We start from the raw sequence: 110,575 nt of genomic DNA, 5'->3' as shown, positions 1-110,575 counted from the left end.
CCCGCTCTATCGCAAGGCGATCCGTGTTTCGGCAGGCGCGGCGCTGATCGTGCCGTTCGCGCGGCTGGAGGCGGAGGCCATGCTGCACTTCGCGCAGGCCAACGACCTCGTCCCCCTGGCATTCAGCCCGCGCGGGGAAGCGGTGCTCGCGGACCTGCCGCCCTCGCCGCGCACGCTTCTGCTCCTCGGCACCGAGGGGCCGGGGTTGTCGCACGGCCTGATGGCGCGCGCCCAAACCGTGCGCATTCCCATGGCACCGGGATTCGACTCGCTGAACGTGGCGACAGCGGGAGCATTGGCGCTCCACCATCTGGCGATGCAGGCACGCGACAATCCGCACCCATTGTCCCGCTGGTGATGCCGGTCGAGATTAGGCGGCAAGCTAGGCCGGTGCGTCGGAGATTCCGGACGCCGCGACCTTGAGCTTGGAATGAATCTCGATACCCCTTACGGGAGGAACGATCCGCCGTAGGGGGCCTGTCGCCGAAGGAGTTCAACGCGTTGCTTCAGTCTCGGGATGGCATGCGGACCTTGTCCGGACGCCGCGTCATCATCGTCGGCGCCGGCCCCGGGGGATTGGCAACGGCGCTGCTCCTCGCACGAGCGGGCATCCACGTCACGGTGGTCGAGAAGGACCCTGCCGTCGGCGGCCGGACCAAGACGGTGGAGGCGCCCGGCGGCTACCGCTTCGATATCGGCCCGACCTTCTTCCTCTATCCACAGATCCTCGCCGACATCTTCGAGACATGCGGCGAGCGTCTCGAGGACCACGTCAAGCTGGAGCGGCTCGATCCGCAATATCACCTCGTGTTCGAGGGCAAGGATGCGGAGGGCAGGAACGGGGTCTCGGGCGAGATCCGTGCCACCGGTGACATGGAGCGCCTCGAGGCGGAAATCGCCCGCATCGCCCCGGACGACGCCAAGAACGTCCGCAAGTTCTTCGCCGACAACCGGGTAAAGCTGAAATTCTTCAAGCCCGTGCTGGAACAGGCCTTCCACACCCTGCGTGCCATGGCCTCGCCGGCCATGATCGCCGCTCTCCCCCATCTCCATCCCGGCCGCAGCGTCGACAAGGACCTGCAGCGCTACTTCAAGGACCCGCGGGTCCGCCTCGCCTTCGCGTTCCAGACCAAATATCTCGGGATGTCGCCGTTCCGGTGCCCGAGCCTGTTCACGATCCTGTCGTTCCTCGAATACGAACACGGGGTCTACCATCCCGTCGGCGGCTGCGGCGCGGTGTCGGAGGCGATGGCCGGGCTCGCCCGCCGCATGGGCGTGGACATCCGCCTCGACACTTCGGTCGACCGGGTGATCTTCGATGGCAAGAAGGCCACCGGGGTGGTCTGCGGGACAGAGACCCTGAAGGCCGACGCGGTGGTCATCAACGGCGATTTCGCCAAGGTCATCAAGGATTTGGTGCCGCAGACACATCGCCCACGCTGGCGCGACGCCAAGATCGGCAAGGCCCGCCTCTCCTGCTCGACCTTCATGATGTATCTCGGGATCGAGGGGAAAGTGCCGGCGGCGCTGGGCCACCACACGATCTTCCTGTCGGAGGAATACGCCCGCAACATCCGGGAAATCACCGAGGGCACCCTGCCGATGCAGCCCTCCCTCTACGTCCAGCACGCGGGCTACACCGATGGCGGCATGGCGCCGGCCGGCCATACCAGCCTCTACGTCCTCGTGCCGGTGCCGAACCTGAAGTCGGGGATCGACTGGCCCTCCACCCGTGAGAGCTACCGCCGCCTCGTCCTCGACCGGTTGAAGCTGCTCGGCCTCGACGATATCGAGGATCGCATCCGCTACGAGCGTATCGTCGACCCGTCGCAATGGCGGGACGATTTCTTCGTGTATGAGGGCGCCACCTTCAACCTCGCCCACGACCTGATGCAGATGTTGTATTTCCGCCCTCACAACCGCTTCGGGCCAGGGCTCTACCTCGTGGGCGGCGGCACTCATCCGGGTTCGGGCCTGCCGGTGATCTACGAGGGCGCGCGCATCACCGCCCGTCTCCTCATCGAGGAGCTCTCAGCCGGGCGCGTCGGCGCGGAGGCCGCCGGCATCCCCACCACCCAGCCGCTCGCCACGTCGGGCGAAGCTTCGTGAGGCGTTTCTTCGCGACCGGCCTGGCGCTGGCCCTCGTCATGATCCTCGATCCCGCGCGGGCGGCTACCGTCGAGGTCGTGGTGGAGGGGATCGAGCCGGGGGCGGGGGCGGTCTACGTCGCTCTGTGCCAGGGCGGCCTGTCGGAGACCGAGTGTCGCAATGGGCAGGACGTTCCCGCCGACGGCAGGAGCCAGCGGGTGATCCTCACGGGGATCGAACCCGGCGCCTACGCGGTGGCGGCCTATCAGGATCTCAACGGCAATCGTCGCCTCGACCGGACGGGCCTTGGCCTTCCCCTCGAACCCTATGGCTTTTCCGGCGAGGCGGCGCGCGCGCGACCGGATTTCGCCCGTGCGCGCGTCGTCGTGCGCGAACCGGGTCTTGCCCTGCGGGTACGCCTCGTCCGCGCCCTGCCACCCCGCTGACCCCGCCACTCATGAATCCGGGACAGGAGCCCCTGGTCGTGGTTCGGGGCGCCGTCCTCGCCTATCGCGGGCATCGGGTCCTGCGGGGCGTCGATTGCCGGATCGAGGCTGGCGAAACCCTCGCCCTGCTCGGCCCGAACGGCGCCGGCAAGAGTTCGCTCATGCGCATCGTGGCCGGACGATTGCCGCCGGAGAGCGGCACCGTGCGGATCGCCGGTGCCGATCCGTTCCGTGAGCGCGAGGCACGGCGCGCCATCGGCTGGGTTCCTCAGGAAATCGCCCTCTATCCACGCCTCACCGTGGCGGAGAACCTTTCCGTCTTCGCACAGCTCTCGGGGATCGGCCGGCGCGAGCGCAAGGCGGCGGTCCAGGCCGCCATCGATCTGGCCGATCTCGGCGAGGTGGCGCGGCGTCCGGTGGGCCACCTGTCCGGCGGCTACCAGCGCCGGGCCAATATCGCCGCGAGCCTGATGGCGCGGCCGCGCCTCGTCCTCCTCGACGAGCCGACCCAGGGAGTGGACCTGCACGCGCGCGCCGCGATTCATGCGGTGCTCGCGCGCCTGCGGGAGCAGGGCGCCGCGATCCTCATCGCCACCCATGATTTCGCCGAGGCCGAACGCCTCGCCGACCGGGTCGCCATCCTGGCGGACGGGCGGCTCATCCATGAAGGCCGGCTCGCCCTCCTCCTCGAACGCATCCGCGCGGAAGTGCCCGAGCACGAGGTGGCGCTCACCAATCCCGCCGGCCCGGACGCCGTGGCCGCTCTGCGCCGGGCGGGATTCACCCCTATCGATACCGGACTGACCTGGAGGGCGAGCCACAGGGCCGGGCTCGACGGGACCGCGCTCCTCGGCAGCCTGCGGGCGGAAGGCGTGCCGGTGGGGGAAATCCGCATCCGCGCACCGGGCCTGGACGCGATCTATCGCGAGGCCCTCGACCGGGCCGGGCCGGGCCGGGCCATGCCCCTCCACGCGGGACACGAGGCATGATCACCGCCGCCTTCCGGGTGATGCTGATCAGCCTGCGGCGCGACCGCGCCGCCCTGGTCATGGCCTTCGTCCTGCCGACCGTGATCTTCATGATCTTCGCGGCGATCTTCTCGGGCGCCATCGGCGACCGGATCCGCATCCATCTCGGTCTCGTCGACCTCGCCCGCACGGCGACCACCGAGCGGCTGATGACGGCCCTGGAGGCCGACACCTCCCTGCGCATCGAGCGTCTGAAGGTCACCGATCTCGCCGGTGCGACGAGCGCGGTCCGGCGCGGGGACGTGGACGCCGCCCTGGTCCTTCGGGGCGACCTCGACGCGCCCGTGGCCGGAGCCCCGCCCGAGGCCGCCCAGCCGGTGATCCTCATCGAGAACCCCGCCCGGGCCCTGGCCACGCCGATCGCGCTCGGCCAGTTGCAGCGCATCCTCAACGAGGCCCTGCCCGACGTGGTCCTCGCCCGGATCGTCGCCGACGTGGAACGGTCGGGCAAGATCGGGCCGGACGAACGCGCCTTCCTCAACTCGGCCTTCGCCGAGCAGCGCGCCCGCAAGGAGCCGTTCTCCTTCGCCTCGCTGGTGGAACGCCAGAGCACCGCCTCGGGCAGCACCAACGAGCGGGTGAGCTATTATGCCGGCGCCATCACCGCCGTATTCCTGCTGTTTGCGGCCATGCAGGGAGCGATGTCCCTGGTGGAGGAGCGGCAATCGGGCCTCGCCGACAGGCTCATGGCCGGGCCCGGAGGGCTCGCTGTGGTGGTGGTGGGGAAGTTCCTGTTCCTGGTGATCCAGGGCGTGGTCCAGGCCGGGCTGATCTTCGCCGCCGCCGCCCTGGTCTACGGGGTCGAGATCGGCCCGCACTGGCCGGCCTGGATCGTCACCTCGTTCCTCGTCTCGGCCATGGCGGCGGGGTTGGCGCTCGCCGCCTGCGCGGCGGCCAATACCCGCCAGCAGGCACATCTCGCCTCCACCTTCGGCGTTCTACTGCTCTCGGCGGTGGGCGGCAGCATGGTCCCACGCTTCCTGATGCCGCCCTGGCTGCAGCAGGTCGGCTGGCTCACCCCCAACGCCTGGGCGATCGAAGCCTATCAGACGGCGCTCGGCGAAGGCATGGCCGCGGCCATGCCGGCCTGGGGGGTGATGATCACCGTGGCGGCCTTGGGCCTGGTGGCCGCCGTGGGGTTGGTGGCGCGTCGGGTGGTGTGAGCCTGCGGGCGTCACCTCGAACCCGAAACTGGCCGGCCCGAACCTCCAATCCCCGCTCTCGGCCTTGTAATGGGCAATAACTCCGGCGGCGCGACCGGTTAGCGCGTTGACCGCGCGGCGATCCGGTCTAGCTTCACCCGTGAGGCGCGGCATCGGCCGGGCCCAGGGAGTGACGATGAACATGCGGGTCGGGTCTTCGGTCGCCGTGGTCGGCGCAGGGTTGGGCGGCCTCGCGGCGGCCTGCGTCAGCGCGGCGCGCGGCCACACGGTCACTCTCTACGACAAGAACGATTGGCTCGGCGGCAAGGCAGCGGTGCTGCACGAGGGCGGATTCCGCTTCGACATGGGCCCGACCATCCTCACGGTGCCGAAGGTGCTGGAGCGCATCTTCCAGGAGGCCGGCCGCAACATCCACGACTACCTCGACCTGCGCCGCCTCGATCCGCAATGGCGCTGTTTCTTCGACGACAACACCCATCTCGACCTCATGGCCGACGTGCCCACCATGGCCGCCGACATGGAGCGTTTCGCGCCCAATACCGGCGCCGGTGAGGGCTACAAGAAGTTCCTCGAAATCTCCGAGCACCTGCACGACGTCTCGAACAAGTTCTTCTTCTGGAAACCGGTGGAAGATCTGTTCGACACGATCAACATCCGCGCCAACATGAATCCCGGCACCCTGCGGGACGTGCTTTCCCTGCGCATGGGCTCGTCGGTTGCCGGCACCATCCGCTCGAAGGTCAAGGATGCGCGCCTCGCGCAGATGCTCGACCATTTCGTGCAATATGTCGGCTCGTCCCCCTATGGCGCGCCGGCCGTGCTCTGCGCCATCGCCCACATGCAGACCGCCGAGGGCGTCTGGTACCCGATGGGCGGCACCCGCGCGGTGGCCGAGGCGCTGACGAAGCTGGCCTCCGAACTCGGTGCCACCCTGCGGCCGGGCGACGAAGTCACCGGGCTCGCCATCGAGAAGGGCACGGTGAAGGGCGTGAAGACCGCCGCCGGCATCACCCCGTTCGACGCGGTGATCTCCAATATGGATTCGGTGCGGACCTACCGCGAGCTCGTCGGCGGCGATGTCGGCAAGGCCTACGAGAAGAAGAGCTTCGAGCCGGCCTGCTCCGGCGTGGTGCTCTATCTCGGCCTGAACAAGCGCTACGACCACCTGAACCACCACGATTTCGTCTTCTCCCGCGATCCGGAGGAGGAGTTCGACTACATCTACCGCAAGGGCGAGCCGGCCCCGGACCCGACCGCCTATCTCGCCGCCCCCTCCTCCACCGACCCATCGGTGGCTCCCGAAGGCGGCGAGGCGCTCTACGTCCTCGTCCACACGCCCTACCTGAGGCCGCACCACGACTGGTCCAAGATGTTCCCGGCCTACCGCCAGGTCATCCTCGACAAGCTCAAGCGCACGGGCAACATGCCGGATCTCGAAGAGCGCATCGTCGTCGAGCGCCATCTGACGCCGCAGGACATCCACGAGCGCTACAAGGTGCTCAACGGGGCGATCTACGGCCTCGCCTCGCACGGCAAGTTCATGGGCGCGTTCAAGCCGGGCAACCGCTCGCGGCAGGTGCGCGGCCTGTATCTCGCCGGCGGCGCGGCCCATCCCGGCCCCGGCATGCCCATGGTGATGATGTCGGGCTGGATCGCCGCCGACGCGCTCGATTCCGACGCTCGGCAGGGTGGGGCGACCGGTAGCGAGGTACGGCAGAGCGCGTGAGGCCAGCGGCGTCCCCGGCCCGACCGGCTCCCCGTCATTCGCCGCTGATCTGGCGGTTCATGGTCGGGTATTTCGACCGCTTCCTGCGCCGGCACATGAACGCGCTCCGGCTCGCCCGCTGGGGCGCGCCGGATTGTGCCGGTCATGCCGGCCCCATCGTCGTCGTCCTCAACCATCCGTCCTGGTGGGACGCGGCCGTGGTGATCCTCCTGGCCGGCCGCCTGTTTCCGGAACGGACGAGCCACGCCCCGTTCGATGCGTCGGCGCTGGAGAAATACGCGGTCTTCGGGCGAATCGGCGCGTTTCCGGTGGATCTCGAATCGCTGCGCGGGGCGGCGCAGTTCCTTGCCCATTCCCGCGTGATCCTCGGCGCGCCCGGACAGATGCTCTGGATCACGGCGCAGGGACGCTTCGTCGATGTCCGCGCCCGCCCGCTCGACCTGCGCGCGGGTGTGGCGAGACTCCCCGAGATCGCCCCGGACGCGCTGTTCGTGCCCCTGGCCCTGGACTACGCCTTCTGGGAAGAGCGAGGCGCTGAAGCCTTCGCGGCCTTCGGCACGCCGGTGCGGGGTGCCGACCTCCTCGCCCTGCCCCGGCCAGAGCGGCTGGCCCGGATGGAGGCCGACCTGACCGCCACCCTCGACCGGCTCTCCGCGGACGTCGTCGCCCGCGAGCCCGACCGCTTCACGACCCTGACCTCCGGCGGCAAGGGTATCGGCGGAATCTATGACGGCTGGCGCCGGATGCGGGCTATCCTCACCGGTCGCCGCTTCGACCCCGCCCATCGCCCCGAGGGAGACAGAGCCCCGTGACCCTCGTCCTGGCGCTCGTCGCCCTCGCCTTCGCCCTCCTCCCCGCCATCCTGGCCTGCGCGAACCTCATCGCCTTGCGCACGCCGGAGCCGGAAGCGGCGCAGGACGGGCTGGTCTCGATCCTGATCCCCGCTCGCGACGAGGAAGGCACCATCGTCGACACGGTGCGGGCCGCGCTGGCGAGCACCGGCATCGCCGTGGAGGTGCTGGTGGGGGACGACCATTCCACCGATGGCACGGCGGGCCTCGTCCGCGCCCTGGCGGAGACCGATCCCCGGCTCCGGCTGGTCCCCGTGCCCGCCCTGCCCGAGGGCTGGACGGGGAAGAACCACGCCTGCGCTGCCCTCGCGGCCGAGGCGAGGGGCGGGCAGCTCCTCTTCATCGACGCGGACGTCTCCCTCGCGCCCAGTGCCGCGGCAGGGCTCGTCGCCCATGCCCGTGCCACCGGGGCCGCCCTGGTGAGCGCCGTGCCGCGTCAGATCATGCGCAGCCTGGGCGAGCGGCTCACCGTGCCGATGATCAATTTCCTCCTCGTCGGCTACCTCCCCGTGCCGATGATGCGCGCCTCGCTCCGTCCGGCACTCGGCGCCGCCTGCGGCCAGCTCGTCCTCATCGACCGCTCCGTCTACGGTGAGACCGGCGGCCACGGCGCCATCCGCGGACTCCTGCATGACGGCGTGTTCCTGCCCCGGATTCTGCGCCATGCCGGGCATCGGACCGACCTCGTGGCCGGGCACGCGCTCGCCACCTGCCGGATGTACCGGAACCTCGCCGAATCCTGGGCCGGCTTCTCGAAGAACGCCCATGAGGGCATGGCGACCCCCCGCGCCCTCCCCGTCTGGACGCTGCTCCTGCTCGCGGGTCATGTCTTGCCGCTGCTGCTCGTTCTCGCCGCCGCCTTCGGCCTCGCGACTCCGACGGCCGGGCTCGTCGCGCTCGCTGCCCTCGTCGTCTCGCTCGCCACCCGCGCGGCGATCACCCTCATCACCCACGAGCCGGCCGCGACCATCCTCCTCCACCCGCTCGGGGTGGTGGTGGCCCTGGCGATCCAGTGGAACGTGCTGCTGCACCCCAAGCGCGCCGGAGCGGCGGTGTGGAAGGGGCGGAGCTATCCGGTGAAGGGGACGAAGACGCCCCATTCCCAGCCGTAGGCGAGGCCGGGTTTTCAAGCGGTACCGTCGCCTGCCGGCTGTTCCCCGGCTGGCCGGCCGCGCACAGGATTTCTATCCCGGCGAGCACAAGGATCGGCCCGGCATCACGACGACGCGTCGGCTGAACCGGAGACCACCGGAGCGTGGAACGAAGTATACCAAGTGTTTGTTTTTTTGACGTAAATATCAAAAAACTCTTGGTTTTATAATTTATGCAGATCGAATACTCGGATCTACGCGGCACGACATTGTCTACCCCGACAGGGATCCGATCATAGCCTGCCCGTGCCGGTCAAACAGCTCGGAATGCGATGGCTTCGATCTTCTGCCTTCCCGTCATCGTCGCAGCCAAGCCGGTGAAATTATTTTTCCCGACTGTGGTGGATGAAAAATCCTGCTCATCCGTGAGGCGTTTCGGAGCAAAATTTCGCGAATTCTGGATGAATCCTCTTCGGCTCATGCATTATGGTGCTTGCAAGCCAATCTGATATGCCAAATACTGAATACCAGCCAGCGACCTCTGATCTCGACGATCACTTGCCGCGGCCAAGGAAGCCGATGCGCTGGGGTGCCTCGACCACCAAGCCTTCAAGTATCCATGTCCATGATCAGGGAGAAAGCTCATGGCGACGTCCGTGACCGCGCCCATAGCGGTGCAACCTTCAAAGCGGTGGCTCCAACTTATTCTCGGCGTTGCCTGTATGGTCGCCGCGGCGAACATCCAGTACGCCTGGACTCTGTTCGTCCCGGAAATTCAGAAGACGTTCGGCTGGGACCGCGCCGCGATCCAGGTCGCGTTCACGATCTTCGTCGTGGTGCAGACATGGCTGACCCCGATTGAAGGCTATTTCATCGACAAGTACGGCCCGAGCCGGGTCGTGATGTTCGGTGGTCTGATGACCGGCCTCGCCTGGGTCATCAACTCCTACGCCACCTCGCTCACCGGCTTCTATCTCGGCTCCGTGGCGGGCGGTATCGGTGTGGGCTGTGTCTACGCCACCTGCATCAACAACGCCCTGAAATGGTTCCCGGACAAGCGCGGCCTCGCGGTCGGCCTGACGGCGGGCGGCTACGGCGCCGGCTCGGCCCTCACCATCCTGCCGATCGCCAGCATGATCTCGCACGGCAGCTACGCCCAGGCCTTCTTCATCTTCGGCCTGATCCAGGGCGCGGTCATCATGCTGGCCGCCATCGGCCTGCGCTCCCCGGCCAAGGACCAGGTCATCTTCTCGACCAAGGTCCTGCAGACCCGGCGCGACTACACCCTCGGGGAAGCCCTGCGCACGCCGGTCTTCTACGTGATGCTGCTCATGTTCACCTGCACGGTCACCGGCGGCCTGATGGCCGTGGCCCAGCTCGGCGTCATCGCGCAGGATCTCGGCGTGAAGGAGTTCCAGGTCAACCTGTACTTCTTCGCCATGGCGGCCCTGCCCTTCGCACTGATGCTCGACCGGATCATGAACGGCATCTCGCGGCCGCTCTTCGGCTACATCTCCGACCGGATCGGGCGTGAGAAGACGATGTTCATCGCCTTCACCATGGAGGGCATCGGCATCGTCGCCCTGGGTTACTTCGGCTCGAACCCCTGGGCCTTCGTGATCCTGTCGGGCATCGTGTTCCTGGCCTGGGGCGAGGTCTACTCGCTGTTCAGCGCCACGGCCGCCGACACGTTCGGCTCCAAGCATATCGGCAAGATCTACGGCGTGCTCTACTGCGCCAAGGGTTTCGCCGCCCTGTTCGTCCCGGTGGGCAACCTGCTGATGCAGGCCACCGGCACCTGGGCGACGGTGCTGTACACCGTGGCGGTCATGGATCTCTTCGCCGCCTTCCTGGCCGTGGCCGTCCTCCGGCCGATGCTCAAGCGCCACCACGTCGCCAACGGCTCGGTCACTCCGGCGGGCGCCCTGGCCCACGCCTGATCCCCGGCTCGTCCCGCCCGACCGGCGGGGCGAGCCCGGCACGACCGAAGGAGCCGATGACCGGCTCCTTCAGCGACCGGCCCCGATGGCGCCCCTCCGAGGAGCGCCATCTCCGGCCCGGCACACGGTGCGCCATCCTGTCCGCCGCCCCGTGTTGCCCCATGCGCCGTCATGTCCAACTCTGCTCGGCTATCGCCGGAGTGCCCGAGATGAACATCGCCGCCATCCTCGCCCTGCAGAGCATTCCGTTCGCGGCCCTGGTGCTCGCCACGGCCGGCGCCAACCGCGACCTCTTCGCGGTGCTGTATGTAGCGGCCTTAGGCCTGACCTTATCGATCATCATCTTCGGCGACGGCTATCATGCACTTCCGCTGATGCCCGGCGTGTCCGGCGGCAACCATCGCTGAGACGCCCTCAGCCAGGTTACAGGCACCGGAACGGCGCCCCCCGTCCCAATCCCGACACTCACGCCCCCTTCCGATGACCGGCTGGCCCCTCGTGCGACCGCAGAGTGGACTTCATCCGCAGATCCGCGTCCGGAACATGACCGTCATACGGAATGTGATATACCAAACACCATTGTGCGGTGCGATATAGGCTTCATTGCAGCTGCAAGAGAGGCTCCTTTCATGATCGCTCTGTTCATCCTCGGCCTCGCCGCCGTCGCCGTCGGCCCTGCTTTGGCGCTGCTCACGGACCGCCCCGAATCGGCTGAGCCGGTCTCCAACACGACTTCGGCCGGCATGTTCGTCGCCATCAACGACAACGCCCAGGCCTCCTACCGTCTGGCCGCCTGAGCCGACGCCGATCGATCGGCACCCCTCCAGTACCGTTTCCCCCCGCCAGGCTGAGCCGAGGCGGGGTTTTTCATGCCCGGCGGGATGGTGACCGCACGCGCCTCAACCGCTGGTCTCGCTCAGGATCCACGCCGCAGTGGCGGCATCCGCCCCGCTCGTCGCCAGATGCAGGATGATCGGCGTCTCGTACGGGTGGCGCTTTTTCAGCGCAGTCGCGAGGTCGTCTGCGAGGCCCTCCCGGGTCTTGAGGATGGCGACGACCTCGTCGCCCCGCTCCACCGCGCCCTTCCAGGCATAGACCGACCGCATTCCCGGCAGGACGTTGACGCAGGCGGCGAGCCGCGCGCGCACCAGTTCCTCACCGATGGCGAGCGCCGTCTCGGCATCGGGAAAGGTGGTGTAGACGAGAAGCGGACGCTCCATGCTATGGGTCTCCCGGTCTGCGGCCTGTTCCGAGGGGAATGAGGCGCGCGGTCGAGCCCGGCGTCAACACGAGCGGACGATCACCCATGGCGCGGCGCTTCCAGAGGATCGCCTTCATCGCGAGCCCCACCGCCGATGCGCGCGGTGCGGCGGATACGCTGATGCGGCGCTACGACAGCGTCGCCCCCGAAGAAGCCGACGTGATCGTGGCGCTCGGCGGCGACGGGCTGATGCTGCAGGCGCTGCACCGCTTCATGCTGGCCGGCATACCGATCTACGGCATGAACCGCGGCACCGTCGGCTTCCTGATGAACGAGTACCGTGAGGACAACCTCCTCGAACGGCTGGAGAGCACCAAGCGCAGCACCATCCACCCGCTCATGATGGAGGCGGTGGACGTGGAAGGGCGCCGGCACACGGCGCGGGCCATCAACGAAGTCTACATGCTGCGCCAGACGCACCAGACCGCCAAGCTCAAGATCTCGGTGGACGGACATGTGCGCCTGCCCGAGCTCATCGCCGATGGCGTGCTCTGCGCGACGCCCGCCGGCTCCACCGCCTACAACCTCTCGGTGGGCGGCCCGATCCTGCCCCTGAATTCGCGGCTTCTGGCGCTGACCCCGATCTCGGCCTTCCGCCCCCGGCGCTGGCACGGAGCCCTGCTACCGGATCACGCCCGCATCCATGTGGAAGTGCTCGACGCGGCGCATCGCCCGGTGGCGGCGGTGGCCGACCACACCGAATTCCGCCGGGTCTGCACCGTGGAGACCTGGCTCGACCTCAAGACCGACCTTACCCTCCTCCACGATCCCGGCCACAGCCTGGACGAGCGGATTCTTCGCGAACAGTTCGGCTGATACGCCGGCGGCATATACAGGAACGCCCGCAAGAGCTCGGGGACGGGACACGGCCTTTTCTGCCGCGATCGGTGCGTCTCGCGTGAGCGTACCTGTCACGACCAGCAGCATTTCCGGTCGCCTGGAATGTCAGCGGCTCATCTCATCATCAGCCGCAAGAACAACCGCTCGCAAATCTCCGTATCACATACGTTTTCTCGTTCATGCCGATCGGTTGGGATCCGCCCGCTTCGCCCGGTAGGCGCCAATCGTACTGCCCACCGACGCCGTCATGATGCAGGCGATGGCCGCTCCCTGCAGGGACGTGAGACGCTCCCCGAGGATGAGGTAACCGGCGAGCGCGCCGCAGACCGGCTCGAGACTGAGCAGGATGCCGAAGGTCTGGCGCGGCAGGCCCCGCAGCGCCACCATCTCCAGGGAATACGGGATCGCGCTCGACAGGATCGCCACGGCGAGTCCGGCCACGACGATGGAGGGCGAAAGCAGCGCCGTACCCGCGCCGGCAATGCCGAAGGGCAGGATGACCAGGGCCGCCACGCTCATGCCGAGGGCGACCGCCTGCCCGCCGGGCAGGTGCCCCGCCCTCTGGCCGACGAGGATGTAGAGCGCCCAGCACAGGGCGGCGCCCAGCGCAAAGGCGACGCCGAGGGGATCGAGGCCGGCGCTCGCCCGATCCAGGGGCAGCAACAGGCACAGGCCGAGCAGAGCAAGCGCCACCCAGACCAGATCGACGGCGCGCCGTGACGAGGCCACCGCCACCGTGAGAGGCCCGACGAACTCGATGGCGATGGCGAGCCCCAGCGGGATCGTCCGCAGGGAGAGGTAGAACAGCAGGTTCATGCAGCCGAGCACGAACCCGTAGAGCACCACCACACCGGCATCGCGACGGCTGAGCGACCGGCGCCAGGGCCGCCATACGGCGAGCAGCAGCACCGCCGCCAGGGTGACGCGGTAGGCCGAGGTGCCCTCTGCGCCGATGACCGGGAACAGCTGTTTGGCGAAGGAGGTGCCGATCACGAGGGAGAGGATCGAGCCCACCAGGGCAGCCACGGGGGCGAAGCCGGAAAGAAGGGCTCTGGTGTCGGTGCCTGTCATGCCGCCCTCATAGCCGGATGAGGGCGAAGGAGCGACGGCCGGCGGAGGCCGGTCGCACCCCGTCAGGTCAGGCTGCCAGACGCATTCGGTCGCGGTCGGCGCGGTAGCTGGCGATCAGGGCGCCGGGAATCGCATCCAGGATCGCATCGGCCTCGTGGGTCGGCGATACGCCGATTTCGATCCGCACGGGGTCGGGTACGATGCCGAATTCCGGCTGGGACACGACGATGGAGGGCACGTCGATCGTCACGAGGTCGTGGCCAGTCAGATCGATCGGCGCGGCGGCGAGCGGGCGGACCTGCGCCCTCGCCTCGCGCACACTCGCCCTGAGCCCGTCGGACAGGGCATCGAGCACGGATTCCATCGCCTGCCCCTGCTCGATGGTGACGGCGTCGATGCGGACGGGCTGGAGGGCCAGCGGCACGGGTTGGGCCGGCCGGGGAGAGACGAGCTGCTGCGCCAGGCGCCATTCGGCGTCGAGGATCTGCATTCGTGTCCGGGTCTCCCGGCTCTCCTTCTCCTCCATGGCCTTGGCGGTGACGCGGGCCTCCTCGCGGGCGGCCTCGGCCTCGTAGCGAGCCAGAAGCGCGACGACGCTCTGCGCCTCGGCGAGCGGCATGGTCTCGCAGGCGGTGAGCGCGCGCTCGATCATCCGGCGCGACAGGGTGGCATTGCCGGGCTTGGCTTGGCTGGTTTTGGCTTGGTTGGTTTTGGCTTGGTTGGTTTTGGCTTGGCCCGGCTCGGCCTGGAAACCGGCCTCGCGCCAGGCCGAGAGCGCGGCGACGAAGGCGGGCAGCAGGACGGGCGGCAATCCGGCGCGGCGGTGGAGGGCGGCGAAACCCGAGGCGGAAGGGTCGTGCATCAGCCCAGCCACGCGGTCGGCCTTCAGGCCGGTGAGGTCGGACAGCGCCGCCTCCGCGAAGGCTATGCGGCCCGACAGGATCGCCCGCAGGATCAGGCCGGCATTGAGCTGTCCCCGGATGCGGAGATGGCTCACGAGGCGCGCGAGATCCGCCCCGTCGGCACCAGCGCTCACCTCCAGGGTGCTGCGCTCCAGGGCCTCGCGGCTCGCCCGCTCCCCGCGCGCCGGGGTGAGCCAGCCCGAGGCGATGGCGAAGGCCGAGAGCGATGCCGCCACACGGGCGGTGACGGCCTGCCGCACTTCGAGGGGCAGGTCGGCCCGTAGCGTCAGGGCGTTCCTGAGGCCGGCATCGTCGCCGTGCCGCTCCACCATGCGCAGCAGACTGCCGGTGGTGATGCGGGCGCTGCGGTTGCGCACCAGGGTGGTGAGCGAAGGGACGCCGCCGATCTCGGCCATGGCGCCGGCCACCGCGTGGGAGAGGCCGAGCCGGCCAGCGATGGCGGTGCGGGTGGTCTCGCAGCCGACGGCGATGCCGTCGACGAGATCCGCATCGGTCAGGACGGAGGAGCGCCGCAGCACAAGGGCGGCGATGTCGGGATGGTCACCCGCCAAAGCCACGACCAGCGAGCGGGGTGCAGTCGCGCAACCGGCGCAGGCTTGCGCCAGGGCCCGACGCACGGCGAGGGCCGGGTCGTCGAGAAGCGCCAGGATCGCCGATTGCGCGTCGCGCGCCGCCCCGGCATCGAGGCCGCCATAGAGATAGGCCCGGGTCAGCGCCGCCGCGGCCTCCGCGCGACGGTCGATGGAAGCGTCACGGGTCCAGGACAGGAATTGGCGGATGATCATTGACCGCTCCGGGTCGCGAAGAGTGAGAGATCGAGAGGTTTGGAGGCGAAGTGTCCGGCCGACCGGGCGGCGGCCGTGAACTCGGCGGGTCGGCGCGGGGGCAGCGGTGCGCCGACGAGGGCGGTGGCCGTGGCGGCGGTGGGCGAGGCCGTCGCCGCCGTTTTCGCTGGTTCCGCCAGGATCGCGGTCGTCACGGAGGCCGTCTCTCCCGTCCCGTCCGAGCGCGGGAAATAGGTCGGCGCGCTGCGCACCGGCTCCGGCGACGGTGACGTGGCCCTGCCCTGCCAGAGGCGGGCGACCCCCTCGGACATCGCCCCCTGGCGCTTGTCGGTCTGGAACAGGGCCCGCAATCCGCCGCCATCGATGGCCGCATAGGCGGAGACGGGATCGGTGGTGGAGGCCGGCTCGACAGCTGCACCCGTCAGGGCCGTGGGGGCGGGCCGCGACGCGGATTGGCTGGCGGACAGGAGCGCGTAGAGTTCGGCGGCGCCGCGGGGCCGGCCGGTCTTGTCGTAGAACAGGCTCCGGTTGGCGGCGGCCGCCTCCGGCATGTCGAGGGCGGCGGCGCGCGCCGGGCTCGCCTGGGCGGTGGCGATCAGCGTCGCCGCCCCCCGTGCGCCGAGAACATGGGCGGCGTAGAGATCGCCGCCGGTGGGCTCGCGCCCAAGGGCGGCGGTGAGCGCCTCACCGTTGCGCTGGGTCAGGGCGCCCGCCATGGTGGCCGCCACCGCAGGGTCACGGCGCAGATCCAGGATGGTCTGGCGAGTGGTGGCGTCCTCGACCGCATAGGTGCCGTTGGGCCGGGCGGTTATGGCGTCGGCATAGGCCGAGAGGCCGAGCTTGGGCCCCGCATTCTTCATCGTCCCGAGCCAGGTCTGTTCGATGAATTGGAACAGCCCGGTGGCCGAGGACGTGGCGGCCTTGGCCGACGGGTCGAGGGAGGATTCGCGCTTGGCCGTGGCGAGAAGGTAGTCGAATTCGGTGCCGGTGCTGCGCGCGCCGCTGCGGATCGCATCGACCACGCCCGCCGAAGCCGATCCGGCGGCCGTTCCCGTGGTCGCCCCGTTCCGCGTGGCCGCGTCCCGGCCGAGGCCGGTCTCGCGAGTGCTGGCGGGGGGCGTCGTGAAGAGGAACATGACCGTCCGGCTGCAGGCGGACCTGACGATGTCGGCCTAAGCCTTAATCTGTTCCGGTTATGGTAAATAAAGGTTAAAGGAACCGCCACTCGCGCCGTCCCGAACCTGTATAAGTTTCAGGACGATACGGGTTCCGCCAACCCGCGCCGCCCCCGGCGCAGGGCCACCAGCATCGCGAGGCCGGCAGCGGCCATGGCAGCCCCGGCGAGGGGGACGGCCGGATAACCGAGGCCCGCATCGATCACGCCTCCGCCGAGGGCGGCACCGATGGCGTTGCCGAGGTTGAATGCGCCGACATTCATGGCCGAGGCGAGGTTGGGCGCGTCCTGTGCCCTCTCCATCACCCGCATCTGCAGCGGCGGCACCAGGGCGAAGCTGGCGACGCCCCAGAGGAAGATCAGGATGGCGGCCGGGATCTCCCAGCGCATGCCCCAGGCGAAAAGGACCAACACTGCCACCAAGCCGGCCAGGGAGGCCACGAGTGTGCCGTCCACCGAGCGGTCGGCGAAGCGCCCGCCGGCCCAGTTGCCCACGGTGAGGCCGATTCCGTAGAGCACCAGCATCGCCGTCACGAACGGCGTCGCGGCTCCCGTCTCGATCCGCAGGATCGGCACGATGTAGGTGAACACCGTGAACATCGCGCTCGCACCGAGCACGGTGAGGGCGAGGGCAGCGAGCACCGGCCCCCGCATCAGGACGCGGAGTTCGGCCCGCATGTCGCCACCGGCCTCGGCCTCGAGAGGCGGCAGAGCCAGGCGCAGCGACAGCATGGCCACGGCCCCCACCGCGGCGATACCCCAGAAAGCCGCGCGCCAGCCCAGCATCTCCCCGACCCAGGCCGCCAGCGGCACGCCGCCGATGGTGGCGATGGTGAGCCCCGAGAACATCGCGGCGACGGCAGCGGCGCGGCGCTCGGGCGGCACGATGCCCGCCGCCACCACCGCCCCGACCCCGAAGAACGCGCCATGGTTCAGGGACGTGACGAGGCGGGCGACGATCAACATCGTATAGCTGTCGGCCACCGCCGAGAGGAGGTTGCCGAGGGTGAAGATGCCCATCAATCCGACGAGCAGGCGGCGGCGCTGCATTCGGGCGAAGGCCAACGTCATCAACGGTGCGCCGATGAGCACGCCCATCGCATAAGCGCTGACGACGAGACCCGCCGCCGGGATCGAGACCTGCAGGTCGTTCGCTATCAGCGGCAGCATGCCCATCGGCGTGAATTCGGTGACGCCGATGCCGAAGGCACCGGCCGACAGCGCCAGCAGGGGAAGGTTGAGTCTCATGATTCGTACTTTCCGTCTGTTCCGGAACAGCACATGGCGGATACCACCTCTCCCTGGTAGTATCGTGCTGGGACCAACATCCGTGCGCCGGAGGCATCAATGCTGCGCGACAAGGTCGACCGGGCCGGAGACATGGCGGTCTTCCTCGCCGTAGCTCAGGAGGGTAGCCTGTCGGCGGCCGCGCGCCGGTTCGGCCTCACCCCCTCGGCCGTGAGCCGGGTGGTGGCACGCATCGAATCCCGGCTCGGCGTCCGGCTCCTCGTGCGTACCACGCGCTCCCTGCACCTCACCGCCGAGGGCGAGACCTATGCCCGGGCGGCGCGGCGGATCCTCGCCGATCTCGACGAGACCGAAGCACAGATCGCCGACCAGGGCTGCCCGCGCGGCCGGGTCCGCGTCAGCGCTTCGATGGCCCATGGCAGGCGTGTGGTGGTTCCCCTCATCGGCGATTTCGTCGCCCGCCATCCGGGGATCGTGGTGGAGATCGACCTCAGCGACGAGATCGCCGATGTGAGCGGCGGGCGGACCGATCTCGCGATCCGGTTCGGGCCGCTGGCCGACAGCCCCCTTACCGCCCGGCGCCTCGGCGAGACCGGGCGAATGGTCGTGGCCTCACCCGCCTATCTCGCCCGGGCCGGCACGCCACGGGTTCCGGGGGATCTAGCCGGCCATAATTGCCTCGACTTCAACTTTCGCCGGATCGAGCCGGGCTGGCCGTTCCGCGAAGACGGGCGCGACCACCTCCTGGCGGTGCGCGGCAACATCGCGGCGAATAACGGCGAGACCCTGGTGCAGCTCGCCCTGCAGGGCATCGGCATCACCCGTGTCGGCACCTTCCATATTTCGGAGGATCTTGCGGTGGGCCGCCTCGTGCCGCTTCTGGAGGCATACAATCCTCAGGATCGCGAGGCGATCCATGCGGTGTTCGTTGGCGGCCCGGCCATGCCCGCCCGCATCCGGGTCCTGGTGGATTTCCTCGCCGAGCGCATGGGCCGCAGCCAGGGACCGGTTTCATGAAGGTGATCGGCAGCGATCGGACGTCCCGCGCCGGAATACGGGAGAGGCCGTCATGCGCGCATTCCTGATCGTTCCTGGGGATTCAGGGGCCATCGCGACGGCGATAGCGAGCGGCGCGCATGCGCTGATCGTGGATGTCACCGGTCTCTCATCGCCGGATTACTTCCTCGATCGCAAGCAGAGCGGACCGCTGATCTACCTACGCTCGGGCGAACTGGAACGCGATCTCTCGGCGATGATGGCCGTGGCACCGGACGGCATCGTGCTGTCCCGCTGCGAAGGCGTCCGCGACGTCATGCGCCTCGGTGCGCAGCTCGCCGTCGAGGAAGCGATACATGGGTTGGCCGACGGGTCGACGCAGATCCTGCCTCTCATCGAGACGGCGCGAGGCGCCCTGGCCTCGCATACCCTCGCGGATTCGAGTGGGCGTCTCGCCGGCATCGCCTGGGACGCCGACGCCATCAGGGCCGAGATCGGGGCGCTCACCACCCGTGATCGCGGCGGCGCGCTGAGACACCCCCTCGCTCAGGTCCGCTCCCTCATTCGTCTCGCCGCCACCGCAGCGAGGGTTGCCGCGATCGACGCGGCATGCCCGCCAGGGGGCGACTTCGCAGACGAGGTCGATGCTGCGTGGAGCGATGGATTCGAAGCGAAACTCGTTCTCGAACCGGATCAGGCTGGATTCGTCACGACTTTCGACGGTCGCTTCCCGGCACCGTCCACGGATGGCTGACGGTGCCGGGAAGGAGGCGCTTCATTGTTCGAGAGCGTCGGGGCCAGCCTATTCGGCGGCTTCGCCGTCCTCATCCGCCGGCAGGGTCCGAGCGGTCGGATCACGCTGCGCTTCGGGCGAGACGATGTTGTGGCTGACGGGGACGGCCGTTACGTCGGGGGTGGAGCGTGAGCCCGTATCCGCCAGCATCATCGAAGCGCCCACCGAGATCAGACCGGCGAGGGAGCGGATGTCGTCCGGCTGGCGCGGGCTTCGGGAGATGACTTCGGCCTCGCGCTGAAGGCGCAGGTTGCAGGCCTTGCTGGGCAGCCCGCCATCCGGCGTGCAGGCGTCGTGCCGGGCACAGGCCGCATCGAGGGCGTCGATGGGCGGGAGGGGGGCATTGTTGCCGGGCCCGCAGTAATTGCCATGGATCAGCATGGTCGGCGGCCGGGTCGTCGTTTGCGCCAGAGCCGGCGTCGCGAGAGTAGCGGCCAGCAGAAGCGGTGCGGTGAACTTGAGGAACATGATATGACTACCTGTGCGAGCGCCCCCTCAGGCGTTTCGCGGAAAGGAGTCGCCGAACGACGGCTCGGCCCATTAAGGCTTTGCCCCTCATCTTGGTTCCCACTTTGACACGAAGCAGACCCCGGCCACTCTCGTCATGGCTCAGCTTGCGCCGTTGGTGAGAGACTGGCCGAACCGAGGCTACTGACCTGCTCCGGGCGGACGCTTCAACTCGAAACGCGCGTCGTCGGTAACACTGAAATAATCGAAATATCCTCCCCGCATGAGAGGATGCATGGCGCCGGTATCGACCCGGCCGTCCTTGATGAAGGCATCGTCGACATAGATCGACACAACCTGCCCGATCACCAGGAAGTGGTTGGCTTCGCTGCCGTCGAGAGGTGTCAGGGGCACGGTCTGGAGCCACCGGCATTCCAAGGCGGCGGGGGACTCGGCGACCCGTGGCGGACGCACCTTGCGCGATGGCACCGGAGTCAGCCCGGCCGCCACGAACTCGCTGTCGCCCCGGGCGAGGGGGGCCGAGGTGGCATTCATGGCGTCGCGCAGATCGTAGGTGGCGAAGTTGCAGACGAACTCCCCGCCCTCCTCCGCGAAGGTCATCGCATCCTTTCGGCCTGAGGACGAGAACATCACCATATCGGGGCCGGTGGCGACGGCGTTGAAGTAGGAATAGGGGGAGAGATTGACGTGGCCCTGCTTGTTCATCGCGCTGATCCAGCCGATGGGGCGGGGGGCGACCAGGGCCTTCAGCGGGTTGTGCGGCAGGGTGCGGTTCTCGGAATCGTAATGCATGGCGCGGCTCAGATCCGGGTGACGATGTCGGCCAGGGCCGGTCTCGGGCGATCGCCCGGAACCTCGCGGGCACGGCCGAGATGGATGAAGCCCGCGAGTTTCTCGCGCGGATCGAGGCCGAGGACGTCGAGAATGCGGCGGTCATAGGCGAACCACTCGGTCAGCCAGGCAGTGGCGAAGCCCGCGGCATTGGCCGCGACGACGAGGTTCATGCACACGGCACCGGCCGACAGCACCTGCTCCCATTCCGGGATCTTCACATGGGGGGCGGCGCTGGAGACGACCGCGACCACGAGGGGGGCGTGGGCGAGGCGGTGGCGCTCCAGATCGAGGCGCTTCGGATCGGCCTCCGGGTGGTCCGCCGCATAGGCGTCCGCGATGGTCTCACCCACGCGCAGGCGGGCATCGCCCTCGATCACCAGGAAGCGCCAGGGGCTGAGCTTGCCGTGGTCCGGTACGCGGGACGCGATGGTGAGAATCGCATCGAGCTCCTCGGTGTTCGGACCCGGGCCCTCGAGATTGACCGGCGGAACCGAACGGCGGACGCGAAGGAGGTCGATCGTGTCGTTCCGCGGAATGTCGGATATGGTGTCCATGGAACCTGTTCGGCGCGAATGAGGGACGTGGGGGCACCGCCGGGCGGCTGGTCTGAGGCGAGCCGCTTCGGCGATCGATAGGAAGCTTCGGCCTTGGAGCCGCCACGGTCCGGATACAAAGCGGGATGTCGCATTCGGCACGGTGACGGTCGACAAGCGAAAACATGCCGTGCGGTCCGCAGCTTGGCAATCGCCGACATGCATGGCGGCCCCGTGCATGGTGGCGCCGTGAAGGAGATAGCGGATGGGACCGGTAATGCGCGCGCTCGCGGTGACGGGAGCCATGGCGATGGCGGCGTTTCCGACGCAGGCGCAGGAGCGCGACCCGTTCGGCGGTCGCAACGGTCCAGCCCTGCCCTCCCCCTCGATCACGGGACCGCAATTGCCGAGCCCACCTGTCGAGGGCGAGGCACCGCTCGCCCTCACCGCCCTGTTCGCGGGCAGCAACCAGCCTGTACGGTCCGGCCTCGCCTGGCGCATCTACGAGGACCGGTCCGACGGGGTGCGGCCGAACATCGTCGCGCGGTCCGAGGCGGCGGATCCGAGCTTCACCCTGGCACCCGGCACCTACGTCGCCACCGTCACCTACGGCTTCGCCAGCGCCTCGAAGCGCATCACCATGGCGGGCGCGGCACTCAGCGACCGCCTGACGATCACCGCGGGGGCGCTCAAGCTCTCTGGTGCCATCGGTGACATGAAGATCGCCCCCGCCGAACTCGCCTTTTCGGTCTTCGTGCCCATCGGCACCAATTCGGAAGGGCGCCTCGTGCGCAGCGGCGTGAAGGCGGGCGAGCTGATCCGCCTGCCGGAGGGGACCTACCACGTGGTCTCGAACTATGGGGAATCGAACGCGATCCAGCGCGCCGACCTCAAGGTGGAGAACGGCAAGGTCACCGACGCCACCCTCAACCACCGGGCCGCCACGGTGACCCTCAAGCTCGTGGCCGCGCCCGGGGCAGAGGCCTTCGCCGGCACCGCCTTCAGCGTCCTGACGCCGGGCGGCGACACGATCCGCGAAGCGATCGGCGCCTTCCCGCAGGTGACCCTGGCCGAGGGGGACTACGTCCTCATCGCCCGCCATGACGGGCAGGTCTACACCCGCGAGTTCAAGGTCGAGAGCGGGATGGACCGCGACATCGAAGTGGTGGCGAAGGCGTCATGATCCGGACCGTCTGCGTGTCCGTCGTCCTTCTCGCCGCCGTGCCCGCCACGGCGCAGACCATCACCGACGGGTCCGACGCAACGGTGGGAGCGGAGGTCGCCGCCGCCACGACGGCGCTGCTGGGCAAGGGGCTCAAGAGCCCGGCCGAGGCACGCTATTCCCGGCTACGACCGGGCAAGGCGGGCGCCGTCTGCGGCGAGGTCGACGTGACCAACCGGATGGGCGTCCATGTCGGCCCGCGCCCCTTCGTCGCCGATACCGGATCGGGATTTGCCGGCATTCTCCCCGATGCGGCGGAAATCCGGCACCCGTCCAGCATGGCGCAGTATCAGGGTTTCCAGCGCATTCTGGCGCTGCTCGCCGCGAATTGCGAGGGATGACTTTTTCCAGGCTCCATCCTACGGCCCCCTCCTGAATCGACCGGATGGGACTGAGGGGGCCTCAGCCTCCGAGAACCGCGAAGCCGGCCCCCGAGGCGGCCGTCAGCACGACGACGATCCAAGGCGGGGCCGCGCCGATCGTCAGGAGCAGGAACGCGCCGGCGGCGAGGGCGAAATCGCGCGGGCCGAGGACGGCGCCTGTCCAGAGCGGATCGTAGAGGGCAGCGGCGAGGATCCCGACCACTGCCGCGTTGGCGCCCCGCATGGCCGCCTGCGCCAAAGGCTTCGCGCGGAACGCATCCCAGAACGGCAGCGCGCCGTAGACCAGGAGCAGGCCCGGCAGGAAGACCGCAACCAGGGCGATGACGGCCCCGGCCAGACCGTTCGGCTCAGGCCCGAGGGCAGCGCCGAGATAGGCCGCGACGGTGAAAAGCGGCCCCGGCACGGCCTGGGCCGCGCCGTAGCCGGCCAGGAACGCGTCCGGGCCGATCCAGCCGGTCTCGACCAGAGCCGTGCGCAGGAGCGGCAGCACCACATGGCCTCCGCCGAAGACGAGGGCGCCCGCGCGGTAGAACGCATCGAACATGGCGAGCCCCTGCGAGGCCAGAACTTCGGCCAGGAGCGAAGGTAGAACGAGGAACAGGCCGAACAGGAGGAGGGCCACCGTGCCGGCCCGGCGCGAGACCGGGAAGCGGAGCGGCTGGCCCGGCACTCCGGCCGCCTGCCGGCACAGGACGAGGCCGGCCATGGCTCCCGCCGCGATGGCGACGACCTGCCCCGCCGATCCAGCGAGTGCCGTGACGAGGCAGAGGGCGGAAAAGGCGATGGACGCGCGGGTGACATCGGGCGCGAGGCTGCGGCCCATGCCCCAGACCGCCTGCGCCACCACCGTCACGGCGACGAGCTTCAGCCCGTGGACGAGGCCCGATCCGACCGGGCCGCCGAGGGCACCGGCGCCATAGGCGAAGGCCACGAGAAGGAGCGCCGAGGGCAGGGTGAAGGCGGTCCAGGCCGCCAACCCACCGGCCAATCCCCCTCCCCGCATCAGGCCGAGGGAAAACCCGACCTGGCTCGATGCCGGGCCGGGCAGGAACTGGCACAGGGCCACGAGATCCGCATAGGCCGCCTCGTCGAGCCAGCGCCGACGGTGCACGAACTCCTCGCGAAAGTAGCCGAGATGGGCGATCGGGCCGCCAAAGGCGGTGAGCCCGAGCTTGAGGAAGGCGAGGAAGACTTCCCGCACGGAACCCTCGCGGGCGAAAAGGGGTGTCGTCACGTGGGAGGACCTCGAGGGGACGGGGGCGGGCTCGCTCCCGCGACGTCTTCCTATCTGAATTCCTCATCCTGAGGTGCCGCGAAGCCGCCTCGAAGAAGGGCTCCGGCCTGACTGGCGATCCCTGGACGCCTCCTTCGAGGGCTCCGCTGCGCTGCGCCGCCTCAGGATGAGGTCGTGGGCGGGATGGCTCCCGGAAACCTATCCCAGTCCGCCGGCCTCGACGATGAAGCGGGCGACCGTGTCGGCGCCGTGTCCCTCGCGCAGGGAGGAGAACACGTAGGGCCGCGTGCCCCGCATGCGCCGGGTATCGGCCTCCATCACCCCGAGATCGGCACCGACCATGGGGGCGAGGTCGGTCTTGTTGACGATGAGGAGATCGGACCGGGTGATGCCGGGGCCGCCCTTGCGTGGGATCTTCTCGCCGCCGGCGACATCGATGACGTAGAGGGTGAGGTCGGCGAGTTCCGGCGAGAAGGTCGCCGCGAGGTTGTCGCCGCCGGATTCGATCAGGATCAGGTCGAGCTTCGGGAAGCGTCGGCGCATCTCGGCCACGGCCGCGAGGTTGATCGAGGCGTCCTCGCGGATCGCCGTATGCGGGCAGCCGCCGGTCTCGACGCCCATGATCCGCTCCTCGGGCAAGGCGCCGGCCACGGTGAGGATACGGGCATCCTCCTTGGTGTAGATGTCGTTGGTGATGGCGCAGATCTCGAAGCGATCGCGGAAGCGCTTGCAGAGCTGTTCCATCAGGGCGGTCTTGCCGGAGCCGACAGGGCCGCCGATGCCGACGCGCAAGGGGCCGTTCGGTGAGTGGCCGTTCAGTGAGGTCATGACGGGGTCTTTCACGAGCGGAAGATCCGAGAATACTGGGTCTCGTGCCGGGCCGAGCCGAGATCGAGGCGCAGTGTCGCGCTGCCGATCTCGTCCAAGCTCAGGGGCGGGATGGTTGCGGCCAAACCCGCCACCCGAGGGGTGAGGGACGCGATCACCCGCGTGCCGGCGCTCTGGCCGATGGGCGCGCAGCGCAGCGCCGCCGAGACGAGGTTCTGCAGGAAGGCGAGGCCGAACCCGGCGAGCACCGGGGCGAGCGCCATGCGGTGGGCGCCGGCCGAGAGCCCGACCGCCACCGGATAGGCGACGGAGCCGGGCAACGCCTCGCTCAACCGATCGAGTTCCGGCAGCCCCCAGGCGGCGCGGGTGGCGTCGAGGAAGCTGCGGCCTTGCTGGGTCGTCTCGAGGTGGAGTTCGCGCGTGGGCGCCAGGGCGACGGCGAGGTCGTTGACCTCCATCAGCGCCGGGACGTCCCCCGCCTCGGCGGCGGTATGGGAATGGGCCAGAAGAATCAGGTCGTTTCGCACAGCGCCCCGTTCGAGCACGTCGCCGAGCCATGCCAGCAGCGAGGCCTCGCCGCCGACATCGCCGCATTCCACGGCCCATTCGAGCCCATGCGAATACGCATAGGCCCCGACCGGATAGCCCGGCGAGAGCCAGGCCATGAGCCGAACGGTGTCGATCATCGAGGGGTCGCCCCTCATCGTACCGGGCGCCCTTCCCTGGAAGCCCGAACCGCCAGCGGCCCATGGGGCAGAGGATGGGGGCAGAGGGCGAGGCTCAACCGGGCACCGCATCGTGGCTGTGCGGATGAGGATGATCGTGAGCATGTTCGTGGGCATGGCCATGCCCGTGGTGGTGCCCGGCAGCCTCGCCGGCATAGGCCCCGCCCTCGGGCCGGAACGGACGCTCCACCGGCTCGGCCGTCCCCCCTAGGCCCCGCACCATCTCGGCCAGCACGTGATCGTAGGCGATATGGACCGCGTCCGCACCGATTTCGGCCGGGATGTGCCGGTTGCCGATGTGCCAGATCAGGCGCTTGAGGGCGAGGTCGTCGGCGGCCCGGATCTCGAGCAAGGGCTCGGGCGCGGCCTCGACCCAGACGAGGCGGCCATCCTGCAGCACCAGGGCGTCACCGTCGTCGAGGACCGTCGGCTCGGGCAGGTCGAGCAGGAAGGACAGTCCGCCGACCCCGCGCATGGCCATGCGGCGGCGATGCCGGTCGCCATGGTCGAGGACGATGCGGTCGACGATCTCGCCGGAGAGCGCGTCTCGGCGGATCACTTTCGTGGCGCGGATCAGGGAAGAGCTCAAAACAGGAAATACCGCTGGGCCATCGGCAGCACCTCGGCCGGCTCGCAGACCAGGAGCTCGCCATCGGCGCGCACGTCGTAGGTCTCCGCGTCGATCTCGATGTTCGGCGTGGCGTCGTTGAGGATCATGCTCTTCTTCGAGATGCCGCCGCGGACGTTCTCCACGGCGACGAGCCGCTTCTGCACCCCGAGCCTCTCGCCGAGCCCGTCCTCGATGGCGGCCTTCGAGACGAAGGTGAGCGCGGTGGAGAAGGGCGAGCGGCCGATGGCCCCGAACATCGGGCGGTAATGCACCGGCTGGGGCGTGGGGATCGACGCATTGGGGTCGCCCATCGGCGCGGTGGCGATCATGCCGCCCTTGATGACGAGGTCGGGCTTCACCCCGAAGAAGGCCGGGGTCCACAGCACGAGATCGGCGAGCTTGCCCGCCTCCACCGAGCCGACATGGGCCGAGACGCCATGCGCGATGGCCGGATTGATCGTGTATTTCGCGATGTAGCGGCGGGCGCGCAGGTTGTCGTTGCCGGAGGCGTCGCCCGGCAGGCTCCCGCGCTGGCGCTTCATCTTGTCCGCCGTCTGCCAAGTCCGGATGACGACCTCGCCGACCCGGCCCATGGCCTGGCTGTCCGACGACATCATCGAGAGCGCACCGATATCGTGCAGGATGTCCTCGGCCGCGATGGTCTCCTTGCGGATGCGGCTCTCGGCGAAGGCGAGATCCTCGGGAATCGCCGGGTCGAGGTGGTGGCAGACCATGAGCATGTCGAGATGCTCGTCGATGGTGTTTTTCGTATACGGGCGCGTCGGGTTGGTGGAGGACGGGAGCACGTTCATCAGCCCCGCCACCTTCATGATGTCCGGCGCGTGGCCGCCCCCCGCCCCTTCCGTGTGGAAGGCATGGATGGTCCGCCCCGCGAAGGCGCGGATCGTGTCCTCGACGAAGCCGGATTCGTTGAGCGTGTCGGAATGGATCATCACCTGCACGTCATGCAGGTCGGCCACCGTGAGGCAGGTGTCGATGGCCTGGGGCGTGGTGCCCCAATCCTCGTGGAGTTTCAGGGCGCAGGCGCCGGCGCGGACCATCTCGACGAGGCTCTCGGGCCGCGAGGCGTTTCCCTTGCCGGCGAAGGCGAGGTTCATGGGGAAGCTATCCGCCGCCTCGATCATCCGGGCGAGATGCCAGGGGCCGGGGGTGCAGGTGGTGGCGAAGGTGCCGTGCGCCGGGCCGGTGCCGCCGCCGAGCATGGTGGTGACGCCCGAGCACAGGGCCTCCTCGATCTGCTGCGGGCAGATGTAGTGGATGTGGCTGTCGAACCCGCCGGCCGTGAGGATCTTGCCTTCGCCGGCGATCACTTCGGTGCCGGGGCCGACGATGATGTCGACGCCGGGCTGGATGTCCGGGTTGCCGGCCTTGCCGAGCTTGAAGATCCGCCCCTTCACGATGCCGACATCGCATTTCACCACGCCCCAATGGTCGAGGACCACGGCATTGGTGATGACGGTGTCCACCGCGCCATCGGCATTCGTCACCTGCGACTGCCCCATCCCGTCGCGGATGACCTTGCCGCCGCCGAACTTCACCTCCTCGCCATAGGTGGTGTGGTCGCGCTCCACCTCGATGACGAGGGAGGTGTCGGCGAGACGGATTTTATCACCCGTGGTGGGGCCGAACATGTCGGCATAGGCCGAGCGGGCGAGGGAGGCGGGGCGGGGTGTGTTGGACATCAGGCGGCCTCTCGTGCCTCTGCGACGGCGCGGTCGAACAGAGCGTCCAGCGCCGCGTTGACGCCGCGACAGCCGGCGACGACCTCTTTCGCCCAATCGATGTAGTTCGCCACGCGCTCCGCGCCCCAATCGTCCGGGGGGCTCGCCACGAGCGAATGCAGGTTGCTGATCTTGTCCGCGATCTTGAGGGTGCGGGCGCCGCGCGACTTGTGCGGCGCCTGCTCGACCTGGAGCCGCTTGCGCTCGGCCTTGGGCAGAGATTTGTCGTCCGTGACCTCGGCCACGAGTTCGGCGACGCGCCGACCGAACAATTGCTCGATCTCCTCGCGGCTCGTCCCGGTATCCTCCACCGTGTCGTGGAGCCAGCCCGCCGCCACCAGATCGGCATCGGGCGCTTCGGCCGTCGCGGCCAGGAGCGAGGCCACCTCGGCGAGGTGGTTCACGTAAGGCTCGCGCGCCGCGCCCTTCCGGGTCTGTCCCACGTGACGCCGCGCGGCGAACTCGGCGGCACGGGTGACGAGGAGGATGCCATCGCGCAGGCGGGATGTCTCGTCGGTCATAGGGACCCCATCACGTCACCGCGGAATCCGTAGACCGTCCGGGCACCGAGCAGCGGCACCAGCGAGACCTCCCGTGTGGCGCCCGGCTCGAACCGCACCGCCGTGCCCGGCGCGATGTCGAGGCGCTGCCCCCTCGCCTTCTCGCGCTCGAAGGTCAGGCCCGGATTCACCTCGTAGAAATGGTAATGCGAGCCCACCTGGATCGGACGGTCCCCCACATTGGCCACGGTGAGCAGGGTGCGCGGTGCGCCGTCGTTGAAGACGATCTCGCCCGGAAGCGTCGTCACAATGCCCGGCACGTCCGACGAGGGCGCGCCGCGGATCGGGTGGTGGACGGTGACGAGCTTGGTCCCGTCGGGAAAGGTCGCCTCCACCTGGATGTCGTGGATCATCTCCGCGATGCCCTCCATCACCTGGTCGGCGGTCAGCACATGGGCGCCCGCCTGCATCAGTTCGGAGACCGAGCGGCCATCCCGCGCGCCCTCCACCACCGCATCGGTGATGAGCGCGATCGCTTCGGGATAGTTCAGCTTGACGCCGCGGGCGAGCCGGTTACGGGCGACCTGGGCGGCCATGGCGACCAGGAGCTTGTCCTTTTCGCGCGGGGTCAGGAGCACGGGAAACCTCGGGTGTTGGTCGCGGGGTGCGACGGTCGGCAGGCAAGGACCATGCGCAGGCCGGAGCGCATCGATACATCGAGAGTGTCGAGGTGCAAGCGGCGACACCGTCATATCCGGAAGACGCTCTCGATGAGACGCGTGGACTCGCTTCCCCCATGGCCGGACGTAGCGACCTCCTGTTGGAAAAGCTCTATCACCCAAGCTGCACCGTCCTCCGATTCAGCACCGCTGTCCCCATGTCTCCAGGCCGGATTGCCCGGGGCTTGCGCAAGGGGTGGGCTCCGGGTTCGAATGCGGCGGGCGGCTCTTCGCGCTCCAGATCATTCCCGAACCTTATCGGCAGGCCCCGTGACCTATCCCCGCGACCTCGTCGGCTACGGCCGCAACCCGCCCCATCCGCGCTGGCCGAACGGCGCGCGGATCGCGGTGCAGATCGTGCTCAACTACGAGGAGGGTGGCGAGAACTGCATCCTGCATGGCGATGCTGCTTCGGAGGCGTTCCTGTCGGAGATCGTCGGCGCCCAACCCTGGCCGGGCCAGCGGCACATGAATATGGAATCGATGTTCGAATACGGCTCACGTGCCGGCTTCTGGCGGATCTGGCGGCTGTTGCAGGCGCGGAACGTTCCCGTCACCGTGTTCAGCGTCGCCACGGCGCTCGCCCGCCATCCCGATATCGCCGCGGCCATGAAGGAGGCCGATTGGGAGATCGCCTGCCACGGCCTGAAATGGATCGACTACCGCGACTTCACCCGCGAGGAGGAGAAGGCGCATATGGACGAGGCGATCCGCATTCACACGGAGATCACCGGCGAGCGGCCGCTGGGCTGGTACACGGGCCGCTCCTCGGTCCACACCCTCGATCTCGGGGTCGAGGCCGGCTTCACCTGGCTCGCCGATTCCTACGCCGACGACCTGCCCTACTGGATCGAGGGGCGGAGCGGACGCGGCCTCGTGGTGCCCTACACGCTGGACGCCAACGACATGAAATGCGTCGCCCTCCAGGGGTTCAACACCGGCGACCACTTCTTCACCTACCTGCGCGACACGTTCGACGCGCTCTACGCGGAGGGCGAGACCGCGCCGAAAATGATGTCGGTGGGCCTGCATTGCCGCCTCGTCGGGCGGCCGGGACGGATCGCGGCGCTGGCCCGCTTCCTCGACCATATCGCCGCCCATGAGGACGTCTGGGTCGCGCGGCGGATCGATATCGCCGAGCATTGGATGAACACTCATCCGCCGGGCTGATCCCCCGCCCGCTGGACGGAACGGGCGTTCCTACTCCATCTTCGAAGCGGTGGCCCCGACGGGACGAGGGGAACGCGTGAGGCCGTGAAGTTCCCAGCCGCTTCTTCGAAACCCGACAGGACCGCATATCCGTGCCAACGACCGTCGAGAAGCCCCCCGAACGCCGTCGCCGCAAGGACGGCGCGGCGCGGCGCGAGGCGATCCTCGATGCCGGACTAGAGGTGTTCTCGGGGCTCGGCCTGCACGGGGCGAGCGTCGACCGGCTCGCCGAGCGGGCCGGCCTGTCGAAGGCCAACCTCCTCTACTACTTCCCCTCCAAGGAAGAGCTCTACGTGGCGGTGCTGCGCCGCGTCCTCGACGTCTGGCTCGATCCCCTGCAATCCTTCGACGCGGACAGCGAGCCCGCCGACGCGATCCGGGCCTATATCCGCGCCAAGCTGACCCTGTCGCGGGATGCGCCGCAGGCCTCGCGGCTGTTCTGCCTGGAGATCGTCCAGGGCGCACCGCTCCTGCGGGCCGAGCTCGAAGGCCCCCTGCGCGGGCTGGTGGAAAGCAAAGCGGCGATCCTGCGCGGCTGGATCGACCAGGGCCGCATCGGTGCCCACGACCCGCACCACCTCATCTTTTCGATCTGGGCGATCACCCAGCACTACGCCGATTTCGCGGTCCAGGTGGATGCGGTCACCGGCCGGAGCCTCGACGAATCCGACTTCTTCGAGAGCACCGTGATGAGCACGCAGGCCCTGATCCTCACCGGGCTGGGCCTGCGATAGGCACTCGGCAGGTTTCGCGTCCCGGGACCCGCTCGGGAAGCGAGCCCCATCGGCGAGATCCCCGAAAAACCTATTTCTTCGAGGCGAGATACGCGATCACGTCATCGATCTTCTTGTCGTCGGGATAGCCGGCGAACACCATCTTCGTCCCCGGCACCTTGGCCTTCGGGTTCTTCAGCCATTCGTGCAGGCTCGCCTCGTCCCAGGTGAGGCCGGACGCCTTGAGCGGGGCCGAGTAGGAATACCCGTCGAGGGAGGCCGCCTTGCGTCCGACAACCCCCGTCAGATCCGGGCCGACGCCGTTCTTGCCGAAGGCATGGCAGGCCTTGCAGGGCGCGAACGCCTTCTCGCCGGCGGCGGCATCGCCCTCGGCGTGGGCCGCCATCGGAAGCAGCATCGCGACGAGAGCACCGAGCATCGGGTACCGCATGGGGTTTCCTCTCCGTGGTTGTTTTGAATACCTCCAGATTACTGACCGCATGCTTCCCGAAGGCAATGTCCGAGAGGGAAGACTCACGAGAACGTGTCACGTCGCGAGGATGGGAAGAGAAGATTCGCGTATCCGCCCCGCAATTCAGCAGACGCCGCCTCCCCACCGGGCAAATCGGAGAGAGTTTGGGCAAACACCTATATCTGTTGGATTTAGAGTTTGATCATATGGTCCAAACAGCTACCGTTCACCATCGGACGGGGCGAACACGGTACACTCCGTTCGCAACCTTGACCGGCATTGGATCCCATCGTCCAATCTCTGCCAGCTCAGCGAGGTTGTCATGAATGTCGGCGTCTTTATTCCCATCGGCAACAACGGCTGGCTCCTGTCGGAGAACGCGCCGCAATACAAGCCGAGCTTCGAACTGAACAAGCAGGTCGTCCTCAAGGCCGAAGGCTACGGGCTCGATTTCGCCCTGTCGATGATCAAGCTGCGGGGCTTCGGCGGCAAGACCGAGTTCTGGGACCACAACCTCGAATCCTTCACACTGATGGCGGGCCTCGCCGCCGTGACGAGCCGGATCAAGCTCTTCGCTACCGCCGCCACCCTGTGCATGCCCCCCGCCATCACAGCCCGGATGGCGTCCACTATCGATTCCATCTCCGGCGGCCGCTTCGGCCTCAACCTCGTCACCGGATGGCAGCGGCCTGAATACTCGCAGATGGGTCTGTGGCCCGGCGACGAGTACTTTTCGCGGCGCTACGAATACCTCTCCGAATACGCCCAGGTGCTGCGCGATTTGTGGGAGACGGGGTCCTGCGACCTCAAGGGCGAGTTCTTCCAGATGGACGATTGCCGGCTCTCGCCCCGGCCGCAAGCGGAGATGAAGATCATCTGCGCCGGCCAATCGGCCGCCGGCATGGCGTTCACGGCGAAATATGCGGACTACAATTTCTGCTTCGGCAAGGGCGTGAACACGCCCAAAGCCTTCGCCCCCACGGTGGAGCGACTGGAACTCGCCAAGGCCGAGACGGGCCGGGACGTCTCGTCCTACGTCCTGTTCATGATCATCGCCGCCGAGACCGACGAGGAGGCCCGCGCCACCTGGGAGCATTACAAGGCGGGAGCGGATCAGGAGGCCATCGCCTGGCTCGGGGTCCAGGGCGCGGCCGACACCAAATCCGGCGCCGACACCAACGTGCGCCAGATGGCCGACCCGACCTCGGCGGTGAACATCAACATGGGCACCCTCGTCGGCTCCTACGCGGAGGTGGCGCGCATGCTCGACGAGGTCGCCACCGTGCCCGGCACCGAGGGCGTGCTCCTGGTCTTCGACGATTTCCTCGAAGGGCTCGATGCCTACGGCACCCGCATCCAGCCGCTGATGCGCTCGCGGGCGCATGTCACCACCGATGCCGTACCGATGGCGAAGGTGGCGTGATGGTCGCCGGCTATCACGATCCGGCCGGGCGCCATGGCGGCATCACCCTCCCCGCCCGGCCGGAGCCCATCGCCTTCGACGCCGAGGCCACGGCCCTCATCGTCGTCGACATGCAGAACGCCTATGCCACGAAGGGCGGCTATCTCGATCTCGCCGGGTTCGACGTCTCGGCGACCGGGCCGGTGATCGGACGGATCGCGACGGCCGTCGCTGCCGCCCGCAAGGCCGGGATCAGGATCGTCTGGTTCCAGAACGGCTGGGACCCGGACTATGTCGAGGCCGGAGGGCCGGGCTCGCCGAACTGGCACAAGTCGAACGCCCTCAAGACCATGCGCAGCCGCCCCGACATGAACGAGCGGCTGCTCGCCAAGGGAACCTGGGACTACGCCCTGGTGGATGCGCTGAGCCCCGAGCCCGGCGACATCGTGCTGGGCAAGCCGCGCTACAGCGGCTTCTACAATACCCAACTCGACAGCCTGCTGCGCTCGGCCGGCATCCGCACCCTGGTCTTCACCGGCATCGCCACCAATGTCTGCGTGGAATCGACCCTGCGTGACGGGTTCTTCCTCGAATACTTTGGCATCGTCCTCGCCGACGCGACGCATCAGGCGGGGCCGGACAGCCTGCAGGCCGGTGCGCTCACCAATATCGAGACCTTCTTCGGCTGGGTCTCGGATGTCGCGAGCTTCGAGGCGGCCCTGGGCGAGGCCGCAGTTTAGGGCTCCCCTCGCTCCCCATCAGGGGAGGGAGAAATCGGCGGCACGACCGCGATCGGGCTGCCGTTGAACACCGTTTTTCCCGTAGCGGAGACTTCCGAGACAATGCCCAAGACAGTCATCATTCCGCCCGGCACCGGGAAGCCGCTGGCCCCCTACGTTCCGGGCACCCTCGCCGACGGGGTGCTCTACGTTTCGGGCACCCTGCCGCTGGATGCGGATGCCAACGTCGTCCATGTGGGCGATGCCGGCGCGCAGACGAGACACGTGCTGGAGACGATCAAGGGCGTCGTGACCGCCGCCGGCGGCACCATGGACGACGTCACCTTCAACCACATCTTCCTGAAGGACTGGGCGGATTACGCCGCGATCAACGCGGTCTATGCCAGCTACTTCCCCGGCGAGAAGCCGGCGCGCTACTGCATCCAGTGCGGCCTGGTGAAACCGGACGCCCTGGTGGAGATCGCCTCCGTCGCGCATGTTGGCAAACCGTGAGCGCGACAATCCATCACGAGATCCACGGGGGCGGAGAACGGACGGTCTTGCTCTCGCCGGGTCTCGGCGGATCGTGCGGCTATTTCGCGCCGCAGATTCCGGCCCTGGCCGAGCGGTTTCGGGTAATCGGCTACGATCATCGCGGCACCGGGCGCTCGCCCGATGCGCTGGAACAGGGCCACAGCATCGCCGCCATGGCCGCCGACGCCCTTCGGGTGATGGACGATCTCGGCATCGCCACGGCTGACATCGTCGGGCATGCGCTCGGCGGGCTCATCGGCCTCGAACTGGCGCGTGCCCATCCCACCCGGGTGGGGCGGCTCGTGGTCATCAACGGCTGGGCCAGGACCGATTCCGCGACGAAGCGGTGCTTTGCCGCCCGCAAGGCCCTGCTGGCCCATGCCGGCCCCGAAGCCTACGTGGCCGCGCAGGCGATCTTCCTCTATCCGGCGCCCTGGCTTTCGCTCAACGCGGAGCGCGTCGCGGCGGACGAGGCCCATGCCCTGGCGCATTTTCCCGGACCTGAGAACACGCTGCGGCGGATCGCGGCGCTGGAAGCCTTCGATCTCACCGCGCATCTGTCCGGTATCCCGCACGAAACCCTCGTGATGGCAGCGGCCGACGACGTGCTCGTGCCCTATCTGCGCTCGGAGGAACTCGCGGCGGCGTTGCCCAACGCCACGCTGGATCTGGCCAAGAGCGGCGGCCACGCGCATAGCGTGACGCAGGCGGAGGCGTTCAACCGCACCCTCGTCACCTTCCTCGACCGGCCCTGAGGAAGTTCGTCATGGCTCGACCGGTTCGTCTTGGCGAGCCAGCGCGCCATCTCGCTTGGATCCTCGAGGGGCTGCCGGTGTTCAGGCGCGAAACCGGTGACCACTTTTGCTGAACCTGCTCAGGATGAAAGCTCCGCCATGACCGAGACGACGTTGCCCACGGTCGAGGCCGGAGCTTTTCGCAAGGCGATGGCCCATCTGGCCAGTTCGGTCCATCTCGTCACCACCGACGGGCCGGGCGGACGGGCCGGTTTCACGGCCTCTTCCGTCTGCAGCGTCAGCGACGCGCCGCCGACGCTCCTCGTCTGCATCAACCGAACCTCCTCCGCCTATGCCGCAGTGAGCGCCAATGCGGCCCTGTGCGTGAACACGCTGTCGGGCGAGCAGGCCGCCATCGCCGGCGCCTTCGGCGGCCGCACCCCCATGGACGAGCGCTTCGCGGCGGGGGCCTGGGGAGTGCTCTCCACCGGGGCACCGGTGCTGGAGGGGGCGTTGACTGCCTTCGATTGCCGCATCGTGGCGCGCCACGCCGTCGGCAGCCACGACGTGCTGTTCTGCGAGGTGGTGGATCTCTCGGAGCCCGCCGGCCAACAGGGTCTCGTCTATGCCGGCCGGCGCTACCACACCTTGCCCGTGGCGGTCGCTCCGCCGCACCCCGCCGCCGTCTGACCGTCCGGCCTCGCCCCGAGCATCCCGTCACGCTCCTCGCCTCACGCGATCCACCGCCCGGAGACGCCCCCATGGCAGTCGAACCCTATTTCCCCGTCTGGCGCGCCAGAGATGCGACGGCCGAGGCCGCGGACGTCATGCCCGACGAGCGCCTGCCGGCGGGCCAGACCGTGCTCCTCGGCTTCCAACACGTGGTGGCGATGTTCGGCGCCACCGCCCTGATGCCGATCCTGATGGGATTCGACCCCAACCTGGCGATCTTCTTCTCCGGCATCGGCACACTCATCTTCTTTCTCGCCACCGGCGGCCGGGTGCCGAGCTATCTCGGCTCGTCGGCGGCCTTCGTCGGGGTGGTGATCGCGGCCACGGGCTATGCCGGGGCGGGGCCTAACCCCAACATCGCCGTGGCGCTCGGCGGCATCATCGCGGCGGGTCTGCTCTACGGCCTCGTCGGCGCCGTCATCGGCCTCGTCGGCTATGCCTGGGTGGAGCGGGTGATGCCACCGGTGGTGACCGGAGCGGTGGTGGCCGCCATCGGCCTCAACCTCGCGCCGATCGCGACGCGGATCATCTCGGCCTCCGCCTTCGACACCTGGTTCGGCCTCCTGACGGTGGTCATCGTCAGCGTCATCACCATCTACGCGCCCGGCCTCGCCCGGCGCCTGCCGATCCTGATCGGGGCGGCCCTCGCCTACCTGCTCTATCTCCTCCTCGCCAACGGGTTCGGTCTCGCCAAGCCCATCGATTTCTCCGCCGTCATGGCCGCCCCCTGGATCGGCGTGCCGGGCTTCGTCGCGCCGGTGTTCGACACCAAGGCGATCGCCCTCATCGCCCCGGTCTTCGTGGTGCTGATCGCCGAGAATCTCGGCCATATCAAAGCCATCGGCGCGATGACGAGCCGCAACCTCGACCCCTACATCGCCCGCGCCTTCCTCGGCGACGGCCTCGCCACCATGCTGTCGGGCGGGCTCGGCGGCACCGGGGTGACGACCTATGCGGAGAATATGGGCGTCATGGCCATGACCCGGATCTACTCGACCCTGGTCTTCGTGGTGGCCGGCTTCACCGCGATCCTGTTCGGCCTGTGCCCGAAATTCGGAGCGCTGATCCTGACCCTGCCGGTGCCGGTGATCGGCGGATTGTCGGTGGTGGTGTTCGGGCTGATCGCGGCCACCGCCGGGCGGATCTGGGTGGAGAACAGGGTCGATTTCGCCAATGCCCGCAATCTCCTCACCGTCGGGATCGCGGTGGTCCTCGGCGCCGGCGACCTGACCCTGAAATTCGGCTCCTTCGCCTTCGGCGGCATCGGCACCGCCACGTTCGGGGCGATCCTCATCTATCATCTGCTCGGGCTGACGAGGCTCGGACGCGCACCGGCCGATCCGGCCGGCGTGCGGGCCTGAGCGGACCCCGTCTCAGGACGCCCGCGGATCCGAGCCTCACTCGGGCCTCAGCGGGATCTGTACCCGCCGCGACGGGCGGAGCCGGTGGTGATGTCGCGCTCATCCCCGCGGCGGGGCGCGGAGGCGGCGTATCTGCCGCGAGCATCCAAGGCGGCCTGGCCTACGAGGCCGCCGGGCGCCACGACCGCCGGGAGGCCGGCCGGCGCGGTATAGCTCTGGGCCGAGGCAGCGGAGGCTGCCAGGAGCGAGGCAAGGGCGAGAAGACCGGTGGACAAACGTGCCGTCATGGGTGTCGTCCTCATCGTCGATTCCGATGCCGACCCACCGGCATCATCGATTCGAGGTCCCAATCCTTGAGCAGGACTGCCCAACCAAGCAACAGAAATTGCCGCCGCACTGTGCAGCATGCTGCCGACAGGCAGAGGACGATCGGCCCCTATCCGGCAGAAATCGAGCGGACCAAGCCTGGTTCGGTGCCGGGAGCGCGGCTCATTCGGCCGCGAACAGCCCCGGCATCTCGGGCGCGACGCTGCCCGGCAGGCTCGCCTTCGGGTCGCCGGGGCCGGTCTCACAGCCGAGCGACGGCAAAGCGATGACGCGGTTGCCGCGAAAATCCATGCGGCAGACGATGGTGCCACGGGTCTCGACATAGGCGAGCAGACGCCGTGCCCGGCCCGGCGAACGGCTTCCGATGGCGCGGGCCAGGGCCTCGTCGCCGGGGCAGGGCTCTCCCGCCAGAGCGGCGCGAGCGAGCAGCAGGAACAGGCCCTGGACTTCGTCGGGCAGGGCGGCGGCGGCGCTTTGCGCCTCCTCCCAGCGCCCGTCGCTGTCGGCCGGGGCGCCTTGCCCGTCGATTCCCGCACGGGCGACGCCGAGGCGGCGGCGGAAGGCGGCGAGAGTGAGGGACTCACCGTCGAGCCCACGCATGCGGCAGCGGACGAGGAAGTCCTGATAGATCACCGCCACCGGCTGACGCCCGGCATCCGGGTCGGTGGCGATGCCCCGCAGGATCTCGTCGAGCCCGGCACGCAGATCTTCCTCGCTCAAGGGCTCGGGCGCCTCGGCGGGTTCGGGCCGGTAGGCACTGAGCTCACGCAGCAGATCGGCCGGGCTGGCGCGCGGTGTCGGAGGGGTGCGCGGAGCCGGGGCCCAGGAGGCAGGGCCGTCCTCGGCCGAGCGGGTGAGGATCAGGGCGCGTAGATCCGCATCGGCGGGGGCGGGGAGCGGCACGAGCTTCGGGGAGCCCGAGCGCGCCGAGGTGGAGACCGGACCGATGCGCAGGGCCAACGGCCGACGGCTCAACGCGGGCCCGAGGGCCACGAATTCGCCGCGCGAGAGGTCGCGGAACCGCTCGGCGCCGCGGCGGTCGAGGCCCAGCAGGTCGGCGGCGCGGGCCATGTCGATATCGAGGAAGGTGCGGCCCATCAGGAAGTTGGTGGCTTCTGCCGCCACGTTTTTCGCGAGCTTGGCGAGGCGCTGCGTCGCGATGATGCCCGCGAGCCCGCGCTTGCGGCCGCGGCACATCAGGTTGGTCATGGCGCCGAGGGAGGCCTTGCGCGCCTCGTCGGAGACGTCGCCGGCCGCGGCCGGTGCGAAGATCTGCGCCTCGTCGACGACGACGAGAACGGGGTGCCAATGGCTGCGCTCGGCCTCGAACAAACCGCCGAGGAAGGCGGCGGCCGCGCGCATCTGTGCCTCCATGTCGAGGCTCTCCAGGGTGAGCACCACGGAGACCCGGTGGGCGCGCACCCGCGCCGCGATGGCCTGGAGATCGCCCTCCCCATGGGCACCATCCACCACCACGTGGCCGTAAGCCTCTGCCAGGGTGACGAAATCGCCTTCGGGATCGATGATGACCTGCTGGACCGAGCCGGCGCTCTGTTCGAGCAGTCGCCGCAGCAGATGCGACTTGCCCGAGCCGGAATTGCCCTGGACCAAGAGACGGGTGGCCAGCAGCTCCTCGAGATCGAGCCGGGCGGGCTCTTCGCCCGGGCCCATGCTCAGCCCCATCTCGATCCCGACCGTCATTCCCGCTCCGCTGTCCCGCAACCCGTCCGCGACGATGGCGACCCTAGCACGAATGGGCTCAGGCGACCTCCCCTGCCCTTCCCACATCCACAGGGACGCTCCACGAGAAGAATAGGCCCATCATCCTAGGACAATTAACTCAGGTCTTTTGTCCTAGTATGATAGCCTTTTCCGAGGGGAACCCCTCGAATGAGCAGTGGGGCGGATGCGTTGCATTTTCCTGCCGGACTCCCTTGCCGGCTCGCCCGGGGCATCTAGTTCGCTTGTGATGAACACCATCCTCGTCGTCGCCCTCGTCTGCGCCTCCACCGTCCAGGCCCCGGATTGCACGCGGGAGACCGCCCTCGACGTGATCACCGGGCAGGCTCACACCCTGCAGGAATGCCTGATGCAGGGGCCGGTCCTCGCGGCCAATGCCGGCCACGGCGCCGACAAGGACAGCTACGTGAAGACCCGCTGCGACCAGCGGCGCTGACATCCGGGAGCGCGACCCCTCATGAGCGACGACGTCAGCCCGGACCGGGCGGTGATGATCCGCCTGCGCGCCCGTCTCGCGGTGGTGGAGCGGGCAGCGTGGTTCGGCTTTGCCGAGGCGATGCGTCGGCAGCCGGAGGAGACCGAGGCCTATATCGCGGCAGAGCGCGCCAAATGCGCCGCCGGCTTCGCCGGGCCGAAATGGGCACGCGACCTCAGCGATGCCGAGCGGGCGATGCTCGGCGCCGAGGTCGATGCCGGGCTGGCGCAGCTGGTGGAGGACGCCAAGGAGGCGTGAGCCTTACGGACCTCCCTCCCCGCGCATCTTCGGGCGCTGCTCATCACGACCAAATCACATTGTCGGTCGATTTGCGGCAAAATCGCAACAGACCGTCGATTTTAAGAGTGTTGCGGAAGAGAATCTCGACTTCCACCTGAAAACCCATGATTGCTCCCCTGATCGACTGGGGAACATCCATGGCCACCGTTCAAGTTGAAGATAACTACTTCGATATTGAAGCAATCCATGGCGCATGGTCCGCAGGATTTCTCAGAAAGACATCGGCCACCAAATATACGCTCTCGCGCGACGATGGCACCTCCTATGGAATGGAACTGGTAGGATCCGGGTTCCAATACACAAAAAGCGGAGACATCAAAGCCGGGACGATCAAGTCGATCAGCCTGATCCACGTCGATGGATCAACGCAATGGACGATGTCGGGACTTTCGCTCAACGCGAATGCCTTTCGTATTGCACTGACCGATTCGAGTTTCGATGATAAGGGGCCGCTCCTCAAGCTGTTCGCCCCCATTGCACTGACCGTCTACGGTGCGTCCCTAGACGATAAGTTCTTCGGCGGCCAAAAGGCCGATACCTTTCTCGGCAGTTTCGGTTCGGATACCTTCGTGGGTGGCTCCGGCAAGGATGCGATCGACGGAGGGATCGGGGATTACGATGTCGTAGACTACAGTCGCGAGTCCGGTGGCAGGGCCATCAAGGTCGATCTCGAGAAGGGCACGGCGACCGATACCTACGGATTCGTGGATTCGATCAAGAACGTCGAGTTGATCATCGGTACGGGCAAGGCCGATTCCTTCAAGGGATCGAAGACGGCGTCCTACGAAGCGTTCAGCGGCGGTGCCGGCGCGGACATCATCAACGGCGGCGGCGGAACCCACAACACGGTCCGGTACGACATCACGGCCTCGACGGGTGTGATCGTCGAACTGGCGGGCAATCCAGATGGGAGCGGCTTTGGACGCTCCCTCTCCCCGCTTGAGGATGACAGGTTGATCGGCATTCAAGATGTCGTGGGAACGAGAAGCGACGATACGATCATCGGCTCCAATGAAAACAACATCTTCTCCGGCCTCGCGGGCGCCGATCATCTCGACGGCGGACGAGGGATCGATACGGTGGATTACTCCCTCGAAACCGGATGGGGCACCGGCGTCAGGGTAAACTTGGAGCAATTGTCCGGCTACGACTTGATGGGAAAAAAGGACGACCTGATTTCTATCGAAAACGTCACCGGATCGGAATTGATAGATTTCATCACGGGCTCCCTGTTCAAGAATACGCTCCTCGGGCTCGACGGCAACGACACGCTTCGAGGCCTTGCGGGAAACGACCGCCTGTCGGGTGGCGATGGAGCCGACATTCTCTTCGGCGGTCTCGGCAAAGACATTCTGACGGGCGGTTCGGGCCACGACACCTTTGTCTTCGATAGCACGCCGAATGCCGTGTCGAACGTCGACCGGATCGTCGACTTTTCCATGTCCGACGACAGGATCAGGCTCGATCACCCTGTCTTTGCCGCCCTCGCGAAGGGCCATCTCACCTCCGACGCCTTCATCATCGGCGCCAAGGCCACCGATGCCGATCATCGGATCCTCTACAATTCCAAGACCGGCGCAGTGTCGTACGATGCCGACGGCAACGGCGGTGCGAGTGCCGTGCAATTCGCCACACTCGACGCGAACCTCAAGCTGACGGCGGACGATTTCTACGTTCTGTAGGAGCGTCGAGAACCACCTCCGGGGACCTCACCCGCCCCACAGGTCCCGCCAGGCGGGCGGCATCGCCAGCCCCGGCAGGCTCGTCGCTGCGTGAATTCCGATCGCCACCGCACGGGCGAGCGTGTCGGCCGCCGCCGCGCCGATGCGGGCGAGGTCCGTGATGGGGTCGGAGAGCGCGACCCGGCCGGTGGAGACCGCGAAGACCGCATCACCGTCGAGCGGGGTATGAACCGGGTGGATCGCCCGCGACAGCCCGTCCTGTGCCATCACCGCGAGGCGGCGGGCCTGGGCCTTGGTCAGGTCCGCGTCGGTGGCGACGATGGCCAGGGTGGTGCTGCTGCCGGGCAGAGCCTCGCGCGGCCAGGTGAAGGCGTCCGCCGGCATCGGATCGGGGAAGCCGAGAGCGCCGAATTCGCCGTTCCGCTCGAAGGGTGCGGCCCAGAAATGCCGCCCCTCCCCCACCGTGACTCGGCCGAAGGCGTTGACGGCCACCAGCGCCCCGACCCGCGCGGGCGTGCCGTCCACCAGGGAGGAAGCCGAGCCGAGGCCGCCCTTGAGGTTGGCCGTGCGCGCGCCGTAGCCCACGCCGACGGTGCCGAGGGCGACATCCTCGGACGCAGCGGCGGCGGCGGCGTAGCCGAGGTCGCGATAAGGCGAGACGCGGCCCCACTCCTTGTCGCCTCCGTTGAGGAGATCGAACAGGATCGCGCCGGGCACGATGGGGACGCGGATGTCGCCAATGGGAAACCCCCTCCCCCTCTCGGCGAGCCAGGCCACGACGCCGGCGCCCGCATCGAGGCCGAAAGTCGAGCCGCCGGAGAGGACCAGGGCGTCGATGCGTTCCACCGTGCGTTCGGGATCGAGGAGGTCGGTCTCGCGGGTGCCCGGCCCACCGCCGCGCACGTCCACCCCGGCCACCACCGGGGCGTCGAACAGGATCGCGGTGGTGCCGCTCGCCACCCGCGCGTCATGGGCGTGGCCGACCCTGATACCGGCGATGTCGGTGATGCGGTTGCGCATCGGAATCCTCCGAATCTCGTGGATCCTCCAAATGTCTCTCAGAACGATCTCATGCCGGGGCGGTCGGGGCCAGCGGCGACGGGTTCCGGCGGCGTCTTGGCCCGCCGCGCGGCGCGGAGGGAATCGGCGGCATAGAGGGCGAGCGCCAGCCAGATCAGGACGAACAGGACCAGTCGATGCGGCTCCAGCCGTTCGCCATAGACGAGGACGCTGAGCCCCAACAGGCAGGAGGGGGCGAGGTATTGCATCAGCCCGAGGGTGGAGAGGGTGAGGCGCTGGGCGGCGGCGGCGAACCAGATCAGCGGCAGGGCAGTGGTGGCGCCGGTGAGGAGCAGGAGGCCGAGCCGGACGGGATCGCCGTTCACCACGGAGGGGGCGGCGAGGGCGAGATAGAGGCCGGCGGCGGGCAGGAGCAGGAAGGTCTCGGCCGCAAAGCCCACCATGGCATCGACGCCCACCACCTTGCGCACCAGCCCGTAGAGCGAAAAACTCGCGGCGAGCGTCAGCGACAGCCAGGGCAGGTGCCCGGCCAGGACCACCGCCAGGATCACGCCGGCGGCGGCGAGCCCCACCGCCACGGCCTGGACCGGCCGCAGCCGCTCGCCGAGAACGAGAGCGCCGAGCGCCACGCTCATCAGCGGATTGATGAAATAGCCCAGACTCGCATCGAGCATGTGCCCGGACTGGACCGCCACGAGGTAGAGCAGCCAGTTGACCGCGATGAGCCCCGCCGAGACGACGAGGAGAAGGTGGCGGCGCCTCAGGGGAAACGGGTTGCGCACCCGCCGGCGCAGGATCGCCAGCAGGGCGACCACGAGCACGCTCGACCAGACGATGCGATGGGCGAGGATGCTGCCGGCCGGCACGGAATCGAGCAGCCGGAAATGCACCGGGACGACGAGGCCCCAGCTCAGATAGGCACCGAGCGCGTAGATCAGACCCACGACGTTCCTCCCCTCCCTTGCGAGGTTGGGACGGGGTTTACACCAAGTCTCGCGGGACGGCTCCGGTGGGGGATCGGGGAGCCGATCTGGATGGAGAGGCCGTTCGGTTCCGCGACGGGATGACCGTGATCGGGAGCGGCAGGGCGGCGATTTCTTGCTCGAAACCTGTCGCCTCTCATCGACCGCTTTGCCCCTTAGCGGCCCCGGGGAAGGTCAGCTTCGGGGCAAAGACCCCTGAAAGCCGCCGTTGGAAGCCTTCAGTTGCCGAACGCACGAGACCGTCACTTCCGCAGCGGCACGCCCTTCGTGGTGAAACGCGGCGCGCCCGGATGGCGCATGGGGCGCGGCTGGCCCTGTCCCTTGCCGGCACCGAGCCCCGTTCCCGGCGGCTGCGAGGACGGAATCAGCTGGTCCGGCCTCGGCCCGATGAGATCGGCCCGGCCCATGGCCCGCAGCGCCTCGCGCAAGATGGGCCAGTTCTCGGGGTCGTGGTAGCGCAGGAACGCCTTGTGCAGCCGGCGCTGCCGCATCCCCTTGATCGCGTCGACGGGCTCGCTGCCGCCGCGCCGCACGCCCTGCAACGGGTTGATCTCGGTGTGATACATGGTCGTGGCCGTCGCCATGGGCGAGGGCAGGAACGTCTGGACCTGATCGGCACGATAGTCGTTCTTCTTGAGCCAGACGGCGAGGTTCATCATGTCCTCGTCGGTCGTGCCCGGATGCGCCGCGATGAAATACGGGATCAGGTAGTATTTCTTGCCGGCCTTCTTGGCGGCGGCGTCGAACATCTCCTTGAAGCGGTCGTAGGTGCCGATCCCCGGCTTCATCATCAGGTCGAGGGGGCCGCGCTCGGTGTGCTCGGGCGCGATCTTGAGACGGCCGCCGACGTGATGGGTCACGAGCTCCTCGACATATTCGGGGCTTCGCACCGCCAGATCGTAGCGCACGCCGGAGGCGACCATCACCTTCTTGACGCCCTCCACCTCGCGGACCTTGCGATAGAGGCGGATCAGGTCGTCGTGCGAGGTGTTGAGGTTCGGGCAGATGTCCGGGAAGACGCAGGACGGCAGGCGGCACGCCGCCTCGATCTTCGGGTCCTTGCACGCCATCCGGTACATGTTGGCCGTGGGTCCACCAACGTCCGAGATCACGCCCGTGAAGCCCGGTGTCTTGTCGCGGATCAGCTCGATCTCGCGCAGGATCGAGTCTTCCGAGCGGTTCTGGATGACGCGGCCCTCGTGCTCGGTGATGGAGCAGAAGGTGCAGCCGCCAAAGCAGCCGCGCATGATCGTCACCGAGAACTTGATCATGTCCCAGGCGGGGATCTTCGCGTCGCCGTAGGAGGGATGGGGGGCGCGGGCGTAGGGCAGGTCGTAGACCGCATCCATCTCCTCGCTGGAGAGCGGGATCGGCGGCGGGTTCAGCCACAGGTCACGGTCGCCGTGGCGCTGGACGAGGGGGCGGGCGTTGCCGGGATTGGCCTCCCGGTGCAGCACCCGCGAGGCACGGGCATAGGCCTCCTTGTCGTCCTTGACCTCGTCATAGGCGGGGAGCCGGATCACGGTCTCGCCGGGACGGCGGGCGGCGGCTTCGTCGGCCGAATCGAGATCGTCGGCGGGCAGCTCGGTGTAATGCTCGGGCACGCGGCGGAACAGGGCGACGCCCCGGACGGAGTCGAGCTCGTGCGGCGCCGCGCCGGCCGCGAGGCGGTTCGCCACCTCGACCACGGCGCGCTCGGCATTGCCGTAGAGCAGAAGGTCGGCCTTCGCGTCCGCCAGGATCGAGCGGCGCACCTTGTCGGACCAGTAATCGTAATGGGCGATGCGGCGCAGGGACGCCTCGATGCCGCCGAGGACGATCGGCACATCCTTGTAGGCCTCGCGGCAGCGCTGCGTGTAGACGATTGTGCAGCGGTCCGGGCGGGCGCCGCCTTGTCCGCCCGCCGTGTAGGCGTCGTCGCTTCGCAGGCGACGGTCCGCCGTGTAGCGGTTCACCATCGAATCGAGATTGCCGCCGGTGACGCCGAAGAACACATTCGGCCGGCCGAGCGCCTTGAACGGCTCCGCCGATTGCCAGTCGGGCTGGGCGATGATGCCGACCCGGAACCCTTGCGATTCGAGCAGCCGGCCGATGATCGCCATGCCGAAGCTCGGATGATCGACATAGGCGTCCCCCGTCACCAGGACGATGTCGCAGGCATCCCACCCGAGCGCGTCCATCTCGGCGCGGCACATGGGCAGGAACGGCGCCGCCTTCCGGAGAGGCTGCAGGTTGCAGGCGAGGGGAGCCACGGATCGACTCGGGGAAGCTTGAAGGTCCATGGGGTCCGTGCATAGACCGCCCGGGCCGCAAGCTCAACGAAAGGTCGAATTCGAATAAGAGGCCTTCCAAAAACCATCGGCGGCTCGAGATGGGTGGCGAGCCGCTTACCCGGCCCGAATTGCTGCCGGCCGCTTCACACCTCGCTCCGCCTCCCGAGGAACGGGTGGCCCCCGATCACCGCCGTGGCGGGGTGATCGGGTCGCCGCGCAGAAGGGCGTTGAGGCGTTCGGTGTCGAAGCCGTCCGTGGCCTTCGGCTTGGCCGGGACGGGTTTCGCGGAAGCGGTCTTGGTCACCGGGGGCTTGCCCGCCGAGGAGGCGGAGGGCTTTGCCGAGGCGGGCTTCGCGCCCGTCGGACGGGGGGCCACCGGGCCTGTGGTGGAGAGGACGCCCGGCTGGAGCAGGGTCGGGATCGAGCCGGTATCCTGAGGCTCGCTCACAATCGGAGCCTGCACCATCTGTGGCGCGGGCGCCGCCGGAAGATGGGCCAGCCGGTCGGCGCTGACGAATCCGATCGCCAGGATGCTCAGCCCAAAGACGCTGCCGATGACGAGGAAGCGCAAGATACGCACGCGATACGCTTTCTACAAATACTCAACACCTTGATCACCGGTTTTAAACCAAGGCCGTTAACGAACCCGAGCATCGGCGGGCGGCCGGACCGTGCCATTTTCTGACCCTTTCTCATGTCGCTGGCAGGAGACGGTCACAGGATCTGGCTGAGGAAGGCTTGTGTCCGGGAATGCCGGGGCCTGTCGAAGAAATCGGCCGGCGGAGCGGTCTCGATGATCTGGCCCTCGTCCATGAACACCACGCGGTCGGCGATCTCGCGGGCGAAGCCCATCTCGTGGGTGACGCAGAGCATGGTCATGCCGCCGCGCGCCAGCTCGGCCATGGTGTCGAGAACCTCCTTCACCATTTCCGGGTCGAGGGCCGAGGTCGGCTCGTCGAACAGCATCACCTTCGGGCTCATGCACAAAGCGCGGGCGATCGCCACCCGCTGCTGCTGCCCGCCCGAGAGCTGGCCGGGAAACTTCCCCGCCAGCTGCGGGATGCGGACGCGCTCAAGATACTCCATCGCCAGTTTCTCGGCCGCCGCCCGGCCCATCCGCTTCACGTGGATGGGGGCGAGCGTACAATTCTCCAGCACGGTGAGATGGGCGAACAGGTTGAAGTGCTGGAACACCATGCCGACCTCGCGGCGCACGGCGTCCACGCTCGCCTGCGCGCCGGTGAGTTCGATCCCGTCCACCCGGATCGTGCCCTGCTGATGCGCCTCGAGCCCGTTGACGCAGCGGATCAGGGTCGATTTGCCCGAGCCCGAGGGGCCGCAGATCACGATCTTCTCGGCCTTCGCCACCGTGAGGTCGACGTCGCGCAGGACGTGGTGGGCGCCGAACCACTTGTTGACGCCGGAGAGCGCGACGGCGGGGGAGGTCTGCGGTGCCTTCAAGGATTCACTCGTCATCGTCTCTCCCCCGCCGCGAGGCGGCGCTCGATGAATCCGGCATAGCGCGCCATGCCGAAGCAGACGGCGAAATAGACGAGGGCGGCGAAGATGTAGGCGGTGGCCGGGATGGTGGCAGCCGACCAGCGCGGATCGGCGCGCGAGGCTTCCAGCACGCGGATGAAATCGCTGATGCCGACGATGGAGACCAGGGTGGTGTCCTTGAACAGGCCGATCATCGTGTTGACGATGCCGGGCAGAGCCACCTTCAGGGCCTGGGGCAGGATGACGAGGCGCAGCGCCTGGCCCCGGCCGAGGCCGAGCGCCGCCGCCGCTTCGGCCTGCCCCTTCGGCACGGTCTGCAGCCCGCCGCGCACCACCTCGGCCATGTAGGCGGAGGCGAAGAGCGCGATGCCGACGAGCGGCCGCAGCAAGCGGTCCACGGTGATGTCGCCGGGCAGGAACAGCGGCAGCATCACGTTGGCCATGAACAGCACCGTGATCAGCGGCACGCCACGCCAGAACTCGATGAAGGCGGTGGAGAGCACGCGCACCACCGGCATGGTCGAGCGCCGCCCCAGCGCCAGCAGGATGCCGAGCGGCAGGGAGACGACGATGCCCACCGTAGCCACCACCACGGTGACGAGGAAGCCGCCCCACAACCCCGTCGCGACGGTCGTCAGCCCGAGGGACGGTGCGCCGGAGAGGAGCAGGTAGGCCAGGACCGGGAAGATCAGGAAGGCGAAGAGCGCGCCGAGATCGCGCCGGGGCGCCCCGAGCCAGAGCATCCATCCGGCGGCGAAGGCCAGCAGCGCGACGGCGAAGTTCGGGCGCCAGCGCTCGGCGGCGGGGTAGGAGCCATAGGCGAGGTAGTTGATCTTGTCGGCGATGAAGGCCCAGCAGGCCCCCACCGGCCGCCCCGCCACTTCCGGCCGGCAGGCATCGCCCGATGCGCCGGTCCAGACCGCATCGATGACGAGGAAGCGGATCGCGATGGGCAGCAGCCAGGCGAGCAATCCCAGGATCAGTAGGGTGGTGAGCCCGTTGGCGAAGCTCGAGAACAGGTTCCGGCGCAGCCAGCCCAGCGGTCCGCCGACGGTGGCGGGCGGCGGGCGCGAGGCGACGAGATCGGCGCGGACGAATCCCTCCATCCTCAGCGCTCCACCATGGTCACGCGGCGATTGTAGAGGTTCATCAGGAAGGCCGTGGCGAGGCTGAGCGTGAGGTAGACCGCCATGGTGATCGCCACCACCTCCACCGCCTGGTTGGTCTGGTTGAGCACGGTGCCCATGAAGACGTGGACGAGGTCGGGATAGCCGATCAGCACGGCCAGCGACGAGTTCTTGGTGACGTTGAGATACTGGCTGGTGAGCGGCGGCACGATCGCCCGCATCGCCTGCGGGACCACCACGAGACGCAAGCTCTGGCCCCGGCTCAATCCCAGGGCGGAGGCCGCCTCCCCCTGCCCCCGCGCCACACTGGAGAGGCCGGCCCGCACGATCTCGGCGATGAAGGCGGCGGTGTAGGTGGAGAGCCCGAGGACCAGGGCGGCGAATTCCGGCAAGATCGGCAGGCCGCCCTCGACATCGTAGGGACCGCGCGCCGGCCAATCGACCGCGACCGGATGACCGGCCAGCGCCAGGCCGATCCAGGCGAGACCCGGCAGGAGGATCGTGAGGGCGAGCCCCGGTAGCCAGGCCCGGACCGGAGGCAGGCCGGTCTCGGCCGCGCGGCGCGCCCGCCGCCGCAGGAGCGACAGGGCGGCAATGCCGGCGAGGAAAGCGATCGGCACCAGCCAGGCGGCGCCTGAGAATTCGGGGCTCGGCAGGACGAGACCACGCTGCGAGACGAAGGCGCCCCCCAGGCTCGCAGGAGCCTCGGCCGAGGGCAGGGCCACCCGCACGGCCACGTACCAGACGAGGAGCTGCAGCAGCAGCGGCACGTTGCGGACCGCCTCCACATAGGCGGAGGCCAGCCCGCGCGCGAGGAGGTTCGGCGACAGCCGGGCGATGCCCACCACGAAGCCGATCAGCGTGGCGAGCACGATGCCCAGCGCCGCGGCGAGCAGCGTGTTGCAGAGCCCGACGAAGAACGCATCGAGATAGGTCGAGGTCGCCGCCGCGTAGGGGATCAGCCGCTGGCCGATGTCGAACCCGGCATTGCGCGACAGGAAGCCGAACCCGGCGACGATGCCCTGTTTGGCGAGCTTCTGCGCGGCGTTGCCGGCGGCGAGATAGACGAGGCCGGCGACGGCGAGCGCCAGGAGGATCTGGAGCGCGAGGGCACGCAGGGAGGTCTTTCGGGATTCAGCCATGACGGCATCCTCCACGCGCAACCCCTCTCCCCCCTGCGGGAGAGGGTGGCCTTCGCGTCAGCGAAGGTCGGGTGAGGGGAGCGCCCTCTCCGGAAAGACCTGTGCCGGCCCCTCTCCCGCCCGCTCCGCGGGCACCCTCCCCCGCGAAGGGGGGAGGGTCTTGCTCCCACACGCCCCTCACCGGATCGGAGGCCCGTATTGCAGGCCGCCCTGGTTCCAGAGGCCATTCAGGCCGCGCGGGATCTTCAGCGGTGTCTGCGCGCCGACATTGCGCTCGAAGGAATCGCCGTAATTGCCCACATGGCGGACGATCCGGTAGGCCCAATCGGTGGTGAGACCGAGGCCCTCGCCGTATTTGCCCTCGAGGCCGAGAATGCGCTTCGCGTCGGGGCTGAGCGCCGATCGGCGCATCTCCTCGACATTGGCCTGACCGATCCCCGCCTCCTCGGCGTCGATCATGGCGTAATGGGTCCAGGCGACGAGATCGCGCCATTGGTCGTCGCCCTGACGCACGCCGGGGGCGAACGGCTCCTTCGAGATCGCCTCGTCGAGGATGACGTGCTCGTCCGGATGCGCCGTCTTCAGGCGCTCGCCGTAGAGGGAGGATTTGTCGGTGGAATAGGCGTCGCAGCGGCCGGATTCGTAGGCGCCCAGCGTCTGCTCGCTATTGGCGAAGGTGACGACCTTGTAGGTCAGCCCCCGCGTGCGGAACCAATCGGCGAGGTTGAGCTCGGTGGTGGTGCCCTGCTGCAGGCAGATCGTCGCCCGGTCGAGCTGTTTCACCGACGTGATGGCGAGGGACTTTCGCACCAGGAACCCCTGCCCGTCATAGAAGGTGATGACCGGAAAGTTCATGGCGGCGGTGTCGCGGGACAGGGTCCAGGTGGTGTTGCGCGACAGGACGTCGATCTCGCCCGATTGCAGGGCGGTGAAGCGCGCGGCCGAGGATTGCGGGATGAACCGCACCTTGGCCGGATCGTCGAAGATCGCCGCCGCCAGCGCCCGGCAGAAATCCACGTCGAGCCCGCGCCACTGGCCCTGGCTGTCCGGAATGCTGAACCCCGCGACCCCGCCGCTGACGCCGCAGACGAGATGCCCCCGCGCCTTCACCTGGGCGAGGGTGCCTTGGGCGAGGGAAGGAGACGCGGTGAGGATGGCGAGGAGCGGGATCGAGACCAGTCGCATCCGCGCATTGCAGAGGATCGGCCGCCGCGGTCAAGCCGCCGCCCTCACCACCGTCATCCCGGGGCCGCATAGCGGAGCCCGGGATCCAGACACACATCCGTTGCGAGGATGGATCGCGATCATGCGGCCGCGTCAGCGCTGATTCCAACATCCGTCGCGACTCTGGATTCCGGGCTCGCCTTCGGCGACCCGGAATGACGGAGTGAGTCGTGACATCCGTACTGCTGGCCGCACGTTACGTCAGAGAGCTAAGCTCGCCGTCAGATCGGACCAATCCGGGTTGACCTCCTCGATCAATCGGATCTTCCAATCACGCCGCCAGGTCTTGAGCGATTTCTCGCGCTGGATCGCCTCCACGACCTGATCGTAGCTCTCGTACCAGACGAGGCGATCAACATTGTAGCGCGCGGTGAAACCGGGTTGCCGCTTCGTCTTGTGCTCGTGCACGCCGCGCACGAGATTGTTCGTGACGCCAATATACAGCGTGCCGTGACGACCGCTGGCGAGCATGTAGACAGCAAAGGACATGAGCCGCATCGAGGCGAATGGACGGTTCCACGATGGATCGAACGTGCGGCTGAGTCAGCGCTGATTCTGCCATCCATCTCGGCCGTGGATTCCGGGCTCGCCTCGGGCGACCCGGAATGACGGGGTAGGGCATGACATCCGCAACGTCATCCCGGGGCCGCGCAGCGGAGCCCGGGATCCAGACGCACATCCGTTGCGAGGATGGATCGCGATCATGCGGCCGCGTCAGCGTTGATTCCAACATCCGTCGCGACTCTGGATTCCGGGCTCGCCTTCGGCGACCCGGAATGACGGTGGGCTTAGGCAGCGCGAGGTTGACGCGTCGTCTCCCGCGAGGCTCAGGTTGCGGCGCAACCGCCCTCCCCGCATACGGGTTTCCATGTCGAACACCCCTCCCCGCGATCCCGCCCGCTTCGGCCCGGCCACACGCCTCGTCCATGCGGGGCGCGATCCGTCCGCGCAGCATGGCTTCGTCAACACGCCGATCTATCGCGGCTCGACGGTGCTGTTCCCGACCTATGACGACCTGCAGCACCGGCGCGGGCGCTATGATTACGGCACCAGCGGCTCGCCGACGATGGATTCGCTCACCCAGGCCTGGAGCGAGCTCGCCGGGGCGGCGGGTACGGTGCTGACACCCTCGGGCCTGGCCGCCCTCACGGTCGCCCTGATGAGCGTGGTGAGCGCGGGCAACCATCTCCTCGTCACCGACAGTGCCTACCGCCCCACCCGCATCTTCTGCGACGGCGTGCTGAAGCGCTTCGGCGTGGAGGTGACCTATTACGATCCCCTCGTCGGCGCCGGCATCGGCGCTCTGATGCAAACGAACACCAAGGCGGTGCTGGTGGAGGCGCCGGGCTCGCAGAGCTTCGAGATGCAGGACGTGCCGGCCATCGCGGAGGTCGCCCATGCGCATGGCGCTGCCGTCATCATGGACAATACCTGGGCGACGCCGCTGTTCTTCCCGCCGCATGAGCGGGGCGTCGACATCGCCGTGGAGGCGGGAACCAAATATCTCAGCGGCGGCTCGGACCTGCTCCTCGGCCTCACCTCGGCCAACGAACGATACTGGCCGGCGCTCCACCGCACCTTCGAGCATTTCGCCATGTGCGCCGGGCCGGAGGATGCGTTCCTGGCGCTGCGCGGCCTGCGCACCATGAACCTGCGCCTGCGCGAGCACGAGCGCCAGGGCCTCGCCATGGCGCGCTGGCTGCAGGCGCGGCCGGAAGTGCTGCGGGTGCTCCATCCGGCCCTGCCGGAGGATCCCGGCCACGCCATCTGGAAGCGGGACTTCTCCGGGTCGTCCGGCCTGTTCGGAGTGGTCCTCAAACCGGCTCCGGCGAACGCCGTGGCGGCGATGCTCGACGGGCTCGAACTGTTCGGGATGGGCTTTTCCTGGGGCGGCTTCGAGAGCCTCGTCATCCCGTTCGATTGCCGGACCTACCGCACCGCCACGCGCTGGGAGCCGGGCGGACCGGGTTTGCGCTTCCATATCGGCCTCGAGGAGATTTCGGATTTGCAGGCCGATCTCGATGCCGGGTTTTCGCGGTTACGCGCAGCGATGTGAGGCGCTCTTCGTAAGACACGGCGCACCGTCATCCCGGGTCGCCAAAGGCGAGCCCGGGATCCAGAGCCGCTGCCGGTGCATCGCCTTGCGCTGTCGTCGCTTCTGGATTCCGGGCTCCGCTACGCGGCCCCGGAATGACGGCGGATGACGATCGTGAGGGGGTTTCCAAAACAGAAAAAGGGTCTTTCACGGCGCCAGCCAGGTCCCCGCCCAGCCGTCGCCTTCCCGCTTCCAGGCGGCGCGCCGGTGTCCCCGCCGGTCGAGGAACAGGAATTCGAGCCGGGTGGCACTCACCTGAACCGCGCAGAAATTCGGCCGGCCGGCGGCGATGGCCGCGTCGGTCTCCGGCAGGGAATAGCCCTCGCCCGAGGCGAGTTCGGTGCCGGGCCCCGGCGCCACGCCGTAGCAGACCCGGCTCATCGCCATCGATCCGTCCCAGGCGGCATCCGCCAGGGCATCGTCGGTATGGAGCGTGGCCGGGCCCGAGACCCGGATCTGGACCTTGCTCGCCGAATCGTAGCCGTGCAGCGCGGCCCGGCCGGAGGCGGCGATCTCGGCGGCCTTGCGGGACCGGCGGTCGCAATGGAAGCGCAGGATCCCGGTCCGCCGCTCCGCCTCGCGCAGGACGATGGTGCGGACCTGCGGGCAGCCGTCGGAATCCACCGTGGCGAGGGCCGGCATGTGGAAGGCGTTGCGGCGCAGCCTCGGCCCGTCCTCCAGAAGCTGCCAGAGATGGGCCAGGCTGGCGTCGAGATCGTCGAAGAAATCCGGCAGCGGAATCGTCGGGGGAGTCATGCCGAGAACGTCACGGAACGGGATCCGCCCCGGACTTCCGGCGCTTTTCCTTCAGGATCAACGCGACGTTGCGGAGATAGATGCCGGTCGAGAGGGCCTGCCCGAAGATGATGACCGGCTCGCGCCGCACCAGCCCGTAGACCAGGGTCATCAGCCCGCCCGCGATGGAGAGGAACCAGAACGAAAGCGGCATGACGCTGCGGCCGGCCTTCTCGCTCGCCAGCCATTGCAGGATGAAGCGGGCACCGAACACGACCTGGGCCAGGATGCCGAAGACGAGCCAGCCGTCGAACTTGGTGACGAAGATGTCGTAGGCGTAGCCGCTCAGGTCTTCCGAAAGCTGCATCAGCATGGGTTCAGGCCTCCCCACCGGTCACGAGAGCGCCCTGCGCCGAAGTGGATGCCGGTTCGGCGAAAAAGAGCGTGGCACGACAAAGGTCTAGATCTCCACCGCCTCGGGCGAGGGCCGCTTGCGGCGGATCAGCCACCACACCCCCGCGAGATCGAGGAGGCCGACCCAGAGCCGGTCGAACAGGCCGTAATTGGAGCGCCCGGTGAAGCGCGGCCGGTCGACCACGTCGGCATGGACCACGCGGTAGCCCTCGCGGGCGACGAGGGCCGGCATGAAGCGGTGCAGCGCATCGAAATAGGGCAGCGCCCGGTAGACCTCGCGCCGGAACACCTTCATGCCGCAGCCGGTATCGCGGGTGTCGTCCTTGAGGATGCGGCCGCGCACGCCGTTGGCGATGCGCGATTGCAGGGTCTTCAGGCGCCCGTCCTTGCGGCCGACGCGCTGGCCCTGGGCCAGGCCCGTGCTCCGGCCGCCCTCCTCCAGGGCCGCCACCAGGGCGGGGATGAAGGCCGGATCGTTCTGGCCGTCGCCATCGAGGGTTGCGATGAGGGCGCCCCGCGCCACGGCGACGCCGCTGCGGATCGCGGCCGATTGCCCGCCGCTGCGGGCATGGCGGACCACGCGCAGCCAGGGCCGGGTACGGCGCAGATCGCCGAGGACCGCCCCGGTGGAGTCGGTGGAGCCGTCATCCACATAGATCACCTCGAACGGGGCGAGGGCCGAGCAGGCGCGCTCGATCTCGGTGACGAGGCTCTCGACATTGCCGGCCTCGTTCTTCACCGGGACGACGATGGACAGGCGGGTAGAGGGGGCTGTGTCGGTTTGGGTCACGGGGTCACCGCATAGGCCGAGAGGTCGATCCGCCGGCCGCTGTTGATGTTGAAGCCGGAGACCCGGCCGACCGGGGCAGCCTTGACTGGGGTATCCTTAGCGCGTGTCTCCGCCCGCCGGAACTCGTCCAGGAACGGCTCGGTGACGAAGACGAGGCGGCAGCCGCCCCCTGCCAGGAACTCCGCCGCCTCGGCCCCGGTATTCAGCATGGCGAGGTCCGTCCCGATGAGGAAGACGAGGCTCGGCTCGCGGTAGCCGAGGCTGGCGACCTTCGGGGCGGCGCAGGGCAGCCCGTCGCGAAGGGCGGCGAGGCGCGGCGAGACCTTCAGCGCCGCCAGTACCGGCTGGGTCAGGCCGAACACCGCCGGCGAGAGCAGGGCCGAGGCCAGGATGGCGCAGGCCAGCGCCCGTTCGGGCAGGCGGCGGGCGAACAGCACGACAGCGAGGATCGCGGCGGCGCAGGAGGCCAGCAGCAGCGGCAGCCCGGCGACGGGGATCACGTGGTCGAAGGTCCAGGCCACGCCGACGAGGCCGAGGGTCAGGCCGACCGGGATCAGCACCACCAGGGCGGCCACGGCCCTGGCTCCCCGCCGGCCCGGATCGAGGGCGCCGCGCCCCACGGCCAGGAGGGTGAGGATCGCCACGGCCGGCATCAGCGGCAGGACGTAATGCGGCAGCTTGGTCGGCACCGCCTCGAACAGGATCCAGGCGGGCACGATCCAGGCGAGGAGGAACGCGATCGCATCGTCGCGCCGGTTGGCGAAGGCGAAGGGCGCGCTCAGCGCCGCGAAAGCGGCTCCCGGCCAGAAGGTAGCGAAGAACACCGCCAGATAGGTCCCAGGCGGCGCGCCGTGCTTCTCGGCGGCTCCCCCCACCTTGCCGAGCATGTCGCGACCCACCGCCTCGCCGAAGAACGCGCCGCCGCTCTTCCACGCGATGGCGACGAACCAGGGGGCGACGATGGCCAGGGTCAGCCCGAGGCCGAGGCCGGGACGCAGGTCCATGAGCCAGCGGCCGGACCGCTCCTTCAGCGACAGCGCGAACGCGGCGAGCCCGACGAAGAGCGGCACCATCGGCCCCTTGATCAGGATGCCGATCGCCATGGCCAGCCAGAACACCAGCACGGTCGTGAGATCGGGCCGGCCCCTCGTCCGTCCGGGCGTGATCCGGCCGAGCCAGACCCGCGCCAGCGCGCCCATCGCGGCGACCGAGCAGGCGGTGAGGAGGGCGTCCGTCTTGGCGAGGCGCGCCTCCGCCGAGATCATGATGCAGGCCGAGAACAGGGCGGCGGCGACGAGCGCGCCCCGGCGCGGCAGGAAGGCGAGGGCCGCCCAATAGGTGAACAGGCTCGCCAACAGCGCGCCGATCAGCGAGGGCACGCGGTAGAGCGCGATGGTGGTGCGGGCCCGGTCGACCCCCAGGGCCTCGGCCCCCTTCACCACCGTGGCCTGCACCCAGTAGATCCCCACCGGCTTCTTGTGGCGCGCCTCGCCCTGGAAGCGGATGTCCACGATGTCGCCGGTCTCGATCATCTGCTTCGAGGCCTGGGCGAAGCGCGGCTCGTCGCGGTCCATCGGCTGGAGCGAGACGAAGCCCGGCAGGAAACAGACGAGGCAGAGAGCCAGGAGCAGGGCGCAGGCGCGAGCATGGCTCGCCGAGGCCGCCTCGATCAGCCTGTCGAGGAAGCCCGCTCCATCGCCGGGCGGGACGGCATGTCCGGCATCGGCGGATCTCATGAGACGGGACGCAGTGGGGCGGACATGGGGCGGCTCCGGGCCGACGGGCAGCCCTTGACGATCGGTCGATGCCGCGACGGGCGGCGGTGTCGATGATGCGGCCGGGAAAGTCAAATTCGCCCGCATCGGAGGAGCGCTGCCAGGATCACGCAAAAGCAGCGAAACGACGGCGGTAATCACCGGGCGTCGTCGCGATCCGGCGCAGGAAGACCCGGCGCAGGGTTTCCTCGGCACGAAAGCCACAGCGTTCGGCGATGCGCTTCAGCGGCAGGTCGGTCTCCTCCAGCAGCCGGCGGGCGGCCTCGAAACGGATGCCCTCGATCGCCTCGGCCGGGCTGCGGCCCGTCGCGGCGCGGTAATGCCGGGCGAAACTGCGCGGGCTCATCCCGGCCCGGTCGGCCAAAGCGGGGATCGTCAGATCGGCGGCGAGGTTCTCGCCGATCCAGGCATGGAGGCGGCCGAACCGGTCGTCGCCCCCCTGAAGCGAAAGGGCCGCGCTGAATTGGGCCTGCCCGCCGGGCCGCTTGAGGAACACGACGAGGTGACGCGCCACGGCCAGGGACGTCTCCCGCCCGAGATCGGCCTCCACCAGGGCCAGCGCGAGATCGATGCCCGCGGTGACCCCGGCCGAGGTCCAGAGCGCGCCGTCGCGGATGAAGATCGGGTCGGCCTCGACCCTCGCCGCCGGATAGAGGGCCCGCAGGGCATCGCAGCGGGTCCAGTGGGTGACCACGCGGCGGCCGTCGAGGAGGCCCGCCGCCCCGAGGAGGAAGGCCCCGGTGCAGACCGAGGCGACGCGACGCGACCGGGCGGCCCGGCCGGACAGCCAGGAGACCAGGCCGGGATTGTCGAGATGGGCATGAACCCCTCGCCCGCCGGCGACGATCAGCGTGTCGATGGAGCCGGAATCCGGAACCAGACCCTCGGCGGTCAGTGCGAGACCCGAGGAGGTGGCGACGGAGCCGGCACGCTCGGCGACGACGCTGACCCGATAAGGGGATGGCCGTCCGGCGTCGACGAAAAGGTCGTTGGCGGTGGCAAAGACCTGGAGCGGACCGGCCACATCGAGGAGCTGCACCCCCGGATAGGCCAGGATTGCCACGGCGAGTGGTCGCTCCCGCAATGGGTGGTTTGGCAGGATACGAGGGTTTTTGGTCATGTCGGCCGGCAACCTGCGCCGGTATCGTCGGTCCTGTCCAGCCGCGGCCTTTCCGTTGCCGCCCCCTCCCGGAGACCCTTGCCATGCCGCAGACCGAGATCCGCTTCGAGATCGGCCTCCTGACCTTCGAGGGCGTGCAGCAGCTCGACCTCACCGCACCCTACGAGGTCTTCGCCTCGCTGCCGGGGGCGCGCGTCCACCTCGTCGGCCTCGACCGCGCCACCGTGGTCAGCGCCACCGGGTTGCCGTTGACGCCCACGACGGATCTTACCGCCTGCCCGCCCCTCGACCTCCTCTGCATTCCGGGTGGGATCGGCGTGAACGCCCTGATGACGCACGCGCCGGTGCTCGATTTCGTGCGCGCCCAAGCCGAGCGGCCGATCCTGGTCACCTCGGTCTGCACCGGCGCCCTCATCCTCGGGGCGGCGGGCCTGCTGCGGGGGAAGCGCGCGACGACCCATTGGGGCGCCCTCGACCTCTTGGCGGCCTTCGGGGCGATTCCCGTCGACGAGCGGATCGTGCGCGACGGACGGATCATCACCGGGGGCGGCGTCACCGCCGGCCTCGATTTCGCCCTCGCGGCGGTGGCCGAGCTCGCGGGCCGGACGGAAGCCGAGACGATCCAGCTGGCCCTCGAATACGCGCCGGCCCCGCCCTTCTCGGCGGGCCATCCCGGCACGGCCTCGCCGGAGGTGGTCGCGGCCGCCCGCGCGCGGTTCGCCGCTTCGCGCGCCGCCCGCGAAGAGATCATCGCGGGGATCACCCGGAACGGGGGGTTCTGAGCCTCATGCGTCATCGGGCCCGGCGGCGAGGGCATAGACCGCGTCGCCGAGGCGCTGGAACGGGCCGTCGGGTCCCGAGCGCTTCCACAGCCGGGTGTTGAGGGCCGCCACCGGATCGATGCCGGGGACCGACAGGCCGCGCAGGGTCAGGCGCTCCAGGATCTCGGCGGCGTGGAGAGGCCGGCCCGCCTCGTCGAGGATCTCGGAGGCGGCCTCCATGAGGAGACGGCCTTCGCGCCGGGCCTGCGACCGGTCGCCGCCGGATTCGCCCGCAGGCTCTTCGCCTGCCGAATCCGGCGGCGGGGCGACCGGGGCCGGATCGCGCCGCCCGTCACCCGCCCCTCCGGCGGGCCCGGATATCCGGCGGCCGATCTCGAGGAAGAGCGTGAGGTCGGCGATGGCCCGCTCGATCCGGGCCCGCTCGCGATAGAGGTCGGAGAGGCGCGCCTCGGCCTCGGCTTCCGTCAGGAACATGGTGGCACCTCTGGAATATTCCAATTACGGAATATCTAGCAGAAGGCGTGCCAGTATGGAATATTCCTCTCGGATATTCGGAAGATGTCTCAGCCCGCGAGGGCGCGCCGTGCCGCACCGGCCTTGGATGCGCCCGCCTTCGCCCCGCCGAGCCTGGGCGGAACCAGCAGGGCGCTCGGATGGGCGGGCTGGAGCATCATGCCGGCCTCGTCGAGGGAGACGGGCAGTTTCGGGAAGACCTCCTGCATATGGGCGAGATCGGCCTTGAAGGCCTGCCGGAAGCTGCGGATGCTGGCATTGTCAGCACCGAACTGGCTGTGCAGGTTGGCCCAGGTCAGCCGCAGTGGGCGCTGCAGGACGCGCAGGCGGTAGCCGAGCCAGAACAGGAGATCGAGCTTGCGGGCCGAGCCGGCGAAGGCGCGGGCCGCGCGGATATCCACCGGCAGGGCGTGCTGGATCAGGTTGTCGTAGAAATCCTGGTGGAACTGCACGGTCTTCGACCAGACCTGCCCCTCCCCCGATCCGTGCGAGAGCCAGAGGTCGAGCTGGCGGAAGGGCGGCACGTTGAGGGTGCTGGCCTTGTCGCTGCCGTCCCAGAGGCCGATCTGCAGGGTACAGGCGGCGAGCCGGTTGAGCTGTTCCTTGAACTGCCGGATCGTGCCGCGCTCGCCGCCGGTGACGGAAAATCCCATCTCCTTCATGAAGCCCGACAGGCTGTCCGCCACCGTGATGGTGGGGCTGCGCTGGCGCACCGCCTCGGTGCAGAGATGCAGCAGGACGAGGCGGGCCTTGGGGCCGTAGGGCAGGCCCTGGAACTCCATCTCGCCATTGACCGGGTTCTTGAGGCGGCCGGCCAGCAGGCTGAGGGAGTTGCGGCCGTATTCCCGGAAGAACTCGCGGGCATCGCCCGGATCGCGATAGGGCAGGCCGCACAGGGCCAGCACGCTGTGGATGTGCTGCAGGTTCTCCGGCAGGGTCGGTTCGTTCTCGATGACCTCGCGCACCATGTCGCGCCGGCGCCGGTCTCGGGGCATGGCGCCGCGCATGTCGGCGGCCTCGCGCAGGCTCGCCGCCTCGGCGTCGCGGGCACGCTGCCGATGGAGGATATGCTCGACGATGCTTCCGAACAGGAAGCTGCCGCGGCCGGCCTCGACCTCCTCCAGGAGGTCGGGATCACGGATCTGGGCGAGCTTCTCCTCGATCCCCATGGCTGTCATCGATACCGGCGGCTCTGGTCACTGAACTCCCGCCATCGCACGATTCCGAGGCCAGGAGTCGCCGGGGCCGGATCTTATCCCGACAATCCACGGAGTCGGCCCAAGGGCTCGGCCAAGGGCTCGGCCACGGAACCCCGCAGCCGGGGGATGGGCCGCACCCGTGCGGCGATCCCGCCGCCGGAAGAGACCGCCCCTCAGCCCTTCCGAGGTCTACGCAGAGTTCGATACGGGCCGGAATTCCGTTCTATCCCCATACTTCACCGGCAAACCCCGTTCTCCCCGCAGAATTCCATACGGATCGGCGCAGAATCGCATACGGACCGGGGCCGCGACAGCGCAGAATCCGATACGGAACCACGCAGAGTTCGATACGTCCTCGCGCAGAGTTCGATACGCGAAAGGGTCTCAACCTACGGGGAGACCACGCGAATTCGCCGTCCCATATAACTTGCTGAACTGACTCTCTAAAAAGAGGTTACTGATATCTTTCCTAAGGGGTCGGTGGGTCGTTCGCTTTACCGGACGGCACGGTTTTTTGATCGATATCTTGGAATTTCCAGAATTCCTCCTCTCCCGGTCCACAGGTTCGGCACAGATGAGGATGGATCGTGCCCCCCTGCGACACCGGCTTGAGGGGACACCACCGGTTGGCCTAACCGTGGCCGAGCCCGGACCTGCGCCCTTCCCCCTTCCTGACTTTCTCCAGCATGGTGAGCCCGTGACATCCGAAGCCCCGATCGAGACCCTGCTGCGATTGATGGCGGCCCTGCGCGATCCCGAACGGGGCTGCGCCTGGGACCAGGTCCAGACCCTCGACAGCCTCGCCCCCTACACGCTGGAGGAGGCCTACGAGGTGGTGGACGCCATCGAGCGCGGCGATCTCGCCGATCTCCAGGGGGAACTCGGCGACCTCCTGCTTCAGGTCGTGTTCCAGGCGCGGGTCGCCGAAGAGGCCGGGAGCTTCGCCTTCGACGATGTGGTCCGGACGATCTGCGCCAAGCTGATCCGGCGGCATCCGCATGTGTTCGAGGCGGATGGGTCGCTGCTGGCGGATGGTCCCGAGCGCCTGAACCTGGCGCAGCTCGACGCCAACTGGAATGCGGCGAAAGCGGCGGAACGGTCGGAGAAGACGGGGCGGTCCGAACACGCCGGGGGCGACCTCCTCGGTTCCGTCGCCAAGGCCCTGCCCGCCCTCACCCGGGCCGAGAAGATCAGCCGCAACGCGGCGCGGCACGGATTCGACTGGCCGGACGCGGCCTCGGTCGTCGCCAAGATCCGCGAGGAGGTGGACGAGGTCGCCGACGCGCTCGGGCGGAACGACCCGGATCACCTCGCCGAGGAGATCGGCGACCTGCTCTTCGCGGTGGTGAATCTCGCCCGGCATTCCGGAATAGACCCGGAATATTCCTTGAAAAGAGGGAATATAAAGTTCGAGCGGCGCTTCCACGCCATGGCGGCTTTGATCGCGGAGGATGGGGCAAGCCTGGAAGAGGCCGATCTTCCCGCCATGGAGGCCGCTTGGCAGCGGGTGAAGCGTTCGGAAGCCTGATCGCCGGCTGGCTTCGGTCCGTTCGCCCGCCCGCGCTCTACCGCCGCCCGAACGGCCAATCGACGATCCGCGTGGCGTGGAGCGCCCACCAGACCAGAACCGGTTGGAGGGCGAGGCGGGGCCCGTGATACCACCAGCTATCGGGCAGGCCGGGAACGGAGATCCCCTCGACCGCGTGCTTGATATTGGCCGGAAACACGCAGATCGCGTAGGCGGCCAGGGCGTAGCCGGCAGCGCGGCGGGTGCGCGCGACGAACAGGCCCGCCACGCAGGCGAGTTCGTAGAGACCCGTCAGGATGACGACCTGCCTCGGCCAGGGCACCCAATCGGGCATGATCGGCAGGAACCTGTCGGCGGCCGCGAGGTGGAGGAGGCCGATGCCGCCATAGAGCGCGGCGAGGCCGAGCCGCGAGAGCAGGCGGCTGTGCGTTGGGGCCTCCGGCGTGGTGATCTCCGGCCTCACGCCACCTCCGGCGCGACGCCGCATTCCTCGGCGATGAGGCGGCGGAGCGCGTGGCTCAACGCGGCGACGGTCTCGTGCCCGCCGGGGAACGCCGTCGTCCCGATCGCCGTAACAGGGGAGAGGCCCCGCAGGGAATTCGTCATGACCACCGCCTCGGCGGCCAGGACCTCCTCGAGGGCGAGGGAGCGTTCCGTGGTCCCGATGCCGAGGGAGCGCGCCAAGCCGAGAACCTGCGCGCGGACGATGCCGGGCAGTACGCCGTCCGACAGGGGCGGGGTGACGAGGCGCCCGTCTAGGATCGCGAACAGGTTGCCGGTCCCGGCGCAGGCGAGGTGGACTTTGGTGTTGAGGAACAGGGCCTCGTCGAAGCCCCGCGTCCTCGCCTCCCGGGCGGCGAGGATGGCGTCGAGATAGCCCAGCGTCTTGATCCTCGCGGTCGGCGAGGTCTCGTTGCGGCGGATCGTGCTCGGATGCAGCGAGACCGGCGCGAAACCCGACCCCGCCCGGCGCGGCGTGGCGGCGATCCACCAGACCGGCCGGGCCGGCTCCGGCGGGGCGAGACCGCGCGGGCCGGAGCCGCGGGTGATCGTGGTGCGGAGCGCGCCGTCGCCGATGGCAGCGGCGACGCGGCGCATCGCCTCCCCCACTGCCTCCCGGTCGATGGAAAAGCCCAGATCGTCGGCCGAGGCGGCGAGCCGGGCGAGATGCGCCTCCCGGAAGGCGAGGCGGCCGCCGAGGCAGAGGGCCGTGTCGAAGAGGCCGTCCCCGAGGGTCAGGCCCCGGTCGGCGAGGTCGAAACCGTGACGGCTGCCCTCGCGGAGGGCACCGTCAAACCACAGCATCGCGGCTCTCCCGCCACCGGCGCGCCAGATCGAGGAAGTTGCCGAACACCGCGTGGCCGTTCTCGGTCAGCACCGATTCCGGGTGGAACTGCACGCCCATCGTCGGGTGGCGCCGGTGCGACAGGGCCATCACCTCGCCCTCCCCCGACACGGCGTCGACGACGAGGGATTCGTCCATGCCCGGCTGCGGCGTGACGATGAGGGAATGGTAGCGGCCCACCTGCATCGGGTCGGGCAGGCCCGCGAACAGGCCGGACCCGTCATGCCGGATCGCCGTCGCCTGGCCGTGGAGCGGCCGCGCCGCCCGCTCGACCCTTCCGCCGAAGGCCGCGCCGATGGCCTGGTGGCCGAGGCAGACGCCGAGGATCGGGATCTCGCCGGACAGGGCCTCGATGGCGGGTAGGGTTACGCCGGCCTCGTTGGGGGTGCAGGGGCCGGGGGAGAGGATCAGCGCCTCGGGGGCGAGTGCGCGGATGCCGGCGACGTCGACGGCGTCGTTGCGCAGCACCTTCACCTCCTGGCCGAGCTCCTCCACGTAGCGCACCACGTTGAAGACGAAGGAATCGTAATTGTCGACGACGAGGATCATGACGCCTCGCCCTCGTTCCGGTCGGGCTCGAAGGCGGCGAAGACCCGCGCCGCCTTGGTCAGGGTCTCCTCGTACTCCGCGGCCGGGTCGGAGAGGAGCGTCACCCCTCCCCCGGCCTGGAGCACGGCGCGGGACTCGTCCATGAACACGGTGCGGATGGCGATGGAGGTGTCGAGCGACCCGTCGAACCCGATGGCGCCGATGGCCCCGCAATAGAGCTCGCGGGCATCACCCTCGATCTCGGTAATGATGTCCATGGCGCGCAGTTTCGGGGCCCCGGTGATCGAGCCGCCGGGGAAGGTGGCGGCGATCAGGTCGATGGCGTCGAGCCCCTGGCGCAGGGTCCCGGTCACCACGGAGACGAGGTGGTGGACAGAGGCGTAGGATTCGAGCCCGCACAGGACCGGCACCTTGACGCTGTGCGGCTCGCAGATCCGCGAAAGGTCGTTGCGCAGGAGATCGACGATCATGATGTTCTCGGCCCGCTCCTTGACGTTGGCCTGGAGCGCCTCGCCCAGAGCCCGGTCCTCGGCGGGATCCTCCACCCGGCGCACGGTGCCCTTGATCGGCCGGGTCTCCACCGCCCTGCCCTGCAGCTTCATGAAGCGCTCGGGACTGCTCGACGCGATGGTGAGAGCGTCGAAGGACAGATAAGCGCCGAAGGTCGCCGGGTTGGTCTCACGCAGGCGGTGATAGAGCGCGAAGGGATCGTATCCCGTCGGCAGCACCGCCTCGAAGCGCTGGGCGATGTTGGCCTGGTAGATGTCGCCGGCCCGGATGTAGTCGCGGACCGTCTCCACCGCCGCCTCGTAGGAAGCCCTGGTGAAGTTGGAGCGCCAGGCGAGGGGCGCGGCCTCTGCTCTCGTCCGGGCGCCGCCGCCGCCCGCGAGCAACTCCGCGAAACGGTCGAGCCGCGCCCGCGCCCGGTCGGCGCGGGCGGAATCCGTCAGCTCCGGAAAGCCGTTGGCGACGAGCCGGCAGGTGCGGCTGTCATGGTCGATGGAGAGGATCGTGTCGTAGAGATTGAAGGCGATGTCGTCGGTGAGGCCGGCGCGGCGGGCCGGCGGCGTCACCCGCTCCAGGCAGGCGCCGAGATCGTAAGCGAAATAGCCGATGGCCCCGCCGGGAAAGCCGAATCCCTCGTCGCCCGCCATCCGGTAGGGCGCGAGGCAGGCGCGCAGGGCCTCCAGGCCGGACCCCTCGAGCGGGCGTCCGTCGAGCGTCGCGCGGCCGTTCGCGTAGCGGAACCGCCCGAACGGATCGGCGGCCACGATCGAGACGCGCCCCAGGGTCTCGTGGCGCATGGCGCTGTCGAGGAAGGCCAGTCCCGGCAGGGACGAGAACGCCTCGGCCGCCGCGACGGGATCGATGAAGGGGATCTCGCGGGTCCACATGATGCTGTCGGACTTAAGAGCTTGACGCGGGCTGGGACACGGGCCCCTCCTGCGGCATGGTTTCCTGATGACGCGCCACAGGTGACACGGGTCGCGGTCCGACGGAAGCCGCGCGGGCTGCATGGGCCGTGGAGATTGGCGGCATGGTGCCCGGAACCGCCGCCCTCGCAACCGCGCGAGGATGGGCGTATAGGAAGGCTGCAACCCGGCACCCTCCGCCCCGAGAATCACGGCCGGTCGAGTTTTCCTCGGCCGCGACCGACGAGCGACCATGACCGTATCCGTCACCGTTCCGACCCCGGCGAAAGCCGCGCCCAAGATCTCCTTCGTCTCCCTCGGCTGCCCCAAGGCGCTGGTGGATTCCGAGCGCATCCTCACGCATCTGCGGGCGGAAGGCTATGAGCTCGCACGCCGACATGACGGGGCTGACGTCGTCATCGTCAACACCTGCGGCTTCCTCGATTCGGCCAAGGCCGAATCGCTCTCGGCCATCGGCGAGGCCATGGCCGAGAACGGCCGCGTCATCGTCACCGGTTGCATGGGCGCGCAGCCCGAGGAAATTCGCGAGAAATATCCGAACCTCCTCGCGGTGACCGGGCCCCAGGCCTACGAATCGGTGGTCGCCGCCGTGCACGAGGCGGTGCCCCCGGCCCATGACCCGTTCCTCGATCTGGTGCCGCCGCAGGGGGTGAAGCTCACCCCGCGTCATTACGCCTATCTGAAGATCTCCGAGGGCTGCAACAACCGCTGCACCTTCTGCATCATCCCGTCCTTGCGCGGCGACCTCGTCAGCAGGCCGGCGGGTGACGTGCTGCGCGAGGCCGAGAAGCTGGTGAAGGCCGGCGTCAAGGAATTGCTGGTGGTCTCGCAGGACACCTCCGCCTATGGCATCGATATTCGATACGCCACGAGCCCCTGGCGCGACCGCGAGGTGCGGGCGAAGTTCTACGATCTCTCTGCCGAACTCGGCGAACTCGGCGCCTGGGTGCGGATGCACTACGTCTATCCCTACCCGCACGTGGACGACGTCATCCCGCTGATGGCCGAGGGCAAGATCCTGCCCTATCTCGACATGCCGCTCCAGCACGCCAGCCCGTCCGTGCTCAAGCGCATGCGCCGGCCGGGCAACCAGGAGAAACAGCTCGAGCGGATCCGGCGCTGGCGCGAGATCTGCCCGGACCTCGCCATCCGCTCGACCTTCATCGTCGGATTCCCAGGCGAGACCGAGGCCGAGTTCGAGGAATTGCTGACCTGGATCCGAGAAGCCAAGCTCGAGCGCGTCGGCTGTTTCGAATACGAGCCCGTGGGCGGTGCGGTGGCCAACGGGCTCGGCGATCTCGTCCCGCCGGAACTCAAGGCCGAGCGCAAGCGCCGCTTCATGGAGGCGCAGCAGGGCGTCTCGGCCCGTCTGCAGAAGGCGCGTGTGGGCAAGCGCCTGCCGGTCATCATCGATGCCGTCGAGGGCGGTATCGCCAAGGGCCGCTCGAAATACGACGCGCCCGAGATCGACGGCAACGTCCATGTCACCTCGCGCCGGCCGCTGCGGGTCGGCGACATCGTCACCGTGAAGATCGAGCGGGCCGACGCCTACGACCTCTACGGCAGCGCGGTGTAGCGCGGACGAGGGGACATGACCCGATGGAAGGGAGCCACATGGCCCCCTTCCGATCGGTCTCTACGGGTACGGTTTGCCGAGGTACTTGGCGACGTCCCTCGCCATCACGCCGACGGCTTTGACGGCCGCGCGCAACTGAGCTTCGGTCACGCCGAACTTCGTGCACCAATCCCTGACTTCCCAGGGCTCGTTGAGGTTGATGCGCTGCTGGTCGGGCAACCCGCGCTTAGTAAGATCGTCGGTCATTATTATCACCTCAGGTTAACAAAACGATATTTTGTTAACCTGAACGATTGATTCAAGGGGTCCGGCCGTCGAGAGCCGCACTTTCAATCCGATAGACTCCCGCTGCCTCCATCGCTGCCCAAGCGCGTTCCACCGATCCGTCGATATCGATCCCCCGCACCGCATCCTCGATGACGGTGACGGCAAAGCCTGCCTTGCGGGCATCGAGCGCGCTCCAGAGCACGCAGTAATCGGTGGCGAGGCCGGTGAGATAGAGGTGTTCGAACCCGCGCTCGCGCAGGTAGCCGTCGAGCCCCGTTCGCGTATTCCGATCGGCCTCCAAGAAGGCCGAATAGCTGTCGGTATGGGCATGATAGCCCTTGCGCATGACCAGTTCGGCCCAATCGACGTGAAGCTCGGACGAGAAACGGGCACCGGGCAAGCCCTCGACACAATGGTCGGGCCAGAGGACCTGAGGGCCGTAGGCGAGGTCCACGGTCTCGAAGGGGGACTTCCCCGCATGGCTGGAGGCGAAGGAGACGTGGCCCGGCGGATGCCAGTCCTGGGTCAGGACCACGTGTGGGAAAAGGGCGGCGAGGCGGTTGATCGGGGCGATCACCGCATGGCCGTCCGGCACCGCGAGGGCTCCGCCGGGCAGGAAGTCGTTCTGGACGTCGACCACGAGGAGAAGGTCACGCTCGCCTGGGGGCATCATCCGCCTCGTCCTGTCGTCAGGTGATCCCGAGATCACGGGATACCCGGATCACGGGGTCATGATCGTGGCGCCGGTGGTCTGGCGTCCGGCCAGATCCTTGTGCACCTGCACCGCGTCGGCGAGTTTCGCCCGCGCATGGACGGGGATCTTCACCGCGCCGCTCGCCACCACGCCGAACAGGTTCTCGGCCATGGAATCGAGGGTGGACCGCGTCCCCGCATGGGCGAACAGGGAGGGACGCGTCGCGAAGAGCGAGCCCTTCTGGCCCAGCACCGCCAGGTTGAAGTTCTCCACCGGGCCCGAGGCGGAGCCGAAGCTCACGAACATCCCCAGCGGGGCGATGCAGTCGAGGGAGGCCGGGAACGTGTCCTTGCCGACGCCGTCATAGACGACGCGAACGCCCTTGCCGTCGGTGATCTCCCTGACCCGCGCGGCGAAATCCTCGTCGCGGTAGAGGATGACGTGATCGCAGCCATTGGCCCGCGCCAGTTCCGCCTTCTCGGCCGAGCCCACCGTGCCGATGACGGTGGCGCCGATATGCTTGGCCCATTGGCAGGCGATGAGGCCGACGCCGCCGGCGGCGGCGTGGAACAGGATCGTGTCGCCGGGCTTCACCGGGCAGGTGCGGTGCAGGAGATACTCGGCGGTGAGGCCCTTCAGCATCATGGCCGCGGCGGTGTCGTCGTCGACCCCGTCGGCGAGATGCACGGCGGCGCTGGCATTGATCACCACCTCCTCCGCATAGGTGCCCTCGGCCGAACCGTAGGCCACGCGCTCACCCACCCGGAACCCAGTGACGCCCTCGCCGATGGCGGTGACGACGCCCGCCCCCTCCTTGCCGGGGGTGAAGGGCAGCTGCGCCGCCTTGTAGGCGCCCGAGCGAAAGTAGATGTCGATGAAGTTGACGCCGATGGCCGTCTGGCGGACGCGGATCTGGCCGGGGCCGGGCTCGCCGACCGCCACCTCCTCGTAGCGCATCACTTCGGGTTCGCCATACTCGTAGACCCGGATCGCCTTGGGCATCGTCGTCACTCCTCGTCTGTCCGATGGACGCGACATAAGCTGCCGGTATTAAGGGGCAAGTCCGGCGCTGCCGATTGAGGTGCCCGGCCGGAGGCGCGGGCGGCATGGCCATTGCGAAACATCGCCCGCCTCGTGTGAGAGAGGCCGGGCGGCGGCGTTCCCCGGCAACCGCGACGGAGGGTGGCAGCGTTCCATGGAAGAGATCGTCTGGATCAGGCCCGCCGATTACGATCCCGCCGTCGTCGCGGGGCTCGTGTTCCAGCCGGAGCCGGGCCTTCCTGCCTTCGAGGTCATGGACCGCTGCCGGGTGGTGATGATGTTCAAGGCCGGGATCGCCTGGGAAATCAGGCCGTTCACGCAACTCACCTTGAAGATCGTCGAGGAGCCGGAAGGCTGAAGTCTTTCACGGGATCCGCGACAGTTCCAAGTCGCGGCGGATCGCCAGGAGGTCGAGGACGGCGAGAACCAGCCAGGGACCTGCGATCCCGATGAAGAATGCCATGTGACCTCTCCTATCCCGGCGATGATCCGGCATCGCCGCATCGGACGATAGGACAGGTCCCGGCGGTCGGCAAACGGCAGGGCGCGGGTCTCGATCCGCCCTGCCCCCGGACGATGGTCAGGGCCGGCCGGCGGCGTCCAGGATCAGCTTCGCGATCGTGTCGGGCTGGGAGATCAGGGACAGGTGGCTCGCCGTCACCTCGATCGTGGTCGCGCCCATCCTCTTCGCCATGAAGCGTTGGAGAGCGGGGTCGATCGTCCGGTCCTCCGTCGAGACCGCGTAGAAGCTCGGCTTCGATCGCCAGGCCGCCTGGGTGGTCCTGCCCGCCAGCAGCGCTTTGGCGAAGGGCTGCTGCACCGCGTAGAGCACCTTCGCCTTCGCCTCGGGAAGGTCGCCGGCGAAATCCCGCAGGAAGGCCGCTTCGCCGAGACGTCCGTACTCGCCGTCGAAGACGATGCCGGCCGTGGCGGGCGGTGTCGGAAACGTCCTGGCCAGGGCGGCGTAATCCTCTCCCGCATCGGGGGCGCGCGCCGCCACGTAGACGAGGGCCGACACGTTGGGGGCGATGCCGGCTTCCGTGATGATCATTCCGGCGAAGGAATGCCCGACGAGCACGGTCGGCCCGTCCTGCCGCGCCAGCACCCGCCGCACCGAGGCCACCGCCTCGTCGAGGGTGGTCAGCGGGTTCTGCACCGAGGTGACATCGAGCCCCGCCGCCTGCAGCCGCTCGATCACCTCCGACCAGCACGACCCGTCGGCGAACAGGCCGTGGACGAGGACCACGTTGCGCGCCGGCGGGACCGGTGCGGCCAGAGCTGGGTCGTGCAGAAGCGGGACGACTGACGCGACGGCGGACAGCCTCAGGAAAGAGCGGCGATCCATCGGGGGCTCCTCTGACGGCGACAGATTTGTCATTGACCGCGCCTTCGCGAGGAAAGTCCAGGCGCGGCTCGAAACCCTACCCGCCGGGATGAGCGCCCCCGGCCCGCCTCAGACCAGCCCGGTCAGGTAATAGACCCCGATGACCAGGAAGACCGCGCTCGTCTTCAGTAGCGTGATCGCGAAGATGTCGGCATAGGCCTGCCGGTGGGTCAGCCCCGTCACCGCGAGCAGGGTGATGACCGCGCCGTTATGGGGCAGCGTGTCCATGCCGCCGCTCGCCATGGCGGCGACCCGATGCAGCACCTCCATGGGGATGCCGGTGGCCTGGGCCGCCGCGATGAAGGTGGAGGACATGGCGGCGAGCGCGATGCTGAGCCCTCCGGAGGCCGAGCCGGTGATGCCGGCGAGCGCCGTCACCGTCACCGCCTCGTTCACCAGCGGATTGGGGATCGCGGAGAGTGCCTCGCGGATGACGATGAAGCCCGGCAGCGCCGCGATGACCGCGCCGAACCCGTATTCGGAGGCGGTGTTCATGGCGGCGAGCAGCGAGCCCGCCACCGCCGCGCGGCTGCCCTCGGCGAAGCTCTTCGAGACCGGCTTCCAGGCGAAGGCGAAGACCGTGAGGATGCCGGCCAGCAGCGCCAGTTCCACCGCCCAGATCGCCGTGACGGAGGACAGGGTCGTGACGATCGGCTTGTCGAGCCCCGCAAGCATGGTCTCGGTCTTCGCCCCGTAGAGGCGCGGGATGAACGCGGTGAAGGCGAGGTTCGAGAGGCCGACCACGACGAGCGGCAGAAGCGCCACCAGGGGATGCGCCAGGGCTTCGTCGGAGACGGGCGTCGGCTCATTGCTGTGGCCGCTGCCGTAGCCCTCTCCCCTGGCCTTGGCCGAGGCGATGCGCCGGTCGAGATAGGCGACGCCCGCGACGAGGATGAAGGCGGCGCCGATCAGCCCGAGCCAGGGGGCCGCCCAGGTGTTGGTGCCGAAGAAGGTGGTGGGAATGATGTTCTGGATCTGCGGCGTGCCGGGCAGCGCGTCCATGGTGTAGGAGAAGGCGCCGAGCGCGATGGTGCCGGGGATGAGGCGCTTCGGGATCTCGCTCAGCCGGAAGGCTTCCGCCGCGAACGGATAGACCGCGAACACCACGACGAAGAGCGAGACGCCGCCATAGGTGAGCAGATTGCAGACCAGCACGATGGAGAGCACCGCCCGGCGCGGGCCGACGAGATCGATCACTGCCGTGACGATGGAGCGCGAAAAACCCGACAGTTCGATGACCTTGCCGAACACCGCGCCGAGGAGGAAGACCGGCAGGTAAAGCTTCACGAAGCCGACCATCTTCTCCATGAACAGGCCGGAGAAGACCGGCAGCACGGCGGACGGGTCGGTGAGGAGCACGGCAAGCAGTGCCGCCACCGGGGCGAACAGGATGACGCTGAAGCCGCGATAGGCGACGAGCATCAGGAAGCCGAGCGCCAGCAGCGCGATGGCGAGATTCATGACGATGCACTCATGGGGGAGCTTCCGCGCAGGCCCTCTGACGGGGCTCGCTGCTGATGCTAGAAGCCGCAGTGCCGCAATGCCACAGCGACGTGAACCCGAATGGGGCGCGGCCTAGATGAAGCGGTTGAAATCCGGGGCGGTCTCGTTCCGGCAGGTCGGGCGGGGGACACCTCGCCGAGGAGCGATGACATGAAGCCGTCCTCTCCCCGTTTCGACGTGGCCGTCGTCGGCGCAGGCGCGGCCGGGCTCGGTCTGGCCCTGGCCCTGGCGCGCGAGGGCATCGCTACGGCCCTCGTCGGCCGCCACGCCCCCGTCGCCGACGGACGCACGGTCGCCCTCCTCGACGGATCGGTGCGTTTCCTCCGCGCGCTGGGGGCCTGGGCGGAGGTGGCGCCGCATGCGGCACCCCTGGCCGAACTCCACATCGTCGACGATACCGGCAGCCTGTTCCGTCCGCCGCCGGCCCGGTTCGTCTCCACCGAAATCGGCCTCGTCGCCTTCGGCTGGAACGTGGAGAGCGCCCGCCTCGTGGAATCGTTGCGAGCGCAGGCCCGGTCGGCTCCCGGCCTGACCCTGTTCGAGAGCGACGCGGTGGGGCTGGAGCGGGATGCCGACGAAGCCCGGATCGGTCTGGAGGAAGGCCCAGCCGTCGCCGCGCGCCTCGTCGTCGGTGCGGACGGAGCCCGCTCGCGCATACGGGAGCAGGCCGGCATCGCCACCAAGGACTGGTCCTACCCGCAGGCCGCCATCACCACCTTGCTCGCCCATGAGCGCCCGCACCGGGACGTCTCCACCGAATTCCATACCCGGCAGGGGCCGTTCACCCTGGTCCCCCTCCCCGGCGGGCATCGTTCCAGCCTCGTCTGGGTCACCGGCGCGGGACCGGCGCGGCGCCTCTCCGAACTGGAGGATGCCGACCTCGCGCGCGCCATCGAGAACCAGGCCCAAGCCATGCTCGGTGCCATGCGCATCGACGGGCCGCGCGGGCTCGTTCCCATGCGCGGCCTCTCCGTCGCCTCCCCGGTCGGGCCTCGCATCGCGCTTATCGGCGAGGCGGCCCACGCCTTTCCGCCCATCGGAGCGCAGGGGCTCAATCTCGGCTTGCGCGATGCCGCGGCGCTACGCGACAGCGTCCTGGCCGCGACCTCGGACGGCCGCGATCCGGGCTCGCGCGAGGCTTTGTCCGGGTTCGCCCGTTCGCGGGCACTGGATGCCCGCCTGCGCACGGCTGCGGTGGATACGCTCAACCGCAGCCTGCTCAGCTCCCTGATCCCCGTCGATGCCCTGCGCGGGCTCGGCCTGCTGGCCATGACCACGATCGGGCCGCTGCGCCGCATCGTCATGCGGGAGGGTGTGCTGCCGCGCCTCGGCGCCCCCGCGCTGATGCGGTGACGGTCAGCGCCGGGCGAGGCTCGTCGGCGCGTCCGCCGCACCGAAACGGTCGCCGGTCGATCCGGTGGGGATCGAGGCAGCGGGCGTTCCGCGGCTGAAGGCGGTGCCGTCCCGCCCGAGGTGTTCGCCATGGGCGAACAGGGCCTTCATGTAATCTTGGTCGAACGGCGCCGAGGTGGTGCGCGTGAACCGGTTGTCGATCTGGGCCACGTCGAGATCGAGGCCGTTACGTTCGGCGAAGCTCTCCGTCAGGGCGAGCGCCGCACGGGTCTGCGCCTTGATCGCGGCCGACATTGCGCGGCCGAGCACGCTCAGGGTCGTGCGTGTGGCCATCTGGAAGTCCGGCGTCACCGTGTTGTTGACGACGAGATAGACCGTGCTCGTGGGAAGCCTCACCTTGGCCTTGCCGAGGATCGCGGCTTCCGGCGCCAGGTAGAACGGCGCGGTGGTGCCGCCATCCGCATGCATCTCCTGGAAGCGCTTCCCGTCCGTACCGACCACGTCGATCATCACCGGCGGGAATACGCCCGGCACCGCCGAGGAGGCGAGGATGATCGCGCGGAACAGGTCGAGCGCCTTGGGGCTGCCCTCGGAGGCGATGGCGCCCATGTCCCACAGGACGGGGCGCTCGCTGTCCACCGCCGTGGTCGCCACCAACAGGCGACGTCCCTTGGCGTGCTCGGCAGCGATGTCGGTGAGGAGCTTGCCCGTCACCATCCGTTCGATCCGGCGCTTGAGCGGCCAGGTATCGGTGAGGGCTTCGTTGGTACCGCCGAATTCGAAGACGTCGGCGGCCGAGATCTCCGTATAGGCGCGCGCCAGTGTCGCATCGGCGCTGGATCCGAGGAAGGCGAAGGGCGCGATCATCGCCCCCGTACTGACCCCGGTGATGATTCCGAAAGCGGGCCGATTGCCGGCCTTGGACCAGCCGTTGAGGAGACCGGCGGCGAAGGCCCCGTTCTCGCCGCCGCCGGACAGGACCAGCCACGGATCGGACGCGGCACCCGCGCCGTCGATGAGATGCTGGAAGGCCTTGGTGTCGTCGGCTGGTATCCGGAGAAGGCCCTTCAGGCCGTCGGGCCTGGCATCGGCCGCATCACCGGCCGTGAACGCGACCCGTTCGGATGATCTCGCTGGCGATGACTTCGAGGATTCTTTGAGGGGAGCGGATCTCGCCGGTGCGCCCGCATGGGCCGGAGCGGCCTCGACCGGTCCGGCGATGCCGAGCATGGCCACCATGCTGGCCGCATAGAAGAGACCGTGTCGGCTGGATGATCCGGACATGAGAGAGTGTCCTTGGTAAGTCTCGAAACGCCCGCCTCTGCTGCGAGAACCCGGCGTCGACCGGCCGGTTCCGGTCCGTGGACCCTCCCCTTGCGTCGAACATGCGCCAGCGCACGTCGTTGGGAAAGCGGTCTTCTCCCAAAACCCGCCTTTACGCGGGGGGTAACCTTGACTAACCGCTTCGAGGCTAGAGCATCATCCGGAAAGTCAGATCTGGTTTTCGGTAAAGATGATGCGGTGCCAACACCCTAGGTCGACGACCTGAATACGATATGCAGGTCGTCGATCTGGTCCAACGACTATCCATAGCCGGAGCCCGAGTCCCGATGAAACTACCGCGCCGCTTCTTCCAGCCGCTCGCCACAGGCGCGCCGGCCCCGTTCCGTGACCTGCCGGTGAAGCTCGAGCGGATGATCCATTTCGTGCCGCCGCACAACGACAAGGTCCGTTCCCGGGTGCCGGAACTCGCCGCCACCGTGGACGTGGTGCTCGGCAATCTCGAGGACGCCGTGCCGGTCGATCAGAAGGAAGCCGCGCGCAAGGGCTTCGTCGCCATGGCGCAGGCCACCGATTTCGCCGCCTCCGGCACCGGATTGTGGACCCGCATCAACGCCCTCAACAGTCCCTGGATTCTCGACGACCTGTTCGAGATCGTGTCCCAGGTCGGGGACAAGCTCGACGTGGTGATGGTGCCCAAGGTCGAGGGACCGTGGGACATCCACTATATCGACCAGTTGCTGGCCCAGCTCGAGGCGAAGCACGGCGTCTCGAAGCCGATCCTCGTCCACGCCATCCTGGAGACCGCCGAAGGCGTCGCCAATGTCGACGCCATCGCCTCCGCCTCCCCGCGCATGCACGGCATGAGCCTCGGCCCCGCCGATCTCGCGGCATCACGCGGCATGAAGACCACCCGCGTCGGCGGCGGCCACCCGGATTACCGGGTCATCGCCGACCCGACGAGCGACGGCGCCGCCCGGGCTAGCGCCCAGCAGGACCTCTGGCACTATACCATCGCGAAGATGGTCGATGCCTGCATGGCCAACGGCCTCAAGGCCTTCTACGGCCCGTTCGGCGACTTCTCGGACGGGGATGCCTGCGAGGCCCAGTTCCGCAACGCCTTCCTCATGGGCTGCGCCGGCGCCTGGACCCTGCATCCGAACCAGGTCGCCATCGCCAAGCGCGTCTTCGCCCCCGATCCGGCGGAAGTCGCCTTTGCGGTGCGGATCGTCGAGGCGATGCCGGACGGGACCGGCGCGGTGATGCTCGACGGCAAGATGCAGGACGACGCCACCTGGAAACAGGCCAAGGTCATCGTCGATCTGGCCCGGCTGGTGGCCGAGAAGGACCCGGAGCTCGCCAAGACCTACGGCCTGAAGTGACCTCTGGCCCGAACTGAGATGGCCTTCCCTCTCCCCCCACGGGGGGAGGGCTTCATGCCTCCTCGTCGGGGCATGAAGCGAGGCGGCAGCCGAAGGTGAGGGGGTGGCTCAGGCACAGCCTCGTTCGTTCGACCCCCCTCACCGCCGCTCCGGCTTCGCCTCCGCTTCCCGCAGCCACGGATCCCGAAGCGATCGGCCGGATGCCGTCCGAGATCTGCAGACCGAGACGGCTCCTTGCGATGCGGCGTGGCAACGCCGCCGATGACAACCTGTCCGACGCATCCTATTTTGGCGTCATGACCGATTTCTCTCCCACCGGAATCCAGACGCGCACCGCCAAGTTCGGCCTCGGCGCCGTGGTGCGCCACCGGATCTACCCGTTTCGCGGCGTCGTCTTCGACGTGGACCCGATCTTCGACAACACCGAGGAATGGTGGCTGGCGATTCCCGAAGAGGTACGGCCGCGCAAGGACCAGCCGTTCTACCACCTTCTCGCCGAGAACGCGGAGAGCGAGTACGTGGCTTATGTCTCCGAACAGAACCTCATTCCCGACACGTCCGGCGAGGCCCTGCGTCATGCCGGGATTCCGGAGGTGTTCGAGCGGGATTCGGACGGCGCCTACCGCCTTCGGGGCGCGCACGCGAACTGAGTCCCGGACGGGACCCCACATCGCGGAGCCCTCTCATCGACGGTGCGCATGAAAAAGGCCGGGCTCGCCGCCCGGCCTTTTCCTATTGTCATGAAGTGGGTTCGAGGCCCGGTCTCAGGGCTTCGGAGCGGTACCCACGGCGGCAGCGCCGGCGGCATTCTGCTTCTCGAGGTTCTTGCGCATGTCTTCGCTGCGCTTCTCGAGCTCGGCCTGGAGCTTCTTCTGCTGCTCTTCCAACACCTTCGGATCGACGGCCGGGCCGTCGAAGGCCTTGCCGAAGCCGGTTAGCGGCACGGCGAAGGTCACCTCGCGCTGGGCCTGGTTCTGGACGCTGATGTTGAGGGTGGTGCCCTTCTTGAGCGCGTTCACGAGGTCGTTACCGACATTGCCGGCCTCGGCGAAGCAGCCGTTGGGGAAGCACACGGCGAACTTACCCGGCGTCGCCTGCTGGCCATCGACGGTGAAGCGGATGCCGGGGCCGAGGAGCAGGCCGAGCGGCAGCAGGTAGCGCACCACGCGCACGCTCTGCTGGGCGTTCTTCATGTCGTAGACCGCCACGGCGAGGACCGGTTGGCCCTGGTCGGAGACGAAGTCGCGGGTGGTGTAGCAGACGTCGGTGCTGGTGTTCTGGTCCTTGCCGCAGACCTTGGTCCAATCGGCCTGGGACGGCTCGGACTTTACGTTGACGATCTGCGGGCCGGCCGGCTGCTGGGCGGCCGGGGTCTGGGTGGCCGGCGCTGCCGGGGCCGGTGCGGTCGGAGCGGGGGCCTTGCCCTTCGGAGCCTGGGCGAAGGCCGGTGCCGCCAAGCCCGCATTGCCCATCATGCCGGCCAGGGCGAGAATCGCGGCGGCGCGCATCGGGCGCGCGGGACGGTTGGCAAAGAACATCAGCTCTGACCCCTTGGATATCGCGAATGACGAAGACATGCTGCGGCGCTTGAACCCAGCAGGACGTTTCCTGAACTCGATGATGCGGATCGAAACCCGCGGACGGCGTTCGGCCGAGCCCTCGCCGCCCTGGTTCGCGCGGTCAAGCCCTCGGCGCGCGCAAATCACCCGCTCCTGAACCCTGGATGGCCAATATGGGCCCGCCAGGGTGACGAACGGGGCGTTCAATGCCTCGAACCCGCTCGAACGACCGGGCCGCCTGCTTCCCTGCGGAATGCGGCGAAGACATGACACCTGCGCCGTCCGCCAGATCGCGGACGACCTGTCCGCTGCCCTTTCCAAAGGGCGTTTTTAAGCAAAGTTTAACCCTAACCGTTCATTACCGAAGGGCACGGAAAGTCGATGCACGCGGGGAGTTGAGGCGGAGGTGTCGGCGCAGCCAGCGATCATACCCTTTGGCGACGCTCCTCCCGTCGCCCTTCCGGTGGACAGGCCCGTCGTGCCGAGCCCGCATTCGGATGTGGTCAGGCCCGGCCTCTGCACGTTGCTGGCGGCGACCGCCCATGCCGATCCGGGCCGTGTCGCCTTCATCGATCCCAAGGACAAGGTCGGGTGGTCCGGGCGCAGCCCCATCACCTGGACCTATGGGTCCGCTGCCGAGATCGTCGCGCGCCTCGCCAGCGGGATGAGGCAGTGGCGGCTGGCCCCGGCGAGCCGTGTGGGCCTGATCGCCGCCGCCGGGTCGGAGACCGTGCTCTCCTACCTGGCCATCGAGGCCGCGGGCCACATTCCCTGCCTCCTACCCCTGACATGGGACGAGGACGCCCTCGTGGCCGGCATCCAGGCCGCCGGTATTCAGGCCGTGCTCACCCAATCCCGTATCGCCGGAATGCTGCCGGCCGAAGGCCTGCGCCGTGTCGCCCTACGCTATTTCGGCCTGCGCTACCTCGCGGCCTTCGGGCCGGGGGTGCCCGACGGGGTCATCAGTCTCGACGGCATGGTCCTCGATGGACATGGCGGCCCGTTCGCGCCGTCGAGCGCCGGGCTCGTGACTTTCGCCGCTGCCGATCCCACGCAGCCGGTCTATCGCCCGGCGGACGCGCTGATCGCCTCGATCGCGGTCCATCTCGCCACGATCCGGATTGCGCCACGCGACCGAATCCTGACCCTTCTCGCGCCAGCCGACCTGAGGGGCCTCGTCACCGGCCTCGGCGCCGCCCTCGTGGCGGGGGCCGGGCTCGAAACATGTGGGCCGTTCGACGCCGCCCACCTCGCCGAGGCGCTGGCTCGACCGGGACCGACGCATCTTATCGTGCCCGCTGCCCTGGAGCGCAATCTCGCGGCGAGCCGTTGCCCTCGCAGCCTCGAATCCGTCACCCTTGCTCACCGGTTGCCGACCCGCCTGACCACACGGCTGCTGGCACCGGGCGCCGTGCATGGTCCGCGAAGGGTGATCGATGTCCTCGCCTTCGACGAGGCGGCCCTCCTCACCGCCTCGCGGGCCGATGGGGACGTCGCCCACTTCCTCGCGGATGCTCATCCGTTGGCACCGTTCCCGGCTCTTCTGGATATCGCCCGTGACGAGGACGGGCGATTCGCTTTCCGGGGCCGCGCCTCCAAAGCCAGCCCCCTGCAACGCGGCATCCCGCCGGAAAAAGCCGCCGATCTCTGGAGGGCCGTCCCATTCGCGGCAAAAATATTTGCCGGACGAGCAACAGAGATCCTTCGCTGCTGACCATCCGGCGGCATCGTCGCGCCCGAAATTCACCGCTTTCGACGCGTGGCACGGCGGCCGTGCCGAAGTCGGTGATTCAGCTGTTTTATGAAACGAATTTTGTTTTTCGGAACAGCGGTCTGGAGTGAGTTCCGGATGTCTTGCGCGATGCAGCGTGAGGCTAGGGCGCTACGGGTCGCGAGCGGGCTCTTCGCCGGATAGCAAGAGGATTTTCACCCTGCAGCCGGCGAACCAACTGGGTTCACGTGTGTTATCGCACGGGTCCCTTCCCAAGGGGCGATGGATGAGCTAACCCTGACAGTCATGAGTGCGCTGCAACAAGTGTTGGTCGTCGATGATGGTCACCGCGCCATCGATCACTCCCTCGCCGCCGAGCTTGCCGAGCTGGGTTATGCGAGCGTTACCGCATCCCTCGAGGCCGCCGACGACGTTCTCGCCGTCATCGCCCGCCCCGCGGCCATCCTGCTTCAGACCTCGACCCGGCTCGACCCGGCCTATGCCATGCTTTCCGAGCGCCTGCGTGAGCAGATGCAGCATGCGGGCATCCCCGTCATCGTCATCGATGGCCGTACGGGACGTGGCAGCGGCGCCTCGGTCGATCTGCAGAGCCGGATCGGTCCTTACGTCCTGAACGAACCGGACCTCTAATCCTGCCTATGAGGACAGCACCGCAGGTGCTTGTTTGAGAAAAGGTTTTTCGATGGAGGCGGGCCGGTGAGCCCGCCTTTTTCATGAGTTCTTCGCCGAATACGCCGGGGTGATCGACCCGGCGTGATGTCCCTCACGCCGCCTTCTTGACGCGGGCGATCTTGGACAATTCGCGCAGGATCGAGGTCGTGATCTTCAGGCGCTCGGGGATGGAATCGAGCTCGCGGATGAACACGATGCTCATGTCCGGGCGCACCTTGGCGAAGGAGGCCTGACCGCCGACGAAGGCCACCAGTCCCTGCGGATTGGCAAAGGACTTGTCGCGGAAATGCACGACGACACCCTTCGGCCCGGCCTCGACCTTCTCCACGTTGGTGTCGCGGCACAGGATCTTGATCGTGACGATCTTGAGGAGCTGCTCCACCTCCGGCGGCAGCGGCCCGAACCGGTCGATCAGTTCGGCGCCGAAGCTCTCCATCTCGGCATCGTTCTCCAGGGTGGAGAGCCGGCGATAGAGGCCGAGGCGGACGGTGAGGTCCTCGACGTAATCCTCCGGGATCGTGACCGGTGCTCCCAGCGCGATGGTGGGTGACCACGCCTCCTCCACCGGCTCCTCGATGCCGGCCTTGAGGGCGGTGACGGCATCCTCCAGCATCTGCTGGTAGAGCTCGTAGCCGACCTCCTTGATATGGCCGGACTGGGCGTCGCCGAGCAGGTTGCCGGCGCCGCGGATGTCGAGATCGTGGGAGGCGAGCTGGAAGCCCGCGCCCAGGGTGTCGAGGGTCTGGAGCACTTGGAGACGCTTCTCCGCCTGCACGGTGAGCTGCTTGTTGGCCGGGGTCGTGAACAGGGCGTAGGCGCGGGCCTTGGCGCGCCCGACGCGGCCGCGCAGCTGGTAGAGTTGGGCGAGGCCGAACATGTCGGCCCGGTGCACGATGAGGGTGTTGGCGGTGGGGATGTCGAGGCCGGATTCGACGATGGTGGTGGAGAGCAGCACGTCGAACTTGCCCTCGTAGAACGCGGTCATCACGTCCTCGAGCTGGCCCGCCGCCATCTGGCCATGGGCGACCGCCACCTTGGTCTCGGGCATCTCGGTATCGAGGAAGCGCTTCACCTCCACCAGATCCTCGATCCGCGGCACCACGTAGAAGGACTGGCCGCCGCGATAGCGCTCGCGCAGCAGGGCTTCGCGGATCATCAGCGCATCGAACGGGATCACGAAGGTGCGCACCGCGAGGCGGTCCACCGGTGGCGTCGCGATGATCGAAAGCTCGCGCACCCCGGTCATGGCGAGCTGGAGCGTGCGCGGGATCGGCGTCGCCGAGAGGGTCAGCACGTGGACATCGGCCTGGAGCGCCTTGAGGCGCTCCTTGTGGGCCACGCCGAAATGCTGCTCCTCGTCGACGATGATGAGGCCGAGATCCTTGAAGGCCACGTTCTTGGCGAGCAGCGCATGGGTGCCGACCACGACGTCGACGGTCCCGGCGGCGAGGCCCGCGCGGTTCTGCTTCATCTCGGCGGCGGAGACGAAGCGCGAGAGCTGCGCCACCTGCACCGGCAGCCCTTTGAAGCGCTCGGCGAAGGTCCGGTAATGCTGGCGCGCCAGCAGGGTGGTGGGCACCACCACCGCCACCTGCTTGCCGCCCATGGCCCCCGCGAAGGCGGCGCGCAACGCCACCTCGGTCTTGCCGAAGCCGACATCGCCGCAGACGAGGCGGTCCATGGGACGACCGGCATTGAGGTCGGACAGGACGGCGTCGATGGCGGTGGCCTGGTCCTCTGTCTCCTCGAACGCGAAGCGGGCGGCGAACTCGCCGTAGAGGCCGTCCGGAGCCTGGAGGCGGGGTGCCTGGCGCACGAAGCGCTCGGCCGCGATCTTGATGAGCTGGCCGGCCATCTCCAGGATGCGCTTCTTCATCTTGGCCTTGCGGGCCTGCCAGGCACCGCCGCCGAGACGATCGAGGGCAACTTCGGCATCTTCCGAGCCGTAGCGAGTCAGAAGCTCGATATTCTCCACCGGCAGCAGCAGCAGGCCGCCGGCATACTGGATCTCCAGGCAATCGTGCGGTGCGCCCGCCGCCGTCACCGTCTTGAGGCCGACGAACCGGCCGATGCCGTGATCGGCATGGACCACGAGATCGCCGGGCTGCAGCGCCTGCACCTCCAGGATGATGTCCTGTGGGCGTTTAGACTTGCGCTTCTGGCGCACCAGCCGGTCGCCGAGGATGTCGCCTTCCGAGATGACCGCGAGCTTGTCGACGACGAAGCCGGAATCGAGCCCCCACACCGCCACCGCCATGTCGGTGCCGCGCTTCAGGGCGTTCACCGCCGTGAGGGTGTTGATGGAGACCGGCTTCTTCAGGCCGCGATCGGTGAGCACGCCACAGAGCCGGTCACGCGAGCCGTCGGACCAGGATGCGAGGATCACATGATGACCCGATCCCTGGAGTTCCTTCACATGGGCGACGGCGGCGTCGAACACGCTGGCCGTCTCGTCCGCCCGCTCGGCCGCGAAGCTGCGGCCCGCCTTGCCCTCGCAATCGATGGTGAGGCGGTCCGGGCTCTCGGGCATTGCGAAGGGCGAGAGCCGCGCGACGGAGGCGGCGGCGACCCGCTCCTTCCAGTCGTTCTGCGTCAGGTAGAGGGAGGACGGCCTGAGCGGCTTGTAGGGCGCGACGCCGGTGGACGGCGTCTTCATCGCCTCGGCGCGGGCGTCGTAATAATCGCGGATCAGGGTGAGGCGCTCGGCGACCGCCTCCTCCGCCTGTGCGTCGAAGACCAGCGGCACGCCCGGCACGTAGTCGAACAGGGTGTCGAGATGGTCGTAGAACAGCGGCATCCAGTGCTCGAGGCCGGCATAGCGCCGTCCCTCGCTGATGGTCTCGTAGAGCCGATCGTCGCGGGTCGCCGCGCCGAAGGTGGAGATATAGCCCTGGCGGAAGCGCCGGATCGTCTCCGTGGTCAATTGCACCTCGCTCATCGGAACGAGGTCGAGGGAGCGGAGCGAGCCCACCGTGCGCTGGGTCTCCGGATCGAAGGCGCGGATGGATTCCAGGGTGTCGCCGAAGAAGTCGAGGCGGATCGGGTTCGGCAGGCCCGGCGGCGACAGGTCGAGGATGCCGCCGCGCACGGCGTATTCACCCGTCTCGCGCACCGTCCCCGTGCGCAGGAAGCCGTTGGCCTCGACCCAGGCGGTAACGGTATCCATCGGCACCACGTTGCCGATCGCCGCCGAGAAGGTCTCCACCGCGATCTTCTCTCGGGGAGGCACTCTCTGGATCAAGGCGTTGACGGTGGTGCAGAGGATGCGCGGCTGTTCCTCTGACGAACGCGAGCGTGAGAGCCGCGACAGCGCGGTCATCCGCTGGGCGGCGATGGCGGCGTTCGGAGAGACCCGGTCGTAGGGCTGGCAGTCCCAGGCCGGAACGCTCATTACCTCGATCTCGGGGGCGACGAATTTCAGCCCGGTCTGGAACGCGTTCGAGCGCCCGGAATCACGGGCCACATGCACCAGAACCGCCGGCCCCTCGAAACTCCGCGACAGGGCGCGGGCGAGATCGGCCACCACCACCGCGTCGAACCCTTCGGGCACGTTGGCGAGCGTCGGGCTATCGCCGCGCTTCAGCGCCTCCAGCGCACGGGCGAGCGCACCGGATTTCGGCAGGGCGAACCGCGCCGTCTGGGGCTTCGGGGCGGGAGCGGGAGCTTTGGGCTGGGGTTTGGCCATCGGGTCGGGGTTTTCGAACTCATGGGAAAGTGAGACGCGACGCGCCTCCCTCCCCCCTGTGGGGAGGGACCGAGGGTGGGGGTGGTTGGGCGACCCTCCCACTGCGGAGGCGAGCGGCGCTACCCCCACCTCCAACTCCTCCCCACAGGGGGAGGAGAGCCTCGCATCGCCTAGACCGCTAATGAATCGGCGCGTCGTGCTTATGGAACGCCTGGAGGCGGCGGTATACCGGCGTGTCGTAATTCTGCGGCGTCTCGTCCTCGCCGGTGAGCCAGCGGAACAGGTCGCGGTCGGGCAGCTCGATCAGGGCTTCGAAGGTCGTCAATTCCTCATCGCTCAGCGTACCGATCTCCGCATCGGCGAAACGGCCCATGATCAGGTCCATCTCGCGCATGCCGCGATGCCAGGCGCGGAAGAGGGTGCGGCGGCGGCGCGGATCGAGATCCGCGCTGGTGCGGGTGGTTCCGGACATGGGGTCAGCCTGTCATGCTGCGATCCTGGGATCCGGTGATCCCGGGACAGGGGAAACTGTGCGCGGCCCGGTGCCGCGTTAGCGGCGTAGGGCCCTGCTGTCGTCTATATAGACCCGCGCGGCGGCATCACCATCTCCGTTCGCGCGGCTCAACCGGCTTTGCATGACAGACGAACCCCGCCCGACGAACCTGCGCCCCAGCATCCTCGATCCGCTCTTCGCCCAGGCCCGGACCCTCCCCGGCGTCGGGCCGAAGTTGGCGCCGCTGATCGAGCGGCTCCTCGGCACGCCCGAACAGCCAGCGCGGATCGTCGATCTTCTGTTCCACCTGCCCCAGGGCGGGGTGGCGCGCACGATGATGGGCTCCATCGCCGAGGCGCCGCCGGGCGAGCCCGTGACGTTGGGTGTCACCGTGACCGGCTATCGCCCGCCGCAGCCCGGGGCGGGGCGGCGTCCCTTCCGGGTTCTGGTGGAGGACGGCACCGGCGACATCACCCTGGTGTTCTTCGGCATGCCGCAGGCCCGCGTGGAGAAGATGCTGCCGCTGGGCGCCCATCGCTACATTTCCGGCCGCATCGACCTGTGGGACGGGCACCGGCAGATGGTGCATCCGTCGCGGATCGTGGACGAGGCGGGGCTCGCTGCCCTCCCCGCCGTCGAGCTCGTCTACGGCGCGACCGAGGGGCTGACCTCGCGGGCGATCTCGAAACTGGCGCATTCCGCCCTCGACCGGCTGCCGACCCTGCCCGAATGGCAGGACCCGGCCTGGCTCGCGCGGGAAGGGCTGCCGGGTTTCGCCGATGCGCTCAGGGCCGAGCACCGGCCCGAGAACGCGCCGCCGGCACCGGCGAGCGATGGCGTCACGCCCCGCACCCCGGCGCGCCGTCGCCTCGCCTATGACGAACTCCTCGCCTCGCAGCTGGCGCTGGCCCTGATGCGGGCCCGCAACCGCAGGGCGCCCGGCCGGGCCAATGCCGGCGACGGCCATCTCAAGGACCGGATCGAGGCCGCCCTGCCCTTCGCGCTCACCGGCGCCCAGGCCCGGGCCGTCGAGGAGATCCGCGCCGATCTCGCCTCCGACCGGCGCATGCTGCGCCTGCTCCAGGGCGATGTCGGCTCGGGCAAGACGGCGGTGGCGCTGCTGGCCATGGCCTCGGCGGTGGAGGTCGGCCGGCAGGCGGCTCTGATGGCGCCCACCGAGATCCTGGCGCGCCAGCATTTCGAGCGCCTGACGGAGCTCGTCGGTTCGCTGCGCCTGCGCCTCCTCACCGGGCGCGACAAGGTCTCGGAGCGCCGCGCCACCCTGGCCGACCTCGCCGACGGCCATATCGATATCGTGGTCGGCACCCACGCCCTGTTCCAGGACAGTGTGATCTTCAAGGATCTCGGCGTCGCCGTGGTGGACGAGCAGCATCGGTTCGGCGTCCATCAGCGCCTCGCGCTCGGCGCCAAGGGGGCGGCGGTGGACATCCTGGTGATGACCGCGACGCCGATCCCCCGCACCCTGGCGCTGACCTGTTTCGGCGACATGGACGTCTCGGTCCTCGACGAGAAGCCCGCCGGCCGCCAGGCCATCGCCACCCGCCTCGTCTCCATCGACCGGCTCGACGAGGTGGTGATGGGGCTCGGCCGGGCGCTTGCCTCCGGGGATAGGGTCTACTGGATCTGCCCGCTGGTGGCGGAATCCGAATATGTCGACCTCGCCGCCGCCGAGGATCGCTTCGCCGACCTGCGGCAGGAATTCGGCGACGCCGTCGGGCTGATCCACGGCAAGATGCCGGGGCCGGACAAGGATGCCGCCATGGAGCGGTTCGCCGCCGGCGAGACGAAGATCCTGGTCTCTACAACGGTGGTGGAGGTGGGCGTCGACGTGCCCGAGGCGACGATCATGGTGATCGAGCATGCCGAGCGGTTCGGCCTCGCGCAGCTGCACCAACTGCGCGGGCGGGTCGGGCGCGGGGCCAAGGCCTCCACCTGCCTGCTCCTCTATCGCGGGCCGCTGGGACAGGTCTCCCGCGCCCGCCTCGAAATGATGCGCGAGACCGAGGACGGTTTCCGCATCGCCGAGGAGGATCTGCGCCTGCGCGGCGAGGGCGAGGTGCTGGGCACCCGGCAATCGGGCGCGGCCGCCTTCCGCCTCGCGAGCCTCGAGACCGACGCCAGCCTGCTGGAGGTCGCCCGCGATGATGCGCGGCTCATCGTCGAGCGCGATCCCGGCCTCAGATCCGAGCGTGGCAAGGCACTCCGGGTGCTGCTCTACCTGTTCGAAAGGGACGCGGCGATTCGGTTGCTCGGAGCCGGTTGAGCCGATTCGCTGGCCGTCAGGAGCCCACGCCAAACCTGAACGCATCGCCACAAAAGCGACGAATCGACCACCGATGACGTCTGCGCAGTTCAGCTTCGAGAACCATGGCACCGCAGCCACACGGCGCCGGAAAGAGCTTGATTTTCAAAGACTAAGCTGATTTCCGGATCTCGTTTCCCGAGCCGTTGTGCGGTGCCGCACGGACTTCCTGAACTTGAAATGAACGTATTCTCCTCTTAACTGAACATGAACGAACAGCCCGCCAGACTGGGCTGCCACAACGAATTCAGGAGGATGGATATGTCTGCCGGACTGTTCCAAAACCTACCGGGTGCCCACGAAATGGGGAGCGTCCACGCCCTTCCGAGCGAACCGTGGCTGCTTCCGATCTCGGATGGCAAGGAGCCCGCGCTGAAGACGACGGACGATGTCCTCCTCGCGGTTCGTCAATCCGCCCGCCCCTTCCAGATCGCGGCGAATGCGCTGATGGTCCTGCTTTTGGTGGCCGTCACCGCCCAGATCGCCATGGGCTGGGGTGGTTCCACCGTTGCCCCGCACGCCAACAGCCATGTCGCCGATGCCTCGCCGCCGACGCTGCCCATCGAGAAGGCCTCGATGACGGTTCACAACTAGGATCGTTCGAGCGAGGCTCCCTAAAGGCGGGTTCGCTTTTCGGGAAATGCGCGTCGGGTCGATGTACCGGCCCGGAGACTTGGACCGGCAGCCCTGCGACGGCGAGCTTTTCACTCTGTGCTGAGGAGCTTGTCCTGACGACGGGACGAGGCTTCGAGCACCGCCTCCGGCCCGGCGGCCTGCCCGGCCTGGGCCGAACGGATCGACGCCGCCATGGCCTGCAGCCTGACCTGCGGATCTTCCGGCTGGATGACCCCCGCCGACATCACCAGCTTGGCCGCGTCGTCGATGCTCATGGGCACTTCGATGATATCGGCCCGTGGCAGGTAGAAGAAGAAGCCCGTGGTGGGGTTGGGCGCGCAGGGCAGGAACACGCCCACATGGTCGTTTTCCTCCCCCAAAGCCGTCTGGACGTCCGGTCCGGCCGGCGCCGAGACGAACACCACCGACCACGTTCCCTTCACCGGGAATTCGACGAGGCCGACGGTGCGGAACGACGTGCCGTTGGCCGAGAAAAGCGTCTCGAAGATCTGCCGCAGGCCCTTGTAGAGGCCCGAGATCACCGGGGTGCGTGCGAGCAGCACCTCCCCGAACTCCACCACGCTGCGGCCGACGAGGTTGGCGGTGAGGAAGCCGAGCAGCGTCACCGCGACGAAGGCGATGACGAGGCCGATGCCCGGAAGCGAGAAGGGCAGGTAATGGTCCGGCAGATAGCTCGCCGGCACCAGGGGCTTCACCCAGCCGTCGATGAGGCTGATGAACCACCACGTGATGTAGATGGTGATCGCCAACGGCCCGGCGACGATGATGCCGGTGAGGAAGTAGGTCCGCAGGCGGCTCTTCTTGCTCACCCGAGGCGGCGGCCGTGCGACGGCGGGGTCTGGTTCCGGCAACGGGGTGAGCGTTTCGCGCACGGGCGGCCTGTCTCGTGGGAGGCTGGTCTTCAGCCTGCATGACAAGGGTTAGCGGGTCGGGCGTGCCACCTCAAGCGCGAGGAAGCGCCCCCTGCCCCGGATGATCCGAGGCCGAGGATCACGGCTTGGTTTCGCCGAGCGCCGCCTCTGCCGTGAGCGCCCTCTCCTTCCACGCATCCCGTTCCGCGAGGGCCTCCTTGAGGGCGAGTTCGGCGCGCTGTGCCCGCGTGGCGCTGGCCGAGGCCAGGGCTTGGGCCCGTTCGCGAGCGCGGGTCTCGCCGGCCATCTGGACCTTGAGGTTGCGCGGCGTTGCCATGGTCGTGTCCGTTCTTGTCGGGGAGGGAAGTTGCAGGATGCCCCGCCGGCGCTCGGTTCGCCAGAGCCGAGGCACCGTTCCCAGGGCGGCGTTACCTCAGGTCGACGAAAGCGGGTCGTTTGCCAGGACGATCGCCTCACCGTGCGGGGTCGCGGCGGCAGCGCGCAGGAATGCGTCGCTACGGGCCTGGACGCTCGCGGAATCGGTGACACCGCGTTCGGCGAGCAGGGCTTCCAGAGTTGCGAGCCAGCGTCCGTAATCGGCCGCCGCTTCCGGCTTCCCCTCCGGCCGGATGGTGCGCCCGAGGGCGCTCGCCCACTCCTCCTGCGTGAACAGGCCCCTCTCCTGCAAGGAGACCACCAGGGCGAAAACCTGCGCCTCCCACGGTTCTGCGAACGGCCCCGGATCGTCGGCCCGGCAACCGGCGCTCATCGCGGCGTCCCCGGCAGGAGATAGCCCTCGAAGGCGGCCACGGTGACGCGCCCGCCTGGGTCGGCGCTCGTCCCCCATAGTTCGGCGGCCTCGAACCCCACCGTGTAGAGCCATTGCGGCGGGGCATCCCGGCCCTCCGCGCTGGCATCGGGCAGGACGAAGGCACCATGGACCCGCTCGATGACGCCACGCCGACCCCGGACGTAACGCGGTAGGCGGGTGTGGCCAATGGGGTGGTCGTTGCGGGTCAAGACGGGGTCGCGTACCGCATATAAGGCCGGCGCATCCGGCGGCCGGTCGCTGGGAAATCCCACGGAGAAGCGAGGCGGGATCTCCTCGGCACGCAGCACCCGTTTCACCGGGCTCGCCGGCCCAGCGCTGGCGCCCGCGGCGATTTCCTCTTGCGTGGCAAGGCCATGGGCGACGACCTGCGCTTCGAGGGCGGCGAGCCAGATCTCGTAATAGCTCGACGACAGGTACTCCGCCGGGGGCAGCGATTCCCGCGCGGCGCGGCTGCCGTCCAGGGTCCAGGTACCGGTATAGCCCACCGCCAGAGCCAGGGCGAAGACGCGCCGTTCCCATTCCGCATGAAAAACCGGCTCGTTCGCCTCCGGCATGACGGTGCCGAATCCGTGGGCGCCGCCGAGATCCTGTGCCCCGTTCATTGGGCCGTCTCCGGGGCGAGCGGCAGCCCGGTGCCGATCATGGAATCGCGCGTGACCAGGGCGGCGAGTTCGGCCTCGCTCAGGGATTCGGTGCCGGCGGGCCGCAGGGGCAGGACCATGAAACGGGTCTCGGCGGTGGAATCCCACACGGTGATGCGGGTCGCCTCGGGAAGGGTGAGGCCGAACTCGGCGAGGACCCCGCGCGGGTCGAGGACGGCGCGGGCGCGGTAGGGCGGCGCCTTGTACCAGACCGGCGGCAGCCCGAGCACCGGCCAGGGATAGCAGGAGCACAGGGTGCAGACGACGAGGTTGTGGCTGTCGGGCGTGTTCTCGACCACCACCATGTGCTCGCCGCCGCGTCCCCCGATGCCGAGTTCCGCGATGGCCGGCGTCCCGTCGGCGAGGAGCCGGTCGCGATAGGCCGGATCGGTCCAGGCGCGGGCGACGACGCGGGCGCCGTTATGGGGGCCGATGCGGGTCTCGTACATCTCGACGAGCGCGTCGAGGGCGTCGGCCTGGACGTAACCCTTCTCGAGAAGCAGCGATTCCAGCGCCCTCACCCGCGCCTCGATGGGGGTGAGGCTGCTGCCATGCGCGTGGTCCGGATGGTCATGGTGATGGTCGTGATCGTGCGCCATGGCGTCTCGTCCTGTGCCCGGAACGGCTTTCAAGTCGGTTGTCCGGCCCGGAGGCGGGCAAGCACGGGGCGCGCCGGGCATTGTGCGACGCCCAGTCTGATACCGGAGAGGCACCGTGTCGACACCACTTCGCAGTTCGTCAACGCACGGCTTCGATGGCCTCCTGGGCATCGCGGTGATCCTCCGCGGTGGCCTCGGGCTTCTCCTGCCGGGCGGGGGCCTGCGGCGCGGCGCAGAGGCTGACCGTGATCGGGAAATGATCCGAGCCGACGCCGGGCAGCCGTTCCATGTGGCCGAGCAGGAAGTGCTCGCTGAAGAAGACATGGTCGAGGGGCCAGCGCATCAGCGGCCATTGCGCGTGGAAGGTCGCGAACAGGCCGCGGCCCCGGCGCGGATCGAGCAAACCGCTGATACTCTGGAACAATTGGGTCGTGCGGGACCAGGCCACGTCGTTGAGATCGCCGGCGACGATGGTCGGACCCGGCGCTTCCGCCACTTCACGGGCGACGATCACCAGTTCGGCGTCGCGCGGCGCGCTGCTATGGCCGGGATGCGGGGGGCGCGGATGCAGGCCATAGAGCCTCACCGCCTCGCCGTCCGGCAGCACCACCTGCGTGCGCAGCGACGGCACGTCGTCCTGGAGCAGGAAGCGGATTTCGGGGCCGCGCAGGGGAAGGCGCGAATAGAACAATAGGCCGTAGGTGTTGTCCTGCGGCTGCTCGACCCGGTTCGGGTAGAGCGCGCGCAACGGGGACATGGCCTCCTGCCAGGCGGAATCGGTCTCCAGCAGCAGGACGAGATCGGGCGAGCGACGCGTGACGAGATCGAGGGCCGCGCCGTAATTCCTGTTCGTTTGCAATACGTTGAGCACCACGAGGCTGAGCCGGTCTCCCGGCTCGCAGGCCGTGGCCGCCTTCGCCTGGGTGGCGGCGAGCGGCGTGAAGGGCAGGATGTAGCGGACCTGCATGACCAAAGCCGCCGCCATGGCGAGGGCGAGGATGAGGGACGTCGTGTCCCTGGAGACCATGAGGAGGCCGGCGAGGCAGGCCGCCAGCGCCACCGCGATCTGGAGCCGGGGGAAGTCCAGGCTGCGGACGAAGCCGAGATTGGTCTCGATCAGGGGCAGCACCGTGGCTGCCACCAGCAGACCGGCGATGCCCTGCAGGGCGAGCGTGAGATACGTCAAACCTGGTCTCCGCCGCCGTGCGCCCGTCAGGGAGCCGCCCAACCGGGCCATTCAATGGGCCATGCCGCGTCGTCTCGCGCGTCCGCCACGCGGCCCCGTATGACCGCCATGCGACCCCCGCTTCGACCGCCACGCGACCCCGTTTCGAGGGGCGCCTGACAATCGACGGATTCCGGTGGCGGTTCCGGCCTATTCGACCGTCACGGACTTGGCGAGGTTGCGCGGCTGGTCGACGTCTTTGCCCATGAAAACGGCCGTGTGGTAGGCGATGAGCTGGATCGGCACGGCGTAGACGATGGGAGACACGACCGGGTCGAGATCGGGCATGGTCACCGTCGCCATGGTGTCGAGGCCGGCCGCCGCCGCGCCCTTGGCGTCGCCGATGAGGATGATGCGGCCGCCGCGCGCGGCCACCTCCTGCATGTTCGACACTGTCTTCTCGAAGATCGCGTCGTGTGGCGCGATGACGATGACCGGCACGCTCTCGTCGATGAGAGCGATGGGGCCGTGCTTGAGCTCGCCGGCGGCGTAGCCCTCGGCGTGGATGTAGCTGATCTCCTTGAGCTTCAGTGCGCCTTCCAGCGCCATCGGGTAGCTCGTGCCGCGGCCGAGATAAAGCACGTCGCGGGCCTTCGAGACCTCACGGGCGAGGAGCTCGATCTCGCCTTCCAGCTTGGTCGCGTCCGCCATCAGGCCCGGCACGGTGATGAGCGCGTCGACGAGTTCGCGCTCGCGCTCGGCGCTCAGGGTACCCCGCGCCCGGCCCGCCGCGATGGCGAGGCACAGAAGCACCGTGAGCTGGCAGGAGAAGGCCTTGGTGGAGGCCACGCCGATCTCGGGGCCGGCGAGCGTCGGCACCACGGCCGAGGCCTCGCGGGCGATGGTGGAGGTCGGCACGTTGACCACCGCCAGGGTGTGCTGGCCTTGGCTCTTGGCGTAGCGCAGGGAGGCCAGGGTGTCGGCGGTCTCGCCCGATTGCGAGATGACGAGGGTCAGGCCGGCCTTATCGAGGGGCGGCTCGCGGTAGCGCGCCTCGGAGGCGACGTCGATCTCCACGGGCAGCCGCGCCAGGGATTCGAACCAGTATTTCGCCACCAGCCCGGCATAATAGGCGGTGCCGCAGGCGGTGATCGAGAGCCGCGAGAGGTCCTTGAAATCGAACGGCAGCGCCTCGGGCAGGGCGACCCGGCCATTGGCGAGGTCGACGTAATGGGCCAGCGTGCGGCCCACCACCTCCGGCTGCTCGTGGATTTCCTTGGCCATGAAGTGGCGGTGATTGCCCTTCTCGACCCGGTAGGCCTGGGCGACGATGCGCTGGCGCTGGCGCGAGACCGGGTTGCCGTCGATGTCGCGGATCGCGGCGCCCTCGCGGGTCAGCACCGCCCAGTCGCCCTCCTCCAGATAGGTGATTTCCTCGGTGAAGGGGGCGAGAGCGAGGGCGTCCGAGCCGAGATAGGTCTCGCCTTCGCCGAAGCCGATGGCCAGGGGCGCACCGTGGCGGGCGCCGATGAGGAGATCGTCGTGGCCGGTGAAGATGAAGCCCAGCGCGAACGCACCGCGCAGGCGCGGCAGGGCGGCGGCCACGGCCTCCACCGGGTCCAGGCCCTTGTCCATCTCGGCGCTGACGAGCTGGGCCACGACCTCGGTGTCGGTCTCGCTCTCGAAGCGCACGCCGCCGGCCTGCAGCTCGGCCTTCAGCTCGCGGAAATTCTCGATGATGCCGTTATGGACGACGGCCAGCCGCGCCGTGGCATGGGGGTGGGCATTGGTCTCGTTGGGGCGGCCATGGGTGGCCCAGCGGGTATGACCGATGCCGATGGCGCCGGGCAGCGGCTCGTCGCGCAGCCTGAGTTCGAGGTTGGAGAGCTTGCCCTCGGCGCGGCGGCGATCCAGCCGGCCATTGGCCAGCGTGGCGACCCCAGCCGAATCGTAGCCGCGATATTCGAGGCGGCGCAGGGCTTCGACCACCTGTCCCGCCACCGCCTCATGCCCGACGATGCCAACGATTCCACACATGGTCGCTACTTCTCATACGAGTGGGCTTGGCCGGGGAGCGGAAGCAGGACTGGCCTCCGACGTCTCCGACCGGGATCTTGGCGGTGGCCCACGCAAGGAGCGGCCCAAGCCTTCTGGGAGGGCCTTGTACCGGATCGGAACACGATCCGGCCAGGGTTCCTGCTCTTTCACGGTCTCCGAGGCTGAATTCGGCTCAACGGATACGTTCACGTCCGACGATACGATACTGACGGAGCTAGTCTTTCTTGGAACGGGCGGCCTTCATCGCCTGCAATGCCGCCCGCATCCCGCTGGCCATGCCCTCGATGATGCGCTGGCGGCTGCGGGCGATGGCGAGGGCATCGGCCGGCACCGAATGCGTAATGACCGAGCCCGCGCCGACGATGGCGCCGGCCCCGACGCTCACGGGCGCCACCAGGGCGGTGTTCGAGCCGATGAAGGCGCCGGCCCCGATCTCGGTCCGGTGCTTGTTCACCCCGTCGTAATTGCAGGTGATGGTGCCGGCCCCGACATTCGCGCCCGGCCCGATCTCGGCATCGCCGAGATAGGTCAGGTGGTTGGCCTTGGCGCCCTCGCCGAGGCGGGCGTTCTTCATCTCGACGAAATTGCCGATGCGCGAGCCGGCCTGCAGCACCGAGCCGGGGCGAAGCCTCGCATAGGGGCCGATGCTGACGCCCTCTGCCAGGGTCGCGCCTTCGAGATGCGAGAAGGCATGGATCACGCAACGGTCGCCGACCGTCACTTTGGGGCCGAACACCACATGAGGTTCCACGAGAACGTCCCGGCCCAACACCGTGTCCACACTCAGAAAAACCGTTTCGGGTGACACCAGCGTGGCCCCGCCGATCTGGGCTGCGCGACGCAGCCGCGCCTGGATCGTCGCCTCGGCGACGCTGAGCTGGACCCGGTCGTTGACGCCCTGCGCCTCGGCCTCGTCCACGGGCACCACCGCCACGGCGAGCCCGTCGTCCACGGCAAGGGCGACCGCGTCCGGCAGGTAGTACTCGCCCGCCGCATTGGCGTTGCCTATCCGCGTGAGCAGGGCGAGGGCATGGGGGCCGGAGAGCGCCATGAGGCCGGCATTGCACAGGGTGACGGCGCGCTCCTCCGCGCTCGCATCCTTCTCCTCGCGGATGGCGAGCACGCGCCCGCCCTCCGTCAGCACCCGTCCGTAGCCGGTGGGATTCTCCGCCGTGAAGGCCAGCACCGCCACCGCCGCCCCGTCGGCCAGGGGCGCGCGCAGGCGGGTGAGGGTGGCCCCCGTGACGAGGGGGGTGTCGCCGAACGCGATCACCACGTCGTCGGAGCCTGCCTCCAGGGCCTCGCGGGCAGCGAGCACCGCATGGGCGGTGCCGAGGCGCTCCACCTGCGGATGGACCGAGGCTCCGGGTGCGGCCCGCGCGATCTCGGCGGCCACCGCCTCCTGCCCCGGCTCGACCACCACGGCGATGCGGGTCGCCCCGGCCTCGCTTGCGGCGGCGAGAACATGGCCGAGCATGGTCCGCCCGGCCACCGCGTGCAGCACCTTGGGCAGGTCGGACCGCATCCGCGTGCCCTTGCCTGCGGCGAGAACGATGGCCGTGAGGCTGCGTCCGCCTGTCCGGGCGGGCTCGGTCGAATGGGGGGTCTGCGCCGTCATCGTCGCTCCGCCGCTGTCGAGCCGGGGGCCGGCTCGCGTCCTATCCGGCTGCGCTACTGCGTGGCTTGTCGGGTAGCAAGCCTGCGCGGCCGGTGAGCCGGAGGCGCGGACGGAGATCCGGTCCGAACCGTCCGAGTCATCAGCTCTTGCATCAGCCCTTGAGGATCAGGGTGATCAGCACGGCGGCCACGCATACGAACATGACGACCCCAAGGACCAGGCTCGCCAGGGTGGTGGTGGAGATATAGGTGCCGGCGACGGTTCCCAGCATGCGCGTGACACCGCCTCCCGCCGGGGAGGCGGCGTCACCGGGGTGGCCGCATCCCGGACAGGCCAAGGCTTGCGCGGAGACCTGTCGCGAGCAGGCAGGGCATGGGATGAGCGCCATGAGGTGCCTCGTAAGAGGTGAACGACCCCTGGAATCTGTCACAAGCGCGGCTATTCGGCCAGTCCGGCACCCTTATCGCCCCTCGCCGCCCCTCGCCGCCGTTCCCGGCCGAACTGCTTGCCTGCCGGGAAAATCCGCGTTCCGTTGAACGGTTTCGGTTCCTTCCGGCTTAAGGTTGGGTTCGGGCCGTGCCGTGGTAAAGCCGGGACATACTGCATCGCACCCCGCGCCTTCCCGCGCCGACATTACAGGTCCAATGACGCCGACGATTCCGGGACTTCGCCGCGCCGTGACAGAACCCTTCTCCGATGATCCCGTGGTGACGGGACCGCAGGACCGGAGCCGCCGGGAGCTTTTCTTGCAGGCGAGCGCCGCCGCGCTGGCTCTCTCCCTCCCCGGCACCGCCTCGACCGCCTGGGCGGACGATGCCCCCGCCCTCCCCGCCGAGGGCGCGCCGTTCCTCGGCCATACGGTGCCCGACCTCGCCCGCGAGCTTGCCAAACGCCCCTATGGCGCCCCCCGCACCGACGACCTGCCCGGCGCCCTGACGGGGCTCAACCGCGAGCAGTACAACGCCATCCGGACCGTGCCGGGCAGCGCGATCTGGGCGAACGAGGCCTTCGGCTTCACCCTCGAGCCTCTGCATCGCGGCTCGGTCTTCACCGGCCGCGTGGCCCTGGCCCTGGTGGAGGACGGCACGGTGCGGCCGCTGGCCTACGACCGCGCCCGGTTCGAGGCGGAGGGCATCGCCCTGCCCGAGTTCAAGGACGATCCCGGCTATTCGGGCCTGCGCATCCGCGCCCGGTTCGATGGCGGCGAACTCACCGATTTCGCCACCTTCCAGGGGGCGTCGTTCTTCCGCCTCGTCGCCACCGGCCAGGGCTTCGGCGTCACCGCGCGCGCCCTCACTCTGCGCCCCGCCGATTCACGCGGCGAGGAATTCCCCGAACTCCGCGCCATCTGGGTCGAGCGGCCGGGCCCCGGCGGCCCGCTGGTGCTGCATTGCCTCGTCGATTCCCCCTCGGCCACCGCGTCCCTGAGGATGAGCCTGCGGCCGGGCGGCGATTCGCTGTGCGATGTGGAGGGCACGGTGTTCGCGCGCGCGGCCATCGACCATCTCGGTCTCGGCGGCATGACCACGAGCTACCTCTTCGGCCCCTACGACCGGCGCGGTGCCGACGATGCCCGCGCCGGCGCCTATGCCTCCACCGGCCTGCAGATCCGCACCGGTGCCAATGAGGCGATCTGGCGTCCCGCGCGCAACCCGGAGACGCTGCAGGTCTCGTCCTTCGTCGACGAGAACCCCAAAGGGTTCGGCCTGATGCAGCGGGCGCGCAGCTACGCCGATTTCGAGGACGACGTGCAGCATTGGGAGTGGCGCCCGTCGCTCTGGCTCGAGCCGTTCGGCAATTGGGGGCCGGGCGCGGTGACGCTCCTCGAGATCCCGAGCGATTCCGAGTTCAACGAGAACATCCTGGCCTATTGGCGGCCGAAGGCGACGCTGGCGGCGGGCACCGAGCATGCGTTCAGCTATCGCCAGCACTGGTGCTGGCAGCCGCCGGAGGCGCCGCCCGTGGCGCTCGTCTCCGGCACCCGCAGCGGCAAGGCGCCGGGGAGCAACCGCCGCCTGTTCCTGGTGGATTTCACCGGCGACATCCTGTTCGCCGATCCGGACCTGCAGCCGACGCTGCTGACGTCACCCGGCACGGTGGCGGCCCCGACCCTCTATCGCTATCCCGACCGTAAGACGGTGCGGGTCTCCTTCGAGCTCGACACGGGTGGCGGGAAGTCCTGCGAACTGCGCCTCGTGCTCAAGCGCGGGGAGGCCTCCGTCACCGAAACCTGGCTCTACCGGTGGACACCCTGAACACGCACGCGCTTCCCCCCACCGCCCCGGCTTCCTTCCGGCCCGCGATGCCGCCCGAAGCCCCGCTGCCCATGCCGGTGCAGGCGCTCGACCGCTGGGACCCCGCATCTGGGCACCGTCCGGCCAAGCCCGCGCGGCGGCCTTGGGCCGCCCGCGCCTTCGTCTTCGGCGGGGCGGCGCTGCTGACCGCCTATGGCGCCCTGGAGATGTACGAGGTCGTGGCCGTCTCGGGCGGAACGACGGCGCTGCAATATGTGCTGCTCGTGCTCTTCACCCTGAACTTCTCCTGGATCGCCCTCTCCTTCATGAGCGCGATCCTGGGCTTCGCCACGCTCCTGCGCCGGCCGAAGGCGCCGCTTCCGCCGACCCGGCTCGCCACGAAGACCGCCATCGTCATGCCGGTCTACAACGAGGCCACCGCCCGCACCTTCGCGGCCGTGGAAGCCATGCGGGCGGAGATCGACGCCACCGGCCTCGGCGAGGCCTTCGACTATTTCGTCCTGTCGGACTCGACGGTGGGCGATGCCTGGATCGCCGAGGAGCGCGCCTTCCTCGATCTGCGCGAGCGCTGGGGCGAGGATGCGCGGCTCTATTACCGGCACCGTGCGAAGAACCATCACCGCAAGGCCGGCAATATCGGCGACTTCGTCTCGCGCTGGGGCGGGGCCTACGACCACATGCTGGTGCTCGACGCCGACAGCCTGATGACCGGACCCTGCGTGGTCCATCTCGCCGCCGCCATGGAGGCGGACCCGGATTCCGGCATCATCCAGTCGCTGCCGCTCATCATCAACCGCAACACCCTGTTCGCCCGCGTCCAGCAATTCGCCGCCCGCATCTACGGCCCGGTCATCGCCACGGGCCTCTCGGTCTGGTCGGGCCGCGACGGCAATTACTGGGGCCACAACGCCATCATCCGCACCCGCGCCTTCGCGGAGGCCTGCGGCCTGCCCGACCTCAAGGGCAAACCGCCCTTCGGCGGCCACATCCTCAGCCACGATTTCGTCGAGGCAGCGCTAATCCGGCGGGCCGGCTGGAGCGTGACCATGCTGCCCGCCCTGCCCGGCTCCTACGAGGAGAGCCCGCCCTCCCTCATCGACGTCGCGGTGCGCGACCGGCGCTGGGCGCAAGGCAACCTCCAGCACAGCCGCGTCATCGGGGCGGCGGGCCTGACGCTGGCTTCGCGCCAGCATTTCGCCACCGGCATCGCCGGCTACGTCGCCTCACCGCTCTGGCTCGGCCAGCTCGTGGTCGGTATCGCCCTGGTGCTCCAGACCGCCTATGTGCGGCCGGAATACTTTACCTCCGAATTCGGGCTCTACCCGGTCTGGCCGCGCTTCGACCCCGTGCGCGCGCTCCAGCTGTTCGGGCTCACCATGGGCATCCTGCTGGCGCCGAAGCTCCTGGGGCTGATCCTCGCCCTCATCGACGGGCCGGTGCGCCGGGCCTCGGGCGGCGCCATCCGCCTCGTCCTGTCGAGCCTGATCGAGACGATCCTCTCCGCGCTCATCGCCCCCATCGCCATGCTGATCCAATCCGGCTCGGTGTTCGAGATCCTGGTCGGGCGCGATACCGGCTGGAACCCGCAGCGGCGCGACGACGGCTCGATACCCTTGCGCGACATCGTCCGCCGCCACCGCTGGCACATGGTGCTGGGGCTGGTGACCGGCATCGCCGCCTTCGCCATCGCCACCTCGCTGTTCCTCTGGATGTCGCCCACCATTCTCGGCCTCGTCCTGGCGATCCCGATCTCCTGGGCGAGCGGCCAGCTCTCCTGGGGCCTCGCCCTCAAGCGCCTCGGCCTGCTGATGACCCCGGAGGAGCGCGACCCGCCCGCCATCGCCGTCACCGCCGGGACGCTTGCCGCCCGCAACGCCGAGGCCGGCCTCGACGACTCGGATGCGATCCGCGCCCTCCACGCCGATGCGGGCTTCGCCGAGGCCCATGCCCTGATGCTGCCCGAGATGCCCCAACGCCCCCGCGGCGTGATCGACACCGACCGCGCCCTCGCCCAGGCCAAGGTGGTGGAGGCCGCGACCATCGCGGAGGCCGCCGAGTGGCTCAGCCCGAAGGAGCGCATGGCCCTCCTCCACGACCGCGCCCTCCTCGACCGCCTCACCCGTCTCGCGCCCGCGTGAGCTACGATCGTCACGCCTGTCGCGGGATGCGCTGACGAGCCCTCCTCCCCAGCGGATCTCGGGCCTGCCCGAGATCCGTCGAGCTTGTGGGGAGGAGTTGGAGGTGGGGGTGGTCGGGCGACCCTCAAGCTGCGGAGGCAAGCGGCGCCACCCCCACTCCTGACCTCTCCCCACAAGGGGGAGAGGGACGCGGTCTGCCAACGAGGGCAGATGTGTGAATCCGGTAGCCCGCGTGAGACGGGGGGATCGACCGTGCCCGGAGCTCGTTTCCACGAGAGCCCGCGGGTCCGGGCGGCCGATGCCGGCCCCCTGCCCGCTCGGCGGCCGATCCGGAAGGTCAGTCGGCGCTTCCCGAATCGGGTGCCTTGGCGAGACGGTCCGCCAGGGAGGCCTCGTACTGGATGAGGTCCTTGCCCCGCTTCATCGCCCGGTAGAAGTCCCGCGCCGCCACGTGGGCGTTGATGTCCCGGACATAGGGAGCCGTGGTCGGTACCGCCTCGAGCAATTCGCTCGCCTGGGCCACGAACAGGTTCTCGATCTCCGACACGTCGTCGGAGAGATAGAGCACCGTGAGAGTCAGGTAGAGGCGCTTGCAGGCCGTATCGGCCTCGCTCTCCGTGATGATGTCGGATTCGCGCAGGAACTTCGTCATCGTCTCGATGACGAAACTCGACCGCCGGGATCCGTTGCGGATCGCGGCCCCGCCGATCAGCAACCGCTCGAACGGCTTGAGTTCGATCTTCAGGGGCATGACCGGTCCTTCGGGCTCGGGCGGGATCATCGATCCGGACGGTTAACAATACGTCACCGCATTGGAGAGGGTTGCTTCGCGGAATCCGGCATCGCCCCGGAGGCCGCGAAGATGAGGAGAATGCAGCGGATCTCCCACATGTTTCGTTGACTGTTCGCCTTAAGACCTTCGCAACGTCCTCGTGGTTTGGTGACGCTGCATCCAAAAAAGGGGTGCTTCCAGATCAGAATGGATCGGACAACATGTCTTCAGGCATCACGCTTACCGCGGCAACGCGCCAGAACCTGCTCTCGCTGCAGGGCACCGCCGACCTCCTGACCACCACCCAGAACCGCCTGTCGACCGGCAAGAAGGTGACGTCGGCGCTCGACAACCCGACCAACTTCTTCACCTCGCAGAGCCTGTCGGCCCGCTCGTCGGACCTCAGTGGCTTGCTCGACGGCCTGTCGAACGGCGTGCAGACGATCCAGGCCGCGAACCAGGGCATCACTTCGCTCCAGAAGCTCGTGGATTCCGCCAAGTCGACCGCGCAGCAGGCGCTGGCCGACAAGAGCGGCGGTAAGGGCACCATCCTCGGTGGCGTTGGTGCGCAGGCCGCTGTGGCGACCGGAACCTCGGCTGTAACAGGTACCCTCGACCTCTCGTCCCTCGCAAAGGACGCGTCGGTGGACATCTCCCTCGATGGCGGCGCCACAAAGAACACGCTGCGCCTCGATGCCTCGACCCTCAAGAGCGTTACGTCCGACACGTCGAAGGTGACGACCGATCAGCTCGTTTCGGCATTGAACGGCCAGATCGCCGGGAACACGAACCTCGCCGGCAAGGTCTCCGCCTCGATCGGGACCAACGGCCGCATCAGCTTCACCACCACGGATACCGGCGCTGCCGCCAAGCTGAGTGTCAGCGGCTCGCTGAACGCGACCACGGATATCGGTTTCGGCAAACCCGCAACCACGCCGACGGCTGCGACAATCGTTGCCGGCGCTGCCTTGGGCGCCACCACCGATCTGGCTAACGGCAAGAGTTCGGTTTTCAGCATCACCGACGGCAACAAGTCCGTCACTGTGAAGCTGGATTCGACCACTGCCACCGACAATCTCGGCGGTACCCTCGGGACCAGTGCGGCTGATGCCGACGTCATCAAGGCGATCAACAAGCAGCTGTCGGATGCCGGCTCGACCGTCACGGCGAAGATCGGCACCACGGCTGATGACGGTGCGGCCGCGAACGGCAAGATCGTGCTGTCCTCGCAGGATCTCGGACCTGACGCACAGCTCTCGATCAACCCGATCAGCAACACTGCGGGTGGCGCTTCCGGAATCGGCTTCTCGACCTTCACGGCCGCCGCCGGAACCCTTGTCGCCCCGGCGGCCGGTACGGCAGCGAGCGCGACCGGCAGTGCCGATCTGCGGACGACCCCCCCGTCGCTTGCCGGCGGCAAGTCCGCGACCTTCTCCATCACGGATGCCGGCACGACCACGACCATCACCATCGACAGCCGGTCGCTGGATACGGCCGGCACAAACGCTGGTGATGATGCGACTGGTACCGCTCTTGGCGACAACCCGACTGGCGCCAAGCTCGTCGACGCGATCAATGCCGCACTGAAGGCAGAGAGCAGCGCTGCCGTTGCTTCGATCGACAGCTCCACGGGTGGCCTGAAGTTCACCGCCAGCGCAAACAACGTCGCTCTCACCGCGACCGCTACGAACGACACCATCGGACTCGGGTTCGGAGCATCTGGAGCCACCAGTGGGTCCTTCGCCGCCGGCACGGGTGCCGCCGTGACCGCCATCATCGCTGGCGGAACCGATGCGTCGGATGGGTCCTCCAAGGCTTCGATCACCGGCACAACTCCGCCGACGAGCGCCAATAGCGGTATCTACAACACCAGCACGAGCAAGTTCGACTTCAGCAGCACCAGCCCCGCGCCCAATGCTTCGTTCACCCTTCAGCTCGGATCTGGTGCCTCCAAGCTGATCGACGTGAGTTCGGCGACTGTTGGTAACGGCAACGCCGTGAGCCAGGCATCTGTCGCCAAGGCGATCAACGACCAGATCGAGGCGGATACGGGTCTCGCAGGCAAGGTCAGCGCGAGCTTCGTCAATAACAAGCTCACGATCCAGTCGACCGCATTCGGCTCAGATCAGTCGCTTACGGTGAAGGCTGCCGGCAGCACGGATATCGGCCTCGGCGTGTCGGGCGCCGTCGCCCAGACCAGCACGGGGACCGATATCGGTGGCGCCAAGGGCACGAGCTCTACGCGCTCCACTCTCGCCACTCAGTACAACAACCTGCTGACGCAGATTTCGCAACAGGCCCAGGATTCCGGTTACAACGGCGTCAACCTCCTGTTCCGCAACAGCAGCTCTGCCAACGAGAACACCCTCAAGCTGACCTTCAACGAGAAGGGAACCTCGACCCTCGACATCTCCGGTGTGAAGTTCGATGCCGAAGGTCTGGGCCTCAAAGGGACGACGAACAACTTCCAGTCCGATGACGAGATCAACACGGCACTGAACCAGTTGACCGCAGCAACTGCTTCGCTGCGTGCGCAGTCCTCGACCTTCGGCTCCAACCTCTCGGTGGTGCAGAACCGTCAGGACTTCTCGAAGAACCTGATCAACATCCTCGACACCGGCTCGGCCAACCTGACGAACGCGGACCTCAACGAGGAAGCCGCCAACTCCCAGGCCCTGTCGACCCGCCAGTCGATCGGCATCTCGGCCCTCTCGCTCGCCAACACGGCGCAGCAGGGCATCCTGCAGCTTCTCCGCTAAGCGGATCAGCCGTCACGACACTAAGCGGCCGGGGGAAACCCCGGCCGTTTTCGTTCGCGCTACGTCCCGGCCCCGGCCCGATGGGGATTGTCGAGGGACGACCGGGCAGGCCACCACGATCCGACAGATAAGGGCGGTTCGGTCTCGCTGCCACCGCCACGGGTGACGCTGCCCCGCATGCGGCCGGGGACAAGGCCGCCCCATGACCGGATCGAGCCCGTTCAGCGACGGACGACAGCCCAGGCGTCGGCGAAGGCACGCCATCGCGACGGTTCGGAAGGATGGCCGAGTGGTTTGACGAAGCGGATTTCAGATTCGCTCCCGGCCATTCCGCGCAGTCCCTCGAGATCAGCGACAGTGTTGCCCGGGCGCGGTCTCTCGATCCGAAGGCGTTCGCTCGTCGTTCTCTGCCCCTGCCCGTATCGAGGCGTTGGGCGGGCCAAAGGCGGCAACACTCGTTCGGCCTTTGGCCCGCCGAACGGCCGCCGGAGCGGAGCTCAGTTCGGCTCTGTCCCACCCGCGGGCGGCTTCTGCTCCGTGCAGACGATGGGGTGCTTGGACTGGTCGGTCCACGTGACCTCCTGGCCCTTGCCGCGCAGCTCGTGCGTGTCGTCGCCGTAGCGAAACCCTGAGCCCGAAGGCTGCGCCGGCAGAGTGATCTCCGGCCCTTCGGGAGGCCGGACAATCGCAGGCTGTGCCGGGTCGGAGGTGACGAACTCGACCGTGAGCAAGACGTTCTTCGGGCACGAGAAGATCACCCGCTTCGTCGTTGCCCCCTCGCTGGCGGTCGCCCGGGACAGCGTCTTGTCGGGGGCCTCTGCGTGAGCCTGGATCGACACGCCGACCATGACGACGGCAACGAGTAACGGCGATACGGTGTGAAGGCGCATCATCGAGAGCATCTCCGAATTTAGCCTGATCGGCCGGAGGGCTGAGGACGCGCCCGACCGGAGGTCCCGTCAAGCATACGACCGCTCGCGATCATGATGATGGACCGGAACTCAGGGGCTCCGCGAGATCCCGATCACCGCTCCTCGCCCATGACGATCCGACACGGGCCGCCAGGAGGGCCCTCCATCGACGGCCCTCCATCCGCATCCGGCTCAACGTCAGTATCGGTCTCCCGGTCGGCATCCACGTCGGCGGAGAGCGCTCCAGCGTGGCTGGCCCGCCCGTTCGAGGGGGACGAAACACCGGAGTTGGAACCAGCCTGAGAGCCATTACCGTTGTTCCTTCGAGGACGCCTCAGGTGAGGGCGACCGCAGGAGGCATGTCCATGCAGAGCAAGCTCACGAAGACGATCATCGGGGCTGTCATCGCCGTGGCTCTCGCGGCTGCCGTGTCCTATGGACTCATCAACCAGCAGACGGCGGATCAGCTGCAGACCAAGGCGAACCAGACGCTGTCGGACGACCAGGCTGCCCCCGGCACGGCGCCTCAGCAGCCGGCCCCCGCGCCGCAGGGCCCCAACCAGCAAGCGCCGGCGCAGCCGACCCCCACGCCCGCACCTCGGCAGTGAGAGTGGCGGCACGGGCATCCGCATGTCGTCTCGGTTCGCCGGCTGAAACCGCCCGGTAACCCTCCGGCTTTAGGCCTCGTTAGGCACGAAACCGCCGAACCGGGATGGATACCGATGACCAGGGACCAGCTTTCCGCCGAACTGTCGCGCATGGCGAAGATGCAGATCAGCGACATCACCCGGGCGGTGAAGAGCGGCGATAAAGCCATCGCCTTGAACGAGGTGAGCGACCTAGCGCTACGCTTGAATTTCCTCGCCGATGCCATCGCCGGCGTACCGGTCCCGGCACCGGCACCGGCGGTTTCCCCCGCTCGCGTCCTCGATCCGGCGTGACCGCTGCATCGGAGTGGCGCGCGGAGCGCAATGGACGCTCCCGCGCCCGGCTTGAACGCTCGCTTCCCGCCCTCTTCCCGGCGCCGGTCCTGCAGCACGCGCTGTCACGCCCGCTGACGCCGCCCACGCCGCGCCTCGCCGTCGAGAGCTATTGGCGCAACCACGTCCTCCGGGCCGATCGCCTGGCGCGGGCACTGGCCGCACGCTCAGGCCAGCCGGAGGGATGGACGTGGCGTCTCGGCTCGGAGAAGGGTTCGGGCCTCGCCGCGACCTTCCGGATGCCCCCTTCGCCCTATCGCGAGCCTGCGCACGCGCGAGGGCCCGGCCATTGCTGCATCTGCGGACAGCCGGTCTTCCGCTTCGGCTGGCACAAGGATCTGTGGGGCACCGGCACGCCGAACAAGAACGCCCGTTGGCATTCGGCCTGCGTCACGGCCTGGAAGTTCTGGGTGGCGCCGAGCGACCAGGTGAAGGTTTTGAAGGCGCATCAGCGCCATCGCTGCGCCGCCTCCGGGAAGCGCCTGCTGAAGACGGCCGAGGTCGACCATCGCACGCCGCTCTATCGCGTCTGGCGCGAAGACCGCGACGCTGCTTGGCCGACATTGCTGGCCTATTGGGGCGCTCCGAACCTTCAGGTCGTGAACCGCGTTGTCCACGTGGAGAAATGCGGTGCGGAGGCAAGCGAGCGAGCGCTCCAGCGGCGGTCTTTCGTCTCGGACAATCCTCTCGATACGGAGGCTGACGCCATGATGCTTTTCTCGACATCGGCGTGAACCACTCGCCGTCGAAGCCTTTCCTCGGACCTGCTTCCCGCGCGCGATGGGTCATCACGCTACCGCTTCCGGAATTGGAGACGATCGAATGACGGATGACAAAGTCGGCCGGCAGGACCGTAAGGACACGAGGGCTGCCAAGGCCGCCGAACGTGCCGACACGGCAGGTCAGGTCTGGGAAGAAGTCAAAGTCCGTGAGACAGCGCGGGACGACCAGATCGTTCGGCTGAAGGCCCAGCGGCTCGAGCGCGATGCCGCTGCAGAGAAGCCTCCCACGAAGCGCTCGTAGCGAGTGGGCTTCGGGGCACTGACCAAAGCTGTCGGCTGCGGAATCCTAGGCCGAGCGGTGCGGGCTGATCGCAGCGCATCTGGTTTGGGACCGGGGGGCCATCGAAGCCGCCCTCCCCGGCGGCCACATGGAGCGGATGCACGAGGGACCCGGATAGTTAGTGAGCGCTCGCGAGTTTCATGGTCACGAGTCCCGACACGATGAGGACAGCCGCGATCATGCGGGTGAGGCTGGCTTCCTCTCCGAGGACCGTCACGCCGACCACGAAAGCGCCGATCGCTCCGATACCCGTCCAGATCGTGTAGGCAGTCCCCAGCGGCAGCGTCCGCATGGCCATGGCCAACAGCCCGAAGCTTCCGACCATCGCCGCCAAGGTGATGACCGTCGGCCAGAGGCGGGTGAAGCCGTCCGATTGCTTCATCATGGATGCCCAGACGATCTCGAGGACACCGGCAATTCCGAGATAGACCCAAGCCATATCGGCCCACTGCTTCAAGGGCCGGGCCGTCCCGGACTTCGACCCTGCAGGAGGGGGAGGACGTGGCCTCGCGAGTGCCTAATTAGCGAGCAGAATGCTTATTTTCAAGGCGGAAAAGTGCTGGTCATCCCCAAACGGGAATGGCGGCCCCTGAGATGCCGCCGCGCAGGAACACGCCTGTTCCATCCTTTCGACTGGACGATGGAGGCCCCTCGCTCGCGCATCGTCATCGGCCGGAGCGCATCTGTGTAGGCTGCCGCGCCAGGAACGAACCGCGCTCCGCGATCTTCTCTGAAAGACAGCAGCCCGTGGGAGAGCACAATGGACGACGATCGCGTCTGGTCCTTCGAGAAGAGTCTCTGGACCGGTGGGGCGGACCATTACCGTGAACTGGTCGACGACGAATGCCTGATGGTGCTGCCGCAACCCCCCTTCGTGCTGAGCGGCTCGCAGGCCATCGAGGCCGTCGCGGACACGCCCCGCTGGTCGGAGGTCGAGCTCTCCGGGGGACAGATCTCTCGTCCGCAGGAAGGGCTGATCGTCATCGCCTATCATGCGAAGGCCTCGCGGGACGGCGAGACCTATCTGGCGCATTGCACCTCGACCTATCGCCGGCTGTCACACGAGGTCTGGCGCGTGGTTCAGCACCAGCAGACGCCGCCGCTGGTCGGCTCCACGGCCGAGAAGGCCGCTGGATAGATACGGCCATCCTCGACATCCGGACCCTGCGCTCGACGCCCGAGAGCGGCGAGTCAGGCTTCCAGCGCAGCGGCCTGTCGCTCGAAACTGGCGAGGTCGAAATAATCCCGCCATTCCGTGATCGCGCCGTTGCCAACGCGCATGCTGCCCATGGTGGGAAGGGTGATGCGGCCGCCGTTCCGGTCGGTGAAGAGATCGAGCCTCTCGGTCAGAACCGTATCGCCATCGTTTGCGATGTGCAGGAGCTGCCAGTCGACACGAATGCGACTGCCGACCCCGAAAGCTTTATGGAAGCTTCGTGCGTTCTCCCGGCCACGGATCTCCGGCAGCGGGATGTTGTGGTAGACGACGTCCTCGGCCAGGAGATCGATCGCGTCATCGAAGCGATCTGCGTTGATGCGTTCGAAGAACAGACGCACAAGGGCGATCTCGGGGGTGTCTTCGATCATTGCGTGCCTCGTTTCCCCTCAATCGGCGTCGCCGGTCGGCGACCGAACTTCGAACGAGACCGCGCATGGCGCCGGCAGCCGATCGACGCTGCCGGACGATCCTCACGGTCGGCGGACCACGTCACCGCAGCCCTCGTGCAGGGGAGAACCTACCCCCTCACGAAGGCGAGAATGTCGGTGTTGAGCGTGTCGGCATTGACGGTCAGCATGCCGTGGCTGAAGCCGGGATAGGTCTTCAGGGTCCCGTTCCGGAGGAGCTTGATCGATTCCCGCGCCGCCGCCCCGATCGGTACGATCTGGTCGTCCTCGCCGTGCAGAACGAGGGTCGGGACGGTGATCGACGTCAGGTCGTCGCGCTGGTCGGTTTCCGAGAAGGCCGCAATACCGTCGTAATGTGCCTTGGCACTGCCCATCATGCCTTGGCGCCACCAATTCGTGATCACGCCGGGCTGCACCGTCGCGCCATCGCGATTGAAGCCGTAGAAGGGCCCTGTCGGCACGTCGATGAAGAATTGCGCCCGGTTGGCGGCGAGCGCCTGACGGAAACCATCGAAGACCTCGACCGGCAGGCCGCCCGGATTGTCGGCGGTCTCGAGCATGAGCGGCGTCACGGCGCTGACGAGCACGACCTTGGCGACCCGGCCGTCCGGTTGACCGTGCCGGGCGACATAGCGGGCGACCTCACCGCCCCCGGTGGAATGGCCGACATGGACGGCGTCGCGCAGGTCGAGGTGCCGGACGACGGCGGCCGCATCCGCGGCGTAAGCGTCCATCGTGTGCCCATCAGAGACCTGCGCCGAGCGACCGTGACCGCGCCTGTCATGTGCGACCACCCGGAAACCCTTCGCGAGGAAGAAGAGCATCTGCGTGTCCCAATCGTCGGAGGAGAGCGGCCAGCCATGATGGAAGACGATGGCTGGCGCATCTCTCGGCCCCCAATCCTTGAAGAAGATGTCGACGCCGTCGGATGTAGAGACGTAGGGCATGGTCGTGTTCCTGCTGTTTGCCGAAGCAGTACGGATCGATGGAGCGTAGAGCGGGGGTCGTTTCAGGGGTGTGACAAGGCTGTTGTGCTTGGCCGCATCGTCATCAAGCGAACCTGACGAGGTTGAGGGCCGGCAACGGCCCCCCTGGGAACTGTGCAAGACGGCCGCCATCCGCGAGAGAACCGAGGTCGATGCCGAAGAAGCCGAGCCGGTCGATGAGCGTACGAACCGTCGCTTTCGCCTCGGCATCGTCGCCTGAATAGAAGAGGACGCGCCGACCGCCTTCGCTGGCCGGATCGCCTGCCAGGAGCGGTGGCCGGAGATGGTTGAACGCCTTCACCACCCGGGCACCGGGGACCAGGGTGGCGACGATCTCGGAGGACGAAACGCCCCCGAGATCCACCGGCTCGAACGACGGTGCCTCGATCGGATTGTTGGCGTCCACCACGATCCGGCCGCCGAAATCCGGCAGGCCGCCCAGCGCAGTCGGCAGCTTCGACCAATTGACCGCGACGATGATCATGTCCCGGGCGGCGGCGTCCTCGCGCGTGCCGGGCGTGATCGTCGGGCCTAACGAAGCAATGGCCTCGGCGAGGCTGTCTGGACCGCGACTGTTCGCGAGGATCGCCGGAATCCCGTGCCGAGCGAGGGCGCTGGCAATGGCACGGCCGATCTGGCCGGCGCCGATGATGCCGATGGAGGGCATGGAGAGGTGTCCTTGCGAGGGAGGTCGAGAGGAGGCGTCAGGCGGATTGGCCACCGTCGACATTCAGTGTGGCGCCCGTGACGTACCCGGCGTCGGGACCGACGAGGAACGCGACCGCTCCGGCGATATCCTCCGGACGGCCGTAGCGGCCGAGGGCCGCGAGGCCCTTCAGTGTCGTGGCGAAGGGGCCGTCCTCGGGGTTCATCTCGGTGTCGATCGCACCCGGCTGGACGAGGTTGACGGTGATGTCGCGGGGACCGAGATCCCGTGCCCAGCCCCGCGTGTAAGCCGCCACGGCCGCCTTCGTGGCGACGTAGTCCGCCGCACCCGCGAAGGGGACATGCACGGCCCCTGTCGTGCCGATCGAGACGATGCGTCCCCCATGCGTCATCAGCGGAACGGCAGCGCGGACCGCGGCGGCGACGCCCTTCACGTTGATATCGAGTTGCCGATCGAACGCGGCACGGTCGGCTTCCGGATCGTCCACCATGCCGGTGACGAAGACGCCGGCCGAATTGACCAGGATGTCGAGCCGACCGAACGTGGCATGCGTCTGGCGGACCAGGCCGGCGACCTCGGATGCGTCAGCCTGGTCGGCCCTGATGGCGATGGCGCGGCGTCCCGATGCCGTCAATTCGGCGACGATCCGGTCGGCCCGCTCCCGCGATGCGGAATAGCTGAAGGCCAGATCGGCGCCGTCTCGCGCGAGACGACGAACGATGGCGGCGCCGATGCCACGCGATCCGCCGGTGACAAGGGCCACCTTGCCGGCGAGCGGTTGCGGGTCCTGGCCCATGATGCTGCTCCCGTCCTCTTGGTGGAGCGAATATGGCCGAGGTATTGCCCTTGGTTTAGCCGGGATTGGGTTGCTACACCTTCAATCATCCCTTGAAGGTGGCATCGTGGAAACCCTGGCGAACCTGGAATCCTTCATCCGCAGCGCGGAGCACGGCAGCTTCTCCGAGGCCGCCCGGCGCTTGTCGCTGACTCCGGCCGCCGTCAGCCGGAACGTCGCCACGCTGGAGCGGAACCTCGGTGTGAGGCTGTTTCATCGTTCGACGCGGAAGCTGAGTCTGACGGAAGCGGGCGAAACCTTCCGCCTCGCGGTCGCGGACAATCTGGAGGGCATCCAGGCGGCCATCGCCGGGATCGCCACCGCCGGCGGCGAACCGGCCGGTACCCTGAAAGTCAGCATGGCCCTGACATTCGGCACGATGCACATCCTGCCGCTCTTGCCGCCGTTCCTCGAACGCTATCCTCTGATCCGCCCGGAATGGCATTTCGAGAACCGTCGGGTCGATCTCGTCACGGAGGGCTACGACGCCGCGATCGGTGCCGGGTTCGACCTGGCGCCCGGTCTCATCGCTCATGCTCTGGCCCCCGCGCACGTCATCGCGGTCGCCTCGCCGGCCTACATGGAAGGCCGCCCACGTCCCGACCATCCGACCGGGCTTCAACCGCTCCAAGGCATCGTCCAGCGTTCGCTCCGGACCGGCCGCCTCCAGCAATGGACCATGCGCAATCCCGCAGGCGAGGACATGCCAGCGCACCTGTCTGCAACCATGGTCGTCAACGACCCGGCGGCGATGCAGGAAGCGGCTCTTCTCGGGCTGGGCGTCACCATGCTGGCGGTACCCGACGTCCTGCCGGCATTGGAGGCTGGCCGCCTGATCCAGCTGCTGCCGGGTTGGTATGCCGATGCGGGAGCGATCTCGCTCTATTACGCCAGCCGAACCCTGCTGCCTGCCAAGACCCGCGCATTCGTCGACTGGGTCACCGAGGCGTTCAGGAATCGGCGTCTCGCCGAGCGCTTCGCGGGGCACCGTCTCTAGGTTCGTGTTTCGGCACCGACGTCCGACGTGGCATGGCGCCCGATCCGGCCGGATACGGACGCCATGGGCCGGC

111 protein-coding genes and 1 pseudogene (1 of these 112 running past the window's edge) are annotated in these 110,575 nt (G+C 68.4%); 49 read left to right on the top strand and 63 right to left on the bottom strand.

Annotated features, from left to right (window positions below; genetic code table 11):
• The 12 genes from RQI43_RS06360 to RQI43_RS06305 all read left to right on the top strand — a co-directional run.
• Positions 1-358, top strand: the end of a protein-coding gene (locus RQI43_RS06360) for an RNA methyltransferase (protein ID WP_056425546.1). The gene continues 479 nt to the left of window position 1, outside the view; only the last 358 of its 837 coding nucleotides appear in the window; its start codon lies off the left edge, out of view; the stop codon is at positions 356-358.
• A gap of 143 nt (positions 359-501) precedes the next feature.
• Positions 502-2,109: a phytoene desaturase family protein gene (gene crtI / locus RQI43_RS06355; protein WP_056425549.1), complete on the top strand. Its 1,608-nt coding sequence runs from the start codon at positions 502-504 to the stop codon at positions 2,107-2,109.
• A gap of 38 nt (positions 2,110-2,147) precedes the next feature.
• Positions 2,148-2,534: a DUF2141 domain-containing protein gene (locus RQI43_RS06350; RefSeq protein WP_156467725.1), complete on the top strand. Its 387-nt coding sequence runs from the start codon at positions 2,148-2,150 to the stop codon at positions 2,532-2,534.
• A gap of 11 nt (positions 2,535-2,545) precedes the next feature.
• On the top strand, positions 2,546-3,523 hold the full coding sequence (locus RQI43_RS06345) for an ABC transporter ATP-binding protein (protein WP_056425557.1): 978 nt from the start codon (positions 2,546-2,548) through the stop codon (positions 3,521-3,523).
• Positions 3,520-4,725 (top strand): ABC transporter permease, encoded by a 1,206-nt coding sequence (locus RQI43_RS06340; protein ID WP_056425560.1) that lies wholly within the window; start codon positions 3,520-3,522, stop codon positions 4,723-4,725. Before RQI43_RS06345 ends, RQI43_RS06340 begins: the two co-directional genes overlap by 4 nt.
• 181 nt (positions 4,726-4,906) lie before the next feature.
• Positions 4,907-6,451 carry a phytoene desaturase family protein gene (locus RQI43_RS06335; protein ID WP_311274613.1) on the top strand — a complete coding sequence of 515 codons (1,545 nt, stop codon included), beginning with the start codon at positions 4,907-4,909 and terminating at the stop codon, positions 6,449-6,451.
• Between the two features lie 59 nt (positions 6,452-6,510).
• Positions 6,511-7,263 (top strand): lysophospholipid acyltransferase family protein, encoded by a 753-nt coding sequence (locus tag RQI43_RS06330; protein WP_311274599.1) that lies wholly within the window; start codon positions 6,511-6,513, stop codon positions 7,261-7,263.
• Positions 7,260-8,414, top strand: a complete 1,155-nt coding sequence (locus RQI43_RS06325) for a glycosyltransferase family 2 protein (RefSeq protein ID WP_311274598.1) — start codon at positions 7,260-7,262, stop codon at positions 8,412-8,414. Before RQI43_RS06330 ends, RQI43_RS06325 begins: the two co-directional genes overlap by 4 nt.
• Positions 8,415-8,725: 311 nt before the next feature.
• Entirely contained in the window at positions 8,726-8,902 is a 177-nt protein-coding gene (locus tag RQI43_RS06320; protein WP_311274597.1) for a hypothetical protein, read from the top strand.
• A 135-nt stretch (positions 8,903-9,037) separates the two neighbouring features.
• On the top strand, positions 9,038-10,333 hold the full coding sequence (oxlT, locus tag RQI43_RS06315) for an oxalate/formate MFS antiporter (RefSeq protein WP_056425573.1): 1,296 nt from the start codon (positions 9,038-9,040) through the stop codon (positions 10,331-10,333).
• Positions 10,334-10,542: 209 nt separating this feature from the next.
• Positions 10,543-10,740: a hypothetical protein gene (locus tag RQI43_RS06310; protein WP_056425576.1), complete on the top strand. Its 198-nt coding sequence runs from the start codon at positions 10,543-10,545 to the stop codon at positions 10,738-10,740.
• Between the two features lie 222 nt (positions 10,741-10,962).
• Positions 10,963-11,130 (top strand): hypothetical protein, encoded by a 168-nt coding sequence (locus tag RQI43_RS06305; protein WP_156467719.1) that lies wholly within the window; start codon positions 10,963-10,965, stop codon positions 11,128-11,130.
• A 102-nt stretch (positions 11,131-11,232) separates the two neighbouring features.
• On the opposite strand, the gene cutA is transcribed toward RQI43_RS06305, so the two are convergent.
• Positions 11,233-11,553 (bottom strand): divalent-cation tolerance protein CutA, encoded by a 321-nt coding sequence (gene cutA, locus RQI43_RS06300; protein ID WP_311274596.1) that lies wholly within the window; start codon positions 11,551-11,553, stop codon positions 11,233-11,235.
• Positions 11,554-11,639: 86 nt separating this feature from the next.
• Between cutA and RQI43_RS06295 the strand changes: the two genes are divergently transcribed.
• Entirely contained in the window at positions 11,640-12,410 is a 771-nt protein-coding gene (locus RQI43_RS06295) for an NAD kinase (RefSeq protein WP_056425585.1), read from the top strand.
• 201 nt (positions 12,411-12,611) lie between these two features.
• On the opposite strand, the gene RQI43_RS06290 is transcribed toward RQI43_RS06295, so the two are convergent.
• The 4 genes from RQI43_RS06290 to RQI43_RS06275 all read right to left on the bottom strand — a co-directional run bounded on the left by RQI43_RS06290 (position 12,612) and on the right by RQI43_RS06275 (position 17,635).
• On the bottom strand, positions 12,612-13,505 hold the full coding sequence (locus RQI43_RS06290; RefSeq protein WP_311274595.1) for a DMT family transporter: 894 nt from the start codon (positions 13,503-13,505) through the stop codon (positions 12,612-12,614).
• Positions 13,506-13,572: 67 nt separating this feature from the next.
• Positions 13,573-15,213: a DUF2336 domain-containing protein gene (locus tag RQI43_RS06285; RefSeq protein WP_311274594.1), complete on the bottom strand. Its 1,641-nt coding sequence runs from the start codon at positions 15,211-15,213 to the stop codon at positions 13,573-13,575.
• Positions 15,210-16,349 (bottom strand): lytic transglycosylase domain-containing protein, encoded by a 1,140-nt coding sequence (locus RQI43_RS06280; protein ID WP_311274593.1) that lies wholly within the window; start codon positions 16,347-16,349, stop codon positions 15,210-15,212. The genes RQI43_RS06285 and RQI43_RS06280 overlap by 4 nt, the downstream gene beginning before the upstream one ends.
• A 116-nt stretch (positions 16,350-16,465) precedes the next feature.
• Positions 16,466-17,635 (bottom strand): MFS transporter, encoded by a 1,170-nt coding sequence (locus tag RQI43_RS06275; RefSeq protein ID WP_056425596.1) that lies wholly within the window; start codon positions 17,633-17,635, stop codon positions 16,466-16,468.
• 99 nt (positions 17,636-17,734) lie between these two features.
• Here RQI43_RS06275 and RQI43_RS06270 point away from each other — a divergent pair, with 99 nt between their 5' ends.
• Together RQI43_RS06270 and RQI43_RS06265 are read left to right on the top strand one after the other, a co-directional pair.
• Positions 17,735-18,652, top strand: coding sequence for a LysR family transcriptional regulator (locus RQI43_RS06270; protein ID WP_056425599.1), 918 nt, complete (start codon positions 17,735-17,737; stop codon positions 18,650-18,652).
• Positions 18,653-18,704: 52 nt separating this feature from the next.
• On the top strand, positions 18,705-19,385 hold the full coding sequence (locus tag RQI43_RS06265; RefSeq protein ID WP_056425603.1) for an aldolase/citrate lyase family protein: 681 nt from the start codon (positions 18,705-18,707) through the stop codon (positions 19,383-19,385).
• 48 nt (positions 19,386-19,433) lie between these two features.
• Here RQI43_RS06265 and RQI43_RS06260 read toward each other — a convergent pair whose 3' ends face one another.
• The 3 genes from RQI43_RS06260 to RQI43_RS06250 form a co-directional block, all read right to left on the bottom strand.
• Positions 19,434-19,892 (bottom strand): hypothetical protein, encoded by a 459-nt coding sequence (locus RQI43_RS06260; protein WP_056425606.1) that lies wholly within the window; start codon positions 19,890-19,892, stop codon positions 19,434-19,436.
• 180 nt (positions 19,893-20,072) lie between these two features.
• Positions 20,073-20,684 carry a flavin reductase family protein gene (locus RQI43_RS06255; protein ID WP_056425609.1) on the bottom strand — a complete coding sequence of 204 codons (612 nt, stop codon included), beginning with the start codon at positions 20,682-20,684 and terminating at the stop codon, positions 20,073-20,075.
• Between the two features lie 8 nt (positions 20,685-20,692).
• Positions 20,693-21,280: a nitroreductase gene (locus RQI43_RS06250; protein WP_056425610.1), complete on the bottom strand. Its 588-nt coding sequence runs from the start codon at positions 21,278-21,280 to the stop codon at positions 20,693-20,695.
• A 244-nt stretch (positions 21,281-21,524) separates the two neighbouring features.
• Here RQI43_RS06250 and RQI43_RS06245 point away from each other — a divergent pair, with 244 nt between their 5' ends.
• Together RQI43_RS06245 and RQI43_RS06240 are read left to right on the top strand one after the other, a co-directional pair.
• Positions 21,525-22,442: a hypothetical protein gene (locus RQI43_RS06245; RefSeq protein WP_056453735.1), complete on the top strand. Its 918-nt coding sequence runs from the start codon at positions 21,525-21,527 to the stop codon at positions 22,440-22,442.
• Positions 22,439-22,822: a hypothetical protein gene (locus RQI43_RS06240; RefSeq protein WP_056425620.1), complete on the top strand. Its 384-nt coding sequence runs from the start codon at positions 22,439-22,441 to the stop codon at positions 22,820-22,822. The genes RQI43_RS06245 and RQI43_RS06240 overlap by 4 nt, the downstream gene beginning before the upstream one ends.
• 61 nt (positions 22,823-22,883) lie before the next feature.
• Here RQI43_RS06240 and chrA read toward each other — a convergent pair whose 3' ends face one another.
• The 7 genes from chrA to RQI43_RS06205 all read right to left on the bottom strand — a co-directional run bounded on the left by chrA (position 22,884) and on the right by RQI43_RS06205 (position 29,141).
• Positions 22,884-24,098 carry a chromate efflux transporter gene (gene chrA / locus RQI43_RS06235; protein ID WP_311274592.1) on the bottom strand — a complete coding sequence of 405 codons (1,215 nt, stop codon included), beginning with the start codon at positions 24,096-24,098 and terminating at the stop codon, positions 22,884-22,886.
• 198 nt (positions 24,099-24,296) lie between these two features.
• Positions 24,297-24,926 carry an urease accessory protein UreG gene (gene ureG, locus RQI43_RS06230; RefSeq protein ID WP_056256188.1) on the bottom strand — a complete coding sequence of 210 codons (630 nt, stop codon included), beginning with the start codon at positions 24,924-24,926 and terminating at the stop codon, positions 24,297-24,299.
• Positions 24,927-24,937: 11 nt separating this feature from the next.
• Positions 24,938-25,612 (bottom strand): urease accessory protein UreF, encoded by a 675-nt coding sequence (locus RQI43_RS06225; RefSeq protein ID WP_311274591.1) that lies wholly within the window; start codon positions 25,610-25,612, stop codon positions 24,938-24,940.
• Between the two features lie 94 nt (positions 25,613-25,706).
• Complete coding sequence (locus RQI43_RS06220) at positions 25,707-26,228, bottom strand: urease accessory protein UreE (RefSeq protein ID WP_311274612.1); 522 nt, start codon at positions 26,226-26,228, stop codon at positions 25,707-25,709.
• A gap of 8 nt (positions 26,229-26,236) precedes the next feature.
• Positions 26,237-27,964: an urease subunit alpha gene (gene ureC, locus RQI43_RS06215; protein WP_311274590.1), complete on the bottom strand. Its 1,728-nt coding sequence runs from the start codon at positions 27,962-27,964 to the stop codon at positions 26,237-26,239.
• Positions 27,964-28,524 carry an HD domain-containing protein gene (locus RQI43_RS06210; protein ID WP_311274589.1) on the bottom strand — a complete coding sequence of 187 codons (561 nt, stop codon included), beginning with the start codon at positions 28,522-28,524 and terminating at the stop codon, positions 27,964-27,966. The genes ureC and RQI43_RS06210 overlap by 1 nt, the downstream gene beginning before the upstream one ends.
• Positions 28,521-29,141: an urease subunit gamma gene (locus RQI43_RS06205; RefSeq protein WP_056425642.1), complete on the bottom strand. Its 621-nt coding sequence runs from the start codon at positions 29,139-29,141 to the stop codon at positions 28,521-28,523. Before RQI43_RS06205 ends, RQI43_RS06210 begins: the two co-directional genes overlap by 4 nt.
• A 294-nt stretch (positions 29,142-29,435) precedes the next feature.
• Between RQI43_RS06205 and puuE the strand changes: the two are divergent.
• A pseudogene (gene puuE, locus RQI43_RS06200) lies at positions 29,436-30,383 on the top strand (allantoinase PuuE); the annotation flags it as partial.
• A gap of 140 nt (positions 30,384-30,523) precedes the next feature.
• Entirely contained in the window at positions 30,524-31,165 is a 642-nt protein-coding gene (gene rutR / locus RQI43_RS06195; protein ID WP_311274588.1) for an HTH-type transcriptional regulator RutR, read from the top strand.
• Between the two features lie 70 nt (positions 31,166-31,235).
• On the opposite strand, the gene RQI43_RS06190 is transcribed toward rutR, so the two are convergent.
• Positions 31,236-31,595, bottom strand: coding sequence for a cytochrome c family protein (locus tag RQI43_RS06190; RefSeq protein WP_311274587.1), 360 nt, complete (start codon positions 31,593-31,595; stop codon positions 31,236-31,238).
• A gap of 343 nt (positions 31,596-31,938) precedes the next feature.
• Here RQI43_RS06190 and rutA point away from each other — a divergent pair, with 343 nt between their 5' ends.
• From rutA to RQI43_RS06160, 6 genes are all read left to right on the top strand, one after another.
• Positions 31,939-33,039, top strand: a complete 1,101-nt coding sequence (gene rutA, locus RQI43_RS06185; RefSeq protein ID WP_311274586.1) for a pyrimidine utilization protein A — start codon at positions 31,939-31,941, stop codon at positions 33,037-33,039.
• Positions 33,039-33,758, top strand: a complete 720-nt coding sequence (gene rutB, locus RQI43_RS06180; protein ID WP_311274611.1) for a pyrimidine utilization protein B — start codon at positions 33,039-33,041, stop codon at positions 33,756-33,758. Before rutA ends, rutB begins: the two co-directional genes overlap by 1 nt.
• 102 nt (positions 33,759-33,860) lie before the next feature.
• Positions 33,861-34,250 carry a pyrimidine utilization protein C gene (gene rutC / locus RQI43_RS06175; protein ID WP_056425656.1) on the top strand — a complete coding sequence of 130 codons (390 nt, stop codon included), beginning with the start codon at positions 33,861-33,863 and terminating at the stop codon, positions 34,248-34,250.
• Entirely contained in the window at positions 34,247-35,026 is a 780-nt protein-coding gene (gene rutD / locus RQI43_RS06170; protein ID WP_311274585.1) for a pyrimidine utilization protein D, read from the top strand. Before rutC ends, rutD begins: the two co-directional genes overlap by 4 nt.
• Before the next feature lie 138 nt (positions 35,027-35,164).
• Positions 35,165-35,695 (top strand): flavin reductase, encoded by a 531-nt coding sequence (locus tag RQI43_RS06165; protein ID WP_311274584.1) that lies wholly within the window; start codon positions 35,165-35,167, stop codon positions 35,693-35,695.
• A gap of 71 nt (positions 35,696-35,766) precedes the next feature.
• Positions 35,767-37,098 carry a solute carrier family 23 protein gene (locus RQI43_RS06160; protein WP_311274583.1) on the top strand — a complete coding sequence of 444 codons (1,332 nt, stop codon included), beginning with the start codon at positions 35,767-35,769 and terminating at the stop codon, positions 37,096-37,098.
• A 47-nt stretch (positions 37,099-37,145) separates the two neighbouring features.
• On the opposite strand, the gene RQI43_RS06155 is transcribed toward RQI43_RS06160, so the two are convergent.
• Positions 37,146-37,385 (bottom strand): hypothetical protein, encoded by a 240-nt coding sequence (locus tag RQI43_RS06155; protein WP_311274582.1) that lies wholly within the window; start codon positions 37,383-37,385, stop codon positions 37,146-37,148.
• A 202-nt stretch (positions 37,386-37,587) separates the two neighbouring features.
• Positions 37,588-39,126: an ATP-binding protein gene (locus RQI43_RS06150; RefSeq protein WP_311274581.1), complete on the bottom strand. Its 1,539-nt coding sequence runs from the start codon at positions 39,124-39,126 to the stop codon at positions 37,588-37,590.
• A gap of 268 nt (positions 39,127-39,394) precedes the next feature.
• On the opposite strand from RQI43_RS06150, the gene RQI43_RS06145 reads away from it, so the two are divergent.
• From RQI43_RS06145 to RQI43_RS06135, 3 genes are all read left to right on the top strand, one after another.
• Positions 39,395-39,601, top strand: coding sequence for a hypothetical protein (locus RQI43_RS06145; protein ID WP_056425674.1), 207 nt, complete (start codon positions 39,395-39,397; stop codon positions 39,599-39,601).
• A 21-nt stretch (positions 39,602-39,622) separates the two neighbouring features.
• Complete coding sequence (locus RQI43_RS06140; RefSeq protein WP_056425677.1) at positions 39,623-39,898, top strand: hypothetical protein; 276 nt, start codon at positions 39,623-39,625, stop codon at positions 39,896-39,898.
• Between the two features lie 146 nt (positions 39,899-40,044).
• Entirely contained in the window at positions 40,045-41,622 is a 1,578-nt protein-coding gene (locus RQI43_RS06135; RefSeq protein WP_311274580.1) for a calcium-binding protein, read from the top strand.
• A 27-nt stretch (positions 41,623-41,649) separates the two neighbouring features.
• Here RQI43_RS06135 and RQI43_RS06130 read toward each other — a convergent pair whose 3' ends face one another.
• The 9 genes from RQI43_RS06130 to RQI43_RS06090 form a co-directional block, all read right to left on the bottom strand.
• Positions 41,650-42,642 (bottom strand): P1 family peptidase, encoded by a 993-nt coding sequence (locus RQI43_RS06130; RefSeq protein WP_311274579.1) that lies wholly within the window; start codon positions 42,640-42,642, stop codon positions 41,650-41,652.
• Positions 42,643-42,680: 38 nt separating this feature from the next.
• Entirely contained in the window at positions 42,681-43,586 is a 906-nt protein-coding gene (gene rarD / locus RQI43_RS06125; protein ID WP_311274578.1) for an EamA family transporter RarD, read from the bottom strand.
• Between the two features lie 281 nt (positions 43,587-43,867).
• A complete protein-coding gene (locus RQI43_RS06120) occupies positions 43,868-45,907 on the bottom strand; it encodes a YgiQ family radical SAM protein (RefSeq protein WP_311274577.1) in 2,040 nt (679 codons plus the stop codon).
• Positions 45,908-46,082: 175 nt separating this feature from the next.
• A complete protein-coding gene (locus tag RQI43_RS06115) occupies positions 46,083-46,478 on the bottom strand; it encodes a hypothetical protein (RefSeq protein ID WP_056425689.1) in 396 nt (131 codons plus the stop codon).
• Positions 46,479-46,612: 134 nt separating this feature from the next.
• Positions 46,613-47,374: an amino acid ABC transporter ATP-binding protein gene (locus RQI43_RS06110; RefSeq protein ID WP_311274576.1), complete on the bottom strand. Its 762-nt coding sequence runs from the start codon at positions 47,372-47,374 to the stop codon at positions 46,613-46,615.
• Positions 47,371-48,504, bottom strand: a complete 1,134-nt coding sequence (locus RQI43_RS06105) for an amino acid ABC transporter permease (RefSeq protein WP_311274575.1) — start codon at positions 48,502-48,504, stop codon at positions 47,371-47,373. Before RQI43_RS06105 ends, RQI43_RS06110 begins: the two co-directional genes overlap by 4 nt.
• A 2-nt stretch (positions 48,505-48,506) precedes the next feature.
• Positions 48,507-49,667: an ABC transporter permease subunit gene (locus RQI43_RS06100; RefSeq protein WP_311274574.1), complete on the bottom strand. Its 1,161-nt coding sequence runs from the start codon at positions 49,665-49,667 to the stop codon at positions 48,507-48,509.
• A gap of 177 nt (positions 49,668-49,844) precedes the next feature.
• Positions 49,845-50,852, bottom strand: coding sequence for an amino acid ABC transporter substrate-binding protein (locus RQI43_RS06095; RefSeq protein WP_056425700.1), 1,008 nt, complete (start codon positions 50,850-50,852; stop codon positions 49,845-49,847).
• A gap of 240 nt (positions 50,853-51,092) precedes the next feature.
• Positions 51,093-51,380 (bottom strand): GIY-YIG nuclease family protein, encoded by a 288-nt coding sequence (locus RQI43_RS06090; protein WP_311274573.1) that lies wholly within the window; start codon positions 51,378-51,380, stop codon positions 51,093-51,095.
• A gap of 379 nt (positions 51,381-51,759) precedes the next feature.
• Here RQI43_RS06090 and metC point away from each other — a divergent pair, with 379 nt between their 5' ends.
• Positions 51,760-52,947, top strand: a complete 1,188-nt coding sequence (gene metC / locus RQI43_RS06085) for a cystathionine beta-lyase (protein WP_311274572.1) — start codon at positions 51,760-51,762, stop codon at positions 52,945-52,947.
• A gap of 186 nt (positions 52,948-53,133) precedes the next feature.
• On the opposite strand, the gene RQI43_RS06080 is transcribed toward metC, so the two are convergent.
• The 5 genes from RQI43_RS06080 to RQI43_RS06060 all read right to left on the bottom strand — a co-directional run bounded on the left by RQI43_RS06080 (position 53,134) and on the right by RQI43_RS06060 (position 57,820).
• Positions 53,134-53,742, bottom strand: coding sequence for a pyridoxamine 5'-phosphate oxidase family protein (locus RQI43_RS06080; protein ID WP_311274571.1), 609 nt, complete (start codon positions 53,740-53,742; stop codon positions 53,134-53,136).
• Positions 53,743-53,752: 10 nt separating this feature from the next.
• Entirely contained in the window at positions 53,753-54,094 is a 342-nt protein-coding gene (locus RQI43_RS06075) for a lipid-A-disaccharide synthase N-terminal domain-containing protein (protein WP_056425711.1), read from the bottom strand.
• Positions 54,095-54,181: 87 nt separating this feature from the next.
• Entirely contained in the window at positions 54,182-54,925 is a 744-nt protein-coding gene (locus RQI43_RS06070) for a glycosyltransferase family 2 protein (RefSeq protein WP_056425714.1), read from the bottom strand.
• A complete protein-coding gene (locus RQI43_RS06065; RefSeq protein WP_311274570.1) occupies positions 54,922-56,661 on the bottom strand; it encodes a glycosyltransferase family 39 protein in 1,740 nt (579 codons plus the stop codon). Before RQI43_RS06065 ends, RQI43_RS06070 begins: the two co-directional genes overlap by 4 nt.
• A 145-nt stretch (positions 56,662-56,806) precedes the next feature.
• Positions 56,807-57,820 (bottom strand): GlxA family transcriptional regulator, encoded by a 1,014-nt coding sequence (locus RQI43_RS06060; RefSeq protein ID WP_311274569.1) that lies wholly within the window; start codon positions 57,818-57,820, stop codon positions 56,807-56,809.
• An 83-nt stretch (positions 57,821-57,903) separates the two neighbouring features.
• On the opposite strand from RQI43_RS06060, the gene RQI43_RS06055 reads away from it, so the two are divergent.
• Complete coding sequence (locus RQI43_RS06055; RefSeq protein WP_311274568.1) at positions 57,904-58,602, top strand: DJ-1/PfpI family protein; 699 nt, start codon at positions 57,904-57,906, stop codon at positions 58,600-58,602.
• A gap of 3 nt (positions 58,603-58,605) precedes the next feature.
• Here RQI43_RS06055 and RQI43_RS06050 read toward each other — a convergent pair whose 3' ends face one another.
• Together RQI43_RS06050 and RQI43_RS06045 are read right to left on the bottom strand one after the other, a co-directional pair.
• Complete coding sequence (locus RQI43_RS06050) at positions 58,606-59,076, bottom strand: winged helix-turn-helix domain-containing protein (RefSeq protein WP_311274567.1); 471 nt, start codon at positions 59,074-59,076, stop codon at positions 58,606-58,608.
• A gap of 89 nt (positions 59,077-59,165) precedes the next feature.
• The gene (locus RQI43_RS06045; RefSeq protein WP_056425726.1) at positions 59,166-60,284 is read right to left on the bottom strand and encodes a replication protein RepA; all 1,119 of its coding nucleotides are present in this window, start codon (positions 60,282-60,284) and stop codon (positions 59,166-59,168) included.
• Positions 60,285-61,011: 727 nt separating this feature from the next.
• Between RQI43_RS06045 and mazG the strand changes: the two genes are divergently transcribed.
• Positions 61,012-61,842 carry a nucleoside triphosphate pyrophosphohydrolase gene (mazG, locus tag RQI43_RS06040; RefSeq protein WP_311274566.1) on the top strand — a complete coding sequence of 277 codons (831 nt, stop codon included), beginning with the start codon at positions 61,012-61,014 and terminating at the stop codon, positions 61,840-61,842.
• Between the two features lie 37 nt (positions 61,843-61,879).
• Here mazG and RQI43_RS06035 read toward each other — a convergent pair whose 3' ends face one another.
• From RQI43_RS06035 to pabB, 4 genes are read right to left on the bottom strand one after another with little or no spacing between them, the layout of a single operon-like run.
• The gene (locus RQI43_RS06035) at positions 61,880-62,329 is read right to left on the bottom strand and encodes a DoxX family protein (RefSeq protein WP_244478068.1); all 450 of its coding nucleotides are present in this window, start codon (positions 62,327-62,329) and stop codon (positions 61,880-61,882) included.
• The gene (locus tag RQI43_RS06030) at positions 62,302-63,147 is read right to left on the bottom strand and encodes an aminotransferase class IV (RefSeq protein ID WP_311274565.1); all 846 of its coding nucleotides are present in this window, start codon (positions 63,145-63,147) and stop codon (positions 62,302-62,304) included. Before RQI43_RS06030 ends, RQI43_RS06035 begins: the two co-directional genes overlap by 28 nt.
• The gene (locus tag RQI43_RS06025; RefSeq protein ID WP_056425731.1) at positions 63,134-63,736 is read right to left on the bottom strand and encodes an aminodeoxychorismate/anthranilate synthase component II; all 603 of its coding nucleotides are present in this window, start codon (positions 63,734-63,736) and stop codon (positions 63,134-63,136) included. The genes RQI43_RS06030 and RQI43_RS06025 overlap by 14 nt, the downstream gene beginning before the upstream one ends.
• Positions 63,733-65,130 carry an aminodeoxychorismate synthase component I gene (pabB, locus tag RQI43_RS06020; RefSeq protein ID WP_311274564.1) on the bottom strand — a complete coding sequence of 466 codons (1,398 nt, stop codon included), beginning with the start codon at positions 65,128-65,130 and terminating at the stop codon, positions 63,733-63,735. Before pabB ends, RQI43_RS06025 begins: the two co-directional genes overlap by 4 nt.
• 271 nt (positions 65,131-65,401) lie before the next feature.
• Between pabB and rimO the strand changes: the two genes are divergently transcribed.
• The gene (gene rimO, locus RQI43_RS06015) at positions 65,402-66,745 is read left to right on the top strand and encodes a 30S ribosomal protein S12 methylthiotransferase RimO (protein ID WP_311274563.1); all 1,344 of its coding nucleotides are present in this window, start codon (positions 65,402-65,404) and stop codon (positions 66,743-66,745) included.
• 60 nt (positions 66,746-66,805) lie between these two features.
• Here rimO and RQI43_RS06010 read toward each other — a convergent pair whose 3' ends face one another.
• From RQI43_RS06010 to RQI43_RS06000, 3 genes are read right to left on the bottom strand one after another with little or no spacing between them, the layout of a single operon-like run.
• Positions 66,806-66,991, bottom strand: coding sequence for a DUF3606 domain-containing protein (locus RQI43_RS06010; protein WP_311274562.1), 186 nt, complete (start codon positions 66,989-66,991; stop codon positions 66,806-66,808).
• A gap of 52 nt (positions 66,992-67,043) precedes the next feature.
• Positions 67,044-67,685 carry a bifunctional nicotinamidase/pyrazinamidase gene (pncA, locus tag RQI43_RS06005; RefSeq protein WP_311274561.1) on the bottom strand — a complete coding sequence of 214 codons (642 nt, stop codon included), beginning with the start codon at positions 67,683-67,685 and terminating at the stop codon, positions 67,044-67,046.
• A 48-nt stretch (positions 67,686-67,733) separates the two neighbouring features.
• Positions 67,734-68,708, bottom strand: coding sequence for a quinone oxidoreductase (locus RQI43_RS06000; RefSeq protein WP_311274560.1), 975 nt, complete (start codon positions 68,706-68,708; stop codon positions 67,734-67,736).
• 193 nt (positions 68,709-68,901) lie between these two features.
• Here RQI43_RS06000 and RQI43_RS05995 point away from each other — a divergent pair, with 193 nt between their 5' ends.
• Positions 68,902-69,105, top strand: a complete 204-nt coding sequence (locus RQI43_RS05995; protein WP_018043697.1) for a hypothetical protein — start codon at positions 68,902-68,904, stop codon at positions 69,103-69,105.
• A 222-nt stretch (positions 69,106-69,327) separates the two neighbouring features.
• Here RQI43_RS05995 and RQI43_RS05990 read toward each other — a convergent pair whose 3' ends face one another.
• Positions 69,328-70,092, bottom strand: coding sequence for an alpha/beta hydrolase (locus RQI43_RS05990; RefSeq protein ID WP_311274559.1), 765 nt, complete (start codon positions 70,090-70,092; stop codon positions 69,328-69,330).
• A 108-nt stretch (positions 70,093-70,200) separates the two neighbouring features.
• The gene (locus RQI43_RS05985; RefSeq protein ID WP_311274558.1) at positions 70,201-71,592 is read right to left on the bottom strand and encodes a GntP family permease; all 1,392 of its coding nucleotides are present in this window, start codon (positions 71,590-71,592) and stop codon (positions 70,201-70,203) included.
• Positions 71,593-71,784: 192 nt separating this feature from the next.
• Between RQI43_RS05985 and RQI43_RS05980 the strand changes: the two genes are divergently transcribed.
• Positions 71,785-72,987: an FAD-dependent monooxygenase gene (locus RQI43_RS05980; protein WP_311274557.1), complete on the top strand. Its 1,203-nt coding sequence runs from the start codon at positions 71,785-71,787 to the stop codon at positions 72,985-72,987.
• Between the two features lie 3 nt (positions 72,988-72,990).
• Here RQI43_RS05980 and RQI43_RS05975 read toward each other — a convergent pair whose 3' ends face one another.
• Complete coding sequence (locus tag RQI43_RS05975; RefSeq protein ID WP_311274556.1) at positions 72,991-74,271, bottom strand: patatin-like phospholipase family protein; 1,281 nt, start codon at positions 74,269-74,271, stop codon at positions 72,991-72,993.
• Between the two features lie 326 nt (positions 74,272-74,597).
• Here RQI43_RS05975 and RQI43_RS05970 point away from each other — a divergent pair, with 326 nt between their 5' ends.
• Together RQI43_RS05970 and hspQ are read left to right on the top strand one after the other, a co-directional pair.
• Positions 74,598-75,650, top strand: coding sequence for a CoA ester lyase (locus RQI43_RS05970; RefSeq protein ID WP_056425762.1), 1,053 nt, complete (start codon positions 74,598-74,600; stop codon positions 75,648-75,650).
• A gap of 296 nt (positions 75,651-75,946) precedes the next feature.
• Positions 75,947-76,300, top strand: coding sequence for a heat shock protein HspQ (gene hspQ, locus RQI43_RS05965; protein WP_056453784.1), 354 nt, complete (start codon positions 75,947-75,949; stop codon positions 76,298-76,300).
• Between the two features lie 114 nt (positions 76,301-76,414).
• Here the strand turns inward: hspQ and RQI43_RS05960 are convergent, their stop codons facing one another.
• Positions 76,415-77,188 carry an invasion associated locus B family protein gene (locus tag RQI43_RS05960; RefSeq protein ID WP_056425765.1) on the bottom strand — a complete coding sequence of 258 codons (774 nt, stop codon included), beginning with the start codon at positions 77,186-77,188 and terminating at the stop codon, positions 76,415-76,417.
• 427 nt (positions 77,189-77,615) lie between these two features.
• Between RQI43_RS05960 and RQI43_RS05955 the strand changes: the two genes are divergently transcribed.
• Together RQI43_RS05955 and RQI43_RS05950 are read left to right on the top strand one after the other, a co-directional pair.
• Positions 77,616-78,923, top strand: coding sequence for an AMP-binding protein (locus RQI43_RS05955; RefSeq protein WP_311274555.1), 1,308 nt, complete (start codon positions 77,616-77,618; stop codon positions 78,921-78,923).
• Between the two features lie 303 nt (positions 78,924-79,226).
• Positions 79,227-79,571, top strand: coding sequence for a hypothetical protein (locus RQI43_RS05950; RefSeq protein WP_056453741.1), 345 nt, complete (start codon positions 79,227-79,229; stop codon positions 79,569-79,571).
• A gap of 133 nt (positions 79,572-79,704) precedes the next feature.
• Here RQI43_RS05950 and mfd read toward each other — a convergent pair whose 3' ends face one another.
• Positions 79,705-83,298: a transcription-repair coupling factor gene (gene mfd, locus RQI43_RS05945; RefSeq protein WP_311274554.1), complete on the bottom strand. Its 3,594-nt coding sequence runs from the start codon at positions 83,296-83,298 to the stop codon at positions 79,705-79,707.
• A 178-nt stretch (positions 83,299-83,476) separates the two neighbouring features.
• Entirely contained in the window at positions 83,477-83,770 is a 294-nt protein-coding gene (locus tag RQI43_RS05940) for a succinate dehydrogenase assembly factor 2 (protein WP_056425773.1), read from the bottom strand.
• A gap of 163 nt (positions 83,771-83,933) precedes the next feature.
• Here RQI43_RS05940 and recG point away from each other — a divergent pair, with 163 nt between their 5' ends.
• Both recG and RQI43_RS05930 read left to right on the top strand, forming a co-directional pair.
• Positions 83,934-86,075, top strand: a complete 2,142-nt coding sequence (gene recG / locus RQI43_RS05935; protein ID WP_056453744.1) for an ATP-dependent DNA helicase RecG — start codon at positions 83,934-83,936, stop codon at positions 86,073-86,075.
• Positions 86,076-86,375: 300 nt separating this feature from the next.
• Positions 86,376-86,708 carry a hypothetical protein gene (locus RQI43_RS05930; RefSeq protein WP_056164556.1) on the top strand — a complete coding sequence of 111 codons (333 nt, stop codon included), beginning with the start codon at positions 86,376-86,378 and terminating at the stop codon, positions 86,706-86,708.
• A 110-nt stretch (positions 86,709-86,818) separates the two neighbouring features.
• On the opposite strand, the gene RQI43_RS05925 is transcribed toward RQI43_RS05930, so the two are convergent.
• From RQI43_RS05925 to RQI43_RS05885, 9 genes are all read right to left on the bottom strand, one after another.
• Positions 86,819-87,622 (bottom strand): DUF502 domain-containing protein, encoded by an 804-nt coding sequence (locus tag RQI43_RS05925; RefSeq protein WP_156652649.1) that lies wholly within the window; start codon positions 87,620-87,622, stop codon positions 86,819-86,821.
• Positions 87,623-87,740: 118 nt separating this feature from the next.
• Positions 87,741-87,938: a hypothetical protein gene (locus RQI43_RS05920; RefSeq protein WP_311274553.1), complete on the bottom strand. Its 198-nt coding sequence runs from the start codon at positions 87,936-87,938 to the stop codon at positions 87,741-87,743.
• Positions 87,939-88,034: 96 nt separating this feature from the next.
• On the bottom strand, positions 88,035-88,370 hold the full coding sequence (locus tag RQI43_RS05915) for a nitrile hydratase accessory protein (protein ID WP_311274552.1): 336 nt from the start codon (positions 88,368-88,370) through the stop codon (positions 88,035-88,037).
• Positions 88,367-89,035: a nitrile hydratase subunit beta gene (nthB, locus tag RQI43_RS05910; RefSeq protein WP_311274551.1), complete on the bottom strand. Its 669-nt coding sequence runs from the start codon at positions 89,033-89,035 to the stop codon at positions 88,367-88,369. Before nthB ends, RQI43_RS05915 begins: the two co-directional genes overlap by 4 nt.
• A complete protein-coding gene (gene nthA, locus RQI43_RS05905) occupies positions 89,032-89,673 on the bottom strand; it encodes a nitrile hydratase subunit alpha (protein ID WP_311274550.1) in 642 nt (213 codons plus the stop codon). The genes nthB and nthA overlap by 4 nt, the downstream gene beginning before the upstream one ends.
• A gap of 139 nt (positions 89,674-89,812) precedes the next feature.
• Positions 89,813-90,859, bottom strand: a complete 1,047-nt coding sequence (locus RQI43_RS05900) for an endonuclease/exonuclease/phosphatase family protein (protein WP_311274549.1) — start codon at positions 90,857-90,859, stop codon at positions 89,813-89,815.
• 189 nt (positions 90,860-91,048) lie between these two features.
• Positions 91,049-92,875 carry a glutamine--fructose-6-phosphate transaminase (isomerizing) gene (glmS, locus tag RQI43_RS05895; protein ID WP_311274548.1) on the bottom strand — a complete coding sequence of 609 codons (1,827 nt, stop codon included), beginning with the start codon at positions 92,873-92,875 and terminating at the stop codon, positions 91,049-91,051.
• 235 nt (positions 92,876-93,110) lie between these two features.
• On the bottom strand, positions 93,111-94,514 hold the full coding sequence (gene glmU, locus RQI43_RS05890; protein WP_311274547.1) for a bifunctional UDP-N-acetylglucosamine diphosphorylase/glucosamine-1-phosphate N-acetyltransferase GlmU: 1,404 nt from the start codon (positions 94,512-94,514) through the stop codon (positions 93,111-93,113).
• Positions 94,515-94,665: 151 nt separating this feature from the next.
• Complete coding sequence (locus RQI43_RS05885; protein WP_311274546.1) at positions 94,666-94,902, bottom strand: hypothetical protein; 237 nt, start codon at positions 94,900-94,902, stop codon at positions 94,666-94,668.
• 256 nt (positions 94,903-95,158) lie between these two features.
• On the opposite strand from RQI43_RS05885, the gene RQI43_RS05880 reads away from it, so the two are divergent.
• Positions 95,159-96,769: a glucan biosynthesis protein gene (locus RQI43_RS05880; RefSeq protein WP_405030560.1), complete on the top strand. Its 1,611-nt coding sequence runs from the start codon at positions 95,159-95,161 to the stop codon at positions 96,767-96,769.
• Positions 96,757-98,907 carry a glucans biosynthesis glucosyltransferase MdoH gene (gene mdoH, locus RQI43_RS05875; protein WP_311274544.1) on the top strand — a complete coding sequence of 717 codons (2,151 nt, stop codon included), beginning with the start codon at positions 96,757-96,759 and terminating at the stop codon, positions 98,905-98,907. The genes RQI43_RS05880 and mdoH overlap by 13 nt, the downstream gene beginning before the upstream one ends.
• 337 nt (positions 98,908-99,244) lie before the next feature.
• On the opposite strand, the gene RQI43_RS05870 is transcribed toward mdoH, so the two are convergent.
• Positions 99,245-99,658 (bottom strand): flagellar biosynthesis repressor FlbT, encoded by a 414-nt coding sequence (locus tag RQI43_RS05870; protein WP_056425938.1) that lies wholly within the window; start codon positions 99,656-99,658, stop codon positions 99,245-99,247.
• A 242-nt stretch (positions 99,659-99,900) separates the two neighbouring features.
• Between RQI43_RS05870 and RQI43_RS05865 the strand changes: the two genes are divergently transcribed.
• On the top strand, positions 99,901-102,438 hold the full coding sequence (locus RQI43_RS05865; RefSeq protein WP_311274543.1) for a flagellin: 2,538 nt from the start codon (positions 99,901-99,903) through the stop codon (positions 102,436-102,438).
• 497 nt (positions 102,439-102,935) lie between these two features.
• On the opposite strand, the gene RQI43_RS05860 is transcribed toward RQI43_RS05865, so the two are convergent.
• Positions 102,936-103,331 carry an MliC family protein gene (locus RQI43_RS05860; protein WP_082470113.1) on the bottom strand — a complete coding sequence of 132 codons (396 nt, stop codon included), beginning with the start codon at positions 103,329-103,331 and terminating at the stop codon, positions 102,936-102,938.
• A gap of 383 nt (positions 103,332-103,714) precedes the next feature.
• Here RQI43_RS05860 and RQI43_RS05855 point away from each other — a divergent pair, with 383 nt between their 5' ends.
• The 4 genes from RQI43_RS05855 (at position 103,715) to RQI43_RS05840 (ending at position 105,352) form a co-directional block, all read left to right on the top strand.
• Positions 103,715-103,957, top strand: coding sequence for a hypothetical protein (locus tag RQI43_RS05855; RefSeq protein WP_311274542.1), 243 nt, complete (start codon positions 103,715-103,717; stop codon positions 103,955-103,957).
• Positions 103,958-104,071: 114 nt separating this feature from the next.
• On the top strand, positions 104,072-104,290 hold the full coding sequence (locus RQI43_RS05850) for a hypothetical protein (RefSeq protein WP_056425820.1): 219 nt from the start codon (positions 104,072-104,074) through the stop codon (positions 104,288-104,290).
• A complete protein-coding gene (locus RQI43_RS05845; RefSeq protein WP_311274541.1) occupies positions 104,287-105,063 on the top strand; it encodes a hypothetical protein in 777 nt (258 codons plus the stop codon). Before RQI43_RS05850 ends, RQI43_RS05845 begins: the two co-directional genes overlap by 4 nt.
• An 88-nt stretch (positions 105,064-105,151) precedes the next feature.
• Complete coding sequence (locus RQI43_RS05840) at positions 105,152-105,352, top strand: hypothetical protein (protein ID WP_311274540.1); 201 nt, start codon at positions 105,152-105,154, stop codon at positions 105,350-105,352.
• Positions 105,353-105,509: 157 nt separating this feature from the next.
• On the opposite strand, the gene RQI43_RS05835 is transcribed toward RQI43_RS05840, so the two are convergent.
• Positions 105,510-105,830: a multidrug efflux SMR transporter gene (locus RQI43_RS05835; protein WP_311274610.1), complete on the bottom strand. Its 321-nt coding sequence runs from the start codon at positions 105,828-105,830 to the stop codon at positions 105,510-105,512.
• A 321-nt stretch (positions 105,831-106,151) separates the two neighbouring features.
• On the opposite strand from RQI43_RS05835, the gene RQI43_RS05830 reads away from it, so the two are divergent.
• A complete protein-coding gene (locus RQI43_RS05830; RefSeq protein ID WP_311274539.1) occupies positions 106,152-106,529 on the top strand; it encodes a DUF4440 domain-containing protein in 378 nt (125 codons plus the stop codon).
• 53 nt (positions 106,530-106,582) lie between these two features.
• Here the strand turns inward: RQI43_RS05830 and RQI43_RS05825 are convergent, their stop codons facing one another.
• The 4 genes from RQI43_RS05825 to RQI43_RS05810 all read right to left on the bottom strand — a co-directional run bounded on the left by RQI43_RS05825 (position 106,583) and on the right by RQI43_RS05810 (position 109,466).
• Positions 106,583-106,978: a limonene-1,2-epoxide hydrolase family protein gene (locus RQI43_RS05825; RefSeq protein WP_056452598.1), complete on the bottom strand. Its 396-nt coding sequence runs from the start codon at positions 106,976-106,978 to the stop codon at positions 106,583-106,585.
• A gap of 149 nt (positions 106,979-107,127) precedes the next feature.
• The gene (locus tag RQI43_RS05820) at positions 107,128-107,964 is read right to left on the bottom strand and encodes an alpha/beta hydrolase (protein ID WP_311274538.1); all 837 of its coding nucleotides are present in this window, start codon (positions 107,962-107,964) and stop codon (positions 107,128-107,130) included.
• 103 nt (positions 107,965-108,067) lie between these two features.
• Complete coding sequence (locus RQI43_RS05815; protein ID WP_311274537.1) at positions 108,068-108,670, bottom strand: NAD(P)-binding domain-containing protein; 603 nt, start codon at positions 108,668-108,670, stop codon at positions 108,068-108,070.
• 37 nt (positions 108,671-108,707) lie between these two features.
• Positions 108,708-109,466, bottom strand: a complete 759-nt coding sequence (locus RQI43_RS05810) for an SDR family oxidoreductase (RefSeq protein WP_056425843.1) — start codon at positions 109,464-109,466, stop codon at positions 108,708-108,710.
• 106 nt (positions 109,467-109,572) lie between these two features.
• Between RQI43_RS05810 and RQI43_RS05805 the strand changes: the two genes are divergently transcribed.
• Positions 109,573-110,502 (top strand): LysR family transcriptional regulator, encoded by a 930-nt coding sequence (locus RQI43_RS05805; protein ID WP_311274536.1) that lies wholly within the window; start codon positions 109,573-109,575, stop codon positions 110,500-110,502.
• Positions 110,503-110,575 lie beyond the last annotated feature (73 nt).

Source organism: Methylobacterium sp. WCS2018Hpa-22 (genome assembly GCF_031843785.1).
Classification (GTDB): Bacteria; Pseudomonadota; Alphaproteobacteria; order Rhizobiales; family Beijerinckiaceae; genus Methylobacterium.
The sequence above is the reverse complement of the archived record's forward strand: the minus strand, read 5'-3'. Positions and strand labels throughout refer to the sequence as shown.

What these genes read in the sequence shown, in the direction of transcription:
- RQI43_RS06305 (WP_156467719.1), top strand. Translation starts at nt 10,963, where the DNA reads ATGATCGCTCTGTTCATCCTCGGCCTCGCCGCCGTCGCCGTCGGCCCT.
- RQI43_RS06095 (WP_056425700.1), bottom strand. Translation starts at nt 50,852, where the DNA reads ATGCGACTGGTCTCGATCCCGCTCCTCGCCATCCTCACCGCGTCTCCT.
- RQI43_RS05860 (WP_082470113.1), bottom strand. Translation starts at nt 103,331, where the DNA reads ATGATGCGCCTTCACACCGTATCGCCGTTACTCGTTGCCGTCGTCATG.
- RQI43_RS06145 (WP_056425674.1), top strand. Translation starts at nt 39,395, where the DNA reads ATGAACACCATCCTCGTCGTCGCCCTCGTCTGCGCCTCCACCGTCCAG.
- RQI43_RS06090 (WP_311274573.1), bottom strand. Translation starts at nt 51,380, where the DNA reads ATGTCCTTTGCTGTCTACATGCTCGCCAGCGGTCGTCACGGCACGCTG.
- recG (WP_056453744.1), top strand. Translation starts at nt 83,934, where the DNA reads ATGACAGACGAACCCCGCCCGACGAACCTGCGCCCCAGCATCCTCGAT.
- RQI43_RS06110 (WP_311274576.1), bottom strand. Translation starts at nt 47,374, where the DNA reads ATGACGAGTGAATCCTTGAAGGCACCGCAGACCTCCCCCGCCGTCGCG.
- RQI43_RS06225 (WP_311274591.1), bottom strand. Translation starts at nt 25,612, where the DNA reads ATGATCGACACCGTTCGGCTCATGGCCTGGCTCTCGCCGGGCTATCCG.
- RQI43_RS06320 (WP_311274597.1), top strand. Translation starts at nt 8,726, where the DNA reads ATGGCTTCGATCTTCTGCCTTCCCGTCATCGTCGCAGCCAAGCCGGTG.
- RQI43_RS05970 (WP_056425762.1), top strand. Translation starts at nt 74,598, where the DNA reads ATGAAACTACCGCGCCGCTTCTTCCAGCCGCTCGCCACAGGCGCGCCG.
- RQI43_RS05995 (WP_018043697.1), top strand. Translation starts at nt 68,902, where the DNA reads ATGGAAGAGATCGTCTGGATCAGGCCCGCCGATTACGATCCCGCCGTC.
- rimO (WP_311274563.1), top strand. Translation starts at nt 65,402, where the DNA reads ATGACCGTATCCGTCACCGTTCCGACCCCGGCGAAAGCCGCGCCCAAG.
- RQI43_RS06255 (WP_056425609.1), bottom strand. Translation starts at nt 20,684, where the DNA reads ATGCATTACGATTCCGAGAACCGCACCCTGCCGCACAACCCGCTGAAG.
- RQI43_RS05990 (WP_311274559.1), bottom strand. Translation starts at nt 70,092, where the DNA reads ATGGATCGCCGCTCTTTCCTGAGGCTGTCCGCCGTCGCGTCAGTCGTC.
- RQI43_RS06060 (WP_311274569.1), bottom strand. Translation starts at nt 57,820, where the DNA reads ATGACCAAAAACCCTCGTATCCTGCCAAACCACCCATTGCGGGAGCGA.
- pncA (WP_311274561.1), bottom strand. Translation starts at nt 67,685, where the DNA reads ATGATGCCCCCAGGCGAGCGTGACCTTCTCCTCGTGGTCGACGTCCAG.
- ureG (WP_056256188.1), bottom strand. Translation starts at nt 24,926, where the DNA reads ATGACCTCACTGAACGGCCACTCACCGAACGGCCCCTTGCGCGTCGGC.
- RQI43_RS06275 (WP_056425596.1), bottom strand. Translation starts at nt 17,635, where the DNA reads ATGAGACTCAACCTTCCCCTGCTGGCGCTGTCGGCCGGTGCCTTCGGC.
- nthB (WP_311274551.1), bottom strand. Translation starts at nt 89,035, where the DNA reads ATGAACGGGGCACAGGATCTCGGCGGCGCCCACGGATTCGGCACCGTC.
- RQI43_RS06080 (WP_311274571.1), bottom strand. Translation starts at nt 53,742, where the DNA reads ATGACTCCCCCGACGATTCCGCTGCCGGATTTCTTCGACGATCTCGAC.
- RQI43_RS05840 (WP_311274540.1), top strand. Translation starts at nt 105,152, where the DNA reads ATGACGGATGACAAAGTCGGCCGGCAGGACCGTAAGGACACGAGGGCT.
- RQI43_RS06050 (WP_311274567.1), bottom strand. Translation starts at nt 59,076, where the DNA reads ATGTTCCTGACGGAAGCCGAGGCCGAGGCGCGCCTCTCCGACCTCTAT.
- RQI43_RS06075 (WP_056425711.1), bottom strand. Translation starts at nt 54,094, where the DNA reads ATGCTGATGCAGCTTTCGGAAGACCTGAGCGGCTACGCCTACGACATC.
- RQI43_RS05930 (WP_056164556.1), top strand. Translation starts at nt 86,376, where the DNA reads ATGTCTGCCGGACTGTTCCAAAACCTACCGGGTGCCCACGAAATGGGG.
- rutC (WP_056425656.1), top strand. Translation starts at nt 33,861, where the DNA reads ATGCCCAAGACAGTCATCATTCCGCCCGGCACCGGGAAGCCGCTGGCC.
- mfd (WP_311274554.1), bottom strand. Translation starts at nt 83,298, where the DNA reads ATGGCCAAACCCCAGCCCAAAGCTCCCGCTCCCGCCCCGAAGCCCCAG.
- RQI43_RS06065 (WP_311274570.1), bottom strand. Translation starts at nt 56,661, where the DNA reads ATGAGATCCGCCGATGCCGGACATGCCGTCCCGCCCGGCGATGGAGCG.
- RQI43_RS05985 (WP_311274558.1), bottom strand. Translation starts at nt 71,592, where the DNA reads ATGAATCTCGCCATCGCGCTGCTGGCGCTCGGCTTCCTGATGCTCGTC.
- oxlT (WP_056425573.1), top strand. Translation starts at nt 9,038, where the DNA reads ATGGCGACGTCCGTGACCGCGCCCATAGCGGTGCAACCTTCAAAGCGG.
- RQI43_RS06055 (WP_311274568.1), top strand. Translation starts at nt 57,904, where the DNA reads ATGCCGCAGACCGAGATCCGCTTCGAGATCGGCCTCCTGACCTTCGAG.
- glmS (WP_311274548.1), bottom strand. Translation starts at nt 92,875, where the DNA reads ATGTGTGGAATCGTTGGCATCGTCGGGCATGAGGCGGTGGCGGGACAG.
- RQI43_RS05960 (WP_056425765.1), bottom strand. Translation starts at nt 77,188, where the DNA reads ATGTTCTTTGCCAACCGTCCCGCGCGCCCGATGCGCGCCGCCGCGATT.
- RQI43_RS06045 (WP_056425726.1), bottom strand. Translation starts at nt 60,284, where the DNA reads ATGGGGATCGAGGAGAAGCTCGCCCAGATCCGTGATCCCGACCTCCTG.
- RQI43_RS05850 (WP_056425820.1), top strand. Translation starts at nt 104,072, where the DNA reads ATGACCAGGGACCAGCTTTCCGCCGAACTGTCGCGCATGGCGAAGATG.
- RQI43_RS06105 (WP_311274575.1), bottom strand. Translation starts at nt 48,504, where the DNA reads ATGGAGGGATTCGTCCGCGCCGATCTCGTCGCCTCGCGCCCGCCGCCC.
- RQI43_RS06120 (WP_311274577.1), bottom strand. Translation starts at nt 45,907, where the DNA reads ATGGACCTTCAAGCTTCCCCGAGTCGATCCGTGGCTCCCCTCGCCTGC.
- rutA (WP_311274586.1), top strand. Translation starts at nt 31,939, where the DNA reads ATGAATGTCGGCGTCTTTATTCCCATCGGCAACAACGGCTGGCTCCTG.
- RQI43_RS06335 (WP_311274613.1), top strand. Translation starts at nt 4,907, where the DNA reads ATGCGGGTCGGGTCTTCGGTCGCCGTGGTCGGCGCAGGGTTGGGCGGC.
- RQI43_RS05835 (WP_311274610.1), bottom strand. Translation starts at nt 105,830, where the DNA reads ATGGCTTGGGTCTATCTCGGAATTGCCGGTGTCCTCGAGATCGTCTGG.
- RQI43_RS06210 (WP_311274589.1), bottom strand. Translation starts at nt 28,524, where the DNA reads ATGACCGACGAGACATCCCGCCTGCGCGATGGCATCCTCCTCGTCACC.
- glmU (WP_311274547.1), bottom strand. Translation starts at nt 94,514, where the DNA reads ATGACGGCGCAGACCCCCCATTCGACCGAGCCCGCCCGGACAGGCGGA.
- RQI43_RS06350 (WP_156467725.1), top strand. Translation starts at nt 2,148, where the DNA reads ATGATCCTCGATCCCGCGCGGGCGGCTACCGTCGAGGTCGTGGTGGAG.
- RQI43_RS05915 (WP_311274552.1), bottom strand. Translation starts at nt 88,370, where the DNA reads ATGAGCGCCGGTTGCCGGGCCGACGATCCGGGGCCGTTCGCAGAACCG.
- RQI43_RS06190 (WP_311274587.1), bottom strand. Translation starts at nt 31,595, where the DNA reads ATGCGGTACCCGATGCTCGGTGCTCTCGTCGCGATGCTGCTTCCGATG.
- RQI43_RS06295 (WP_056425585.1), top strand. Translation starts at nt 11,640, where the DNA reads ATGGCGCGGCGCTTCCAGAGGATCGCCTTCATCGCGAGCCCCACCGCC.
- RQI43_RS05940 (WP_056425773.1), bottom strand. Translation starts at nt 83,770, where the DNA reads ATGTCCGGAACCACCCGCACCAGCGCGGATCTCGATCCGCGCCGCCGC.
- RQI43_RS05920 (WP_311274553.1), bottom strand. Translation starts at nt 87,938, where the DNA reads ATGGCAACGCCGCGCAACCTCAAGGTCCAGATGGCCGGCGAGACCCGC.
- RQI43_RS06285 (WP_311274594.1), bottom strand. Translation starts at nt 15,213, where the DNA reads ATGATCATCCGCCAATTCCTGTCCTGGACCCGTGACGCTTCCATCGAC.
- RQI43_RS06140 (WP_056425677.1), top strand. Translation starts at nt 39,623, where the DNA reads ATGAGCGACGACGTCAGCCCGGACCGGGCGGTGATGATCCGCCTGCGC.
- RQI43_RS06340 (WP_056425560.1), top strand. Translation starts at nt 3,520, where the DNA reads ATGATCACCGCCGCCTTCCGGGTGATGCTGATCAGCCTGCGGCGCGAC.
- RQI43_RS05825 (WP_056452598.1), bottom strand. Translation starts at nt 106,978, where the DNA reads ATGATCGAAGACACCCCCGAGATCGCCCTTGTGCGTCTGTTCTTCGAA.
- RQI43_RS06265 (WP_056425603.1), top strand. Translation starts at nt 18,705, where the DNA reads ATGCGCGCATTCCTGATCGTTCCTGGGGATTCAGGGGCCATCGCGACG.
- RQI43_RS05810 (WP_056425843.1), bottom strand. Translation starts at nt 109,466, where the DNA reads ATGGGCCAGGACCCGCAACCGCTCGCCGGCAAGGTGGCCCTTGTCACC.
- RQI43_RS06280 (WP_311274593.1), bottom strand. Translation starts at nt 16,349, where the DNA reads ATGTTCCTCTTCACGACGCCCCCCGCCAGCACTCGCGAGACCGGCCTC.
- RQI43_RS06150 (WP_311274581.1), bottom strand. Translation starts at nt 39,126, where the DNA reads ATGACGGTCGGGATCGAGATGGGGCTGAGCATGGGCCCGGGCGAAGAG.
- RQI43_RS06025 (WP_056425731.1), bottom strand. Translation starts at nt 63,736, where the DNA reads ATGATCCTCGTCGTCGACAATTACGATTCCTTCGTCTTCAACGTGGTG.
- RQI43_RS06330 (WP_311274599.1), top strand. Translation starts at nt 6,511, where the DNA reads ATGGTCGGGTATTTCGACCGCTTCCTGCGCCGGCACATGAACGCGCTC.
- RQI43_RS06245 (WP_056453735.1), top strand. Translation starts at nt 21,525, where the DNA reads ATGGGACCGGTAATGCGCGCGCTCGCGGTGACGGGAGCCATGGCGATG.
- RQI43_RS06160 (WP_311274583.1), top strand. Translation starts at nt 35,767, where the DNA reads ATGGCAGTCGAACCCTATTTCCCCGTCTGGCGCGCCAGAGATGCGACG.
- RQI43_RS06270 (WP_056425599.1), top strand. Translation starts at nt 17,735, where the DNA reads ATGCTGCGCGACAAGGTCGACCGGGCCGGAGACATGGCGGTCTTCCTC.
- RQI43_RS06100 (WP_311274574.1), bottom strand. Translation starts at nt 49,667, where the DNA reads ATGGCTGAATCCCGAAAGACCTCCCTGCGTGCCCTCGCGCTCCAGATC.
- RQI43_RS05855 (WP_311274542.1), top strand. Translation starts at nt 103,715, where the DNA reads ATGCAGAGCAAGCTCACGAAGACGATCATCGGGGCTGTCATCGCCGTG.
- pabB (WP_311274564.1), bottom strand. Translation starts at nt 65,130, where the DNA reads ATGTGGACCCGCGAGATCCCCTTCATCGATCCCGTCGCGGCGGCCGAG.
- RQI43_RS06250 (WP_056425610.1), bottom strand. Translation starts at nt 21,280, where the DNA reads ATGGACACCATATCCGACATTCCGCGGAACGACACGATCGACCTCCTT.
- RQI43_RS06130 (WP_311274579.1), bottom strand. Translation starts at nt 42,642, where the DNA reads ATGCGCAACCGCATCACCGACATCGCCGGTATCAGGGTCGGCCACGCC.
- cutA (WP_311274596.1), bottom strand. Translation starts at nt 11,553, where the DNA reads ATGGAGCGTCCGCTTCTCGTCTACACCACCTTTCCCGATGCCGAGACG.
- RQI43_RS05980 (WP_311274557.1), top strand. Translation starts at nt 71,785, where the DNA reads ATGAAGCCGTCCTCTCCCCGTTTCGACGTGGCCGTCGTCGGCGCAGGC.
- RQI43_RS06000 (WP_311274560.1), bottom strand. Translation starts at nt 68,708, where the DNA reads ATGCCCAAGGCGATCCGGGTCTACGAGTATGGCGAACCCGAAGTGATG.
- RQI43_RS06290 (WP_311274595.1), bottom strand. Translation starts at nt 13,505, where the DNA reads ATGACAGGCACCGACACCAGAGCCCTTCTTTCCGGCTTCGCCCCCGTG.
- RQI43_RS05880 (WP_405030560.1), top strand. Translation starts at nt 95,159, where the DNA reads ATGACGCCGACGATTCCGGGACTTCGCCGCGCCGTGACAGAACCCTTC.
- RQI43_RS06010 (WP_311274562.1), bottom strand. Translation starts at nt 66,991, where the DNA reads ATGACCGACGATCTTACTAAGCGCGGGTTGCCCGACCAGCAGCGCATC.
- RQI43_RS06345 (WP_056425557.1), top strand. Translation starts at nt 2,546, where the DNA reads ATGAATCCGGGACAGGAGCCCCTGGTCGTGGTTCGGGGCGCCGTCCTC.
- RQI43_RS06035 (WP_244478068.1), bottom strand. Translation starts at nt 62,329, where the DNA reads ATGCGGCGTCGCGCCGGAGGTGGCGTGAGGCCGGAGATCACCACGCCG.
- RQI43_RS05950 (WP_056453741.1), top strand. Translation starts at nt 79,227, where the DNA reads ATGAGTGCGCTGCAACAAGTGTTGGTCGTCGATGATGGTCACCGCGCC.
- RQI43_RS06030 (WP_311274565.1), bottom strand. Translation starts at nt 63,147, where the DNA reads ATGCTGTGGTTTGACGGTGCCCTCCGCGAGGGCAGCCGTCACGGTTTC.
- RQI43_RS05815 (WP_311274537.1), bottom strand. Translation starts at nt 108,670, where the DNA reads ATGCCCTCCATCGGCATCATCGGCGCCGGCCAGATCGGCCGTGCCATT.
- hspQ (WP_056453784.1), top strand. Translation starts at nt 75,947, where the DNA reads ATGACCGATTTCTCTCCCACCGGAATCCAGACGCGCACCGCCAAGTTC.
- RQI43_RS05975 (WP_311274556.1), bottom strand. Translation starts at nt 74,271, where the DNA reads ATGTCCGGATCATCCAGCCGACACGGTCTCTTCTATGCGGCCAGCATG.
- RQI43_RS05870 (WP_056425938.1), bottom strand. Translation starts at nt 99,658, where the DNA reads ATGCCCCTGAAGATCGAACTCAAGCCGTTCGAGCGGTTGCTGATCGGC.
- RQI43_RS06135 (WP_311274580.1), top strand. Translation starts at nt 40,045, where the DNA reads ATGATTGCTCCCCTGATCGACTGGGGAACATCCATGGCCACCGTTCAA.
- RQI43_RS06155 (WP_311274582.1), bottom strand. Translation starts at nt 37,385, where the DNA reads ATGACGGCACGTTTGTCCACCGGTCTTCTCGCCCTTGCCTCGCTCCTG.
- RQI43_RS05885 (WP_311274546.1), bottom strand. Translation starts at nt 94,902, where the DNA reads ATGGCGCTCATCCCATGCCCTGCCTGCTCGCGACAGGTCTCCGCGCAA.
- RQI43_RS05830 (WP_311274539.1), top strand. Translation starts at nt 106,152, where the DNA reads ATGGACGACGATCGCGTCTGGTCCTTCGAGAAGAGTCTCTGGACCGGT.
- RQI43_RS05865 (WP_311274543.1), top strand. Translation starts at nt 99,901, where the DNA reads ATGTCTTCAGGCATCACGCTTACCGCGGCAACGCGCCAGAACCTGCTC.
- RQI43_RS06165 (WP_311274584.1), top strand. Translation starts at nt 35,165, where the DNA reads ATGACCGAGACGACGTTGCCCACGGTCGAGGCCGGAGCTTTTCGCAAG.
- RQI43_RS06310 (WP_056425576.1), top strand. Translation starts at nt 10,543, where the DNA reads ATGAACATCGCCGCCATCCTCGCCCTGCAGAGCATTCCGTTCGCGGCC.
- rutB (WP_311274611.1), top strand. Translation starts at nt 33,039, where the DNA reads ATGGTCGCCGGCTATCACGATCCGGCCGGGCGCCATGGCGGCATCACC.
- RQI43_RS06240 (WP_056425620.1), top strand. Translation starts at nt 22,439, where the DNA reads ATGATCCGGACCGTCTGCGTGTCCGTCGTCCTTCTCGCCGCCGTGCCC.
- ureC (WP_311274590.1), bottom strand. Translation starts at nt 27,964, where the DNA reads ATGTCCAACACACCCCGCCCCGCCTCCCTCGCCCGCTCGGCCTATGCC.
- nthA (WP_311274550.1), bottom strand. Translation starts at nt 89,673, where the DNA reads ATGGCGCACGATCACGACCATCACCATGACCATCCGGACCACGCGCAT.
- RQI43_RS05820 (WP_311274538.1), bottom strand. Translation starts at nt 107,964, where the DNA reads ATGCCCTACGTCTCTACATCCGACGGCGTCGACATCTTCTTCAAGGAT.
- metC (WP_311274572.1), top strand. Translation starts at nt 51,760, where the DNA reads ATGTCGAACACCCCTCCCCGCGATCCCGCCCGCTTCGGCCCGGCCACA.
- RQI43_RS06260 (WP_056425606.1), bottom strand. Translation starts at nt 19,892, where the DNA reads ATGTTCCTCAAGTTCACCGCACCGCTTCTGCTGGCCGCTACTCTCGCG.